The 112,283-nt window shown below is 61.0% G+C and carries 108 protein-coding genes, 7 tRNA genes and 4 pseudogenes (2 of these 119 cut by a window edge); 58 read left to right on the forward strand and 61 right to left on the reverse strand.

Annotation, left to right across the window (positions count from 1 at the left end; translation table 11 throughout):
* The 5 genes from CQ002_RS06135 to CQ002_RS06155 form a co-directional block, all read left to right on the forward strand.
* Positions 1-497 carry the 3' portion of an ABC transporter permease gene (locus CQ002_RS06135; protein ID WP_238339890.1) on the forward strand. 256 nt of this gene lie to the left of the window's left edge, so the window shows 497 of its 753 coding nt (coding positions 257-753); its start codon lies off the left edge, out of view; its stop codon occupies positions 495-497.
* 20 nt (positions 498-517) lie between these two features.
* Positions 518-1,411: a glycine betaine ABC transporter substrate-binding protein gene (locus CQ002_RS06140; protein WP_034102124.1), complete on the forward strand. Its 894-nt coding sequence runs from the start codon at positions 518-520 to the stop codon at positions 1,409-1,411.
* 13 nt (positions 1,412-1,424) lie between these two features.
* The gene (locus CQ002_RS06145) at positions 1,425-2,078 is read left to right on the forward strand and encodes an ABC transporter permease (protein ID WP_034102123.1); all 654 of its coding nucleotides are present in this window, start codon (positions 1,425-1,427) and stop codon (positions 2,076-2,078) included.
* Positions 2,075-3,232 carry a betaine/proline/choline family ABC transporter ATP-binding protein gene (locus tag CQ002_RS06150; RefSeq protein WP_034102121.1) on the forward strand — a complete coding sequence of 386 codons (1,158 nt, stop codon included), beginning with the start codon at positions 2,075-2,077 and terminating at the stop codon, positions 3,230-3,232. Before CQ002_RS06145 ends, CQ002_RS06150 begins: the two co-directional genes overlap by 4 nt.
* Positions 3,233-3,708: 476 nt before the next feature.
* Positions 3,709-4,872, forward strand: a complete 1,164-nt coding sequence (locus tag CQ002_RS06155; RefSeq protein ID WP_034102119.1) for a type III PLP-dependent enzyme — start codon at positions 3,709-3,711, stop codon at positions 4,870-4,872.
* 90 nt (positions 4,873-4,962) lie between these two features.
* Here the strand turns inward: CQ002_RS06155 and CQ002_RS06160 are convergent, their stop codons facing one another.
* Positions 4,963-5,715, reverse strand: coding sequence for a tetratricopeptide repeat protein (locus CQ002_RS06160; RefSeq protein ID WP_034102117.1), 753 nt, complete (start codon positions 5,713-5,715; stop codon positions 4,963-4,965).
* Between the two features lies 1 nt (position 5,716).
* Positions 5,717-6,397 carry a Fe2+-dependent dioxygenase gene (locus CQ002_RS06165; protein WP_105161647.1) on the reverse strand — a complete coding sequence of 227 codons (681 nt, stop codon included), beginning with the start codon at positions 6,395-6,397 and terminating at the stop codon, positions 5,717-5,719.
* 206 nt (positions 6,398-6,603) lie between these two features.
* On the opposite strand from CQ002_RS06165, the gene CQ002_RS06170 reads away from it, so the two are divergent.
* Both CQ002_RS06170 and CQ002_RS06175 read left to right on the forward strand, forming a co-directional pair.
* The gene (locus CQ002_RS06170) at positions 6,604-8,889 is read left to right on the forward strand and encodes a TonB-dependent siderophore receptor (RefSeq protein WP_105161646.1); all 2,286 of its coding nucleotides are present in this window, start codon (positions 6,604-6,606) and stop codon (positions 8,887-8,889) included.
* Between the two features lie 136 nt (positions 8,890-9,025).
* Positions 9,026-11,551: a sulfite reductase flavoprotein subunit alpha gene (locus CQ002_RS06175; protein ID WP_105161645.1), complete on the forward strand. Its 2,526-nt coding sequence runs from the start codon at positions 9,026-9,028 to the stop codon at positions 11,549-11,551.
* A 67-nt stretch (positions 11,552-11,618) separates the two neighbouring features.
* Here CQ002_RS06175 and CQ002_RS06180 read toward each other — a convergent pair whose 3' ends face one another.
* From CQ002_RS06180 to ptsP, 4 genes are all read right to left on the reverse strand, one after another.
* On the reverse strand, positions 11,619-13,160 hold the full coding sequence (locus CQ002_RS06180) for an alkaline phosphatase (RefSeq protein ID WP_105161644.1): 1,542 nt from the start codon (positions 13,158-13,160) through the stop codon (positions 11,619-11,621).
* A gap of 184 nt (positions 13,161-13,344) precedes the next feature.
* Entirely contained in the window at positions 13,345-15,057 is a 1,713-nt protein-coding gene (locus tag CQ002_RS06185) for a PTS fructose-like transporter subunit IIB (RefSeq protein WP_034102112.1), read from the reverse strand.
* A gap of 11 nt (positions 15,058-15,068) precedes the next feature.
* On the reverse strand, positions 15,069-15,989 hold the full coding sequence (pfkB, locus tag CQ002_RS06190) for a 1-phosphofructokinase (protein ID WP_105161643.1): 921 nt from the start codon (positions 15,987-15,989) through the stop codon (positions 15,069-15,071).
* On the reverse strand, positions 15,990-18,848 hold the full coding sequence (gene ptsP / locus CQ002_RS06195) for a phosphoenolpyruvate--protein phosphotransferase (protein WP_034102110.1): 2,859 nt from the start codon (positions 18,846-18,848) through the stop codon (positions 15,990-15,992).
* A gap of 292 nt (positions 18,849-19,140) precedes the next feature.
* Between ptsP and cra the strand changes: the two genes are divergently transcribed.
* Together cra and CQ002_RS06205 are read left to right on the forward strand one after the other, a co-directional pair.
* Positions 19,141-20,136, forward strand: coding sequence for a catabolite repressor/activator (gene cra / locus CQ002_RS06200; RefSeq protein WP_105161642.1), 996 nt, complete (start codon positions 19,141-19,143; stop codon positions 20,134-20,136).
* 2 nt (positions 20,137-20,138) lie between these two features.
* Positions 20,139-20,915 (forward strand): TatD family hydrolase, encoded by a 777-nt coding sequence (locus CQ002_RS06205; protein ID WP_069021719.1) that lies wholly within the window; start codon positions 20,139-20,141, stop codon positions 20,913-20,915.
* Here CQ002_RS06205 and CQ002_RS06210 read toward each other — a convergent pair.
* The 6 genes and pseudogenes from CQ002_RS06210 to CQ002_RS06230 form a co-directional block, all read right to left on the reverse strand.
* Positions 20,862-21,293 (reverse strand): hypothetical protein, encoded by a 432-nt coding sequence (locus CQ002_RS06210; RefSeq protein ID WP_034102107.1) that lies wholly within the window; start codon positions 21,291-21,293, stop codon positions 20,862-20,864. The two genes, CQ002_RS06205 and CQ002_RS06210, sit on opposite strands and share 54 nt — an antisense overlap.
* 126 nt (positions 21,294-21,419) lie before the next feature.
* Complete coding sequence (locus CQ002_RS28735; RefSeq protein WP_371919441.1) at positions 21,420-22,349, reverse strand: methyl-accepting chemotaxis protein; 930 nt, start codon at positions 22,347-22,349, stop codon at positions 21,420-21,422.
* Positions 22,326-23,417: pseudogene (locus tag CQ002_RS28740) on the reverse strand (methyl-accepting chemotaxis protein); the annotation flags it as partial. The gene CQ002_RS28735 and the pseudogene CQ002_RS28740, both read right to left, overlap by 24 nt.
* A gap of 204 nt (positions 23,418-23,621) precedes the next feature.
* Entirely contained in the window at positions 23,622-24,458 is an 837-nt protein-coding gene (ampE, locus tag CQ002_RS06220; protein WP_034102105.1) for a regulatory signaling modulator protein AmpE, read from the reverse strand.
* Positions 24,455-25,018, reverse strand: coding sequence for a 1,6-anhydro-N-acetylmuramyl-L-alanine amidase AmpD (ampD, locus tag CQ002_RS06225; protein ID WP_105161640.1), 564 nt, complete (start codon positions 25,016-25,018; stop codon positions 24,455-24,457). Before ampD ends, ampE begins: the two co-directional genes overlap by 4 nt.
* Positions 25,019-25,079: 61 nt before the next feature.
* Positions 25,080-27,227 carry a DUF1631 domain-containing protein gene (locus CQ002_RS06230; RefSeq protein ID WP_034102103.1) on the reverse strand — a complete coding sequence of 716 codons (2,148 nt, stop codon included), beginning with the start codon at positions 27,225-27,227 and terminating at the stop codon, positions 25,080-25,082.
* Positions 27,228-27,472: 245 nt separating this feature from the next.
* Here CQ002_RS06230 and nadC point away from each other — a divergent pair, with 245 nt between their 5' ends.
* On the forward strand, positions 27,473-28,321 hold the full coding sequence (nadC, locus tag CQ002_RS06235; protein WP_034102102.1) for a carboxylating nicotinate-nucleotide diphosphorylase: 849 nt from the start codon (positions 27,473-27,475) through the stop codon (positions 28,319-28,321).
* A 74-nt stretch (positions 28,322-28,395) separates the two neighbouring features.
* On the opposite strand, the gene CQ002_RS06240 is transcribed toward nadC, so the two are convergent.
* From CQ002_RS06240 to CQ002_RS06255, 4 genes are all read right to left on the reverse strand, one after another.
* Positions 28,396-28,701 carry a DUF6388 family protein gene (locus CQ002_RS06240; RefSeq protein ID WP_105161639.1) on the reverse strand — a complete coding sequence of 102 codons (306 nt, stop codon included), beginning with the start codon at positions 28,699-28,701 and terminating at the stop codon, positions 28,396-28,398.
* A gap of 159 nt (positions 28,702-28,860) precedes the next feature.
* Positions 28,861-28,933 (reverse strand) — tRNA-Thr (locus tag CQ002_RS06245).
* Between the two features lie 48 nt (positions 28,934-28,981).
* Positions 28,982-30,382: an O-antigen ligase gene (locus CQ002_RS06250; RefSeq protein WP_105161638.1), complete on the reverse strand. Its 1,401-nt coding sequence runs from the start codon at positions 30,380-30,382 to the stop codon at positions 28,982-28,984.
* Between the two features lie 35 nt (positions 30,383-30,417).
* Positions 30,418-30,831 (reverse strand): pilin, encoded by a 414-nt coding sequence (locus CQ002_RS06255; RefSeq protein ID WP_034102485.1) that lies wholly within the window; start codon positions 30,829-30,831, stop codon positions 30,418-30,420.
* A 202-nt stretch (positions 30,832-31,033) separates the two neighbouring features.
* Between CQ002_RS06255 and CQ002_RS06260 the strand changes: the two genes are divergently transcribed.
* The 4 genes from CQ002_RS06260 to yacG are packed head-to-tail and all read left to right on the forward strand — an operon-like array spanning position 31,034 to position 33,922.
* Entirely contained in the window at positions 31,034-32,242 is a 1,209-nt protein-coding gene (locus CQ002_RS06260) for a type II secretion system F family protein (RefSeq protein ID WP_105161637.1), read from the forward strand.
* On the forward strand, positions 32,239-33,105 hold the full coding sequence (locus CQ002_RS06265; RefSeq protein ID WP_098465764.1) for an A24 family peptidase: 867 nt from the start codon (positions 32,239-32,241) through the stop codon (positions 33,103-33,105). The genes CQ002_RS06260 and CQ002_RS06265 overlap by 4 nt, the downstream gene beginning before the upstream one ends.
* The gene (gene coaE, locus CQ002_RS06270) at positions 33,102-33,725 is read left to right on the forward strand and encodes a dephospho-CoA kinase (protein WP_069021704.1); all 624 of its coding nucleotides are present in this window, start codon (positions 33,102-33,104) and stop codon (positions 33,723-33,725) included. Before CQ002_RS06265 ends, coaE begins: the two co-directional genes overlap by 4 nt.
* On the forward strand, positions 33,722-33,922 hold the full coding sequence (yacG, locus tag CQ002_RS06275; protein ID WP_034102092.1) for a DNA gyrase inhibitor YacG: 201 nt from the start codon (positions 33,722-33,724) through the stop codon (positions 33,920-33,922). The genes coaE and yacG overlap by 4 nt, the downstream gene beginning before the upstream one ends.
* Here the strand turns inward: yacG and CQ002_RS06280 are convergent.
* The 3 genes from CQ002_RS06280 to CQ002_RS06290 all read right to left on the reverse strand — a co-directional run bounded on the left by CQ002_RS06280 (position 33,919) and on the right by CQ002_RS06290 (position 35,363).
* Positions 33,919-34,134, reverse strand: a complete 216-nt coding sequence (locus tag CQ002_RS06280; protein WP_003171680.1) for a hypothetical protein — start codon at positions 34,132-34,134, stop codon at positions 33,919-33,921. The two genes, yacG and CQ002_RS06280, sit on opposite strands and share 4 nt — an antisense overlap.
* A 75-nt stretch (positions 34,135-34,209) precedes the next feature.
* Positions 34,210-34,899 carry an energy-coupling factor ABC transporter permease gene (locus CQ002_RS06285; protein WP_034102090.1) on the reverse strand — a complete coding sequence of 230 codons (690 nt, stop codon included), beginning with the start codon at positions 34,897-34,899 and terminating at the stop codon, positions 34,210-34,212.
* Complete coding sequence (locus CQ002_RS06290) at positions 34,896-35,363, reverse strand: FAD/FMN-containing dehydrogenase (RefSeq protein WP_105161636.1); 468 nt, start codon at positions 35,361-35,363, stop codon at positions 34,896-34,898. The genes CQ002_RS06285 and CQ002_RS06290 overlap by 4 nt, the downstream gene beginning before the upstream one ends.
* A 103-nt stretch (positions 35,364-35,466) precedes the next feature.
* Between CQ002_RS06290 and CQ002_RS06295 the strand changes: the two genes are divergently transcribed.
* From CQ002_RS06295 to CQ002_RS06305, 3 genes are read left to right on the forward strand one after another with little or no spacing between them, the layout of a single operon-like run.
* Positions 35,467-36,096, forward strand: coding sequence for a DUF1780 domain-containing protein (locus CQ002_RS06295; protein WP_010213242.1), 630 nt, complete (start codon positions 35,467-35,469; stop codon positions 36,094-36,096).
* A 54-nt stretch (positions 36,097-36,150) separates the two neighbouring features.
* Positions 36,151-36,324: a DUF3094 family protein gene (locus CQ002_RS06300; protein ID WP_016976295.1), complete on the forward strand. Its 174-nt coding sequence runs from the start codon at positions 36,151-36,153 to the stop codon at positions 36,322-36,324.
* A gap of 60 nt (positions 36,325-36,384) precedes the next feature.
* Positions 36,385-37,683 (forward strand): NAD(P)/FAD-dependent oxidoreductase, encoded by a 1,299-nt coding sequence (locus tag CQ002_RS06305; protein WP_034102086.1) that lies wholly within the window; start codon positions 36,385-36,387, stop codon positions 37,681-37,683.
* 177 nt (positions 37,684-37,860) lie between these two features.
* Here the strand turns inward: CQ002_RS06305 and CQ002_RS06310 are convergent.
* The 7 genes from CQ002_RS06310 to rluD form a co-directional block, all read right to left on the reverse strand.
* A tRNA-Pro gene (locus CQ002_RS06310) sits at positions 37,861-37,937 on the reverse strand.
* Positions 37,938-38,031: 94 nt separating this feature from the next.
* A tRNA-Lys gene (locus tag CQ002_RS06315) sits at positions 38,032-38,107 on the reverse strand.
* A 5-nt stretch (positions 38,108-38,112) separates the two neighbouring features.
* Positions 38,113-38,189 (reverse strand) — tRNA-Pro (locus CQ002_RS06320).
* Positions 38,190-38,198: 9 nt separating this feature from the next.
* Positions 38,199-38,274: transfer RNA gene (locus tag CQ002_RS06325), tRNA-Asn, on the reverse strand.
* Between the two features lie 301 nt (positions 38,275-38,575).
* On the reverse strand, positions 38,576-41,140 hold the full coding sequence (gene clpB, locus CQ002_RS06330) for an ATP-dependent chaperone ClpB (RefSeq protein ID WP_034102084.1): 2,565 nt from the start codon (positions 41,138-41,140) through the stop codon (positions 38,576-38,578).
* 170 nt (positions 41,141-41,310) lie between these two features.
* Complete coding sequence (pgeF, locus tag CQ002_RS06335; protein ID WP_105161635.1) at positions 41,311-42,036, reverse strand: peptidoglycan editing factor PgeF; 726 nt, start codon at positions 42,034-42,036, stop codon at positions 41,311-41,313.
* Entirely contained in the window at positions 42,033-42,995 is a 963-nt protein-coding gene (gene rluD, locus CQ002_RS06340) for a 23S rRNA pseudouridine(1911/1915/1917) synthase RluD (protein ID WP_034102080.1), read from the reverse strand. The genes pgeF and rluD overlap by 4 nt, the downstream gene beginning before the upstream one ends.
* 149 nt (positions 42,996-43,144) lie before the next feature.
* On the opposite strand from rluD, the gene CQ002_RS06345 reads away from it, so the two are divergent.
* Positions 43,145-44,170, forward strand: coding sequence for an outer membrane protein assembly factor BamD (locus CQ002_RS06345; protein WP_034102078.1), 1,026 nt, complete (start codon positions 43,145-43,147; stop codon positions 44,168-44,170).
* Between the two features lie 124 nt (positions 44,171-44,294).
* Entirely contained in the window at positions 44,295-44,528 is a 234-nt protein-coding gene (locus CQ002_RS06350) for a PP0621 family protein (protein ID WP_034102076.1), read from the forward strand.
* On the opposite strand, the gene thiO is transcribed toward CQ002_RS06350, so the two are convergent.
* From thiO to pilV, 5 genes are all read right to left on the reverse strand, one after another.
* Positions 44,515-45,624: a glycine oxidase ThiO gene (gene thiO, locus CQ002_RS06355; protein WP_105161634.1), complete on the reverse strand. Its 1,110-nt coding sequence runs from the start codon at positions 45,622-45,624 to the stop codon at positions 44,515-44,517. The genes CQ002_RS06350 and thiO overlap by 14 nt on opposite strands.
* A 62-nt stretch (positions 45,625-45,686) precedes the next feature.
* Entirely contained in the window at positions 45,687-46,088 is a 402-nt protein-coding gene (locus CQ002_RS06360) for a type IV pilin protein (protein ID WP_105161633.1), read from the reverse strand.
* Positions 46,089-46,099: 11 nt separating this feature from the next.
* A complete protein-coding gene (locus tag CQ002_RS06365) occupies positions 46,100-46,630 on the reverse strand; it encodes a PilX N-terminal domain-containing pilus assembly protein (protein WP_034102072.1) in 531 nt (176 codons plus the stop codon).
* Positions 46,631-46,637: 7 nt separating this feature from the next.
* On the reverse strand, positions 46,638-47,345 hold the full coding sequence (locus tag CQ002_RS06370) for a prepilin-type N-terminal cleavage/methylation domain-containing protein (protein WP_034102070.1): 708 nt from the start codon (positions 47,343-47,345) through the stop codon (positions 46,638-46,640).
* Positions 47,342-47,827 (reverse strand): type IV pilus modification protein PilV, encoded by a 486-nt coding sequence (gene pilV, locus CQ002_RS06375; RefSeq protein ID WP_098465759.1) that lies wholly within the window; start codon positions 47,825-47,827, stop codon positions 47,342-47,344. The genes CQ002_RS06370 and pilV overlap by 4 nt, the downstream gene beginning before the upstream one ends.
* A 193-nt stretch (positions 47,828-48,020) precedes the next feature.
* Between pilV and CQ002_RS06380 the strand changes: the two genes are divergently transcribed.
* Positions 48,021-48,602 carry a GspH/FimT family protein gene (locus CQ002_RS06380; RefSeq protein ID WP_105161631.1) on the forward strand — a complete coding sequence of 194 codons (582 nt, stop codon included), beginning with the start codon at positions 48,021-48,023 and terminating at the stop codon, positions 48,600-48,602.
* Here the strand turns inward: CQ002_RS06380 and ispH are convergent.
* The 6 genes from ispH to murJ form a co-directional block, all read right to left on the reverse strand.
* Positions 48,556-49,503, reverse strand: coding sequence for a 4-hydroxy-3-methylbut-2-enyl diphosphate reductase (gene ispH / locus CQ002_RS06385; RefSeq protein WP_034102065.1), 948 nt, complete (start codon positions 49,501-49,503; stop codon positions 48,556-48,558). The two genes, CQ002_RS06380 and ispH, sit on opposite strands and share 47 nt — an antisense overlap.
* A gap of 158 nt (positions 49,504-49,661) precedes the next feature.
* Positions 49,662-50,099 carry an FKBP-type peptidyl-prolyl cis-trans isomerase gene (gene fkpB / locus CQ002_RS06390; protein ID WP_174555872.1) on the reverse strand — a complete coding sequence of 146 codons (438 nt, stop codon included), beginning with the start codon at positions 50,097-50,099 and terminating at the stop codon, positions 49,662-49,664.
* Positions 50,100-50,106: 7 nt separating this feature from the next.
* Positions 50,107-50,619: a signal peptidase II gene (gene lspA / locus CQ002_RS06395; protein WP_034102063.1), complete on the reverse strand. Its 513-nt coding sequence runs from the start codon at positions 50,617-50,619 to the stop codon at positions 50,107-50,109.
* The gene (gene ileS / locus CQ002_RS06400) at positions 50,612-53,443 is read right to left on the reverse strand and encodes an isoleucine--tRNA ligase (RefSeq protein WP_105161630.1); all 2,832 of its coding nucleotides are present in this window, start codon (positions 53,441-53,443) and stop codon (positions 50,612-50,614) included. The genes lspA and ileS overlap by 8 nt, the downstream gene beginning before the upstream one ends.
* 14 nt (positions 53,444-53,457) lie before the next feature.
* Entirely contained in the window at positions 53,458-54,396 is a 939-nt protein-coding gene (gene ribF, locus CQ002_RS06405) for a bifunctional riboflavin kinase/FAD synthetase (RefSeq protein ID WP_177431152.1), read from the reverse strand.
* A 119-nt stretch (positions 54,397-54,515) separates the two neighbouring features.
* On the reverse strand, positions 54,516-56,054 hold the full coding sequence (murJ, locus tag CQ002_RS06410) for a murein biosynthesis integral membrane protein MurJ (RefSeq protein WP_034102057.1): 1,539 nt from the start codon (positions 56,052-56,054) through the stop codon (positions 54,516-54,518).
* A 253-nt stretch (positions 56,055-56,307) separates the two neighbouring features.
* Between murJ and rpsT the strand changes: the two genes are divergently transcribed.
* Positions 56,308-56,586, forward strand: a complete 279-nt coding sequence (gene rpsT, locus CQ002_RS06415) for a 30S ribosomal protein S20 (RefSeq protein ID WP_016976313.1) — start codon at positions 56,308-56,310, stop codon at positions 56,584-56,586.
* A 705-nt stretch (positions 56,587-57,291) separates the two neighbouring features.
* Here rpsT and CQ002_RS06425 read toward each other — a convergent pair.
* Entirely contained in the window at positions 57,292-57,777 is a 486-nt protein-coding gene (locus CQ002_RS06425; RefSeq protein ID WP_027606858.1) for a peptidylprolyl isomerase, read from the reverse strand.
* Here CQ002_RS06425 and CQ002_RS06430 point away from each other — a divergent pair.
* The 3 genes from CQ002_RS06430 to CQ002_RS06440 all read left to right on the forward strand — a co-directional run bounded on the left by CQ002_RS06430 (position 57,776) and on the right by CQ002_RS06440 (position 61,145).
* On the forward strand, positions 57,776-58,066 hold the full coding sequence (locus CQ002_RS06430) for a DUF3565 domain-containing protein (protein ID WP_105161628.1): 291 nt from the start codon (positions 57,776-57,778) through the stop codon (positions 58,064-58,066). The two genes, CQ002_RS06425 and CQ002_RS06430, sit on opposite strands and share 2 nt — an antisense overlap.
* A 79-nt stretch (positions 58,067-58,145) precedes the next feature.
* On the forward strand, positions 58,146-60,245 hold the full coding sequence (pta, locus tag CQ002_RS06435; RefSeq protein WP_105161627.1) for a phosphate acetyltransferase: 2,100 nt from the start codon (positions 58,146-58,148) through the stop codon (positions 60,243-60,245).
* Complete coding sequence (locus CQ002_RS06440) at positions 60,246-61,145, forward strand: acyltransferase (RefSeq protein ID WP_034102051.1); 900 nt, start codon at positions 60,246-60,248, stop codon at positions 61,143-61,145.
* Between the two features lie 176 nt (positions 61,146-61,321).
* Here CQ002_RS06440 and cysN read toward each other — a convergent pair whose 3' ends face one another.
* The 3 genes from cysN to CQ002_RS06460 all read right to left on the reverse strand — a co-directional run bounded on the left by cysN (position 61,322) and on the right by CQ002_RS06460 (position 65,162).
* Positions 61,322-63,220, reverse strand: a complete 1,899-nt coding sequence (gene cysN, locus CQ002_RS06445; RefSeq protein ID WP_069021576.1) for a sulfate adenylyltransferase subunit CysN — start codon at positions 63,218-63,220, stop codon at positions 61,322-61,324.
* Between the two features lie 9 nt (positions 63,221-63,229).
* On the reverse strand, positions 63,230-64,147 hold the full coding sequence (gene cysD / locus CQ002_RS06450; RefSeq protein ID WP_005784641.1) for a sulfate adenylyltransferase subunit CysD: 918 nt from the start codon (positions 64,145-64,147) through the stop codon (positions 63,230-63,232).
* Positions 64,148-64,403: 256 nt separating this feature from the next.
* Positions 64,404-65,162, reverse strand: a complete 759-nt coding sequence (locus CQ002_RS06460; RefSeq protein ID WP_034102044.1) for a Nif3-like dinuclear metal center hexameric protein — start codon at positions 65,160-65,162, stop codon at positions 64,404-64,406.
* A gap of 102 nt (positions 65,163-65,264) precedes the next feature.
* Here CQ002_RS06460 and algW point away from each other — a divergent pair, with 102 nt between their 5' ends.
* Both algW and CQ002_RS06470 read left to right on the forward strand, forming a co-directional pair.
* Complete coding sequence (gene algW / locus CQ002_RS06465) at positions 65,265-66,419, forward strand: Do family serine endopeptidase AlgW (protein ID WP_034102043.1); 1,155 nt, start codon at positions 65,265-65,267, stop codon at positions 66,417-66,419.
* 111 nt (positions 66,420-66,530) lie between these two features.
* A complete protein-coding gene (locus tag CQ002_RS06470) occupies positions 66,531-68,627 on the forward strand; it encodes a TonB-dependent siderophore receptor (RefSeq protein ID WP_105161625.1) in 2,097 nt (698 codons plus the stop codon).
* Positions 68,628-68,690: 63 nt separating this feature from the next.
* Here the strand turns inward: CQ002_RS06470 and hemH are convergent, their stop codons facing one another.
* Positions 68,691-69,716, reverse strand: coding sequence for a ferrochelatase (gene hemH, locus CQ002_RS06475; RefSeq protein ID WP_105161624.1), 1,026 nt, complete (start codon positions 69,714-69,716; stop codon positions 68,691-68,693).
* A 14-nt stretch (positions 69,717-69,730) separates the two neighbouring features.
* Positions 69,731-70,630 (reverse strand): TIGR01777 family oxidoreductase, encoded by a 900-nt coding sequence (locus CQ002_RS06480; protein ID WP_098465754.1) that lies wholly within the window; start codon positions 70,628-70,630, stop codon positions 69,731-69,733.
* Positions 70,631-70,840: 210 nt separating this feature from the next.
* Between CQ002_RS06480 and CQ002_RS06485 the strand changes: the two genes are divergently transcribed.
* The 12 genes from CQ002_RS06485 to CQ002_RS06540 all read left to right on the forward strand — a co-directional run bounded on the left by CQ002_RS06485 (position 70,841) and on the right by CQ002_RS06540 (position 80,823).
* Positions 70,841-71,827 (forward strand): NAD(P)/FAD-dependent oxidoreductase, encoded by a 987-nt coding sequence (locus CQ002_RS06485; RefSeq protein WP_105161623.1) that lies wholly within the window; start codon positions 70,841-70,843, stop codon positions 71,825-71,827.
* Positions 71,824-72,039: a TIGR02450 family Trp-rich protein gene (locus CQ002_RS06490; RefSeq protein ID WP_034102037.1), complete on the forward strand. Its 216-nt coding sequence runs from the start codon at positions 71,824-71,826 to the stop codon at positions 72,037-72,039. Before CQ002_RS06485 ends, CQ002_RS06490 begins: the two co-directional genes overlap by 4 nt.
* A gap of 111 nt (positions 72,040-72,150) precedes the next feature.
* On the forward strand, positions 72,151-73,110 hold the full coding sequence (locus CQ002_RS06495) for a DUF523 and DUF1722 domain-containing protein (RefSeq protein ID WP_034102036.1): 960 nt from the start codon (positions 72,151-72,153) through the stop codon (positions 73,108-73,110).
* A 3-nt stretch (positions 73,111-73,113) separates the two neighbouring features.
* Positions 73,114-74,043: a MerR family transcriptional regulator gene (locus tag CQ002_RS06500; RefSeq protein ID WP_034102035.1), complete on the forward strand. Its 930-nt coding sequence runs from the start codon at positions 73,114-73,116 to the stop codon at positions 74,041-74,043.
* Positions 74,044-75,489 (forward strand): deoxyribodipyrimidine photo-lyase, encoded by a 1,446-nt coding sequence (gene phrB, locus CQ002_RS06505; RefSeq protein ID WP_069021591.1) that lies wholly within the window; start codon positions 74,044-74,046, stop codon positions 75,487-75,489.
* The gene (locus CQ002_RS06510; RefSeq protein WP_034102032.1) at positions 75,482-75,904 is read left to right on the forward strand and encodes a nuclear transport factor 2 family protein; all 423 of its coding nucleotides are present in this window, start codon (positions 75,482-75,484) and stop codon (positions 75,902-75,904) included. Before phrB ends, CQ002_RS06510 begins: the two co-directional genes overlap by 8 nt.
* Positions 75,901-76,683, forward strand: coding sequence for an SDR family oxidoreductase (locus CQ002_RS06515; RefSeq protein ID WP_069021594.1), 783 nt, complete (start codon positions 75,901-75,903; stop codon positions 76,681-76,683). Before CQ002_RS06510 ends, CQ002_RS06515 begins: the two co-directional genes overlap by 4 nt.
* Positions 76,680-77,927 (forward strand): NAD(P)/FAD-dependent oxidoreductase, encoded by a 1,248-nt coding sequence (locus CQ002_RS06520; RefSeq protein WP_105161622.1) that lies wholly within the window; start codon positions 76,680-76,682, stop codon positions 77,925-77,927. Before CQ002_RS06515 ends, CQ002_RS06520 begins: the two co-directional genes overlap by 4 nt.
* Entirely contained in the window at positions 77,924-78,733 is an 810-nt protein-coding gene (locus CQ002_RS06525; protein WP_034102026.1) for a DUF1365 domain-containing protein, read from the forward strand. The genes CQ002_RS06520 and CQ002_RS06525 overlap by 4 nt, the downstream gene beginning before the upstream one ends.
* Complete coding sequence (locus CQ002_RS06530) at positions 78,720-79,991, forward strand: cyclopropane-fatty-acyl-phospholipid synthase family protein (RefSeq protein ID WP_034102024.1); 1,272 nt, start codon at positions 78,720-78,722, stop codon at positions 79,989-79,991. Before CQ002_RS06525 ends, CQ002_RS06530 begins: the two co-directional genes overlap by 14 nt.
* Positions 79,984-80,463 (forward strand): DUF2878 domain-containing protein, encoded by a 480-nt coding sequence (locus tag CQ002_RS06535; protein ID WP_034102022.1) that lies wholly within the window; start codon positions 79,984-79,986, stop codon positions 80,461-80,463. Before CQ002_RS06530 ends, CQ002_RS06535 begins: the two co-directional genes overlap by 8 nt.
* 54 nt (positions 80,464-80,517) lie before the next feature.
* Complete coding sequence (locus CQ002_RS06540; RefSeq protein WP_034102020.1) at positions 80,518-80,823, forward strand: YkgJ family cysteine cluster protein; 306 nt, start codon at positions 80,518-80,520, stop codon at positions 80,821-80,823.
* 133 nt (positions 80,824-80,956) lie between these two features.
* Here CQ002_RS06540 and CQ002_RS06550 read toward each other — a convergent pair whose 3' ends face one another.
* From CQ002_RS06550 to hemA, 6 genes are all read right to left on the reverse strand, one after another.
* Positions 80,957-81,475, reverse strand: coding sequence for an acyloxyacyl hydrolase (locus tag CQ002_RS06550; RefSeq protein WP_034102018.1), 519 nt, complete (start codon positions 81,473-81,475; stop codon positions 80,957-80,959).
* A gap of 112 nt (positions 81,476-81,587) precedes the next feature.
* On the reverse strand, positions 81,588-82,382 hold the full coding sequence (gene murI / locus CQ002_RS06555) for a glutamate racemase (protein WP_034102016.1): 795 nt from the start codon (positions 82,380-82,382) through the stop codon (positions 81,588-81,590).
* Complete coding sequence (locus tag CQ002_RS06560) at positions 82,375-83,130, reverse strand: molybdopterin-synthase adenylyltransferase MoeB (protein WP_034102015.1); 756 nt, start codon at positions 83,128-83,130, stop codon at positions 82,375-82,377. The genes murI and CQ002_RS06560 overlap by 8 nt, the downstream gene beginning before the upstream one ends.
* Positions 83,124-83,954 carry a peptide chain release factor N(5)-glutamine methyltransferase gene (gene prmC, locus CQ002_RS06565; protein ID WP_034102014.1) on the reverse strand — a complete coding sequence of 277 codons (831 nt, stop codon included), beginning with the start codon at positions 83,952-83,954 and terminating at the stop codon, positions 83,124-83,126. Before prmC ends, CQ002_RS06560 begins: the two co-directional genes overlap by 7 nt.
* Positions 83,955-85,037, reverse strand: a complete 1,083-nt coding sequence (prfA, locus tag CQ002_RS06570; RefSeq protein WP_034102013.1) for a peptide chain release factor 1 — start codon at positions 85,035-85,037, stop codon at positions 83,955-83,957.
* Positions 85,034-86,323 (reverse strand): glutamyl-tRNA reductase, encoded by a 1,290-nt coding sequence (gene hemA, locus CQ002_RS06575; protein ID WP_025856551.1) that lies wholly within the window; start codon positions 86,321-86,323, stop codon positions 85,034-85,036. The genes prfA and hemA overlap by 4 nt, the downstream gene beginning before the upstream one ends.
* Before the next feature lie 182 nt (positions 86,324-86,505).
* Here hemA and CQ002_RS06580 point away from each other — a divergent pair, with 182 nt between their 5' ends.
* From CQ002_RS06580 to sctJ, 12 genes are all read left to right on the forward strand, one after another.
* Positions 86,506-88,230, forward strand: a complete 1,725-nt coding sequence (locus CQ002_RS06580; protein WP_098465748.1) for a tetratricopeptide repeat protein — start codon at positions 86,506-86,508, stop codon at positions 88,228-88,230.
* Between the two features lie 4 nt (positions 88,231-88,234).
* Entirely contained in the window at positions 88,235-88,852 is a 618-nt protein-coding gene (lolB, locus tag CQ002_RS06585) for a lipoprotein insertase outer membrane protein LolB (RefSeq protein ID WP_034102010.1), read from the forward strand.
* Between the two features lie 49 nt (positions 88,853-88,901).
* On the forward strand, positions 88,902-89,705 hold the full coding sequence (ispE, locus tag CQ002_RS06590; protein WP_234010466.1) for a 4-(cytidine 5'-diphospho)-2-C-methyl-D-erythritol kinase: 804 nt from the start codon (positions 88,902-88,904) through the stop codon (positions 89,703-89,705).
* A gap of 36 nt (positions 89,706-89,741) precedes the next feature.
* Positions 89,742-89,816: transfer RNA gene (locus tag CQ002_RS06595), tRNA-Gln, on the forward strand.
* A gap of 46 nt (positions 89,817-89,862) precedes the next feature.
* Positions 89,863-90,804, forward strand: a complete 942-nt coding sequence (locus tag CQ002_RS06600) for a ribose-phosphate pyrophosphokinase (RefSeq protein WP_003208392.1) — start codon at positions 89,863-89,865, stop codon at positions 90,802-90,804.
* A gap of 137 nt (positions 90,805-90,941) precedes the next feature.
* Positions 90,942-91,541 carry a 50S ribosomal protein L25/general stress protein Ctc gene (locus CQ002_RS06605; protein ID WP_034102008.1) on the forward strand — a complete coding sequence of 200 codons (600 nt, stop codon included), beginning with the start codon at positions 90,942-90,944 and terminating at the stop codon, positions 91,539-91,541.
* 167 nt (positions 91,542-91,708) lie between these two features.
* The gene (pth, locus tag CQ002_RS06610; RefSeq protein ID WP_010213318.1) at positions 91,709-92,293 is read left to right on the forward strand and encodes an aminoacyl-tRNA hydrolase; all 585 of its coding nucleotides are present in this window, start codon (positions 91,709-91,711) and stop codon (positions 92,291-92,293) included.
* A gap of 21 nt (positions 92,294-92,314) precedes the next feature.
* Positions 92,315-93,415, forward strand: coding sequence for a redox-regulated ATPase YchF (gene ychF, locus CQ002_RS06615; protein WP_105161621.1), 1,101 nt, complete (start codon positions 92,315-92,317; stop codon positions 93,413-93,415).
* A gap of 316 nt (positions 93,416-93,731) precedes the next feature.
* On the forward strand, positions 93,732-94,655 hold the full coding sequence (locus CQ002_RS06620) for a sigma 54-interacting transcriptional regulator (protein WP_105161620.1): 924 nt from the start codon (positions 93,732-93,734) through the stop codon (positions 94,653-94,655).
* 105 nt (positions 94,656-94,760) lie between these two features.
* Entirely contained in the window at positions 94,761-95,000 is a 240-nt protein-coding gene (locus CQ002_RS06625; protein WP_146117456.1) for a hypothetical protein, read from the forward strand.
* Positions 95,001-95,101: 101 nt separating this feature from the next.
* On the forward strand, positions 95,102-95,470 hold the full coding sequence (locus tag CQ002_RS28445) for a hypothetical protein (RefSeq protein WP_234010384.1): 369 nt from the start codon (positions 95,102-95,104) through the stop codon (positions 95,468-95,470).
* A gap of 6 nt (positions 95,471-95,476) precedes the next feature.
* A complete protein-coding gene (gene sctJ / locus CQ002_RS06635) occupies positions 95,477-96,274 on the forward strand; it encodes a type III secretion system inner membrane ring lipoprotein SctJ (protein WP_034102484.1) in 798 nt (265 codons plus the stop codon).
* 616 nt (positions 96,275-96,890) lie between these two features.
* Here the strand turns inward: sctJ and CQ002_RS06650 are convergent.
* The 10 genes and pseudogenes from CQ002_RS06650 to CQ002_RS06695 form a co-directional block, all read right to left on the reverse strand.
* Positions 96,891-97,250 (reverse strand): annotated as a pseudogene (locus tag CQ002_RS06650) (EscU/YscU/HrcU family type III secretion system export apparatus switch protein); the annotation flags it as partial.
* The gene (gene sctT, locus CQ002_RS06655; protein WP_105161618.1) at positions 97,247-98,035 is read right to left on the reverse strand and encodes a type III secretion system export apparatus subunit SctT; all 789 of its coding nucleotides are present in this window, start codon (positions 98,033-98,035) and stop codon (positions 97,247-97,249) included. The pseudogene CQ002_RS06650 and the gene sctT, both read right to left, overlap by 4 nt.
* A 10-nt stretch (positions 98,036-98,045) precedes the next feature.
* Positions 98,046-98,309 carry a type III secretion system export apparatus subunit SctS gene (gene sctS / locus CQ002_RS06660; protein ID WP_105161617.1) on the reverse strand — a complete coding sequence of 88 codons (264 nt, stop codon included), beginning with the start codon at positions 98,307-98,309 and terminating at the stop codon, positions 98,046-98,048.
* Positions 98,310-98,316: 7 nt separating this feature from the next.
* Positions 98,317-98,970 carry a type III secretion system export apparatus subunit SctR gene (sctR, locus tag CQ002_RS06665; protein WP_105161616.1) on the reverse strand — a complete coding sequence of 218 codons (654 nt, stop codon included), beginning with the start codon at positions 98,968-98,970 and terminating at the stop codon, positions 98,317-98,319.
* Positions 98,967-99,980, reverse strand: coding sequence for a FliM/FliN family flagellar motor switch protein (locus tag CQ002_RS06670; protein ID WP_105161615.1), 1,014 nt, complete (start codon positions 99,978-99,980; stop codon positions 98,967-98,969). Before CQ002_RS06670 ends, sctR begins: the two co-directional genes overlap by 4 nt.
* Positions 99,977-100,435, reverse strand: a complete 459-nt coding sequence (locus CQ002_RS06675; RefSeq protein ID WP_105161614.1) for a type III secretion system HrpP C-terminal domain-containing protein — start codon at positions 100,433-100,435, stop codon at positions 99,977-99,979. Before CQ002_RS06675 ends, CQ002_RS06670 begins: the two co-directional genes overlap by 4 nt.
* The gene (locus tag CQ002_RS06680; RefSeq protein ID WP_034101987.1) at positions 100,432-100,860 is read right to left on the reverse strand and encodes a YscO family type III secretion system apparatus protein; all 429 of its coding nucleotides are present in this window, start codon (positions 100,858-100,860) and stop codon (positions 100,432-100,434) included. The genes CQ002_RS06675 and CQ002_RS06680 overlap by 4 nt, the downstream gene beginning before the upstream one ends.
* Positions 100,847-101,398 (reverse strand): annotated as a pseudogene (locus tag CQ002_RS06685) (EscN/YscN/HrcN family type III secretion system ATPase); the annotation flags it as partial. The pseudogene CQ002_RS06685 and the gene CQ002_RS06680, both read right to left, overlap by 14 nt.
* Positions 101,388-102,788, reverse strand: a pseudogene (locus tag CQ002_RS06690) (FHIPEP family type III secretion protein); the annotation flags it as partial. The pseudogenes CQ002_RS06690 and CQ002_RS06685, both read right to left, overlap by 11 nt.
* A complete protein-coding gene (locus CQ002_RS06695) occupies positions 102,785-103,849 on the reverse strand; it encodes an HrpJ domain-containing protein (RefSeq protein ID WP_034101983.1) in 1,065 nt (354 codons plus the stop codon). The pseudogene CQ002_RS06690 and the gene CQ002_RS06695, both read right to left, overlap by 4 nt.
* 263 nt (positions 103,850-104,112) lie before the next feature.
* On the opposite strand from CQ002_RS06695, the gene CQ002_RS06700 reads away from it, so the two are divergent.
* The 7 genes from CQ002_RS06700 to CQ002_RS06730 all read left to right on the forward strand — a co-directional run bounded on the left by CQ002_RS06700 (position 104,113) and on the right by CQ002_RS06730 (position 109,693).
* Positions 104,113-104,664, forward strand: coding sequence for an RNA polymerase sigma factor (locus CQ002_RS06700; protein ID WP_034101981.1), 552 nt, complete (start codon positions 104,113-104,115; stop codon positions 104,662-104,664).
* Between the two features lie 191 nt (positions 104,665-104,855).
* A tRNA-Met gene (locus CQ002_RS06705) sits at positions 104,856-104,932 on the forward strand.
* Between the two features lie 121 nt (positions 104,933-105,053).
* Entirely contained in the window at positions 105,054-105,887 is an 834-nt protein-coding gene (locus tag CQ002_RS06710; protein ID WP_034101978.1) for an EamA family transporter, read from the forward strand.
* Positions 105,888-105,944: 57 nt separating this feature from the next.
* A complete protein-coding gene (locus CQ002_RS06715) occupies positions 105,945-106,295 on the forward strand; it encodes a DUF2388 domain-containing protein (protein ID WP_234010382.1) in 351 nt (116 codons plus the stop codon).
* On the forward strand, positions 106,296-107,060 hold the full coding sequence (locus tag CQ002_RS06720; RefSeq protein WP_069021638.1) for a restriction endonuclease: 765 nt from the start codon (positions 106,296-106,298) through the stop codon (positions 107,058-107,060).
* A 50-nt stretch (positions 107,061-107,110) separates the two neighbouring features.
* Positions 107,111-108,940 carry a gamma-glutamyltransferase gene (gene ggt / locus CQ002_RS06725; RefSeq protein ID WP_105161613.1) on the forward strand — a complete coding sequence of 610 codons (1,830 nt, stop codon included), beginning with the start codon at positions 107,111-107,113 and terminating at the stop codon, positions 108,938-108,940.
* Positions 108,941-108,967: 27 nt separating this feature from the next.
* Complete coding sequence (locus tag CQ002_RS06730) at positions 108,968-109,693, forward strand: polyphenol oxidase family protein (RefSeq protein ID WP_105161612.1); 726 nt, start codon at positions 108,968-108,970, stop codon at positions 109,691-109,693.
* Here CQ002_RS06730 and ddlA read toward each other — a convergent pair.
* Both ddlA and CQ002_RS06740 read right to left on the reverse strand, forming a co-directional pair.
* Positions 109,683-110,777, reverse strand: coding sequence for a D-alanine--D-alanine ligase (gene ddlA, locus CQ002_RS06735; protein ID WP_105161611.1), 1,095 nt, complete (start codon positions 110,775-110,777; stop codon positions 109,683-109,685). The two genes, CQ002_RS06730 and ddlA, sit on opposite strands and share 11 nt — an antisense overlap.
* A gap of 44 nt (positions 110,778-110,821) precedes the next feature.
* Positions 110,822-111,460, reverse strand: a complete 639-nt coding sequence (locus tag CQ002_RS06740) for a LysE family translocator (protein WP_034101968.1) — start codon at positions 111,458-111,460, stop codon at positions 110,822-110,824.
* A gap of 141 nt (positions 111,461-111,601) precedes the next feature.
* Between CQ002_RS06740 and CQ002_RS06745 the strand changes: the two genes are divergently transcribed.
* Positions 111,602-112,283, forward strand: partial view of an AraC family transcriptional regulator gene (locus CQ002_RS06745; RefSeq protein ID WP_105161610.1) — the 5' portion only. Its footprint extends 140 nt past the window's final position; 682 of the gene's 822 nt are visible here — the first part of the coding sequence; the start codon lies at positions 111,602-111,604; the stop codon falls past the right edge of the window.

Consider the following 112,283-nt stretch of genomic DNA (forward strand, 5'->3'; position numbering starts at 1 on the left):
GGCGCGCAGAACGCTTCATGCAGATCTTCAACATCGGCAACACCGTCCCTCCCCTGGCCGTACTGGCCATCGCCCTCGGCGTCCTCGGCATCGGCAGTGGCCCGGCCATCTTCGCGTTGTTCCTCGCCTCTTTGCTGCCCATTGTGCGCAACACCTACGAAGGCCTCAAAAACGTTCAAGGCTCGCTCAAAGAAGCCGCCACCGGCATCGGCATGACGCCGCGCCAGGTGCTGTTTCGCGTGGAGTTGCCCAACGCCGTGCCAATCATCATCGGTGGTGTGCGCGTGGCCCTGGCGATCAACGTGGGTACCGCACCGCTGGCGTTCCTGATTGGCGCTAACAGCCTGGGCAGCCTGATCTTCCCTGGCATCGCCCTGAACAATCAGCCGCAATTGCTGCTCGGCGCCGCATGCACCGCGTTGCTGGCATTGCTGCTTGACGGTCTGGTGACCATGGCCAGCCGCCTCTGGCTGGAACGCGGGTTGCGTCCGTCTTAAGGCTTGGCAAAGGAAATCACATGAAAAGACTGACCCTGATATTGAGCTGCGTCCTGCTGTTTGCAGGTATTGCGCAAGCCGCCGAAAAACCTGTGATCCGCATCGGCGCCCGGGTGTTCACCGAACAGACCCTGCTCGCCGAAATCACTTCCCAGTACCTGCGCACCAAGGGCTATGACGCCCGTGTAACCGGTGGCCTGGGCAGCAACCTGGCGCGCAGTGCCCAGGAGAGTGGGCAACTGGACCTGATCTGGGAATACACCGGCGTGTCGCTGGTGGCCTACAACCATGTCGACGAGAAACTCGACAGCGAACAGTCCTACGCAAGAGTGAAAGAACTCGACGCGAAAAAAGGCCTGGTCTGGCTCTCGCCGTCGCGCTTCAGCAACACTTACGCCCTGGCCCTGCCCGAGAACGTGGCCAAGGAATTCCCGCAGATCAACAGCATCAGCGACCTCACCCAAGCCCTGGCGGAAAAAACCAAAGGCACACGCCTGGTCGCGCTGGACACCGAGTTCGCCAACCGTTCCGACGGCATGGGCGGCATGGTCAAGCTGTATGACATGAACCTCACGCGCAAAAACACCCGGCAGATGGACGCCGGCCTGGTCTACACCGCCCTGCGTAACGGCCAGGTGTTTGCCGGCCTGGTCTACACCACCGACGGCCGCCTTAATGCCTTCAAGTTGAAGTTGCTGGAAGACGACAAGCACTACTTCCCCGACTACACCGCCGCGCCGGTGATCCGCCAGGAATACCTCGACCAGCACCCGACGCTCGCCGCTGAACTCAAACCACTGGCCGACCTGTTCGACGACGCAACCATGCGCCAGCTGAACGCGCGGGTCGACGTCGACCATGAAAGCCCTTCCGCTGTCGCCGCAGATTTCCTGCGCCAGCATCCAATCAACTAAAAGAGGAGAAGACATGGAATTTTTAAACGCCTTTTCCCATCTTGATTGGGCCCAGGTCCTGCACCTGACCTGGCAGCACATTACCTTGGTCGGCATCGCCGTGATCCTCGCGATCCTGATCGGCGTGCCCCTGGGCATCCTGATGACGCGCTTCCCGACCCTGGCCGGCCCATTGCAAGCCAGCGCCACGGTGCTGCTGACGGTGCCGTCCATCGCCCTGTTCGGCCTGCTGCTGCCGTTCTACTCCAAGTTCGGCCAGGGCCTGGGGCCGATGCCGGCGATCACTGCCGTGTTCCTCTACTCCCTGCTGCCGATCATGCGTAACACCTACCTCGCCCTGACTGGCGTGGAGCCAGGCATCCGCGAAGCCGCCAAAGGCATCGGCATGACCTTCGGCCAGCGCCTGCGCATGGTCGAATTGCCCATCGCCGTGCCGGTGATCCTCGCCGGGGTGCGCACCGCCGTCGTGATGAACATTGGTGTGATGACCATCGCCGCCACCATCGGCGCCGGTGGCCTGGGTGTACTTATTCTGGCTTCCATCAGCCGCAGCGACATGTCGATGCTGATCGTTGGCGCCGTGCTGGTCAGTCTCCTGGCCATCTTCGCCGACCTGCTTCTGCAATGGCTGCAACGCTCGCTGACCCCAAAAGGACTGCTCAAATGATCGAACTTCAAAACCTGACCAAGACTTTTCAAAGCAACGGCAAGACTGTTTCTGCCGTCAACGACGTGAGCCTGACCGTCAACGAAGGCGAGATTTGCGTATTCCTCGGCCCCTCGGGTTGCGGCAAGAGCACCACGCTGAAGATGATCAACCGCCTGATCAAGCCCACCTCGGGCAAGATCCTGATCAACGGCGAAGACACCACCGACCTCGATGAAGTGACCCTGCGTCGCAACATCGGCTACGTGATCCAGCAGATCGGCTTGTTCCCGAACATGACCATCGAGGAGAACATCGTGGTGGTGCCCAAGCTGCTCGGTTGGGACAAGCAGAAATGCCACGACCGCGCCCGCGAGTTGATGAGCATGATCAAGCTGGAGCCCAAGCAGTACCTGCATCGCTACCCGCGCGAGTTGTCGGGCGGCCAGCAGCAGCGTATCGGCGTGATCCGCGCACTGGCGGCCGACGCGCCGCTGCTGCTGATGGATGAACCGTTCGGCGCGGTCGACCCGATCAACCGCGAGATGATCCAGAACGAGTTCTTCGAGATGCAGCGCGCGCTGAACAAGACCGTGATCATGGTCAGCCACGACATCGATGAAGCCATCAAGCTGGGCGACAAGATCGCCATCTTCCGCGCCGGCAAGCTGCTGCAGATCGACCATCCGGACACGCTGCTGGCGCACCCGGCCGACGAGTTCGTCAGCAACTTCGTGGGCCAGGACAGCACCCTCAAGCGCCTGCTGCTGGTGAAAGCCGAAGACGCGGCGGACAACGCCCCGTCGGTGAGCCCAGAAACCCCGGTGGCGGACGCCTTGGAACTGATGGACGAACACGACCGTCGCTACATGGTGGTCACCTGTGCCGAGAACAAGGCACTGGGGTATGTGCGCCGGCGCGACCTGCACCGTCAGACGGGCACCTGCGGCCAGTACCTGCGCGAGTTCAACGCCACGGCGGCGTATGACGAGCATTTGCGCATCCTGCTGTCGCGCATGTACGAGTTCAACCGTTCGTGGTTGCCGGTGATGGATGCCGAGCGAGTGTTCCTGGGAGAAGTGACCCAGGAGTCGATTGCCGAGTACCTGAGCTCCGGTAAGTCCCGAGGGGGCAAGACCAGTATTGTTTCGCCTGCCGAGACTGCGCTGGCCTAACCTGACACCACTCGGTCAAAACTGTGGGAGCGGGCTTGCTCGCGAAGGCAGCGTGTCAGTCACTGAATAGGGTGCTGAACCACCGCCTTTGCGAGCAAGCCCGCTCCCACATTTGAATCTCGGTGGGCCGTGATATCCCGTCAAATTGTCCCTTGTGGGGAACATCATTCCGTCACACGGGTCGGTTACATAAGTAGCTGCACGCTATCGCGCGACGAACGCGTGCAAAAACGCGACATTTTTAGTTGATCTATGGCCCCTCACGCCCTAAAGTTCGCGCCGAACGTCCATGCTGGAAACGATCCATCCGGCTCAAGTACTGACGACGAGACAGCAAGGCCAAGGGCAGCGGTAGATCCCATGGCCTTTTTGCTTTCGGCGACATGCCTTGGGAAGTAGGCGAACCAAAGTGGGGATACGGAGGACGTTCATTTGCACCCATTGATCAATACAGTTTGCCCTTAGGAGTTCCCAGCATGTCGATCAACGTCGAAGATTATTTCGCGCGCGCCACGTTTGACAAAATGAAGGCGTTCGCCGACAAGCAAGAAACCCCGTTCGTGGTGATCGACACCGCGATGATCAGCCAGGCCTACGATGACCTGCGCGCCGGTTTCGAATTCGCCAAGGTCTATTACGCAGTCAAGGCCAACCCGGCTGTCGAGATCATCGACCTGTTGAAAGACAAGGGTTCGAGCTTCGATATCGCCTCGATCTACGAGCTGGACAAGGTCATGGACCGCGGCGTCAGCCCCGACCGTATCAGCTACGGCAACACCATCAAGAAATCCAAGGACATCCGCTACTTCTACGAGAAAGGCGTGCGCCTGTTCTCCACCGACTCCGAAGCCGACCTGCGCAACATTGCCAAGGCCGCCCCGGGTTCTAAAGTGTATGTGCGTATCCTTACCGAAGGCTCGACCACGGCTGACTGGCCTTTGTCGCGCAAATTCGGCTGCCAGACCGACATGGCCATGGACCTGCTGATCCTCGCCCGCGACCTGGGCCTGGTGCCGTACGGCATCTCGTTCCACGTGGGTTCGCAACAGCGCGACATCAGCGTATGGGACGCAGCGATCGCCAAGGTCAAAGTGATCTTCGAACGCCTGAAGGAAGAAGACGGCATCCACCTCAAGCTGATCAACATGGGCGGCGGCTTCCCGGCCAACTACATCACCCGTACCAACAGCCTGGAAACCTACGCCGAAGAAATCATCCGCTTCCTCAAGGAAGATTTCGGCGACGACCTGCCGGAAATCATCCTCGAGCCAGGCCGTTCGTTGATCGCCAACGCCGGCATCCTGGTCAGCGAAGTGGTACTGGTCGCGCGTAAATCGCGCACCGCCGTCGAGCGTTGGGTATACACCGACGTGGGCAAGTTCTCCGGCCTGATCGAAACCATGGACGAAGCCATCAAGTTCCCGATCTGGACCGAGAAGAAAGGCGAGATGGAAGAAGTGGTCATCGCCGGCCCTACCTGCGACAGCGCCGACATCATGTACGAGAACTACAAGTACGGCCTGCCGCTGAACCTGGCGATTGGTGACCGTTTGTACTGGCTGTCGACCGGTGCTTACACCACCAGCTACAGCGCGGTTGAGTTCAATGGCTTTCCGCCGTTGAAATCGTTCTATGTGTAAGAGCGGCGGTTAGTTTTTAGCTGCACGCTGCAAGCGAAAGCCCATGATCTGTCATGGGCTTTTTTGTGGGGGCTGCGTCGTCTCGACTTGCTATTGGGCTAGCTGCATAGCTCGTTGATGATAATCCAAAGCCATCTGCCGCAGCTGCGGATCATCCGCTGATGCCAATGCCTGGTACGCCGTCCGCAGAAATTTCAGATTCCCCGCCGCCAGCGCCTTGCGCAACCACTCCAACGCCACGTCAACCTGGCCTCTGTCCGCCAGCACCGCTGCATAACTGAACTGCCCGCGAAAATCGCCGCCTTCGGCTGAACGACGGTACCAGTCTACGGCTGCGTCCAAATCTCTTGGGCACACTTGACCGTCTTCCAGATATCGCCCCAACAGGTTCATCGACTTGGCATGGCCCTGTTCCGCTGCCTGGCGGTATAGGCTCAGCGCTTGTTGCGGGTCTTCGGCAACACCGCGCCCGGTGGCCAACAGATTGGCGTAGTTGTATTGCGCCCAATCCAAACCGGCCTCGGCGGCCAGACGGTACTCTCGCGCCGCTGCCGCTTCATCAGCCGCACACCCCCAACCCTGCTCCAAACAGCGCCCGGCCATATTGCGCGCCATCAAGTGTCCGCCCTTCGCCGCAATCTGGAACCAGCGCAACGCCAGCGCTTCATCACGGGCAATGCCACGGCCTTCCAGCAGGATCTGCCCGAGCAGGGCCTGGGCCTCCACCACACCCGCCTTCGCCGCCACCAGGATCGCCTGGGCTGCGCGCACGGGCGAGTCATCGAGCATGCTTTGCAGTTGTTCGACGTTGAGCACTTCTTCACGGCGCAATAAAAAGCCCATGTCAGACGTCGACCCAGCGGCGCAGCAGGTTGTGGTAGGTGCCGGTGAGTTGGATCAGCGCCGGGTGGTCGGGGACGTCGCGCGTCAGTTGCTGGATCGCGCCATCCATCTCGAACAGCAGGGTGCGCTGGCTGTCTTCGCGCACCAGGCTCTGGGTCCAGAAGAACGAGGCATAGCGCGCGCCACGGGTCACGCCGTTGACTTTGTGCAGGCTGGAGCCGGGGTACAACACCATGTCGCCGGCCGGCAACTTCACGCGCTGCAGGCCGAAGGTGTCCTGGATCTCCAGTTCGCCGCCGTCGTACTCGTCCGGGTCGCTGAAGAACAGCGTGGATGACAGGTCGGTGCGCACTCGCTCATGGCTGCCCCTGGCCTGGCGCACGGCATTGTCGATATGGAAATCGAAACTGCCACCGGCCGTGTAGCAATTGAGCAGCGGCGGAAAGACTTTGTGCGGTAACGCCGCTGACATAAATAGCGGGTTGTTCCATAACCGCTCGAGCATCGCCGCGCCGATTTCCTTGGCCAGCGGGTGGCCCTCGGGTAATTGCAGGTTGTGCTTGGCCTTGGCGGACTGGTGCCCGGCGGTGATTTTACCGTCGGCCCAGTCGGTATTTTCCAGGGCATGGCGAATGCGCTGCACTTCCTCAGGAGAGAACAGGCCGGGGATATGCAGCAGCATGGGGCAACACCTGAAATCAGAGAGGCGCCAATGGTATTGATTCTTATCCGCCGTGTAAAACGCCCTAGACGAATGAGTTCGTAAAAACCGTAAGCAAAAAGTGTAAAGAATGTAAATTCAATGCAATTAGCAATGTATCGCAATTGATAGAAAGTCTTGTTCACCCTATATTCCGCGGCTTCACATCCTTGGGGAAAGGACACGTCATGTCGCGCACCACTACAAAAATACCTGCCAGTTCACCACGTATGCTGGCTTCGGCCATCGGCGTTGCCCTCAGCGCCAGCTCTGTCGCCCACCTGGCGCAGGCGGCCGAAGACACTGAACAACAAGGCCAGCGCAACAGCATCTCCCTGGGCGCCACCAGCATCACCGGGGAAGAGCAGGACACCACCTCCTACCAGGTCGAAAAGGCCTCGTCGCAAAAGTACACCGCGCCGCTGGTCGACACGCCGCGCTCGGTCACCGTGGTGCCCCAGCAAGTGCTCAAGGACACCGCCGCCACTTCGTTGCAGGATGCGTTGCGCACCGTACCGGGCATTACGTTCGGCGCCGGCGAAGGCGGCAACCCCCAGGGCGATCGCCCGTTCATCCGTGGCTTTGATGCCCAGGGCGATACCTACCTGGACGGCGTGCGTGACACCGGCGGCCAAAGCCGCGAGATCTTTGATATCGAGTCGATCGAAGTCAGCAAAGGCCCGAACTCCTCGTTCGGCGGTCGCGGCTCGGCCGGCGGCAGCCTCAACCTGGTGAGCAAGACCCCACAAGCGCGGGACTTCACCAACGGCGGCTTTACCTACGGTTCCGACCAGACCCGCCGCTACGTACTCGACGTGAACCGCCAATTCCTCGACGACAGCGCCGCGTTCCGCTTGAACCTGATGAGCCACGAACAGAACGTGGCCGGCCGCGACGCGATCAATTACGACCGTTGGGGCGTGGCACCGTCGCTGACCTTTGGCCTGGGCACCCCGACCCGCGTCAACCTCAGCTACTACCACATGGAAAGCAACGACCTGCCGGACTCGGGCATTCCGTACGGCTACGGTTCGTCGACAGCCACCGCCCACGTGCATGACAAACCCAACGACGGTGGCGACAGCAACAACTTCTATGGCCTCAAGGACCGTGACTTCCGCAAGACCCGCGCCGATATCAGCACGTTCTCCATCGAGCACGACCTGAACGACACCATGACGCTGAAAAACACCCTGCGCCACGGCAGCACAGGCCAGGATTACATTCTGACGCAGCCGGACGACAGCAAGCTCAACGTCAACCGGTTCGGCACCGTGTGGCGCCGCGCCAACAGTCGAGTCTCGACCACAACCACCACCACCAACCAAACGGATGTGTTCGGCAGCTTCCAGGCGCTGGGGTTCAAGCACAGCTACTCCACCGGGCTGGAGTTCACCGGCGAAGAAACCCGCGTGAGCAGCTACACCATCAGCCCCAATGCCAACCCGATCTGTACCGTGGCCAAGGGCAACCTGGGCGGCCAGTGCACCTCCCTGAGCAACCCGAACCCGGATGACGCCTGGACCGGCAGCATCGCGCGCAACTATTACGGCACCGCCACCAAGGCCACCAGCCGTGGCGCGTATGTGTTCGACACCATCGAGCTGGACCCGAAATGGTTGCTGAACGTCGGCCTGCGCTACGACACCTTCGACACCGTTGCCAACACCGATTCCGCGACCGGCCGCAGCAAAATCAAAGAAGACAGCCAGTTCTTCAACTGGCAAGCCGGCCTTGTCTGGAAACCCGTGGAAAACGCCAGCCTCTATGCCTCCTACGCCACGTCGGCGACGCCTGCCGGTGGTCTGGTGGGTGAAGGGTCGGACGGCAACCCACTCTCGGCCGGTGCCGCCACCAGCGACCTGCAGCCGGAAGAAACCGTCAACTACGAGCTGGGCACCAAATGGGACCTGTTCCACGATCGCCTGTCCCTGACCGCCGCGGTGTTCCGTACCGAGAAGAAAAACACCCGCATCCTGGTCGACGCCCTGACCTACCAGAACGCGGGTGAATCCCAAGTCGACGGCGTGGAGTTGTCCGCCAGCGGCAAGATCACCGACCAATGGCAGGTGTTCGCGGGCTACAGCTACCTCGACAGCGAACTGGTCAAATCCGGCCTGAATGGTCGCAATGGCGTGGTCAGTTCGGGTTCAAGCAAAGGCAATCAAATGCCCAACACGCCGAAGAATACCTTCAGCCTGTGGACCACTTACGACCTCACCCCCAAGCTCACCATCGGTGGTGGCGCGTTCTACGTCGATCAGGTTTACGGCGATGCTGGCAATACCGTTTACGTACCGTCCTACACCCGCTACGACGCCATGGCCAGCTACAAACTGAGCAAGAACGTCGACCTGCAATTGAACGTGCAAAACCTGACCGACAAGACCTATTACGACAAGGCTTTCTCGACACACTTCGCCAACCAGGCGGCCGGTCGTACGGCCCTGTTGTCTACCAACTTCCACTTCTAGGCAGCGACGCCACGCAACAACAAGCCCCATGCATCGGATGCGTGGGGCTTTTGCGTGTTAAACAGAAAGTTTCTCGACAAGCCACGGCATAATGCGCGCCGTGCCCTACATATTCAGATAGACGAGGCGGTCAGACGTGTTGAAGAAAACCCTGTTCCAGTTGCACTGGTTCTTCGGCATTACAGCCGGACTGGTGCTGGCCTTGATGGGGATCACCGGGGCTGCGGTCTCGTTTCAGGATGAAATTCTGCGGGCGCTCAACCCCAACGTATTGACCGTGGAAAAACGCGAAGCCGGCGTACTGCCGCCCGCCGAGTTGGTGCGCAAGCTGGAGGCCACCGAAGGCCAGACCGTGGCCATGCTGTTCGTCGAACGCGAAAGCGGCAACGCTGCCCGCGTGTTCTTCACCCCGCCGCCCGGCGAGCGCCGTGGCCAGTTGCGCTATTTCGACCCTTACACCGGCGACTATAGGGGTGACGTGGTCGGCCAGGACGTCTTTGGCTTCCTGCTGCAATTCCACCGCTTCCTGGTGATGGGCGATACCGGGCGAAACATCACCGGCGCTTGCACGCTGATCCTGGTGTTCTTCTGCCTCTCCGGGCTGTACTTGCGCTGGCCGCGCCAGGTGGCGAGCTGGCGGGCGTGGCTGACGTTGGACTGGCGCAAAAAGGGCCGTGCCTTCAACTGGGACCTGCACTCGGTATTCGGCACCTGGTGCCTGCTCGCCTATCTGCTGTCGGCACTGACCGGTTTGTATTGGTCCTACGACTGGTACAGCCAGGGCCTGACCAAACTGCTGTCCGACGCCCCGCAAAATGAACGCATGCGCAAGCGCGGCCCTGCGCCCGACGGTGCGGCGCCCGTGGCCAACTACGACGCGATCTGGAGCAGCATCTACAGCAACGCCGGCCCTGGCTTGAGTGCCTACAACATCCGCATGCCTGCCGTCGCGGGGCAACCGGCCATCGTCTACTACCTGCTGGACAACTCACCCCATGACCGCGCGCTGAACCAGATCAACCTGGACCCGGCCACCGGTAAGGTCAAGTCCCACGACCGGTACGCCAGCAAGCGCCTCGGTTCCAGACTGCTGACCAGCGTCTACGCACTGCACACCGGCAGTTACTTCGGCCTGGCGGGGCGGATTATCCTCACCGTCAGTTCGGTGCTGATGCCGTTGTTCTTCATCACCGGTTGGCTGCTGTACCTGGACCGTCGGCGTAAAAAGCGCCAGGTACGTGATGCGCGCAAAGGCCTCACGGCCAACCACAGCGATGCGCCAGCATGGCTGATCGGCTTTGCCAGCCAGAGTGGTTTTGCCGAACAACTGGCCTGGCAGACCGCCGGCCAATTGCAGGCGGCCGGCCTGCCGGTGAAGGTGCAACCCCTGGGTAGCGTCAGCCAGGATGACCTGCGCCAGTCGCAAAACGCGCTGTTTGTGGTCAGCACCTTCGGCGACGGCGAAGCCCCTGACAGCGCCCGTGGTTTCGAACGCAGCGTGCTCGGCCAGGACCTGTCGCTCAAGGGCCTGAACTACTCGGTGCTGGCCCTGGGTGATCGTCAATACGAACACTTCTGCGGCTTCGCACGGCGCCTGCATTTCTGGCTGACCAACCAGGGCGGCAACGCATTGTTCGCCCCGGTCGAGGTGGACAGCGGCGACACCACCGCCCTGCTGCATTGGCAACAACAGCTTGGTCAGCTCACTGGCCACGCCCCGGCATCCGCCTGGCCGACCGCCCAGTACGAAAACTGGACGCTCAGCCAACGCACCCTGCTCAACCGCGACAGCAGCGGCTCGGAGGTCTATTTGCTGGGCCTCACCTCCCCGTCGCCCCAACGCTGGGAAGCCGGCGACCTGGTGGAAGTGCTGCCGCGCAATTGCCCCTGGGCCATCGAACACTTCCTCGAAGGCTTGGGCCTGGCCGGCAGCGACGGCGTATTGATCGAAGGCTTGGCGCAATCCCTCAACCAAGCCCTGGCCACCCGCCAACTGCCAGACAACCGCGCGCACTTGGTGGGCCTTCACGCCCAGGCGCTGGTGAACGCGCTGGTGCCTTTGGGCATGCGCGAATACTCCATCGCTTCGATTGCCAGCGATGGCGTGCTGGAGTTGATCGTGCGCCAGGAGCGCCACCCCGACGGCAGCCTGGGCCTGGCAAGTGGCTGGCTCACGGAACACGCCGCGATCGGCTCCAGCGTCAGCCTGCGCCTGCGTCGCAACAGTGGCTTCCACCTGCCGCAAGCCCCGGTGCCCCTGATCCTGGTGGGCAACGGCACCGGCTTGGCCGGCCTGCGCAGTTTGCTCAAGGCGCGTATTGCCGACGGCCAACAGCGCAACTGGTTGCTGTTCGGCGAACGCAATATCAAGCATGACTTCCTGTGCCAGGACGAGCTGCAAGGCTGGTTGGCCAGTGGCGACCTGGCGCTGCTGGACCTGGCGTTTTCCCGCGATCAGGAGGAAAAAATCTACGTGCAGGATCGCCTGCGTGAATCGGCCGAGGTGCTGCGTAAGTGGCTATCGGAAGGCGCGGCGATTTATGTGTGCGGGAGCCTGCAGGGGATGGCGGCCGGGGTGGATCAGGCGCTGGTGGACATTCTCGGCAGTGACGCCGTGGAACGGCTGATCGAGCAAGGCCGTTATCGCCGCGACGTCTACTGACCTCCCCCAGGCGCTGACGACCAAGAGTGGGAGCTGGCTTGCCTGCCCCACCCTTGGTCGCATTCAGTCACGCCGGTTGTAACTTTTGTTCGAATACCGAGATGCCATCCAGGTCGCGCAGGATGACCGTCAACTCCGCCGTCTGCCCATCGATCTGCACCTCGCCAAAAAACTGGAAACCCGCGAATGGCGACGTGTTCTGCGCCGGCGGTGCTTTCTCGAAGACCACCTCGGGGCCAAAGGTCTTGTCCAGCGGGTTGGGCCCAAAACTCCCCGCATTCAAAGGCCCGGCGACAAACTCCCAGAACGGCTCGAAATCCTGGAACGCGGCTAGATCCGGGTGGTAGTGATGCGCTGCGCAGTAGTGCACATCCGCCGTCAGCCATACATGGTTACGTACCTTGTGCGCCCTTAAGAAGCCCAGCAGCTCAGCGATTTCCAGCTCGCGACCTTGCGGCGCGCCTGGGTCGTTGTTGGCGATGGCTTCCCAACGTGCCACACCAGGGCTGACCTCTCCGTCAGGCACGCCGAGGCCGATGGGCATATCGGCGGCGATGACCTTCCACTGTGCCTGCGACGCCTTGAGTTCACGCTTGAGCCAGTCCAATTGCTCGCGGCCGAGGAAGGGCTTTTCAGCGCCCAGGTTGTCATCGTTGGGCCCGCGATAGCTGCGCATATCCAGCACGAACACATCCAGCAGCGGCCCATAACTGAGCTTGCGATAAATCCGCCCACCGCCATCGGCGCTTTGCCGGCGCATGGGGGAATACTCCAGCCAGGCCTGGCGCGCACGGCCCACCAGGGCGTTGATGTCCTTGGTCTGGTAACGCTCATCCAATTGCTTGCTCGGCGACCAGTTGTTCACCACTTCGTGGTCGTCCCACTGCCAGATCTGCGGCACCTCGGCATTGAAGCGGCGTACGTTTTCATCCATCAGGTTGTAGCGGTAATTGCCGCGATACTCATCCAGGGTTTCAGCGACTTTGCTCTTGGCTTCGGTGGTGATATTGCGCCAGATGCGTCCGCTTTCGGTGGTCAGTTGCGCCGGCACCGGGCCGTCGGCATAGATGGTATCGCCGCTGTGGATAAAGAAGTCCGGAAGGCGCAGGCGCATGGCTTCGTAGATGCGCATGCCGCCGATGTCCGGATTGATGCCGAAGCCCTGGCCGACGGTGTCGCCGCTCCACACAAAACGGATGTCGCGGCGTTGTTGCGGCACACTGCGCAGATGACCGAACCACGGCTCGCTGGCGACGCCGGTCTGGGCGTCTTCGAAGTGCACGCGATAGAAAATCGCCTGGTCGGCGGGCAGCCCGGTCAGCTCGACGCGCGCGGTGAAGTCGGTGCGGTTGTCGGCCAGGGGCGAGATGAATCGGCGCGGGTTGCTGAATACGCTGCGGGTGTCCCACTCCACCACCATGCGGGCCGGGCGGTCGCTGCGGCTCCAGATCATGGCGCGATCGCCGAGCAGGTCGCCGGACTGCACGCCGTCGGTGAGTTGCGGTCGGTCCTTCACGGAGGCGATCACTGCCGGGGCCAGGCCCGGCAGCAGCAGGCCGGCGCCGACGGCTTGCATCACGCGGCGACGGCCGAGATCGAAGTGGCTCATGCAGGTGCCCTCTTGAGTATCAAAAGGCAGACTTAACCACGACAGGATGAAGCGGGTGTGACACGGGCCCACAGAACGACAGAAGCCACATGTGGGAGCGGGCTTGCCTGCGAATGCATCACCCCGGCATCACGGATGCACCGAGGTGCCTGCATCGCAGGCAAGCCAGCCCCACATTTTCGTATCAGGCCTTGGCGGGGACGACGGCCAGCTCTACCGTTTCCGGACGTTTGATCAGCGCATACACCAGGCCGGTCAGCAGGCTACCGGCGACAATCGCCAGCAGGTACAGCAGCGCATGGTTCATCGCATTCGGAATCACCAGCACAAACAGGCCGCCGTGGGGCGCGGCCAGTTTGCAGCCGAAGTACATCGACAGTGCACCGGTCAAGGCGCCACCGGCAATGCTGGCCGGGATGACACGCAACGGGTCTTTGGCGGCAAATGGAATCGCCCCTTCGGAGATAAAGCACATGCCGAGAATCATCGCGGCTTTGCCGGCCTCGCGCTCGGTCTGGGCAAACTTGCGGCGTGCCAGGAACGTAGCGATGCCCATGCCAATCGGCGGCACCATGCCGGCCGCCATGGTGGCCGCCATCGGCGCCCCACTGGACGCCGCCAGCAGGCCGACCGAAAACGCATACGCGGCTTTGTTGATGGGCCCGCCCAGGTCGACACACATCATGCCGCCCAACAGGATGCCCAACAGCACCGCATTGGTGGTGCCCATGGTGCTGAGGAAGTCGGTAAGCGCGGTGAGCAGACGCGCCACCGGTGGGCCCACCAGGTAGATCATCGCCAGGCCGGTAAACAGGCTCGCCAGCAACGGAATGATCAGGATCGGCTTGAGCGCCTCCAGGCTCTGCGGCAACTTCACCGCACGGGTGATCAGCTTGACGCAGTAGCCGGCGAGGAAACCGGCGAAGATGCCGCCGATAAACCCCGCCCCCAGGGTACCGGCCAACAGCCCGCCGATCATGCCGGGCGCGATGCCGGGACGGTCGGCAATCGAGTAGGCGATGTAACCCGCCAGCAAAGGCACCATCAACATGAAGGCGCGGTCACCCACGGTTTTGAGTGCAGCCGCCAGCGTGCCTTCCTGCTCAAAGGCGTGGATGCCGAACACGAATGACAAGGCGATCAGCAACCCGCCCGCCACCACCATCGGCAACATGAACGACACCCCGGTCAGCAGGTGTTTATAAACGCCGGTTTTTTCTTTCTTGGCCACCGCACCGCTGGCCGCATTTTCCACCGCACCTTCAGCGAGGGCCTTGTTGAGGGTCGCTTCGGACTGCTTGAGGGCAATGCCGGTGCCGCAACGGTAGATCTTCTTGCCGGCAAAGCGCTCGGTGGCGACTTCGATGTCGGCGGCCAGCAACACCACGTCCGCCTCGGCGATAGCCTGCGGGCTCAAGGGTGTGCGGGCACCGACCGAGCCTTGTGTCTCGACCTGCAAGTCATAGCCCAGACGCTTGGCCGTCTGCTGCAAGGCTTCGGCCGCCATGAAGGTGTGGGCGACGCCAGTGGGGCAGGCGGTGATTGCCACAATGCGCGGCGCCTGCTGGGCCACAGACTCGGCAGCAACATACACCTGGGCCTCTTCGGCACCGCGACGCAACACCGCGTCGACATCTGCCAGCGCCTGGGCGGGCGTGCTCTGGAACACGCGCTTGCCGACAAACCGCTGCATATCCACCGCCGTGCTGCTGACCAGCAACACCCACTCGGCGTCGTCGAGGGTGGCTTGGGACAATTGGCGTTCCGGACGCTGCATGTCCACCACTTCCACGCTGGTGCTCCAGCCTTGGCGCTGCGCGGCGGCGTCCAACAAGCGGGCACACAGCACACTGGTGACCATGCCGTTCGGGCAGGCGGTAACAATGGCTAACTTCATCACAAACCCTCTTATTGTTCTGTCAGCGTACGCACGTGGACGTCGCTTTCGAGGCGCGCCAACTGCGCGTCATCGCTGATGCCAAACCCGATCTGGGTCACCGCCAGCGCGGCGATCGCCGTGGCGCGGCGCAGGGTCTGATCCGGCGTATCGCCGCTGAGCAAACCGTGCAGCATCCCGGCCAGCAGCGAATCGCCGGCGCCAACGGTACTGGCCACCGTGACCTTGGGTGGCGTGGCGTGCAGTGCCGCACCTGGGCTGTACCAGCTCACGCCCGCCGCACCGTCGGAGACCACCACATGTTCCACACCTTGCTGATGCAGGTGGCTGATTGCATCCGTGGCATGGCCCAGGGCTTCAGCCAGCTCTTCGGTATTGGGTTTTACCAGCCACGGGCCGGCCTGCAAACCTGCACGCAGCGCTTCACCGCTGGTGTCCAGGGCGACTTTTACTCCAACGCGTTTCAACTGTTCCAGCAGCCCTTGAAACCACTGTGGGCTGACGCCGCGCGGCAAGCTGCCGGCCACCACCACCGCATCGAAGCCGGGAGCAATCTGCGCCAGTTTTTCCAGCAAGGCGCTCTGCGCTTGCTCCGTCACCTGTGGCCCCGGCGCGTTGATGTCAGTGACCCGGCCATCCTGCTCGGCAATCTTGATATTGCTGCGGGTTTCGCCGGGCACGCGGATAAACGCGTCGGTGAACCCACGCTGCACGATCAAGGCTTCGAAGGCCTGGGGGTTGCCCTCACCGAGGAAGCCGCCCACGGTCAGCTCATGGCCCAGGTCGGCCAACACCTGCGCCACATTCACGCCCTTGCCGGCAGCGTGGGTCAGCAGGGTTTCGCTACGGTTGACTTCACCCGGTTCCAGGCGCGCCAGGCGTACCGTCAGGTCCAACGCCGGGTTCAGCGTCAGGGTTAGAATCCTTGCCATCTACACGGCCTCCACTAGGGCACGCACTTCGGCGGGCGAGCCCACCGCCAGTGCTTTTTGCGCCAGGCCCTGGGCCTCGCTCAGACTGAATTCGCGCACGCGCGCCTTCACTTCAGGAATGCTGCGGGCCGAGACGCTCAACTCATCCACCCCCAGCCCGATCAGCACCGGTACCGCCAACGGGTCCGCCGCCAGTTCGCCGCACACCCCGACCCATTTGCCATGGGCATGGGCGGCACGCACGGTGATGTCAATCAGTTGCAACACGGCCGGATGCAGGCCATCGGCCTGGGCGGACAGCGTCGGATGGCCACGGTCAATGGCCAGGGTGTACTGGGTCAGGTCGTTGGTGCCGACGCTGAAAAAGTCGACTTCCTTGGCCAGCACCGGCGCGAGCAATGCCGCCGACGGCACTTCGATCATGATGCCCAACTGCAGGTCCGCCACCGGGATTTCCAAGCGCAGGCGTTCGGTCATGTCGCGGGCCGCGCGCCACTCATCAACGCTACCGACCATGGGGAACATGATGCGCAGCGGGCGGCTGTCCGCAGAACGCAGTAGCGCACGCAATTGCGCTTCCATGATCTGCGGGCGCTGCAAGGTGAGACGAATGCCGCGCACGCCGAGAAAAGGGTTTTCTTCCTGGGCGATCGGCCAATACGGCAGCGGTTTGTCGCCGCCCACATCGAGGGTGCGCACCACCAACGGGCGGCCCGCGAGACCGTCGAGGACGCGACGGTATTCGGCTTCCTGGGTGGCTTCGTCCGGCGCCTGCGGGTGGGCCATGAAAATCAGCTCGGTGCGCAGCAGACCAATGCCTTCGGCGCCCTGCTCCACCGCGCTGGCCACACCGGCGCTTTCACCGATATTGGCAAACACCTCCACGGCGTGGCCGTCGCGGGTGAGCGCCGGTTCATGGCGTTGCGCCGAGGCGGCTTGCAGGCGTTGTTCGCGGGTGTCGCGCTCGACCGTGGCGCGTTGCAGGGTGGCGGTGTCGGCGTCCACATGCAGGCGGCCGCGCTGGCCATCGAGCAACAGCGGCGTACCGCAAGCCAGCAGCAACACGGCCGGGCCAGCGCCGACCAACGCAGGGATGCCTAGGGCGCGGGCGACGATGGCACTGTGCGCCGTCGCGCCACCACGCGCAGTAAGGATGCCGGCGACGCGCGCCGGATCAAGCCGTGCAACGTCGGACGGGCCGACTTCGTCCATCACCAGAATGTAGGGTTCACTCGGCTCCTGGGCGGTTTCAACACCGCACAGTTGCGCCAGCACACGACGGCCGATATCACGCAGGTCGGCAGCACGCTCGGCGAGCAGCGCGTCCTGCAGCGACTCCTGCTGCCTGGCAGCGGCTTCGATCACACTCATCCACGCTGCCTCAGCGCTTTCGCCTTGCTTGAGGCGGGTGTCGACTTCGTCGGTGAGCTCCGGGTCGTCGAGCATTTCCTGGTGGGTGACGAAAATCTCGCGGATCGCCTTGGATGGGCTGCGTTCGATCAGGCCCTGGATATCACCGCGCACCTCGGCCAGGGCGCTATGCAAACGCTGGCGCTCGACGGCGCAGGATTCGCCGCGCAGTGGGTAATCGAACGTTTGCTGCACCTGGATATGCGCCGGACCGATGGCGATGCCCGGTGCGGCGGCGATGGCCTGGATTTGGCTGCCGGACAAGGGCGCGCTGATCACCGGTTCAATATCGAGGGTTTCTGGCTGGGCGCTCAGGGTCGGCAGTGGCTCGACGTCTTCGCCGAGGCCTTCTTCTACCGCTGCCAGCAGCGCCGGCAGTGCATCGCCCGCAATCGTGGGTTCGGCGACAAACTCCAGCACCTGGCCACGCCGCGCGCCGAGGCTCAACAGTTTGCTCAGGCTTTTCACCGACACGGCGCCCACCGGGCCATCGATGATGCGCACGCGGATGTCGCCGTCAAAACTTTTCGCCAACTGCGCGAGGATCTTCGCCGGGCGCGCGTGCAAACCGTGGGCGTTGGCCAGGGTAATGCGTACGCTGGGCCAATCAGGGGGCAGCTCCCCACCGAGCACTTCGAGCACCGCGCGGCTGCTGGTGGCGCGGCCAAGTTCCTGGCCGCGCCCCTCGATCAGCAGGGCGCACAAGCGTTCGAGCAAAGCCTGGTGGGCTTCACCGAGGCTGGCCAGGCAGAACAGGCCATTGAGTGGCTGGCCAAGGTAGCGCATGGGTTTGTCCGGGGTGACAAACGCCAGGCCCGGGCGCTTGACGGTCTGCTCGCTGTGCAACCACCACAGGCCATCGCCCAGGGGCAGCGCATCCACTTGCTGCAAGACCGCGGCGAAGCCATTGCTCACACAATCGGCCTGACGCAACAGGCGTGCGCCGCGCCATACCAGCTCTTCGAAGTCGTCGGCGGACACGCCCAGGCTGATCATCTGCGCGTCCAGCGCCAGTTCCTGCGGCGCGCCTTGCAGCAGTTTCAGCAGGGCGTCAGCGCTGCCGGCACGGCGCAGCGCCTGGCCCAGGTCAGTTTCACCGAGGGCGCGGGTGAGCAGTTGCAACAGCCGCAGGTGTTCGTCGGATTTGGCCGCAATGCCAATGGCCAGGTACACGATCTGGCCGTCACCCCAGTCCACCCCTTCGGGGAACTGCAGCAAACGCACGCCGGTGGAAAACACCTGGTCGCGGGTTTCGGGGGTGCCATGGGGGATGGCAATACCTTGGCCGAGAAAGGTCGAGCCTTGGGCTTCACGGGCTTGCAAACCGCTGAGATAACCCTCGGCGACCAGGCCGTCGGCCACCAGTTTTTCAGCGAGCAGGTGCAAGGCAGCAGATTTATCCACAGCCACCTGGCCCATGGAAATCTGCTCTACAGTGAGCTCAAGCATGCCGTTCTCCTAGTTAGTGCAGAGGCGCACTAGGTATTGTTTTAAACAAACAGTGTAATGGTGTTCATGATTAACTGACTGAGCAGTCAATTGGCAGTAGCCACTCAGTCGCGAACGTCGTAAAAATACGCTGGCTGAAACGTTTAATCTAGATTTTATGGAAGACTACGCGTTAATTGCGCATCCTTGAAGAACCACTCGGCACTTGAGCTGAGACATTGGTCGGGTGCTGGAATCGGTTACGATTGGACAAAATGTCGGGGCAAGCTCCAGAAAACAAGGAAATCCCGGTTTGAAACTCAGTGATATCGCACGTCTCGCCGGTGTGTCCGTGACCACCGCCAGCTACGTCATCAATGGCAAGGCCGAACAGCAACGCATCAGCAACGCCACCGTCGAACGGGTGCGTGCTGTGGTGCAAGCCCATGGCTTTACCCCAAACCCACAGGCCGCCGGGCTGCGCAGTCGGCACACCCGCACCTTGGGCTTTATCCTGCCCGACCTGGAAAACCCCAGTTACGCACGCATCGCCAAGCTCCTCGAGCAAGGCGCGCGGGCGCGTGGCTATCAATTGCTGATCGCCAGCTCCGACGACGACGCCGACAGCGAGCGCCAATTACTGCAACTGTTCCGCGCCCGGCGTTGTGATGCGTTGTTTGTCGCCAGTTGCCTGCCGGCCAGCGACGACAGTTACCGCGAGCTGCAGGCCAAGGGTTTGCCGGTGATTGCCATCGACCGGGTGATGGGCTCGGATCAATTCTGCTCGGTGGTCAGCGACGACCGCCAGGCTTGCCAGCAATTGACCAGCAGCCTGCTGCAACCGTTGCCCAAACAGATCGTGCTGATCGGCGCACGGCCCGAACTGAGCATCAGCCAGGAGCGTGCCGCCGGTTTCCGTGAAGCCCTCGAAGGTTTCGCCGGCGAGGTGATCATCGAACACGCTGAAGCCTTTAGCCGCGACTGTGGCCGACAGCTGATGGAGCAACTGCTGCAACGACTGGGGCATTTGCCTGACGCACTGGTGACCACCTCCTACGTGTTGCTGCAAGGCGTGTTCGACGCCCTGCATGACTTCCCGCTCAAGTCACGCCCGCTACGACTGGGCACCTTTGGCGATACCCAATTGCTGGACTTCCTGCCGCTGCCGGTCAACGCCATGGCCCAGCAACATCAGTTGATCGCCGAGACCGCCCTGCGCCTGGCCCTGGCGGCTATCGAAGAAGAACAGTACCAACCTGGCGTGCACGCCATCGGCCGAACCTTCAAGCAGCGCATTCACGAGGCTTGAGCGTGGAGCTGATCGACACCCACACGCACCTGGACTTCCCGGATTTCGACAGCGATCGCCGCGACGTCCTCGCCCACAGCCGAACAGTGGGCGTGCGGCGCATGGTGGTGTTGGGGGTGTATCAGCAGAATTGGCAACGCGTGTGGGACCTGGTGCACGCGGACGAAGGCTTGTTCGCCGCCTTTGGCTTGCATCCGGTGTATCTCGATGAGCATCGCCCCGCTGACCTCTCGGCATTGGGCGACTGGTTGTCTCGCCTGCAAGGCCACCGGCAACTGTGCGCGGTGGGCGAAATCGGCCTGGACTACTTTCTCGAACACCTGGACCGCGACCGCCAGCAAAGCCTGTTTGAAGCCCAGCTCAAGCTGGCGGTCGACTTCCAATTGCCAGCCTTGCTGCATGTCCGTCGCAGCCACGCAGCGGTGATCGCTACCCTCAAGCGCATTCGCCTGCCCCGCGGCGGCATCATCCATGCGTTTGCGGGGAGCCGTGAAGAAGCCCGCGAGTACATCAAGCTCGGCTTCAAGCTGGGTCTGGGCGGCGCCGCCACCTGGCCTCAGGCCCTGAGGATGCACAAGGTGTTGGCGCAACTGCCGCTGGATGCAGTGGTACTGGAAACCGACTCACCCGACATGGCACCTGCCATGTTCCCTGGCCAACGCAATAGCCCCGAGCATCTGCCGGCCATCTGCACTGCCCTGGCCGAGCGCATGGGCACCGATGCTCTATTGCTGGCTGAGGCGAGCACACGCAATGCGTGCGAGCTGTTCAATTGGTAGAGCCGGCGTGACCACCTGCAAGTCCAGGGTCATGCGCTGCCGGTAACGGGCATAACGCAACGCCAGGAAGTGCATCAGCAGCACCGCCAGCGAGACATTGAACTGACCGATCACACTGAGCAGCCCCACCCACTCCGCCACCAGCGCCACGATCAGCACCATGCAGGTGAACACCACCATGCTCGGTTGAACCAGCGCCCAGTGGTCAAGCGCCTTGAACTGGCGCAATTGATGGGGGCAGCTCAACTGCACGACCCGATGGCAGTAAGGGCAATCGAACGGTTCTTCGATGGCAATGGCATTCAGTTGCCAAGGTTTGAGCTCAAAGGTGATGTCGCAATGGGCGCAGCGCCCCTTGATGCCGATTGCAGCGCTCATCGCTGTGCCTCCCCTGGACGTGGAATCGAGTGAAACAATTTTCACCCATTCAGGGGTCGAGAAAAGAGACGCCAAGAAATCAGGACAAGCACCACGTCAACAGGCGACCGTTCCTACGCCCATTACTTACACACGAAACGCACCGATCAATTGCTTCAACGCGATCACCTGCATGGATAACTGCCGGCTCGCGGCCTCGGTCTGATGTGCGCCTTCAGCGGCATGTTCGCCGGCACGATTGATTGCAACGATGTTCTGGTCGATATCGTGGGCGACGGCGGTCTGTTGCTCTACGGCAGCGGCGATCTGCTGGTTCTGATCAACGATCATGCCCACGGCACCGAGAATATTTTCTAGGGCCTGCTGGACCTTTTCCGACTGGCCCACGGTGCCATTCGCCATTTCATGACTGCTGCCCATGGCCTTGACTGCCGCCGCCACACCGCCCTGCAAGCGACTGATCATCTGTTCGATTTCTTCTGTGGAATGCTGTGTGCGTCGCGCCAGGGTGCGCACCTCGTCGGCCACCACCGCAAAACCACGGCCCTGTTCACCGGCCCGCGCTGCTTCGATGGCGGCATTGAGGGCCAGCAGGTTGGTTTGCTCGGCGATGCTCTTGATCACTTCCAATACGCTGCTGATGGACTGGCTGTCAGTCGCCAGTTGGTTGATCACCCGCACCGACTGGTCGATCTCCGACGCCAGCCGCGCGATGCTGCCCTGCTGGGACTGCACCAGGCCGCGGCCGCTGACGGTTTCATCGTTGACGCTGTGGGCACTGTTGACCGCTGCCGCCGCGCTGCGCGCGACTTCCTGGGCGGTGGACGACATCTGGTTCATGGCCGTCGCCACCTGCTCGATCTGGCTACGTTGGCCCGACACCGCCTGGTTGCTCCGGGCCGAGACCGTTTCCACCTGGCCGGCCTGGAGTTCAACCTGGCTGACGGTATGCCCGACGCGCTCGATCAGGTCATGGATCTTCGCCACGGTACCGTTGAACACCTGGCCGAGGTCACCCAACTCGTCGCGGCTATGTGCAACAAAAGTGACCGTCATGTCGCCGGCCGCCACCTTGTCCATCGTCGCCCCCAGGCGTCGCAGTGTGGTGCGCGTGGACGCGTAGAAACCTGCGTACAGATAGAAGATCAGCAGGAACACCGCCGTCAGGGCCGAGACCAGTACCACCATGTGCGTGCGGTTCTGTGCCAGGCGTTGCTCCAACTGCTGGCCGAGGAACGCGAGGGTGGCTTCATCAAGCTGGTAGGTCCGGGCCATCAACTGGCTGACGCTGTCGTAGAACCCCTGCCAGGGCGCGTCGAGGGTTTCGGCCACCACCACTTGCTCTTCAAACAACTCGCTGCCTTGCTTGAGGCTGGCATTGCTGGCCTTGGCCAGGCTATCGAGTGCGGTGTGGGCGGCGTTGCTGGCGCCCAGGGCATCCTGCAACTTCAGGCCATATTCGGCCTGGAGTTTTTCCAACTGCTGCAGCAGCTCGTCAAAACGCGTACTGGATGACGAATTGAGAAAACCTTGGCCCAGGGAATACGCGCCCATTGCCCGCCCTTCGCCAAGGGCCTGGGTGATTTGCGGAGTTACGCTGGTGACCAGCTCGCTGAGCTGGCGCAGGTCGCTCTGGGGGTCACGGCTCAAGCCGGATTGGCTGGCAATGATCTGGCTGAGCATCTGCGCCTTGTTGAGCAACTTGCCGATCAGTGCACTCTTGCTCAGCAACGATGTTTCCTGTTGCTGGGCCTTGAAAGCCGCAATCAACTCATCACGCTTACTGTCAAAAGCGGCGATTTGCTCAGGCTCGGTGGTCATGGCATTGAGGCTTTGCAGACGGCCCAGCACGCTTTGCTCCAAGGTGCTGATCTTGCCCTCAAGGTCACCAGCCTTGCCGGACTGGCCAAGGGTGGCGTTGATCTGCACTTGGTTGTTAAGGGTTTCCAGGTCGCGGCGCAGGGCCAGGCTGCTGCCGAGCAAGTCGAGGCTTTGCAGTTCCACACGGGTGCCCTGGAATTCACGCCACGAATCACGCACCAGGTAATAGTTGGTCGCCAGCATGGGCAGCAGGAACAACACGCTGATCAAGCTGAACTTCATGCCAAAACTCAGGCGATTCATCAGCGCGACAGCCGGATAGAGCAAGCTCTTCACAGGTGAACTCCCTTTCTTTTATTTTTATTGAGGCGCAGGGCGGCAGTTAGCCAGCATCTGTATAGCTCAATTTGAAAGGGAGTTTTGTAACTTAAGGTTAACGACAGGAAAGACACGGCAAAAACAATTGTGGGAGCAAGCCGCTCCCACATTTCCTGACCGTGCTCGCCGTCAGGGCAACACGGTCCAGATGGCGAAGCCGGCATACCACAGCACCGCCGCACGTAGCAGCAGTTCCCAAATCCGGTCCAGGCTGTTGATGCCGTCGGGGCCTACCGCCGGCGGCGGGATTTCGGCGGCGACCAAGCCGACCTTTTCCACCAGTTGGGCAGCGCTGATGTCCCAGTTCAGCAGTTCGTGCAGCATCACGCGCCCCACCGCGACGAAGTTGCCCACCAACGCAAAACTGGCCGCCAGCAGGCGTACCGGCAACCAGTCGAAGGCGTGGCGCAGTTGCCCGGCACGTTCGGCCACCAGGGGGTTGTTGCTGTGCTCACTCGCCAGCGCCAGCAGGCGATAGGCCAGGGCGGCAACCGGGCCCAGCAGGAAGTACCAGAAAATCACCGCGAAAAAGCTCTGGTAGGCCTGCCACAACAGATGGCCTTGGACACGCTCGAGCAATTGTTCGCCACTGTCGGCGCTCAGGCTCAGGTCGCGCTCGGCCACATGTTCGGCAGCCTGCAGGTCGCCACGCCGCCAGGCATCGCGAAACGGACCGAGCCCGGCGAGCAGATCACCGCGACCCAGGCTGTAGATGACGATCAGCAGGTGCACCGGCAGCGCCAACAGTCCGTAGGCCACGGGTTCCAGCACCAGCAACAACAACGCCAGCAAGGCCACCGGCAATAACACCAGCAACGTCAGAACCAGCCAAGGCTGCTTACCCATGCGTGGGCTCGATTCCAGCTTGGCCAGTTCACGCAGCCAACCGCCGTCACGCTGCAACCGCTGGCGCAAGGCCGAGAACTTCTCGATCCAAACCGCCAGCACCAACACCAGGAAACTCATCGTGCGTGTCCTCCATCCTGCAAGGCGCTGCGAAAGCGCGCCCAATCAAAAGCGGGGCCGGGATCAGTCTTGCGTCCCGGAGCGATATCGCTGTGACCACAAATGCGCTGGGCAGTGATGCCTGGGTAAGCTGCCAGCAACTGGCGGGTCAGGTCGATCAGCGAGGCGTATTGGGCATCGGTGAACGCTTGATCATCGGTCCCTTCCAGCTCCACCCCCAGGGAAAAGTCATTGCAGGTGTCCCGCCCCTCGAACTGCGAGACCCCGGCGTGCCAGGCCCGGTCGAGGCAGGACACAAACTGCGTCACCGCGCCATCACGCTCAATCAGAAAATGCGCAGACACTCGTAGGTCAGCTATCCCCTCAAAGTAGGGATGTTCCGTGACATCCAGGCGATTCTGGAAAAACTCCTGCACTTTGCCCGTACCGAACTGCGCCGGTGGCAGGCTGATGTTATGCACCACCAACAGTGAGATTTCGCCTGCGGGGCGCTCGTTGAAGTTGGTCGAAGGGCAATGACGAATGCCCTGGCACCAACCGCTGGTGGGGTCCAACTGCATACAGGTTCCTTGAACGAGACAACGTGTGACCAGTATGCCGCGTTCGACCCTCCGGTTGCGATCACTTGCCGTGATTGAGTTGACGCAGCTTGCCCACGACGGCGGCCAGCGCGCGCTCGAACAAAGGGCCATCATCCAGGGTATGCAGCGCTCCACGCTTGAATGCCAAGGCCAGTTGGCCGGCGCTCTTCTCCAGCACCTTGAGCCCCGTGCGACTGATGAAGACGTAGGTGTTGGCCGGTGCCATGATCGCCGTCAACTTGCATCTCAGCGTCCTGGCTTCGTCTTCCTGGAACACCATCCAGCTGCCGACCTTGAGTTGGCGAGCCTTGAGCAGGTCAGGGTCGTTGTCCGGCAGGTCGGTGACGGGGTCAGGTAACGCACTCAACACAAACGGCTCACGCACTTCGATCAACTCATCGACGCCTCCCGGTGCCTGGACATGCAGGGCCTGCAGACGCACAAAGAATTCGCGCGTACTGAAGGGGTCGAACGCGGCGCTGGTCAAGCCGTCGCGCAGGGCCTTGAGCAAGCCCGGCAGTTGCTCCAGCAAATGGCGCCCGGCTTCGGTGTCTTGCTGCAGGCCGACGCTCCAGATCAACTCGTCCATGGTGCGCAGCCCCGCTTGCCACTGTACGGATTGTTCGCCGTGCTTGAGGCTGGCCAGCAACAGCACCTGGCTCCACGCCTGCTGCAGGAACTGCACGACCGGACGTGGCAGGACCTTGCCCAACAGCCGTTTATTCAGAACATCGGCCACGTGCTGGCGGGCGGCTTCGGTGCGCACGCGCCCGGCTTCGGCGTCACGGGTGTGTTGTTCAAGCAAGTCACTGCGTCGGCGCTCATCGGCGGTAAAGGCACTGAACTCGGCAAGCAACTGGGAAAAAATCGACGCATCTTCGACAAACTCGTTGAGCAGGCGCTGCACGACCTGCTCGATGCGCAGGTAGAGGTGATCGCGCGCGTAGTCCTCACAGGGGCTGTTGCCCAAGGCTGCGGCTGCGATTTCATTGAGCAGGCGCCGCGCCGGGTGGCTGGCACGGCTGAAAAAGCTCTTGTCCAGCAACGCTACTTTCAGCATCGGGATCTGCAAGCGACCGATCAAGGCCTTGAAGGCATCAGGCACGGCGCGGTCGTTGAGGATGAACTCGAACATCAGCGCGACCAGATTGATCACGTCTTCGTCCGCCTCTTCCACCACCCGTGACTTGCCACTCTTGACGCTGACACGGGTCAGCAACTGTCCTAGCTGGCTACGCAGGTCAAAATCATCTTCTACCTCCGGCTCCGGCACGTACTGCTGCAAATGGGAGAGCAGGCGCAGCAGATCTCGGGTGGAAATGGGCAGCGGCTCGGCGCTGGCCTCAAGTGTCGGCGCCACGCTGCCACGCACCCCTGTGAGCAACGGCTGCAGCGCGGCGAAAGCTTCCTGGCCATTTTCGTCGGCGGGCTGGTCGGCGGCCGGCGAACTGTCTTCTTGTGGATGTTCACGGTCCGCACGCCCATCAGGGCGGCGCGACGGTATGGCCTTGAGCTCAGGTAATACACCCGTTGCGACCAACAGCTGGTTGGCTTCGCCGTAGAGTTGGTCGGCATCGCTGAGCACGTATTTTTCAAACAGTTTGAGCATGATCAGTTTGACGCGGATCTCCACGCCCAGGCTGCGTCCCGCCCGCAAGAAAAACTCACACAGCAGAGCAGGCCCTAGGGGGTTCTCACGATCATCCAGGCGGTTGCCGAGCAAAACGCTCAAACGCGCCGTGAGCTGCCCCAGCGCCAGACCGTCACGGTGCCGCACCCGCTCCAGCATGGCCTCGAGCGCGACGGCTTTTTCCAGGTTATCCCTGGAGGAACCCGGCACCGCGTCATAGGAGACCACCGGTACCAGTTGCAACTCTCCTCGCCCTGCCTGGCCCAGGCCGGCAAAGGCTTCGAAAAGACGCTCCATGAACACGCGTTCGAAATTCTTGCGCTTGAGGCGCAGGTCGCGCATGGCTTCGAAGAAAATATGGTGATCGCGGTTGTTGCGCGCCTTGTCGGCCATCTCGAACAATGTGTCGTCGGCGTTATCGAACAGGTCCTGAAGACCTTGTTGCAACTGTTGCGCCGCCTTGTCGCGGACCTGCAGCAACACCACCGGCAGTCGGGCGAGCGGCGATGGCGTAGCGTGTGCCTTGTTGATTGGCACCACCTTTCCGTCATTGTGCATCCTGGCCTCCTGAAACGGCGGTATTGGGTGGGGAAAGATCGGGTAAGGGTCCCGTCGGGAACCAGGGATAACCGGTTATCACCAGAACGTCAAAGCTATGACGCCAATTGCAAGGCGCCAGATTATCTTGCATATGAGGGGGGTTGCGCCAGCAAACTCTGCCAATGCGCGGTAAATGAGTGGTGAGCCTGGGTTCAAACGCACACTGCCCCTATAATCGAGGCACTTTGTATGTGGAGCCTGTTATGCCGAATCTCCGTCTTGCCGACCTCACCGCCGAAATCGAAGCCAACGTGCGCCGCGCACTGCTGGAAGACATCGGCAGCGGCGACATCACTGCGCAGTTGATCCCGGCCGAGCGGCTGGCGACGGCCACGATCATTACCCGTGACGCGGCGGTTATCGCCGGTACAGCCTGGGTGGATGCGGTGTTTCGCCAGCTAGACCCGAGGGTTGCCGTGCATTGGCAGGTGGCCGATGGTGAGCGTGTCAGCCCCAACCAGGTACTGTTCCACCTCGAAGGCCCGGCACGTTCGCTGCTCAGCGGCGAACGCTGTGCACTGAACTTCCTGCAATTGCTCTCCGGGGTCGCCACCCGCGCCCAATTTTTGGCGGACTTTGTCGCCAGCACCCAGGTCAAGCTGCTGGATACCCGCAAAACCCTGCCGGGCCTGCGCCTGGCACAAAAGTACGCAGTCACCTGCGGCGGCTGCCACAACCACCGTATCGGTTTGTATGACGCGTTCCTGATCAAGGAAAACCATATCGCCGCCTGCGGTGGCATTGCCGAGGCGATCACCGCTGCCCACAAGATCGCGCCCGGCAAGCCGGTGGAAATCGAGGTGGAAAGCCTGGAGGAGCTGCGCGCAGCCCTGGCGGCAGGCGCCGACATCATCATGCTCGATGAGTTGAGCCTGGAGGATATGCGTGAAGCCGTGCGCCTCAACGGCGGCAAGGCCAAGCTGGAGGCCAGCGGCGGGATCAATGAAAGCACCCTGCTGCCCATTGCCGAGACGGGTGTGGATTACATCTCCATTGGCGCGATGACCAAGGATGTGAAGGCGGTAGACTTGTCGATGCGCCTTAGTATCTAAGGCATTGCAAGCGGTAAGCTTCAAGCTGCAAGAAGGCTGGATAACAGCTTGCAGCTTGAAACTTGCGGCCGCTTTTAAACGACCAAGTCATTCATCTCGCAATACTCTTCCCATTCGACACCCAGCACCTCGGCCGCCTCTTTGTGCAAGGCCAGCCGTGCCGCTTCGAATTCTTCCGGTGTCGAGGTGTATTTGAGGGTCAGCTCCCAGGACTGGTAGCCCTGGCTCTCGGCCTCGTCCTCGAATGCCCACTGAATCTGATCGCGCTGATCATCGGCGCTCAGGTCCTTGATCTCTTCTCTAAGCTGCGGCGATTCCTCGAGGTATTTTTCGAGGGCTGCTTGGTGCCGAACTTCCTGGGTCATTTCAGTCGTGGTCATGTTGTTCTCTTAGATCGAGGAATGGGGATGCATCTGGGTCATCAAGGTTGCGCAGATACAAAAGAGCAGGCTCGAATGCCGGCTCGTCTGGCCTTCAGAACCATTCTGGGATCATCTGAAAACAGTGCCTTTAAAACGGTGACGCCTTTGTTGCCTTTGTGCCCGAGACAGGAATCGAACCTGCGACCTTCGCGTTACGAGTGCGCTGCTCTACCGGCTGAGCTACACGGGCGGTGGGCTAAAGCTAGCACCGCATCGAGCGTCCAGCAACTTGCCGGCGTCAGCGGGCAATAACGCCCTGCGCCCAGAAGCGTGGCTGCAGCCAGCCGCCATGGCTGTCCAGGTACTGCTGCTGGGCTTGCTTGATGTGAGGCACATCGCGCGCGGCGATCACGATCAGCAGACCAACGGCCAGCACACTCAAGGTTTTCCAGGCCCGCCAGGCCAACGGCAGCTCGGCGGCCAATGGGGCTCGCCACACATGCAATGCCATCAACCAGCCGACCACCAGCGCCAACCAGACTTGAGAGTTGGGCATCACTATCACGCCATCGACCATCGACTGCACCAACGCACCGACCAACGCCGCAAACAGGCAGAGCCGCATCAGGTCGGCACGCTCGGCGCACTGCCCACGTTTACGCAGTAAGCCGAAGGTGGCCCACCCGCCTCGCCATGCCAGAACCGCAACGCACAACGCCGAGGGCACACCCCATTCACTGGCCCATTGCAGGATGGCCTGGTGCGGGTGTGCGGCAATTTCATTGGCGATATCGGCAAAATGCATCGGCCCGAAACCCAGCCACGGTCGCTCGACAAGCATATGCCACGCCTGCCACCAGATCGGACCGCGCCCCGACAGGCTCGTGGTGAGGCGATCACGGGCGTCATTGAGGATCTGTATCCCCAGGTAATCCGCCAGCACCGTAAACAACAGCCAATACAGCAACAGGCCACCCAGCACTGCGGCCAGCTGCCAACCCAGCCAGCGCCGGCCCCACGGCCCCAGCACCGACACCACGACGCCCGCCGCGCCCATGCCCAGCCAGGTGCCACGCGTGCCGCCTCCAATTGCGATCATCCACCACACGCACAACAACACAAACACGGCACCCTTTAATGAGCGGGAGAGTGCCGGGATCAATAAAGGAAGCGCCAGCAGCGGCAGGGTGAACGTCTGGAACTGGCCATAGAAACGCTTGTTGGAAAAGCCAGACAGCAGCACGTCAGGGTCCAGTGTCCGTGCGGCACTGGTAAACGCGAGCGCGCCCGCATGCAGGTATTGAATCGACTTGATCAGGCATAGCAGCACCACCACCAGTATCAAGGCGCGATCCAGCGGCTCGCCCCCCTGACGACGCATCAAGGCAAACGCCATGGCGATCGCCCCACAGCTGACGAACACGGCCACTTCGACAAGCGCCCAGAGCGGCTGGCGGGCCAGCATTGACGACACCAGGCCCAGCGCAACGACCAACGCCAGGCCAAGTGCGGTGGGCCGGTCTACCAGCTGTTCAGCACGGCCGAACGACAGCCCATACAACACCGCACAGACCCCGATGGTGACCTGCATGACCCGCTGTAAATCATGCCCACCGAACGGTGCACATATCCCGATGATCAGCAGGCATACCACTGCTACCAGAAAAATACTGCCGCGTTGCTCTAAAGATATCGCCATCGGCCACCTCAACTTCCCTGTGGATGGTTTAGCCCTTATGCGCCGTCGGCGCCGCAGCCTTTGGCGACATAGTTAGCCTCAGCGGTGGTGGTGCATTTCCAACCGGTGGTGGCGCTGCGCGTCAGGCTGATGGTCTTGCCCAGCACCGGTGCCGGTGCGTCGAGCAGTTCGCAACGGATAGCGCCCGTGCCCGTGGCAACATCCCCCGTCACCTCGATCTTGCAGTTGGCTGTCGGGCTGGTACCGCCAATCAATGCAAGGGTGGGCACGGTGCCCTGGTTGAGGGTGTCCTCGTACCCGGCCTTCAAGGCGGAGATCTCGGCCAGGCCGGCGGTGAACTTGGCCTTGGCCTGGTGGGTGGTGTACATGGGCAGGCCAATGGTGGCCAAAATGCCGATGATTGCCACGACGATCAACAGCTCGATCAGGGTAAAACCTTTTTGACGTATCACATTCACTCTCCAGGATAGAACTCATGACAAGGCGCATCCTGCGCCCCGCGTTGTGCAGCGGCGCCAGTGTACTCATCCGCAAGCGGTCAATCGCGCACAAGACGCACATTCTGACATTTTATCCGGCACTGCCGGCCAGTCCGGATCCGTCACCTGACTAAGCTATAAATCTTCGACGACCTCTGTGCGGAACCGTGACATGGACAACGCTTCAACGCTCTACGCCTGGGAAGGCATCAACCGCAAAGGACGCAGGGTGTCCGGGCAGACCACCGGGCACAGCGTTGCAAGGGTCAAGGCTCAGCTACGCCAACAGGGCATCAGCCCTGGGCATGTGCGCAAGAAATCCCCAGTGCTGCCGAGCTTCGTACCCTCGATCAAGCCGGCGGACATCACCCTGTTCACGCGCCAACTGGCTACGCTGCTCAAGGCCGGGATTCCTCTCCTGCAAGCCTTCGACGTCATCGGTGAAGGTTTCGACAACCGGCCCATGCGTAAGCTGGTGCAAGGGTTGAAACAGGCGATTGCCGCCGGCACCAGCCTTGCCGAGGCGCTGCGCAAGCAACCTCATTATTTCGACGCGCTGTACTGCAACCTGGTAGCCGCCGGCGAACAGGCCGGAGCCCTTGAAACCTTGCTGGAACGCGTGGCAATCCACCGAGAGAAGAGCGAACAGCTAAAGGCCAGGATCAAAAAAGCCATGACCTATCCGATCACCGTGCTGGTGGTCGCCAGTCTCGTCACCGGCGTGCTGCTGGTCCACGTCGTGCCACAGTTCCAGACGCTGTTCGCCGGCGTCGACGGCAAGCTGCCTGGCTTCACATTGCAGGTGATCGCCCTTTCCGAATTCATGCAGAAAGCCTGGTGGATCATCGCGCTGGGCATTCTTGCGGCAGGCTTGGGGTTGCGCCACGCCTACCGTACCTTCGCCGATGTTCGTGCCTGGCTGGACAGCTGTTTGTTGAAAACGCCCCTGGCAGGCAAACTGCTGAGCAAATCCGCCGTGGCCCGCTACGCCCGCACGCTTTCCACCACGTTTGCCGCCGGCGTTCCGTTGGTGCAGGCGCTGGACTCGGTGGCCGGGGCCGCCGGTTCAGGGCCGTTCAGACAGGCAATCGAACATATGCGACGCGACGTAGCGACGGGCATGCAATTGAATCAATCCATGGTCGCCAGCGGCCTGTTTCCCCGCATGGCGATCCAGATGACAGCCATCGGCGAAGAATCAGGCACGCTGGACAGCATGCTGGAAAAGGTCGCCAGCCATTACGAGGCCGATGTGGATAACGTGGTCGATAACCTCACCAACCTTATGGAGCCGCTGATTATGGTGGTACTGGGAGGGATCGTCGGCGCACTGGTGGTCGCGATGTATTTACCGGTATTCCAGTTGGGGAGCGCATTTTGAGCCTGCTGCTGGCTGGCCACCCCTGGGCATTTATTGCGCTGGCGTCAGTGCTGGGACTGATCGTCGGCAGTTTTCTCAACGTGCTGGTGTGGCGCCTGCCAAAGATGCTCGAACGGGAATGGCGTGCGCAGGCCCACGAAGTACTCGGCTTGCCCGCTGAACCTGCCGGCCCGACCTACAACCTGATGCACCCCAACTCCTGCTGCCCGCAGTGCAACCATCCGATACGCCCGAGGGAAAACATCCCACTGCTCAGCTACCTGTTTCTGCGAGGCCGCTGCGCCCAATGCCAAAAGGCAATCAGCGTCCGTTATCCGCTCACTGAACTGGCGTGCGGGTTGATCTCGGCCTGGGTTGCCTGGCATTTCGGCTTTGGCTGGCCAGCGGGCGCGGTGCTGGTACTGAGTTGGGGGTTGTTGGCGATGAGCCTGATCGATGCCGATCACCAACTGTTGCCGGATGTGCTGGTGATGCCGCTGCTGTGGCTGGGGCTGATCGTCAACGGGTTCGGACTGCTGACGACACTGCCCGATGCCCTGTGGGGCGCGGTGATCGGGTACATGAGCCTGTGGAGCGTGTTCTGGCTGTTCAAGCTGGTTACCGGCAAGGACGGCATGGGCCATGGTGACTTCAAGCTGCTGGCGCTGCTCGGTGCCTGGGGCGGCTGGCAGATTCTGCCGATGACGCTGTTGATGTCGTCACTGGTAGGTGTGTTCGTGGGCTTGATCCTGATGCGCCTGCGCAAGGCCCAGGCATCGGCACCGATGCCATTTGGTCCGTATCTGGCGATTGCCGGCTGGATTGCATTGCTCTGGGGTGGTCAAATAACCGACTTCTATTTGCAGTCTGTCGGTTTCAGATGACCACTTCTGTTGCAACACCCTGGATTCTTGGCCTCACCGGCGGCATCGGCAGCGGTAAAAGCGCGGCGGCCCAGCACTTCATCGACCTGGGTATCGACCTGGTGGACGCCGACCACGCCGCCCGCTGGGTGGTCGAGCCTGGTCGGCCGGCACTGGCGAGTATTGCCGAGCACTTTGGTGCCAGCGTGCTGCAGCCTGACGGCCAGCTGGACCGCGGCGCATTGCGCAAGCTGATCTTTGAAGTGCCCGAAGAGCGCCGCTGGCTCGAAGCCTTGCTGCACCCACTGATTGGCGAAGAAATTCGCAGCCACCTGGCGCGCGCGAAGTCACCCTACGCGATATTGGTGTCGCCGCTGCTGATCGAATCAGGCCAGTACAGCATGACCCAGCGCATCCTGGTGATCGACGTGCCGCAATCGCTGCAGATTCAGCGTACCCTGCAGCGCGATGGCATCAACGAACAGCAGGTACACGCGATTCTCAAGGCCCAGTCCAGCCGGGAAGATCGCCTGAACCATGCCGATGACGTGCTGGTCAACGACCGGGACCTCGCCTGGCTGCACAGCGAGGTCGAACGACTGCATCACTTTTACCTTACTTTGCGTGGAGGCCGATCATGAGCCAACCCTTGACCGTCGATTGCCCAACCTGCGGTGCCCCCGTGGAATGGAAAGCGACCAACCTCAACCGGCCGTTCTGCTCGGACCGCTGCAAACTCATCGACCTGGGTGCCTGGGCCGCTGAAGAACACAAGATTCCCGTGGCCCCGGACGCAGAAGACGAGCTGTTTTCCGAAGACCTGCCGCAGCGCCACTAAGGGCGCATAAAGGCGTATTCCTGCTGGTCGTCGAGGTTCTCTGCAAGGTATTGCAACTCGTCGGCCAGGTCTTCGAAGCTGCGCACACCCTTGCTCTGCTGCACCACCGCGCTGAGCATGGCGCGCAGGGTCAGGCCGGGGTCGAAACCGATTTCCTGTGCTGCGTCCTGGCTTCTGCGCAACTCCTGCCGTGCCCACTCATACACACTCATGATCCGTGCTCCCGACTTGCCTGGAAAAATTTCGCAGAGCATGGGCCTGCTTGGCCGGGTGGGATTTGATCTGGGTCAACGCTGTGAATCGTCGTCCTTCCAGGGGGCCGACAAGTAGCGAGTACGGTTGAAGGTCTCCAGCCATTCCGGGCAAAACACCACCAGCGCGCTGATCACCATGCCGTTGATGAACGCTTCGGGAAAGATGATCAGCCACAGGTAGCCGACGAAATCCTCCAGCCATTCCGGCATGGCGAAACGGCCGTCGAACCACAGAAGCCCCAGCCCGGCCAACAGACAGAGCAACGCCGACAGCGCCGCCGCGAAAAATCCGGAGCAGAAGATATACACGAAGGGATTGCGCGGTTGCGCGCGTTCGACCAGCAACGCGCAGGCTTCGGTGACCAGCACCGGCAGCACGATCAGCAGCAGGCCGTTGATACCCAGGGCCGCGAGGTCCTGGCGCCCCAACACCATCAAGCCCAACTGGGCGGCAAAGCCGCCGACCATTGCGAGTGGCCAATCCAGCAGCAGGGTCACGGCGGTCATGCCAATGAAGTGGTAGGACACCCCCGTATCAAAATCCCGCCGCACGAGCCACAGCATGAACAACGCAAACACGGTGCCGAACAGTAAGTGCTGGCGCCGCCGGTCGGCGAATAGCTCGACCCAGGGTGAACGCAAGAGGGCCCACACCACTACAGGTGCATAGAGCAGCCAGCCGATGCCGAGGGTTGCCGGCGCCAACACGGCCGCACTGATCACGGCTTCACCTGCTCCAGGGCCTGGCGCAGATCTGCAGCCGAGCTGTATTCGTGCTGGGCGACCAGCTTGCCGTTATCCAGTTGCAGCCACAGCACTTTATCCACAGCCCCCGGATAACGCGGCGCGATGCGTGCGTCACGGTCCAGCATGACCCGGTAGCTGTAGGACTGCATGGCCGGCACGGCAAACAGCTTGGCGATCAGGCGCGGCATGCGCTGGATATCAGCGACAAACACGGCGTGTCGCGCCTCGAGATAGCCTTTGGGTTGGCCCTGCAGCGCCGCATCCACCTGCTTGGCGGCGTCCATGCTGCGCGCAACCAGCAAGACCTGCGCCTGGTTATCCAAGGTGTAAGCCTGGCCAAATTGATCCAACAAGGTCCAAGGGGCCAGGCGCTCGCCCACTTCAATGGCCTGGGCCCACACGGGCAACAGCCCCAATAAAAGCACGGCTAGAAACTTCACTGCACACTCCTCTCACCCGGTTGGACGCTCGAGTGTCCAGTCTACACCGACCTTTTGCAGCGGGACTTCCTGCGGTCATCATTTGGGCGCTAAGCTGCTAGCTATGGATGACTCAGATTACTTGCGCCTGCTCACCGTAGCGGCCGAACAAGCCAACGCATTCTTGTCCAATGCCCGCAAATGGGAGCGTGAGCGTTGGGTCTGCCAGCGCCTGCTGCAAGGCTTGAACGTGCCCTACCGTGCCGAAGAATTCCACGCCGCCGGTCAAGAGCCGCCGGACGTGCTGTTTCGCGATGCCAGCTTCGAGGTGTTTTTCGTGCTGGACGAGGGTCGCCGCCTGAATGACGAGTGGCGCGACGAGTTGCTGCGCCGACGCAGCGCCTTCTCCCTGAGCCAACTGGTACGGCGCGAGGCAAAGCCGCGACGCATCCCGGCCCATGAGTTTTTACTGCGCCTGGCGCCCACGCTGCGCAAGAAGGCCCATAACTACAAGGAACGCGGGATGGACCTGGGGGAGCTGGATATCGTCGCCTTCACCAGCCTCAAGCGTGAAGTGCTCGACCTCAATAGCCACTTCCCGCCGCCGACGGAATACCTGCGCCAGGGCTGGCGCTCGTTGTCACTGGTGGGGCCGACCTTTGCACGGGTGTTGTTCGCCCACCCGGACGCCCCGGATTTCTTGCGCAACAACCTGGGCCGCAGCATAGTGTTCGACGTGGGCATCAGCCTCTGAGCCCCCGGACTGTAACGTGGCGCCCTTTTGCAACGTCTACCTGACGAGGCCTTTATGACCAGCCGCCTGAACCCCGATGACCAACAGCATGTCGAAGAGTACCTGCAACTCTCCCAGAACCGAGTCGAGCGCAAGCCTTTCCGGCCGTGGCTGCTCCTTGGTGTGGTGCTGGTAGTGGTGATCGGCCTTGGCTTGCTGAGCCGACTTTTGAGTTACCTGACGCTATGAGCTGCCTGGCGCTCGCGGGGGTGACTGCTCCGATTTCTTTTAGCCTTGCGAGATATCCCCATGACCCATCGTATTATTATCGTCGGCGGCGGCGCCGGCGGCCTGGAGTTGGCTACCCGCCTGGGTAAGACTCTGGGCAAGCGCGGCACCGCCAGCATCACTCTGGTGGACGCGAACCTGACCCATATCTGGAAGCCCTTGCTGCACGAAGTGGCGGCCGGTTCGCTGAACTCTTCGGAAGACGAACTCAATTATGTCGCCCAGGCCAAATGGAACCACTTCGAGTTCCAACTGGGGCGCATGAGTGGGCTTGACCGTGAACAGAAGAAAATCCAGCTGGCCGCCACCCTCGACGAAGAAGGTCGCGAGCTGGTGCCCGCGCGCGTGCTGGGCTATGACAGCCTGGTGATCGCGGTCGGCAGTACCACCAACGATTTCGGCACCGAGGGTGCCGCGCAGCACTGCCTGTTCCTCGACACCCGCAAGCAGGCCGAGCGCTTCCACCAGCAGTTGCTCAACCACTACCTGCGCGCCCACGCCGGGCAGACCGATGTGGTGGAAAAAATCAGCGTCGCCATCGTCGGCGCGGGGGCCACAGGGGTCGAGTTGGCGGCCGAGCTGCATAACGCTGCCCACGAACTGGCCGCCTATGGCCTGGACCGCATCAAGCCGGAAAACATGCACATCACCCTGATCGAGGCCGGCCCACGGGTACTGCCTGCCCTGCCCGAGCGTATTGGCGTACCTGTGCATAAAACCCTGGAGAAGCTTGGGGTGACGGTACTGACCAACTCGGCAGTGAGCGAAGTGACTGCCGATGCGCTGATCACCAGCAGCGGCCAGGTTATCCCGGCCAGCCTCAAGGTCTGGGCGGCCGGCATTCGGGCCCCTGGCTTCCTCAAGGACATTGATGGCCTGGAAACCAACCGCATCAATCAACTGCAGGTGCTGCCGACCCTGCAAACCACCCGCGACGAGAATATCTTCGCCTTTGGTGACTGCGCCGCCTGCCCGCAACCGGGCACCGACCGCAACGTCCCCCCACGGGCCCAGGCAGCTCACCAGCAAGCATCGTTGCTGGCCAAGTCGCTGAAACTGCGCATCGAGGGCAAGGACCTGCCGAGCTACAAGTACACCGACTACGGCTCGCTGATTTCGCTGTCACGGTTCTCGGCGGTGGGTAACTTGATGGGCAACCTCACCGGTAGCGTGATGCTGGAAGGCTGGCTGGCGCGCATGTTCTATGTGTCGCTGTACCGCATGCACCAGATGGCGTTGTATGGGTTCTTCCGCACGGCGATGCTGATGCTGGGGAGCAAGATTGGCCGTGGGACCGAGCCGCGCCTGAAATTGCATTAATAACGCAAACCCTTGTGGGAGCGGGCTTGCCCGCGATAGCGGTGGCTCAGCAATACGTGTATTGACTGAGGCCCAGCTATCGCAGGCAAGCCCGCTCCCACATTTTTTTGCGCCGCACCTGATCTTTTCAGCAGGCAAAAAAAATCCCCGTATCTTTCGATACGAGGATTTTTAATATGGTCGGGGTAAGGGGATTCGAACTCCTGACATCCTGCTCCCAAAGCAGGCGCGCTACCGGACTGCGCTATACCCCGGTAAAAAAAAGGCGACCTATCAGTCGCCTTCTTCGATCAGTGCTTTTGGCCTCTGATCTTAAGATTCGATTCCAGCGTTAACTGGTCTCAAAAATGGTGGGTCGTGTGGGATTCGAACCTACGACCAATTGGTTAAAAGCCAACTGCTCTACCAACTGAGCTAACGACCCAAATATGGTCGGGGTAGGGGGATTCGAACTCCCGACATCCTGCTCCCAAAGCAGGCGCGCTACCGGACTGCGCTATACCCCGGTTTGAAATTGGCTCCGTGACCAGGACTCGAACCTGGGACCCAATGATTAACAGTCATTTGCTCTACCGACTGAGCTATCACGGAACTGCATATTTCAAAGTACAACTTTTACTGCGTGTTACCTTCTCTTCAACCTGTCCGTATCGCTACGTTCATGTGTCTGAGGCGCGCTATTCTACAATCTTAAAAACCCCTGTCAACCCTTTAAATTGCTTTTAAGACAATGATTTGCGCTTCTTTCTGATTTCTTCTTGGGGAGAAGAAACCCGTGGGCTGACGTTGCTGCGGGGCGCACTTTACAAGCCTTTGCCTTACAGTTCAACGCCCTATCGAAAAAAAAGGCCCCGCAGTGCGGGGCCTTCTCTCATGAGCCAACAGGCTGGGCTCAGTGGAAGACGATTTCGTCGTTTTCCACAGTCGCCGTGACGCTGGTGCCTGGCATAAAGCTGCCCGACAGGATCAACTGGGCCAGCGGGTTCTCGATCCAGCGCTGGATCGCACGCTTCAACGGCCGTGCGCCATAGACGGGGTCGTAACCCACCGCGATCAGCTTGTCCAACGCCTCGCTGCTCAGCTCCAGATCCAGCTCACGCTCAGCCAGACGACTGCGCAGGCGGCCCAACTGGATCTCGGTGATACCCGCGATCTGATCCCGCGCCAGAGGCTCGAAGATCACCACTTCATCGACCCGGTTGATGAATTCCGGGCGGAAGTGCGAGGTCAACGCATCCATCACCGCAGCACGCTGGGCCTCACGATCACCTACCAGCTCCTGGATCTGCGCCGAGCCCAGGTTGGAGGTCATCACGATGACCGTGTTGCGAAAGTCCACGGTACGTCCGTGACTGTCGGTCAGACGGCCGTCCTCGAGGACCTGCAGCAAGATGTTGAACACATCCGGGTGCGCCTTCTCGACCTCGTCCAGCAGGATCACCGAATAAGGCTTACGCCGTACGGCTTCGGTCAGGTAACCGCCCTCCTCGTAGCCCACGTAGCCTGGTGGCGCGCCGATCAAGCGAGCCACAGAGTGCTTCTCCATGAACTCGGACATATCGATGCGCACCATGGCCTCTTCAGTATCGAAGAGGAACTCGGCCAAGGCCTTGCACAGCTCGGTCTTACCCACGCCGGTCGGGCCGAGGAACATGAACGAGCCGCTCGGACGGTTCGGGTCGGACAAACCGGCCCGCGAACGCCGCACCGCATTGGACACCGCCACCACGGCCTCTTCCTGGCCAATCACACGCTGGTGCAGCAAGTGCTCCATCTTCAGCAGCTTGTCGCGCTCGCCTTCGAGCATTTTCGACACGGGGATACCGGTCCACTTCGAGACGACTTCGGCAATTTCTTCCTCGGTCACCTTACTGCGCAGCAGTTGGTTCTCAGGCTTGCCGTGCTGGTCGACCATCTGCAGGCTGCGCTCCAGGTCCGGGATTACCCCGTACTGCAACTCGGCCATACGGTTCAGGTCGCCTTTTCGGCGTGCAGCTTCGAGTTCCTGGCGCGATTGCTCGATCTTCTGCTGGATCTGCGCCGATCCCTGCACTTCGGCTTTTTCCGACGTCCAGATTTCTTCCAGGTCCGAATACTCGCGCTCCAGACGGACGATTTCTTCCTGGAGTTTTTCCAGGCGTTTCTTCGCCGCGTCGTCTTCTTCTTTCTTCAGGGCCTGGGACTCAACTTTCAGTTGAATCAGGCGTCGATCCAGACGGTCGAGCACTTCCGGCTTGGAGTCGATTTCCATGCGGATACGGCTGGCCGCTTCGTCGATCAGGTCAATGGCCTTGTCGGGCAACTGACGGTCAGTGATATAGCGATGGCTCAATTTGGCCGCCGCGATGATCGCGCCGTCGGTGATCGCCACTTTATGGTGGACCTCGTAGCGCTCTTTCAAGCCACGCAGGATCGCAATGGTGTCTTCTTCGCTCGGCTCTTCTACCAGCACTTTCTGGAAGCGACGTTCAAGGGCCGCGTCCTTCTCAATGTACTGGCGGTACTCGTTGAGCGTGGTAGCACCGACGCAGTGCAACTCACCCCGCGCCAAAGCGGGCTTGAGCATATTGCCAGCGTCCATGGAACCCTCGCCTTTACCGGCGCCCACCATGGTGTGCAGTTCGTCGATGAACAGAATGATCTGCCCTTCCTGCTTCGACAGCTCGTTGAGCAGGGATTTCAGGCGCTCTTCGAACTCACCGCGGAACTTGGCACCGGCGATCAGGGAGCCCATGTCCAAGGACAGCAGGCGCTTGCCCTTGAGGCCGTCCGGCACTTCACCATTGATGATGCGCTGGGCCAGGCCTTCGGCGATCGCGGTCTTACCCACCCCAGGCTCACCGATCAGCACCGGGTTGTTCTTGGTACGACGCTGCAGCACCTGGATGGTGCGACGGATTTCATCGTCACGCCCGATCACCGGGTCAAGCTTGCCCTCTTCGGCGCGCTTGGTCAGATCGACGGTGTATTTATCCAGGGCCTGGCGCGACTCCTCATGATTGGGGTCATTCACCGCGTCGCCGCCACGCAGGTTGTTGATGGCGTTTTCCAGGGCTTTCTTGCTTACGCCCTGGCCCAGCAACAACTTGCCGAGCTTGCTGTTCTCGTCCATGGCGGCGAGCAGCACCAGCTCACTGGAGATGAACTGGTCACCCTTCTGCTGGGCCAGACGGTCTGCCTGGTTAAGCAGGCGCGCCAGATCCTGCGACATATTCACGTCGCCGGTCGGGTTTTGGATTTTCGGCAATTGGTCGAGCTCTTTGCTCAACTCCTTGCGCAGGCTATTGACGTCGAAGCCCACCTGCATCAGCAAGGGCTTGATAGAACCACCTTGCTGTTCCAGGAGCGCCTGCATCAAGTGCGCAGGCTCGATGGCCGGGTGGTCGAGGCCCACCGCCAAGGATTGCGAGTCAGACAGTGCCAACTGTAATTTGCTGGTTAAACGATCAATACGCATTAGTCACCTTCCTTTTGAGCAGGCCGGAGCTATGTGCGAGCGAGTGTGCTCGCGATAAACACATCCTGAATGAAGAAACCTGCCAGATACCCTTATAGATGGGGTGGATTCTGGAAGATTCAAGCGACAGAAGGTTGATGTGAACCCATGTTGACCCAGATCAACTGAGTCTAGCGGTCAAGCCAGATAAGGGAGGCAAAACGCCCGGTGCGGGGGCTGCGCCGGTAGGAAAAGAAGCGCGGGTCGGTCACCGTGCAGAACCCACCGCCATAGACAGCCGTGACGCCACGCGCAGCGAGGCGAAGGCGAGCCAGCTTATAGATGTCGGCCATGAACTTGCCCGGGTTGCGGCTGGGCACAAAGGCATCAACAGTGGTCGGCAGTTGCTGCATGAAGGCTTCACGCACTTCCGGGCCGACTTCAAAGGCTTGCGGCCCGATCGCTGGGCCGAGCCAGACCAGCACCTGGTCAGGCGCGGCATCGAGGCTTTCGAAAGCGGCCTCCAGCACGCCTGCCGCCAGGCCACGCCAACCGGCGTGAGCCGCCGCCACGCGAGTGCCCGCGCGGTTGCAGAACAGTGCCGGCAGGCAATCGGCTGTCATGGAGGTGCAGGCGACGCCAGGGGTACTGGTCCAGCTACCATCGGCTTCGACGGTACGAGCAGGGTCGGCTTCGACCACCTTCACGCCATGCACCTGGCGCAGCCAGGCAGGCTGGATATCAAAGGCATCCGTAAGACGACGGCGGTTTTCAAGGACGGCCTCAAGGCTATCCTCGACGTGATCGCCCAGGTTGAGGCTGTCGAACGGCGCCAGGCTGACACCGCCCGCACGGGTGGTGACGCAGGCCTTTACCTGAGCCGGCGCGGGCCAGTCAGGCAGCAGCCAGTCATTCACCCGACAAACGCCTCGCGATCCTGCTTGAGCAGCGACAACAACCAGACCAGATCGTCTGGCAGAGGCGATTCCCAGCTCATCCGCTTACCGCTCGTCGGATGGTCCAGCTCCAGGAAGCGTGCATGCAGTGCCTGGCGCGGGAAGTTTTTCAGCGAATCAACCATGGTTGCACTGGCCGCCGGCGGAATACGGAAGCGACCGCCGTAGGCTGGATCACCGACCAACGGGAAGTTGATGTGCGCCATGTGCACGCGAATCTGGTGGGTACGCCCGGTTTCCAGCTTGACCCGCACGTGGGTGTGGGAACGGAAACGCTCGAGCACACGGTAGTGGCTGACGGCCTGCTTGCCGCCTTCCATCACCGCCATGCGCTGGCGCTGCTGGCCGTGACGACCGATCGGTGCATTGATCTTGCCACCGGCCACGACCACGCCGATCACGATGCACTCGTAGATGCGGCTGACACTGCGGCTTTGCAATTGTGTGACCAGCTGCGTCTGTGCCTGAATGGTCTTGGCTACCACCATCAAGCCGGTGGTGTCCTTGTCCAGGCGGTGCACGATGCCGCAGCGCGGGACATTGATGATGTCCGGCACGTGGTGCAACAGGGCATTGAGCAAGGTGCCATCAGCGTGCCCGGCTGCCGGGTGAACCACCAGGCCTGCGGGTTTGTTGATGACCAGGATGTCGTCGTCTTCATAGACGATATCCAGCTCGATGTCCTGGGCGACCCATTCTCCCTGGGCTTCCTGCTCGGCAGTCAGCTCAAGAATCGCACCGCCATGCACTATGTCTCGCGGGCGGATAACCGCTCCATCCACAGTCAGGCGGCCGTCTTTGATCCAGGCGGAAAGGCGCGAGCGCGAGTGCTCAGCGAATAATTGTGCGGCGACTTGATCGAGGCGTTGGCCGCCCAATTCGGACGGCACCTCTGCGCGAAGTTCAATTTTATCGGACATGCTCAGACTAGGCGTGGCACAGCCTTTGGTTTCGGCTGCGCGCTTGTGGTTAAATACGGCGTCTTTTGCCCCGAGGCTTTCAACGGGGCGCTCATCATAACAGGACGGCCCCGCCCAAGACAGCGGCCGTCATAGGGACGCAAGCCGCCATGCAAGTGAAACACCTGCTGCTGATCGCCATCCTCGCCATGACTGCTGCTTGCTCGTCAACAAAGGAAGTCGTCGACGAAAACCTGAGCGAAGTCGAGTTGTACCAACTGGCTCAGAAAGACCTGGACAATAATAGCTACACCAGCGCCACAGCGAAGCTGAAGGCACTGGAGTCACGCTATCCGTTCGGGCGCTATGCCGACCAGGCCCAGCTCGAGCTGATCTACGCCAACTACAAGAACGCCGAGCCGGAAGCAGCCAAGTCCGCCGCCGAGCGTTTCATCCGCCTGCATCCGCAGCACCCGAACGTCGACTACGCCTACTACATGAAGGGCCTGACCTCGTTCGACCAGGACGTCGGCCTGTTGGCGCGCTTCCTGCCGCTGGACATGACCAAGCGTGACCCGGGCGCTGCGCGCGACTCCTACAACGAGTTCGCCCAGCTGACCAGCCGCTTCCCCAACAGCCGCTACGCGCCGGACGCCAAGCAGCGCATGATCTACCTGCGCAACCTGCTGGCCTCCTATGAGATCCACGTCGCCCACTACTACCTGACCCGCCAGGCCTATGTAGCGGCCGCCAACCGTGGTCGTTATGTGGTGGAAAACTTCCAGGAAACCCCATCCGTGGGTGACGGCCTGGCCGTGATGACCGAGGCTTACCAGCGCCTGCACCTGGACGAGCTGGCCAGCACCAGCCTGGAAACCCTCAAGCTCAACTACCCTGACCATCCAAGCCTGCAAGACGGCCAGTTCGTGCCTCAAGTAGCCGAAGCGGACAACCGCTCGTGGCTGAGCAAGTACACCCTGGGCCTGATCGAGTCCCGTCCACCGCTGCCGCCGGGTGAAACCCGCGCCAACCAGGACGTGATCAAGCAGTACCAGGACGCCAAGGAAGCCATTCCTTCGGAGCTCAAGCCCCACGACGAGAACGGCGACGTGATCGAAGAGGAAGAGCCGCAAGCCCTGGGTAACAACCAGGACCGCTCGTGGTTCAGCTACATGACGTTCGGCGTGTTCGACTGATTGCACCCCGCGCCATCAAGAAGGAGCCTTTCGAGGCTCCTTTTTTGTGGGCGGTATTATTGCGCTGTGCGCCTGGCACGTCCTTGGCTAAACTGGCGCATTACTCGTCGAGAATCTGCCCATCATGCTTCGTCTACTGTTCTGGATTGCCGTCATTGCCGCCGCGGTATGGTTCTGGCGTAAATTCAAAAGCCCGGCCGCCAAACAGCAACGCGCCAACGAGCCCGGTGCAGCCCTGATGGTGCGCTGCGCTCACTGCGGCGTGCATCTGCCGCAGGATCGCGCCTTGAGCTCCCGTCAAGAGTGGTATTGCACCCAGGCGCACCTGGAACAAGGGCCGAAGTCTATCCAGCGCTGATCCGACCTTCAGGCGCATAAGGCGTCGGGTCAATGATCGGCGCACGCGCCAGCAGCAAGTCGGCAAACAGCTGGCAGGATGCCGGCGCGAGCACCAGGCCGTTGCGGTAATGCCCGCAGTTGAGCCACAACCCTTTGAAGCCCGGCACCTGGCCGATGTAAGGAATGCCCTCTGGCGAGCCGGGACGCAACCCGGCCCAATGCCCGACCACCTCGGCGTCCGCCAAGGCAGGAATCAACTCCACCGCCGACGCCTTGAGGCTTTCCAGCGCCGTTTCGGTCGGGGTCTTGTCGAAGCCTTCATGCTCCAGGGTACTGCCGATCAGGATGTGTCCGTCACGCCGAGGAATCGCATAGCGCCCCTTGGCCAGGACCATGCTCGACAGGAAGTCCGAAGCGCACTTGTACAGAATCATCTGGCCCTTGACCGGCTCCACCGGTAGCGACAAGCCTAACGTAGCGAGCAACTCGCCGCTCCAGGCCCCCGCCGCAAGTACGACGTGATCGCCGAAGATCGGCCCATTAGCGGTGTCCACGCCCACCACATTGCCGGCGTTCTGGACAAACCCCGTCACTTCGCATTGCTCATGAACGGTCACGCCGGGCAACGCCAACAACGCAGCCTTGAGGGATTTGACCAGGCGTGGGTTGCGCACATTGGCGACGTTGGCCATGTAGATCGCCTGGGAATAACCGCCACCCAGCACCGGAACGGCGTCATGGGCGGCCGACACGTCGACTTTGCTCAATGGGCGACCTTCACGCGCAGCCCAGGCCAGGGCTTCGGCTTCGTCATCCAGGTCCAGCCAGTACAAACCGGTGGTGTGCACCTCGGGGTCAACCCCCGTCGCCGCAAACAAGCACTCCGCCAGCTGTGGATAAAAATCCTGGGACCAATGGGCCAGCGCCGTGACCGCCGGGCTGTAGCGCCATGGATACAGCGGCGAGACAATGCCGCCGCCCGCCCAAGAGGATTCCTGTCCCACCCCCGCGCGCTCCAACAGCACCACCGCCTGCCCTTGGGACGCCAGGTTGAACGCCGTCAACAAACCGATGACTCCGCCACCGACAATCACTACCTGCTGTTGCTCTGCCATCATTTGATCCAGCCGATAAATAGGAACAAGCGCATCCCGCGCCCAGTCATCCAGCCCCCTCATCATTGACCCCAGCACAGCTTGCGCGACATGTCAGGTGCCGCGCCCGGGTTGGTTCGCTTACCGGTGCTGGTCAGGCTGAAGTCGCCGCAAGGGTCGCCGGTCATCACCGAGCCGACGACGGGCGTAGCCACCAGTTGGAAATCCTGAGGGTTCAATGCAGCGGTGATTCTATAGCGATCATTGCCCGCACTGACGTCGCTTGCATCAATAAAAGTGCCGTTCCTCGCATAAAAGCGCTCCAGATGCTGAGCCTGGTCGGTCAACAACACGACGATCTCGGCGCGATACGCCCTTTTAATGTGGCCGGTGTACCCAGGGTATGCGATCCCGGCCACAACCGCGGTTATGGCCACGGCAATCAGTAGCTCGACCAGGGTAAAGCCTTGGCTGTGCGTGCCCATTCCATTGCTCCTCATTGAAGTTGCCGCCATGCCACTCGCCGAAAACGCGAATCGCCCTGCTCTTCTACCCGCGCGTAGATGCTCTCCAGCACTGTGCGCAAGGGACCGCTCAGCCCGACAGCCGTCACCCGATACACTGCGGCCGGGGTTTGCGGTGGTAAATGCGCCAGCCCTATCGCTGGCCCCAGGGATTGAACGCCGTACAAACCGTCCTTGAGCGCCATCCAAGTGACGCCCGAAACAGGGTCTGTTCCGGGCCTGAGTATCGAAAATGCTGCATCTGGCGGTGCACACGCCACAATCGAGCGACATAACGGCAGCGTCGAAAATGACCGCTGTACGGCCGCCTCCCCGCGCCTCAGGCCACTCTCGGCACTTTGCAGCGACTGCTGACGCAACCAGAGGCTGGCGGCGACCTTTTGCTGGGCGAGCGCGCCCTGCATCGATGACAACCCGATCAGCGACAACAGCAGCAAAAACACCAAGCTGATCAGCAACACCATGCCGGCCTGCCGTGCACGACTCCCCCCAGTAAGCGACATGACCGCGTTACCCCAGACGATTGCGCAGTGCTGCCACGACGCTGTAGGTTTGATTTTTTACGCGGCCGCTGGGGTCTTGCAGCGTCATCAAGATACGCACGCTGCGTATCAACGACGTGTCGACCGGAGCAGCGTCATAGCGCACCACGTTTAACGACCCGGGGTTGGCGGCCACACCAAAACTGATATCGAACGCCTTGACGTTATCTACCAGTACCGCCTTGGCGGGCGATGCGGGCGTGCTGACCTTCAATTGACCCGCTTCGAAGGTGTAGGTGAGTTGGCGTACGGCAAAACGGATCTGCCCAGGTGCGGGAGCCGGGGCGTTTCCGGGATAGGCCTGGGCGGTCCCCGTGCAATCGGACAATACCGTCCAGTCCGGCTTGCCACTGCCCTCGCCGACATCCGTGGTCACCAGCGTCAGCGAGCGTGTACCCGACCCGACACTCCAGCTGACAGGCCGATCAAACGCCAGAGGCGCATTGTCGATGGCGCCGGTGGCTAGGCAGCCAACCATGCCCGCCTGGCGGATATCCTGGATCATCTTGCCCAGCACGAACCGAGCATCCTCCTGCAGCAACATGGCAGCCTGCTGGCTCGCGTGGGTGATTCTGGAGTTGATCACCAGTTGGCTGCCCCCCAATACCAGCAAAATCCCCAGGGCCAAGGCCAACAGCAACTCCACCAGGCTGAAACCTTGCGCATGACACTTCACTGCGCCACCTCCTGCTCATCAACGATGCGGCTGGTCAGGGTGAAGGTTTCCCGGGCGCCCGACGTGTTGGCGCCTCGACTGTCATCCCAACTGATGCTGACCGTCACCTCGCCTCCACTGATCGACACCGAGCCTGTGGCGCTCTCCCCGGCAAAGCCGAGGATATTGGCTTCGAAATCGTGCAGGTCCAGGTCGCGCACGTTGGCGGTAGCGCGGTTGGGCGCAGCACGCTCGGCTTGGCCCCAGGCGTAGTCAGCGCCAGCATTGGCGCGAATCCGATCAAGCATGTCATAGGCGATGAAACTGGCCTGGCTGGTCATCCTGGAACTGTCGGTGTACTTGAGCGCATTCAGCTGGATCATCGCTGCGCCCAACAGGCCAATGGCGAGAATCAGCGTCGCGACCAGTACCTCGATCAGCGTCATGCCGGCTTGGTGCCGGTTCGGGGTATAGGGCGAACAGGTGTTCGTGCAGGCAAGCATTACCGTCGTCATCCGTGTCGAGGTCCAAGAAAGAGCAGGCAACACCTGCTGTGCGGCCCAAGACTAGCGCCGGTTTTTCGCCTGTGCTGCTACGGGAACAAAGGGAAATACTTTGGACATAAAGGCCACCATTCGGCGCGACAGCCTTGGCGCTATACCTAGGACTGCACCCACATCCACGGAGGGATGGCACATGAAACAACGCGGTTTTACCCTGATCGAACTGTTGCTCGGGCTGATCGTGAGCGGCCTCCTGGCCAGCCTGGCAGTGCCCAGCTTCACGAGCCTGCTGGGCTCACAGCAGCGACTGGGTGCAGCTCAATCACTGGCGCAAGGGCTGCGCTACGCACGCGCAGAGGCCATCGCACGCAACCGAGCGGTGGTGATCCACGCATTGGGCGATGATTGGAGCCTGGGCTGGCGAGTGATCGTGGACATAAGCGGACGCGGCCACCCGGACGATGACAACCCGGTGCTGCTGGAGCACCAGGACAGTGGGCGGGCTCCAATCGTAGGCAATGGGCCACTTAAGAGCCAGGTTCGCTTCAGCGGGTTGGGCGAGCCGATATTTGCAGGCGGAGGGTTTCGTGCGGGCACTGTGCATGTGTGTGCCCCGGACCAGGCGCAAAGCCTGCATCAGATCGTACTGGCACCCAGCGGGCGCATCAGCCTGCGCAGCGACAGTGCCGAGCAGGCGTTGTGCCGGGGCCGGCCCGGCACGCGGGCACTCACAGCAGTGAGCGAACCCGCAGTTCCTTGGGCATGGAGAAAGTGATGTTCTCTTCACGCCCCGCCAGCTCATCGGCACCGGTGGCGCCCCAGGCATGCAACTGCTGGATAACGCCGCGCACCAGCACTTCCGGGGCCGAAGCGCCTGCCGTGATACCGATACGCTCAACGCCATCGAACCAACTGCGCTGCATGTCTTCGGCGCCATCGATCAGGTACGCCGGTGTTGCCATGCGTTCAGCCAACTCTCGCAGGCGGTTGGAGTTGGAGCTGTTAGGGCTGCCGACTACCAGGACAACGTCGCATTCGTCGGCCAGTTGCTTGACCGCATCCTGCCGGTTCTGGGTGGCGTAGCAGATGTCGTCCTTGCGTGGCCCACCGATGGCCGGGAAGCGCGTACGCAGCGCGTCGATCACGCGGCTGGTGTCGTCCATGGACAAGGTGGTCTGGGTCACGAATGCCAGGCGATCGGGATTGTGCACCTGCAGGTTGGCGACGTCTTTTTCGTCTTCCACCAGGTAAATGGCCCCACCGTTGCTGGCGTCGTACTGACCCATGGTGCCTTCGACTTCCGGGTGACCCGCATGGCCGATCAGGATGCACTCGCGACCGTCACGGCTGTAGCGCGCGACCTCGATATGCACCTTGGTGACCAGTGGGCAGGTGGCGTCGAAGACTTTCAGGCCACGGCCTGCCGCTTCGGTACGCACCGCCTGGGAAACACCGTGGGCGCTGAAGATGACGATGACGTCGTCCGGCACTTGGTCCAGCTCTTCGACAAAGATGGCGCCGCGTGCGCGCAGGTCTTCGACCACGAATTTATTGTGGACGACTTCATGGCGCACATAAATCGGCGGCCCGAAGACTTCCAGGGCGCGGTTGACGATTTCGATCGCCCGGTCCACACCGGCGCAGAAGCCACGGGGGTTGGCGAGTTTGATTTGCATGCTGTGCCTCGTGTCTTGCTCGGCAAGAAATTGGATCTTGTGGGGGCCGGTTTGCCTGCGATGCAGACACCTCGGTGTATCAGGTACACCGGGATGACGCTATTGCAGGCAAGCCCGTTCCCGCACACGCCAGCTCCCACAGGAACCGGTTTTGTCAGTCAGATCGCTTTAACGTCGATGATTTCAACGTCGAACGTCAAGGTTTTACCGGCCAACGGGTGGTTGAAGTCGATGGTCACTTGCGTGTCATCGAAGGTTTTCACCACACCTGGCAGCTCGGTATTTGCCGCATCATTGAAGATCACCAGCAGGCCTTCCGACAGGTCCATGTCCTGGAACTGCGAACGCGGGATTATCTGCACGTTTTGCGGGTTGGGTTGGCCAAAGGCGTTTTCCGGCAGGATCTGCAGGGTACGCTTGTCGCCAGCCTTGAAGCCGAACAAAGCCGCCTCGAAACCTGGCAGCAGGTTGCCATCACCGACCTTGAAGGTGGCCGGCGCCTTGTCGAACGTGCTGTCGACCGTGTCGCCATTCTCCAGGCGCAATGCGAAATGCAAAGTGACTTCCGTGTTCTGGCCGATGCGTTGCTCAGCCAATACCTGATCAGTCATTGACGGTCTCTCCGGTTTTCTTGCTCTTGAACATATCCAACGCCAGCATGATTGCACCGACGGTGATGGCGCTGTCGGCAAAGTTGAACGCCGGGAAGTAATGGCGGTTCTGCCAATGCACCAGGATGAAGTCGATCACATGGCCCAGGGCAATGCGGTCGTACAGGTTGCCCAGCGCGCCGCCCAACACCAGGGCCAAGGCGATAGCCAGCCAGGTATCATCGCGGCCAAGACGCTTGAGCCACACCACCAGCACCGCACTGACCACGACGGCGATCACGGCAAACAGCCAGCGCTGCCAGCCACCACCGTCGGCGAGGAAGCTGAACGCCGCGCCGGTGTTGTAGGCCAGGGTCCAGCTGAAGTAATCCGGGATCACCACGATCTGCTGGAACATTTCCAGGGAGCCTTCGAAATGAGCCTTGCTGACCTGGTCGATGACCAGGACCAGCAAACTCAAGACGAGCCAGCCCAGACGTCCGAAACGACTGGCTGAATTAGGCATAGTGACGAACCTCGCCTTCACCGCTGATGTTGTCGACGCAACGACCACAGATTTCCGGATGCTCAGGGTTCACGCCAACGTCCTCACGGCAGTGCCAGCAACGGGCGCATTTCGGGAAGGCCGACTTGACCACTTTGAGCTTGAGGCCCGGTACTTCGGTGGCGACCGCATCCGCCGGGGCCTGGGCAAATGGGGCCAGGCTCGCCGTGGAGGTGATCAGTACGAAGCGCAGTTCGTTGCTCAGCTTGGCCAGGTCGGCGGTCAGGCCTTCCTCGGCAAACAGGGTGACTTCGGCCTGGAGGTTGCCACCGACGGCCTTGGCCGCACGTTGCACTTCCAGCTCTTTGTTCACCGCAACCTTCACGGCCATCACGCCTTCCCAGTACTCGCGACCCAGTTCGAAGTCGGCCGGCAGTTCGGTCAGCCCCTCGTACCAGGTGTTGAGCATCACGGACTCGTTACGCTCGCCCGGCAGGTATGCCCACAGTTCGTCAGCAGTGAAGGCCAGGATCGGAGCGATCCAGCGCACCAGCGCTTCGCAGATGTGGTACAGCGCGGTCTGTGCCGAGCGGCGTGCCTTGCTGTTGGCGCCAGTGGTGTACTGGCGGTCCTTGATGATGTCGAGGTAGAAACCACCCAGCTCCTGCACGCAGAAGTTGTGGATCTTCGAGTAGACGTTCCAGAAACGGTATTCGCCGTAGTGCTCCTGCAACTCGCGCTGCAGCAGCAGGGTACGGTCCACGGCCCAGCGATCCAGGGCGAGCATGTCCTCGGCGGCCAGCAGGTCGGTGGCCGGGTTGAAACCGGTCAGGTTCGACAGCAGGAAGCGTGCGGTATTACGGATTCGGCGGTAGGCGTCGGCACTGCGCTGCAGGATCTGGTCCGACACGGCGATTTCGCCCGAGTAATCGGTCGACGCGACCCAAAGACGCATGATGTCGGCGCCCAGGGTCTCGTTGATCTTTTTCGGCTCGATCACGTTCTTCAGCGACTTGGACATCTTGCGGCCCGTCTCGTCGACGGTGAAGCCGTGGGTCAGCAGTTCGCGGTACGGCGCGTGGTTGTCGATGGCGCAACCGGTCAGCAGCGACGAGTGGAACCAGCCACGGTGTTGGTCCGAACCTTCCAGGTACAGGTCGGCACGCGGGCCGGTCTCGTGACCCATGGGGTGCGAGCCGCGCAGCACGTGCCAATGAGTGGTGCCCGAGTCAAACCACACGTCGAGGGTGTCGCTGATCTTGTCGTACTGCGGCGCTTCATCGCCCAGCAGCTCGGCAGCGTCCAGCTTGAACCAGGCTTCGATGCCCTCCTGTTCAACGCGCTGGGCCACGGCTTCCATCAGTTCGACGGTACGAGGGTGCAGTTCGCCGCTTTCCTTGTTGAGGAAGAACGGGATCGGCACGCCCCAGTTACGCTGGCGGGAGATGCACCAGTCCGGGCGGTTGGCGATCATCGAGTGCAGGCGCGCCTGGCCCCAGGCTGGCACGAATTGAGTGTCTTCGATGGCTTTGAGCGAGCGTACACGCAGGGTGTCGCCGCTGGTGGGCTCTTTGTCCATGCCGATGAACCACTGCGCGGTGGCGCGGTAGATCAGGGGCGTCTTGTGGCGCCAGCAGTGCATGTAGCTGTGCTGGATGGTGGCGGTTTGCATCAGCGCACCGACTTCGCGCAGCTTTTCGATGATCGGCTGGTCGGCCTTGAAGATGAACTGGCCGCCGAAGAACTCGAGCGAAGGCACGTAGACGCCATTGCTTTGCACGGGGTTGATGATGTCGTCGTTGACCAGGCCGTACTTCTTGCAGATGACGAAGTCGTCCACGCCATAGGCCGGCGAACAGTGAACAATGCCAGTACCCGAACCCAGTTCGACGTAGTCAGCCAGGTACACCGGCGACAGGCGGTCATAGAACGGATGGCGGAAATTGATCAGTTCCAGCGCGGAGCCGGTAGTGGTCGCGATCACCGAACCTTGCAGTTCGTAACGGGCCAGGCAAGCCTCGACCATTTCCTCGGCCAAGACTAGCAGGCGATCACCGACATCCACCAGGGCGTAGGTGAACTCAGGGTGCACGTTCAGCGCCTGGTTGGCCGGGATGGTCCACGGGGTGGTGGTCCAGATCACGATGGCCGCCGGCTTGCCCAGGCTTGCCAGGCCGAAGGCCTCGGCCAGCTTGGCGTCGTCGGCGATCGGGAAGGCCACGTCGATGGTCGAGGACTTCTTGTCTTCGTACTCGACTTCCGCTTCGGCCAGGGCCGAACCACAGTCGAAGCACCAGTTCACGGGCTTGAGGCCCTTGAACACGAAACCGCCCTTGACGATCTCGGCCAAGGCACGGATTTCACCGGCCTCGTTCTTGAAGTTCATGGTTTTGTACGGGTTGTCCCATTCGCCGAGCACGCCCAGGCGGATGAATTCGGACTTCTGCCCTTCGATCTGCTCGGTGGCGTAGGTACGGCACAGTTCGCGGGTTTTATCCGCGCCCAGGTTCTTGCCGTAGGTCACTTCGACTTTGTGTTCGATCGGCAGGCCGTGGCAGTCCCAACCCGGGACATACGGCGCGTCGAAGCCCGACAGGGTTTTCGAGCGCAGGATCATGTCCTTGAGAATCTTGTTCAGCGCATGACCGATGTGAATCGTGCCATTGGCATAAGGAGGGCCGTCGTGCAGGACGAATTTCGGACGATCCTTGCCAATCTCGCGCAACTTTCCGTACAGGCCAATACTGTCCCAGCGCTGCAGGATCTGCGGTTCGCGCTGTGGCAGGCCGGCCTTCATTGGGAAGGCGGTGTCCGGAAGGTTTAGCGTGGCTTTATAGTCGGTCATTTAAGGCTCTTCGGTTAGCGATGGGCGCTAGGTGCGGCTAGTGCACGGGCGGCGGCGACATCCGCATTGATCGCCGTTTTCAACGCCTCAAGGGAGGCGAAACGCTGCTCTTCACGCAGCTTCTGGTGGAAAACCACCGTCAAACGCCGGTCATACAGATCACCGGCAAAATCCAACAGATGAACTTCCAGGTGGGCCTTGCCATCACCTGCAACCGTGGGCCTGACGCCTATGTTGGCGACTCCCGGCCACGATTGGCCGTCGATGTCGACACTCACCAGGTAAACCCCGGTCAGTGGCACACGACGACGCTTGAGTTGCACGTTGGCGGTTGGCGTGCCCAATTGGCGCGCCAGCTTCTGGCCGTGCAGGACCCGTCCGGCAATGCGGAACGGACGGCCGAGCAAACGCTCGGCCAAGGCGAAGTCGGCAGCGGCCAGGGCGTTACGCACCTGGGTGCTGCTCACGCGCAGGCCGTCCAGTTCGACGGTTTGCGCGGCTTCGACGGTAAACCCTTGGTTGACGCCGGCCTGTTGCACGAAATCGAAATCCCCGACGCGGTCGCAACCGAAACGGAAGTCGTCACCGACCTCCAAATGCTGCACGCCCAGGCCATCGACCAGGATGCGGTCGACAAACTCGGCGGCGCTCAGGCTTTGCAAACGCTGGTTGAAGGCCAGGCAGAGGACGCGGTCCACACCCTCTTCAGCCAGCAGTTGCAGCTTGTCACGCAGGCGAGCCAGGCGCGCCGGCGCGGTCTCGGGCGTGAAGTATTCCCGCGGCTGTGGTTCAAAAATCACCACGCAGCTGGGCACGCCCAACTCGACCGCACGCTCGCGCAGCCGGGCCAGGATAGCCTGGTGGCCACGGTGAACACCGTCAAAGTTGCCAATAGTGGCGACGCAGCCCCGATGCTCGGGGCGCAGGTTGTGGAGACCTCGAACCAGCTGCATAACGCGCTTCTTGCTCATAAAGTGGTCGATTATAACCACACCCGGCCCCGGACGACAGGCAACAGCACAGGCCAAATGGATCGAATCGATAAAACAACCGTTTTATCCCGGAAAACTCTCTAGCTCAGCGACTTGCGATTGAAATCCCGCAGCCGGAAACCTTGCAGCAGCAACATCCCGAAGTACACCACCACGCCGGCGACAACCAGTCCACCAAGGCGCATGAAGCGCTCCAGCATATGGCCCTCGTCCCAGGCGGGCATGAAGTGCATCAAGCCAAGTAGCACTGCCGACATCGCCCCCACCGCGACCAGCAATTTGAGAGCGAACAGCCCCCAACCTGGCTGCGGCTGGAACATCTGCTGTTTGCGCAGTTGGTAAAACAACAGCCCGGCATTGATGCACGCACCTGCACTGATGGCCAGGGCCAGGCCGGCATGGGCCAGCGGGCCGATAAACACCAGGTTGAGCAATTGCGTGACGATCAGCGTGAAAATCGCGATTTTGACCGGTGTACGGATGTTTTGCTGTGCATAGAAGCCCGGAGCCAGCACTTTGATCACGATAATACCGAGCAGACCGACGGAGTAAGCGACCAGCGCATGCTGCGTCATCAACGCGTCATGAGCATCGAATTGGCCGTACTGGAACAGCGACACGGTCAACGGCTCGGCCAGGATCCCCAAGGCCAGGGCGCACGGCAGCACCAGCACAAAACACAGCCGCAGCCCCCAATCGAGGATGCGTGAATACTCCTGGCGGTCCTTGCTCGCATAGGTACGCGCCAGCGTTGGCAGCAGAATAGTGCCCAGGGCCACGCCCAGCACCCCGGACGGCAACTCCATCAGGCGGTCGGCGTAGTACATCCACGACACCGAGCCAGACACCAGCAGCGAAGCGAACGCCGTATTGATAATCAGCGAAATCTGGCTGACCGACACCCCCAGGATGGCCGGCAGCATATTGCGCATCACGCGCCATACGCCGGTGTCCTTGAGGTTCAAGCGCGGCAGTACGAGCATGCCGATCTTCTTCAGGTGGGGCAGCTGGTAGAGCAACTGCGCCAGGCCACCCGCCAGTACGGCCCAACCCAGGGCCATGACGGGCGGATCGAAGTACGGCGTAAGAAACAGCGCGAAGATGATCATGCTGACGTTCAGCAAGGTCGGCACGAAAGCCGGCACCGAGAAGCGGTTCCAGGTATTGAGGATCGCGCCGGCCAGTGATGAAAGGGAAATCAGCAATATATAAGGAAAGGTCACCCGCAGCAGATCAGTGGTCAGCGCGAATTTTTCCGGCGTGTTGGCAAACCCGGGGGCCGTGGCCCAGATCACCCAAGGCGCGGCGAGCATGCCGAGCACGGTCACCAGCATCAGCACCAGGGTCAGCAGGCCCGAGACATAGGCAATAAAGGTGCGGGTGGCTTCCTCGCCCTGCTGGGTCTTGTATTCCGCCAGGATCGGCACGAATGCCTGGGAAAACGCGCCTTCGGCGAAGATCCGTCGCAGCAGGTTGGGCAATTTAAACGCAATAAAGAAGGCATCCGTGGCCATGCTGGCGCCAAAAATGCGCGCCAGCAGGGTGTCACGCACAAACCCCAGAACCCGGGAGATCATCGTGATAGAGCTGACGGCGGCCAACGATTTGAGCAGATTCATTGAAAGAGTTTGCGCCTATAGGTAAACAGCAGGCGAACAAAGCGCCCACTTATGCGATACTGCGCGCCTGCAACAGCACAGAGCCAAAGCTCGCGAGTTTACAGGTCAAGCGCCGGAAATAAATCACCCGCCTCTTCAGATCGACCACTCAGCAGTTCGCATCAGCCGCCCTTGACAACCCATCAAGTCATCGGCATGATTCGCGGCCTATTTTGTTTGCTATTTCCTAAAAAGTCTTTCGAGGAGCTCGACGGTGGCCAACACACCTTCCGCCAAAAAACGTGCAAAACAGGCTGAGAAGCGTCGCAGCCACAACGCCAGCCTGCGTTCCATGGTTCGTACCTACATCAAGAATGTAGTTAAAGCCATCGACACCAAAGACGCTGAAAAAGCCCAAGCTGCTTACGTTCTGGCTGTGCCAGTTATCGACCGTATGGCCGATAAAGGCATCATCCACAAGAACAAGGCCGCTCGCCATAAGAGCCGCCTGAATGGCCACATCAAGGCTCTGAGCGTTGCTGCTGCAGCCTAAGTGGTAACAACTGCAACGCAACCCCGGTTGCGAAACAGTTAAGAAATGCCCCGTACCGAAAGGTCCGGGGCATTTTTGTTTGTGCCTTATATCCAGAGTGTGCAGACCAAAATGTGGGAGCGGGCTTGCCCGCGATGAGCCCAGGTATCTACACAGTTTTTGCTGCAACCTACCCTAACCACGATGCGAAGCGAGTCGCTCTTGATCTTGATCTTGATCTCAGGCGCCCCATCAAACACGCTGGCCGGAATTCGACAGGGATTTGGGGGGTAAACCGGCAGGGATGCCGGTTTAGCCGCCCCGCGCCATGGAGGGCGCGTGGCGGCGGCCCCCCAAATCACTGTCGGATTACGGGCACACCGAGCGTGAGCGAGGTGCCGAGTGTTGGGGCAAGAGCCTTTTGGTTACTTTGGGGCTCTTTTCCAAAGTGACCCGCTGTAAGAGCGGAACCCATATCAGCCGTAACCTAAATAACGGATATGTACCCGGCCTGATCCAACATTCAGGCCGGCTGTCAGGCCGCCTTCGCGGGCAAGCCCGCTCCCACAGTTGGATCGCGGGGTGACAGTTAGATAGCGGGCGGCTGTCGGGGCGCCTTCGCGAGCAAGCCCGCTCCCACGTTTTTGAACTGCGTACATTTTCAGGGCACAAAAAAACGCCCCGAACCAGTCGGGGCGTTTTTGCTACCTATTGATCAAACCGCAATCAATGGTGATGACCGCCTTCACCGTGGACGTGGCCGTGAGCCACTTCTTCTTGGGAAGCGTCGCGGATGGCAACGATCTTCACTTGGAAATTCAGGCGCTGGCCAGCCAGTGGGTGGTTGCCGTCAACGGTCACGTCGTCGCCGTCCAGATCACGGATGGTGACGATCTGCATTTGGCCGTCCGGCGCGGAAGCGTGGAACTGCATGCCCACTTCCAGCTCGTCAACACCTTCGAACATGCTGCGGCTCAGGGTGCTGACCAGTTCGGCCGAGTACTCGCCATAGGCATCTTCAGGTTCTACGGCAACGGTCAGCTCATCACCGACGCTCTTGCCTTCCAGCGCCTTTTCCAGGCCTGGGATGATGTTACCTGCGCCTTGCAGGTAGACCAGCGGCGCGCCGCCGGCGGAGCTGTCGATGACCTCACCAGCGTCGTTGGTCAGGGTATAGTCGATGGAGACAGCCTTGTTAGCGGCGATCGTCATGGGGCGAGACCTTTTGCATAAGAATGAAGAACGGACAAGTCTAAACAAGGATTTGCCCGAAAGCGAACACAACCCGGACGGACGGGACCGATCAACGGCATCCTTCATCATCGGGTTCCACCAGGATGAGGACCAGCACTGGGTGGCCGAGCTGTCCTGCGGCCACACTCAGCACCTGCGCCACCAGCCACCCTGGCAGTCGCGCGCCTGGGTGCTTGATCCCGCGCAACGCCTTGAAAAAATAGGCCAGCCCTTTGCCTGCGGCTGGTGTACGCAGGAGCGCGAATAACGATAACCTTGGCGCCTGATTCGCGGTAGACGCTCAGCCATAGAGCGCCACCCAAGCCATGCACCTCCAGAGAATTCGCATGCAAACTTTTTTTATCGCGCCCACCGATTTTGGTGTGGGTCTGACCTCCATCAGCCTTGGGCTGGTGCGTACCCTTGAGCGGGCCGGGCTGAAAGTCGGCTTTTTCAAACCGATTGCCCAGCCGCACCCAGGCGACACCGGCCCCGAGCGTTCCACCGAGCTGGTGGCGCGCACCCACGGCCTGAAGCCGCCACAGCCGTTGGGCCTGGCCCACGTCGAGCGCATGCTCGGCGACGGCCAGCTCGATGAGCTGCTGGAAGAAATCATCACCCTGTATCAGCAGGCCGCCGTGGGCAAGGATGTGCTGATTGTCGAAGGCATGGTGCCGACCCGCAGCGCCAGCTATGCGGCGCGGGTCAACCTGCACCTGGCCAAGAGCCTGGATGCGGAAGTGATCCTGGTGTCCGCCCCGGAAAACGAAGTGCTCACCGAACTCTCGGGCCGCGTGGAATTACAGGCGCAACTGTTTGGCGGCCCAAAAGACCCCAAGGTACTCGGCGTGATCCTTAACAAGGTGCGCACCGACGAAAGCATGGAAGCCTTCGCGGCACGCCTCAAAGAACATTCGCCGCTGTTGCGCAGTGGCGATTTCCGTTTGCTCGGCTGCATACCCTACCAGCCGGAACTCAATGCGCCGCGCACCCGCGACGTCGCCGACCTGATGGGCGCGCAGATCCTCAACGCCGGTGACTACGAAACACGGCGCATGACCAAGATCATCATCTGCGCCCGCACCATGCGCAACACCGTGGAGCTGCTCAAGCCCGGCGTGCTAGTGGTGACGCCCGGCGACCGCGACGACATCATTCTTGCGGTCAGCCTGGCGGCGATCAACGGCGTCCCCCTGGCCGGCCTGTTGCTGACCAGTGACACCCTGCCCGACCCACGCATCATGGATTTGTGCCGCGGTGCGTTCCAGGCCGGGCTACCGGTGCTGTCGGTGAGCACCGGCTCCTACGACACCGCCAACCAGCTCAATAGCCTCAATAAAGAAATCCCCATTGATGACCGCGAACGTGCAGAGATCATTACCGACTTCGTCGCCAGTCACCTCGATGCGCGCTGGCTGCACCAACGCTGTGGCACGCCACGGGAAATGCGCCTGTCACCCGCGGTGTTCCGCTATCAACTGATCCAGCGCGCCCAGGCGGCCAACAAGCGCATCGTGCTGCCCGAAGGCAGCGAGCCATTGACCGTGCAAGCCGCCGCCATCTGCCAAGCACGGGGGATTGCCCGTTGCGTGCTGCTGGCCAAGCCGGCGGACGTGGAAGCGGTCGCGCGTGCCCAGGGCATCGAACTGCCCGAAGGCCTGGAGATTCTCGACCCCGACCTGATTCGCCAACGCTATGTCGAACCGATGGTCGCGCTGCGCAAGAGCAAGAGCCTCAACGCGCCAATGGCCGAGCAGCAACTGGAAGACACCGTGGTGATCGCCACCATGATGCTTGCGCTGGATGAAGTGGACGGCCTGGTTTCCGGCGTCATTCACTCCACCGCCAATACCATCCGCCCTGCCCTGCAGCTGATCAAGACCGCGCCGGGCTGCACCCTGGTGTCGTCGGTGTTCTTCATGCTGTTCCCCGAGCAGGTGCTGGTGTACGGCGACTGCGTGATGAACCCGCACCCGAGCGCCGCCGAGCTGGCGGAAATTGCCCTGCAGAGCGCCGACTCGGCGGCCGCGTTCGGCATCACCCCGCGCGTGGCGATGATCAGCTATTCCAGCGGCGAATCGGCCAGCGGTGAGGAAGTGGAAAAAGTCCGCGAAGCCACCCTGCTCGCCCACGAACAGCAAAGCTCGCTGCTGATCGACGGGCCGCTGCAATACGACGCCGCAGCCAACGAAAACGTGGCCCGGCAGTTGGCGCCCAATAGCCAGGTCGCTGGCAAGGCCACGGTGTTTGTGTTCCCCGACCTCAATACCGGCAACACTACGCACAAGGCTGTGCAGCGCAGCGCCGATTGCGTCAGCCTGGGGCCGATGCTCCAGGGCCTGCGCAAACCGGTGAACGACCTGCCGCGCGGCGCCCAGGTGGATGACATCGTGTACACCATCGCGCTCACTGCGATCCAAGCCGCCAACCGACCCATAGATATCTAAATGCTGGATTTTCTACCTGCCGCCCTACGCGGTGTGATCGCTTCACTGCTGTTGGCGCTGAACACGATCCTGCTGTGCTCGTTCCTGTTTATCGTGGCGTTGTTCAAGGCGCTGCCGTTTGCCAAGCGTTTCAGCGAATGGCTGATGAACCACACTCACGAAGCCTGGGTAACCAACAACAAGGGCTGGATGAACCTGGTACGCCGCACCCGCTGGCACCTGACCGGGCTCGAAGGGTTGGACTATCAGCACTCGTACCTGGTGACCAGCAACCACCAGAGCTGGGTCGACATCATGGTGTTGCAATACGTGCTGAACCGGCGGATTCGCCCACTGAAATTCTTCCTCAAGCAAGAGTTGATCTGGGTGCCCGTGATTGGCCTGGCGTGGTGGGCGCTGGGCTTCCCGTTCATGAAGCGCTACACCAAGGCCTACCTTGAAAAACACCCGGAGAAGAAAGGCAAAGACCTGGAAACCACCCGCAAGACATGTGCAAAGTTTCGCGACAACCCGGTGGGCATTTTCAACTTTGCCGAGGGCACACGGTTCACACCGGGCAAGCACGCCCAGCAGAACTCGCCGTTTCGCTACCTGCTCAAGCCCAAGGCCGGCGGTATCGCGTTTGTGCTGGATGCCATGGGTGAGCAATTGAAGTCGCTGGTAAACGTGACCATCCACTACCCTGGCGGGCGCCCCGGGTATTGGGACTTGCTGTGCGGGAAGGTGAAGGACGTGGTGGTGCACTTTGAAGAGGTGCAGATCCCGGCCGAGTTCATTGGCAAGAATTATGAGCAGGATGGGGCGTATCGGTTGGCGTTTCAGGGCTGGATCAACCAGCTGTGGGAAGACAAGGATGCGCTGCTGGACAAACTGCACACAGACTTCCCGGATAATAAGTGATCAACATGTGGGAGCGGGCTTGCTCGCGAATACGGTGGGTCAGCCACACATGTATTGACCGACACTCCGCTTTCGCGAGCAAGCCCGCTCCCACAGTTGACCGAGTTGTTTTCAAGACGCCATGAAAAAGCCCGCCACCGAGTCATCGGTGGCGGGCTTTTTTGTGGCCGCGAGGGTTAGATCGCGCCGCGCTGACGCAACAGTTCCAGCACTTGCTTGACGCTCTCTTCCACCGACAGGGCCTGGGTGTCGATCACCAGATCGGCATTCAATGGCACGTCGTAGGGGAAAGACTCGCCAGGGATGTTATCCCCACCGGCGGCGTACAAGCCTTGCGGATCACGCTCGGCGCACACCAACGGCGACGCTTGCACGTAGACGGTCAGCAGACGGTCGCCGCCGATCAGCGCCTTGGCCTGCTCACGGCCTTCGGCATCCGGTGCCACAAACGCGGCCAGGGTCAGCAGGCCGGCTTCGTTGAACTGGCGCGCCACGTGAGCGGCACGGCGCCAGTTCTCGGTACGACCGGCGCGGTCCTGCGGCAAGCCCTTGTTCAGGTCGTGACGCAGGTTCTGGCCATCGAGTACAAACACCGCACGGCCCATGTCGAACAGCTTGCGCTCGACCGCGTAGGCCAAGGTGCTCTTGCCAGCGCCGGACAGGCCGCTGAACAACACGGTGGCCGGTTGCTGGCCGAAGCGCAGGGCGCGCTCTTCGGTGGCGACATGAGCGAGGCTGCCGTGCTGCGCAGCACCACCATGGCTGACCGGCGGCGCGATGATCATGCCCGCAGCCACCGTGCCGTTGGTCAAACGGTCGATGACGATAAACGCGCCCGTGGTGCGGTTGCTGTCATAGCCGTCCAGGGCGATGGCAGCATCGAGGCTGACCTTGACGCGGCCGATCTCGTTCAACTGCAGCGAACTCGCCGGGCCTTCGGCCAGGGTGTTCACATCCACGCGATGCACGATGCTGGTGATGGAACCCGGCACGTAGCTGGTGGCGCGCTTGATGTCGTATTTCTTGCCCGGCAGCATCGGCTCTTCGGCCATCCACACCAGCATGGCGTCGAAGGCGTCAGTCACTTGCGGCACGTTGTCGGCATGTACCAGCAAGTCGCCACGGGAGATGTCGATCTCGTCTTCCATGGTCAGGGTCACGGCCTGGCCTGGGCCTGCGTGCTCCAGCTCACCTTCAAAGGTGACGATGGATTTGACGCGGCTGCTCTTGCCCGACGGCAGCACCACGACCTCGTCGCCCTTGTGCACGATGCCGCTGGCCAGGGTGCCGGCAAAACCACGGAAGTTCAGGTTCGGACGGTTGACGTACTGCACCGGGAAACGCAGGTCGGTGTAGTTGCGGTCGTTGGCGATCTCGACGGTCTCGAGAATCTCCATCAGCGATTGCCCGGTGTACCAAGGCGAACGCTCGCTCTTGTTCACCACGTTGTCACCCTTGAGCGCCGACATCGGCACGAAGGCCAGTGTGCTCGGCTTGAAGGCGATACCGTCGGCGAACTTCAGGTAATCGGCCTTGATCTGCTCGAATACGCTTTGGTCGAAGCCGTTGATGTCCATCTTGTTGACGGCCACCACGATGTGCTTGATGCCCAGCAACGAGGCGATGAAGCTGTGGCGACGGGTCTGGGTCTGCACGCCGTAGCGGGCGTCGATCAGGATGATCGCCAGGTCACAGGTGGAAGCACCGGTGGCCATGTTGCGGGTGTACTGCTCATGGCCAGGGGTGTCGGCGATGATGAATTTGCGCTTGGCGGTAGAGAAGTAGCGGTAGGCAACATCGATGGTGATGCCCTGCTCACGCTCGGCCTGCAGGCCGTCGACCAGCAACGCCAGGTCGATGTCGTCACCGGTGGTGCCGGACTTCTTCGAATCGCGGGTGATGGCTTCCAGGTGATCTTCGTAGATCATCTTGGAGTCGTGCAGCAGGCGCCCGATCAGGGTGCTCTTGCCGTCGTCGACGTTGCCACAGGTCAGGAAGCGCAACATTTCCTTGCGCTCGTGCTGGCCCAGGTAGGCGAGGATGTCCTCGCTGATCAAATCAGATTGATGCGACATGACAGCCCCTTAGAAATAGCCTTGACGTTTTTTATCTTCCATCGAGCCTGCACCATCGTGGTCGATGACACGGCCCTGGCGCTCGGAAGTTCGCGTCAGGAGCATTTCCTGAATGATGTCCGTCAGCGTCTCGGCTTCGGACTCCACCGCGCCCGTCAACGGGTAGCAGCCAAGGGTACGGAAACGTACTTTCTTTTTGACGATTCGGGCTTTGTCTTCGTCGGAGAGGTGCTCGAGGATGCGGTCGTCGTCGATCATGATCAACGTGCCGTTCTTCTCGATCACTTCGCGTTCGGCGGCGAAGTACAGCGGCACGATCGGGATGCCTTCCAGGTAGATGTACTGCCAGATGTCCAGCTCGGTCCAGTTGGACAGCGGGAACACACGGATGGACTCGCCCTTGTTGACGTTGCCGTTGTAGACGTTCCACAGCTCGGGGCGCTGGTTCTTCGGGTCCCAGCGGTGCTTGCTGTCGCGGAACGAGTACACGCGCTCTTTGGCGCGGGATTTCTCTTCATCGCGACGGGCACCGCCGAAGGCTGCATCGAAACCATGCTTGTCCAGCGCCTGCTTGAGGCCCTCGGTCTTCATGATGTCGGTGTGCTTGGCGCTGCCGTGGGTGAACGGGTTGATGCCCTGCGCCACGCCGTCCGGGTTGACGTGGGTGATCAGGTCCAGGCCCAGTTCCTCGACCATCTTGTCGCGGAACTTGTACATCTCCTGGAATTTCCATCGGGTGTCGACGTGCATCACCGGGAACGGCAGCTTGCCCGGGAAAAAGGCCTTGCGTGCCAGGTGCAGCATCACGGCGGAGTCTTTACCGATCGAGTAGAGCATCACCGGGTTGTCGAACTCGGCGGCGACCTCGCGGATGATGTGGATGCTTTCCGCCTCCAGCTGTTTCAGATGCGTCAGTTTGTCGACCATGGTTACTCACGGAAAAACGATCTTATGGACGGCCAGCGGGCCGTGTTCGAGCGGGGCATGCTAGCACAGCACCTGCTTCTATTCAGGACGCGGGCTAGATCGAAACGGTATATGAATATGCCCCGAGGTTTGGGAGTGAAACACGTTCATGAGTGTGAGCTGGCTTGCCTGCGGTGCAGACAACTCGGTACGTCAGCCACACCGAGTTGGAGCCGTCGCAGGCAAGCCAGCGCCCACATTGGTTAAGCTGTCTGGCTTAGATCGGGTTGGGGCAATCGATAAACAGATGCTCAAGGGCGAAGCGCCGTGCCAGGTACTCCCCCAACGCCTGTACGCCGTAACGCTCGGTGGCATGGTGGCCGGCTGCGATGAAGCTGACGTCGTTTTCACGGGCGCTGTGAAAGGTCTGCTCGGAGGCCTCACCGCTCAGGTACAGGTCGACGCCCGCGGCAATCGCCTGGTCGATATAGCCCTGGCCACCGCCTGTGCACCAGCCGACGCGGCGGATCATCTCGCTGCCTTCGATCAGCAGGGGTTCGCGGCCCATGACTTCCTGCACTCGGCGCGCAAAATCACGGGGCGAGAGGGGCTCGGCGAGGGAGCCGACCAGGCCGACGATTTTCGGGTTGCTCGGGTCCAGCGGGCCTTCGACGGTGATGTCCAGTTGACGGGCCAACTGCACGTTGTTGCCGACGTCGGGGTGCAGGTCCAGGGGCAGGTGGTAGGCCAGCAGACTGATGTCGTGCTTGAGCAACGTTTTCAGGCGGCGCTGCTTCATGCCGGTGACGCAGGGGTTTTCGCCCTTCCAGAAATAGCCATGGTGCACCAGGATCAGGTCGGCCTGGGCCTCGACGGCTGCATCGAGCAGGGCTTGGCTTGCGGTCACGCCGCTGACGATACGCATCACCTGGGGGCGCCCCTCGACCTGCAGGCCATTGGGGCAATAGTCGGCAATTTTTGCGCTGCCGAGGTAGCGGTCCGCTTCCTCGACGAGGGTGGTAAGGGGGACTGCCATAAAAGACTCCTAAATATCCCGTTCGAAGGCGCTCGCAGCCTCGTATAATGCGCGACATTATGGGCGCTCTCCCGCCCCCTGCAACCTGTCAGGACTTACTTGATGCTCAAGGCGCTGCGTTTTTTTGGATGGCCATTGTTGGCTGGCGTGCTGATCGCGATGTTGATTATTCAGCGTTTCCCCGAGCTGGTGGGGCTTCCCAGCCTTGATGTCAACCTGCAGCAGGCACCGCAGAGCAACGCGGTGGTGCAAGGCCCGGTGACCTATGCCGACGCGGTCACCATTGCCGCCCCGGCGGTCGTCAACCTGTATACCACCAAGGTCATCAACAAACCGGCCCATCCGCTGTTTGAGGACCCACAGTTTCGCCGCTACTTCGGTGACAACGGGCCCAAGCAGCGCCGCATGGAGTCCAGCCTCGGATCCGGGGTGATCATGAGCCCCGAAGGCTACATCCTCACCAACAACCACGTGACCACCGGTGCCGACCAGATCGTGGTGGCCCTGCGTGACGGCCGCGAAACCCTGGCTCGCGTGGTGGGTAGCGACCCGGAGACCGACCTCGCGGTCCTTAAGATCGATCTCAAGAGCCTGCCTTCGATCACCCTCGGCCGCTCCGACGGTTTGCGCGTGGGCGACGTGGCACTGGCCATCGGCAACCCGTTCGGCGTAGGGCAGACCGTGACCATGGGCATCATCAGCGCCACCGGGCGTAACCAGTTGGGCCTCAACAGCTACGAGGATTTCATCCAGACCGACGCGGCGATCAACCCGGGCAACTCCGGCGGTGCGCTGGTGGATGCCAATGGCAACCTGACCGGTATCAACACGGCGATTTTCTCCAAGTCCGGCGGCTCCCAGGGTATCGGTTTTGCCATCCCGGTGAAGCTGGCGATGGAAGTGATGAAGTCGATCATCGAGCACGGCCAGGTGATTCGCGGCTGGCTGGGGATCGAAGTGCAACCGTTGACCAAGGAGCTGGCCGAGTCCTTTGGCTTGACCGGTCGGCCTGGCATCGTGGTCGCCGGGATCTTCCGCGACGGCCCAGCACAGAAAGCCGGCCTGCAACTGGGGGATGTGATCCTCAGCATCAACGGCGAACCGGCCGGAGATGGCCGCAAGTCGATGAACCAGGTGGCGCGGATCAAACCGACCGACAAGGTCGCGATCCAGGTCATGCGCAACGGTAAAGAGATCAAGCTGCTGGCGGAAATCGGACTACGCCCACCGCCTGCGCCGGTCAAGGAAGAGGAATAAGCGCTTGATCGAGGTGCCCGTACGCGGGCACCTGTAACCCAATATTTCAAAGCAATCCATTCTCATTAGTCATGTTATATTGTTTCAATATCGATATTGGAACGCTCTATCATGCCGTCTCGAAGAACCGCCCCCTTGGCTGGCCTGGCCTTGGCCTTGCTGCTTGATCCCGCCTTCGCCGAAGAAAACACCCTGGAGCTCGACACCATCAGCGTCACCACCGACGCCTATGAGTCCGCCACCAGCCCGGTCATGGGCTACCGCGCCACGCGTTCCGCCAGTGCGACCAAAACCGACACCGCCCTGCGCGATATCCCACAGTCCATCAGCGTGATTCCCGCTACGGTGCTCAAGGACCTGGGCAGCACCAACGTGGAACGCGCCCTCGAGTTTGCTGGCGGTGTGTCCAAGCAGAACAATTTTGGTGGCCTCACCCTCTACGAATACAGCGTGCGCGGCTTCACCACGTCGGAGTTCTATCAGGATGGCTTCAGCGCCAACCGTGGTTACCCGAGCACACCGGACACGGCGAACATCGAACGCATCGAAGTGCTCAAGGGCCCCGCCGCCAGCCTGTACGGCCGTGGCGATCCCGGCGGCACGGTGAATATCGTCACCAAGAAGCCCCAGCCAGAAGCCTTTGCCACCCTGCAAACCAGCGCGGGCCGCTGGGATCGCTACCGCACTGCCCTTGACCTCAACACCCCGCTGGACAGTGACGGCAACGTGCTGTCGCGGGTCAACCTGGCGGTGGAAGACAACCACAGCTTCCGCGATCACGTGCAGAGCAAGCGAGTATTCGTCGCGCCCTCGTTCAGTTGGCAACTGGACCCGGACACCACCCTGTTGGTGGAAAGCGAATTTGTGCGCCACAGCTCCACCTTCGACCGCGGCATCGTCGACGCCAGCGGCGTATCACGCTCCACCTTCCTCGGGGAACCCAACGACGGTGATATCGACAACCATAACAACCGTATCCAGGCCACCCTTGAGCATCACCTCAACGACGCCTGGAAACTGCGCCTGGCCAGCCACTACAAGCAAGGCAGCCTGTGGGGCGACGCCTCGGAAAACCGTGCACTGAATGCCAACGGCCACACCCTCAACCGCCGCTATCGTGAACGTTCCACAGGTTGGCACGACAGCATCACCCAGCTGGAGCTCCGGGGGCTGTTCGACAGTGGCCGCTGGCAGCATGAACTGCTGGTGGGCACCGAGTACGAGGACTACCGCAAGAAGGAACGCGTGACCGCTATCGCTGGCAGCCCCTATGCCATCGACATCTACAACCCGGTCTACGGCCAGCCCAAGCCCAACGGCGAACGCTCCGGCACCGACGTCTTCGAACAGACCAAAAGCCATGCGCTGAACCTGCAGGACCAGATCATCTTCACCGACCGCCTGCGCGGTATGGTCGGTGCGCGCTTCGAGCATTTCGATCAGAGCACCGATGACTTCACACGCAACCACGCCAAGAGCCGGCAAACCCACGACGCCTTTACCCAGCGTGCCGGCCTGCTCTATCAGCTCACGCCGCAAGTCGGGGTGTTCGCCAACGCCTCTACTTCGTTCAAGCCCAACAGTGGCCTGGATGCCGAGGGCAAATCCTTCAAGCCCGAAGACGGTGTGGGCTATGAAGTGGGGATCAAGAGCGAGCTGTTTGACGACCGCCTCAGCGCCACCCTCGCCGCGTTCCATATCGAAAAGGAAAACGTGCTTGCGCTGGACCCGGCCACCAATACCAACCGCGCCATGGGCAAGGCACGTAGCCAGGGCCTGGACCTGCAAGTGAGCGGGCAAGTCAGCGATGCCGTGAGGGTGATTGGCGCGTTTGCCTACATCGACGCCGAAGTGACCAAGGGCGATAAAACCATTCCCACCGGCAGCCGGATTCTCGGCGTCGCCAAGCGCAGCGGCAGTCTGTTGGGGGTGTATGAATTCCAGGACGGCGCGTTACGCGGCTCGGACCTGGGTGCAGCGTTCACCTATGTCGGTGATCGCTCCGGTGAAGCCGGCACGGGTTTCGAGTTGCCGGCATACCACACGGTCGATCTGCTGGCCCATTACAAGGCCACGGAGAACGTCACCGTGGGGCTGAACCTCAACAACCTGTTTGATGAGCGGTACTACGAGCGCTCCTACAGCAACTATTGGATCACCCCCGGTGAGCCGCGCAACCTTACGGTCAGCCTGACCCTCAACCTGTAACGCGGTAAAACCGGTGGGAGCAGGCTTGCCCGCTCCCACCGTTCGATCTTCACTCGGGTCCAATTACAGCGCCATTGGCGCTCTTTCACATAAGGTATTGAGCGCCTTCGCCCATTGCGGGTCATCATTCAGGCACGGCACCAACACCAGCTCCTCGCCCCCCGCCTCGCGGAACTGCTCCAGGCCGCGATCGCCAATTTCTTCCAACGTCTCGATGCAATCGGCGACAAACGCCGGGCACATCACCAGCAGCTTCTTCACGCCTTGCTGGGCCAACGCCTCCAGGCGCGCCTCGGTGTAGGGTTCGATCCACTTCGCGCGGCCCAGACGCGACTGGAAGGCCACCGACCACTTGCCCTCCGGCAACCCCATGCGCGCGGCGAAGTCACGGGCGACACTGAAGCATTGCGCGCGATAGCAGGTCTTGAGCACCTCGGCGGACGCGTTCTTGCAACAGTCGGCATCCTTGAAGCAATGCTGGCCGGTGGGATCGAGCTTGGTCAGGTGCCGCTCAGGCAAACCGTGGAAGCTCAGCAGCAAGTGGTCGTAATCCTGCTCCACGTAAGGCCGCGCGCTTGCTACCAGAGCATCGAGGTATTCTGGCTGGTCGTAGAACGGTTGCAGGATGGAGAACTGCACATCGAGCTTTTTGTCGCGCACCACACGCTTTGCCTCCTCAATCACCGTGGTCACGGTGCTGTCGGCGAACTGCGGGTAAAGCGGCGCCAAGGTGACTTTACGGATGCCCTGGGCGGCAAGGCGGGTCAGCACCGTTTCAATGGACGGCTCACCGTAGCGCATCGCCAACTCTACCGGGCCTTGAGTCCACTGCGCGGTCATCTGCTGTTGCAGGCGGCGACTGAGCACCACCAGCGGCGAGCCCTCGTCCCACCAGATGGAGGCGTAGGCTTGGGCCGACTGCTCGGGACGCTTGATCAGGATCAGCGACACCAGCAAGCGTCGCACCGGCCACGGCAGGTCGATCACATAGGGGTCCATCAGGAACTGATTGAGGTAGCTGCGCACATCGGCCACCGAAGTGGACGCCGGTGAGCCCAGGTTGACCAGTAACAACGCGTGATCCGTCATGCAACATCCTATCTCTAGAGGCGGCTGGACAAGTCGTCCAGGGCCGCACGCAACTCAGTGAACTGGAAAGTGAAACCAGCGGCCAGCAACCGTTCGGGCACCGCCTTCTGCCCACCCAGCAGCAGGCCGGACAACTCGCCCAGGCCGACCTTCAACGCAAAGGCCGGCATCGGCATGAACGCCGGGCGGTGCAGCACCTGGCCCAGGGTTTTCGCAAACTCGCGATTGCGTACCGGGTGTGGCGCACACGCATTATAAGGACCGCTGGCGTCAGGCTTGTGCAGAAGAAAATCAATCAGGGCGATTTGATCCTTGATATGCACCCACGGCATCCACTGCCGACCATTGCCGATCGGCCCGCCCAGCGCCAGCTTGAACGGCAGCAGCAGGCGCGACAAAAAGCCGCCCTGCGCCGCCAGCACCAGCCCGGTACGCACCAGCACCACGCGAATGCCCAGGGCTTCGGCGCGCTGGGCGGTTTCTTCCCAGGCGATGCACAGCTGGCTGGGGAAATCGTCTTGCACCGGGCCGCTGGCTTCGGTCAACTCACGCTCGCCACCGTCGCCGTACCACCCGACCGCCGAACCTGAAATGAGCACCGCTGGTTTTTGCGCAAGGGTTTCAAGCCATGCCAGCAGGGTTTCGGTCAGGCTGATGCGGCTGCTCCACAACAATGCCTTGCGCTTGTGGGTCCACGGACGGTCGGCAATCGGCGCGCCGGCGAGGTTAATGACCGCGTCGACGGGGCCGATAACCTCTTGCAGGCTGGCAACACCTGCCACCTGCTCGCCGCATCGCCGGGCAACCTGGTCTGGATGTCGACTCCACACCGTCAGGCGATGGCCCTGGGCGAGCCAGTGCTGGCAGAGTTGACGGCCGATCAGGCCAGTACCGCCGGTCAGCAAAATGTGCATGGGATCTTCCTCATGTAACGTTCGCCGCCCATCACTGGTCTATTTTATAAGCAGGGATCAATTTGAACGGGCGTGACGTTGGATTAAGCCTCTGCTCTAACCATAGGTCACGCCGTAAGAACAGGTCAGCCAAAACTTATACCAAAAAACAATATTGTACAGCTATTGGTGTCGGCGTAGTCTGTACCCAACGGTAAAACGAGGCCTCCCATGACTGTTCCCATCGCGATCATCGGCACCGGCATCGCCGGTCTCTCCGCCGCCCGAGCGTTACGAGACGCGGGGCACGTCGTGCAACTCTTCGATAAAAGCCGCGGCAGTGGTGGCCGCATGTCCAGCAAGCGCAGCGATGCCGGCTCCCTGGACATGGGCGCACAATACTTCACCGCCCGCGACCGGCGCTTCGTCAACGAAGTGCAGCGCTGGCAAACCAATGGCTGGGCCGAGCAGTGGAAGCCCCAGCTCTACAACTTCAAGTCCGGCGAGCTCACGCAGTCTCCCGATGAACAGATCCGCTGGGTGGGCACGCCGCGCATGAGCGCAATCACCCGCGCCCTGCTCGATGACCTGCCGGTGGAATTCGGTTGCCGCATCACCGAAGTGTTCCAGGGCAAGCAACACTGGAACCTGCTGGATGCCGACGGCGAAAACCACGGCCCTTTCAGCCATGTGATCATCGCCACCCCGGCGCCCCAGGCCACTGCGCTACTGGCTGCAGCGCCCAAGCTGGCGAGTGCCGCCGCCGGGGTAAAAATGGACCCGACCTGGGCGATCGCCCTGGCCTTTGACAAACCCCTGGATACGCCCATGGAAGGCTGCTTTGTACAAGACAGCCCTCTCGACTGGCTGGCACGCAACCGCAGCAAACCGGGGCGCGACACCACCCTCGACACCTGGGTGCTGCATGCCACGAGCGCTTGGAGCAAGGCGCACCTGGACCTGCACAAGGAGGCGGTGATCGAGCACCTGCACGGCGCATTCGCCGAACTGCTGCACAGCGCTATGCCCGCCCCATCGTTCAGCCTTGCACATCGCTGGCTGTATGCGCGACCGTCCAGCAGCCACGAATTCGGCGTGCTGGCCGACGCCGACCTGGGCCTGTACGTGTGTGGTGACTGGTGCCTGTCGGGCCGCGTGGAAGGTGCGTGGCTCAGCGGCCAGGAAGCCGCACGACGCTTGATGGAACACCTGCAATGAACCGTATCAACCCCGCCAAATTGCTGCTGTCAAAGTGGACAGCAGCACACCCCCGCAACAAGGAAAAGCACTTCCTGGTCACCGAGCTGTTTGTTGACGATGAAGGCACCGTGCTGGAAATCGAACTGCAAGCTGTGATGACTCGCCGCAGCGAACGCCTGCCGTGGCAAACCCTGCAAAATATCGACGCCTGGAAAATCGGCTGGAAATAACCCGCTCGCAAAACTTGTACAAATAATTTGACTTGTACAGCATCAAACCTATGATGAGGTTAAGTTGTACAAGATCAGAGCCTTGTACAGGAATCTTGCGAGGGTTCGTGTATGTCCAGCACCACCAAACCGAAGATCGCCATCAGCGCCTGCCTGCTGGGCGAGAATGTGCGCTTCAACGGCGGCCATAAACAATCCCTGCTGTGCAGCCAGACCCTTGCCGATTATTTCGACTTTGTGCCGCTGTGTCCCGAAGTCGCTATCGGCCTGGGCATCCCCCGCGAGCCGATTCGCCTCGTGGGCGACCCTGCCCACCCGCAAGCCGTCGGTACCGTGCACCGCGAATTGAACGTCACCCAGCCATTGGACGACTACGGCCAGCAGATGGCGGCGGAACACACCGACCTGTGCGGCTACATCTTCATGCAGAAGTCACCGTCCTGTGGCCTGGAGCGGGTCAAGGTGTACCGCGAAAACGGCACCCCGGTGGACGGTGGCGGACGCGGCATTTATGCCAAGGCATTTTGTGCACGCCACCCCAACTTGCCGGTGGAAGAAGACGGCAGGCTGAACGACCCTGTGCTGCGTGAAAACTTCCTTACCCGCGTCTTCGTGTATGCCAGTTGGCAGCAACTGTTGGCTGACGGCCTGACCCGTCACCGCCTGCTGGCCTTTCATTCGCGCTACAAATACTTGTTGATGGCTCACAGCCCTGCGCACTACAAAAGTCTCGGCCACCTGCTTGGCAGCATGACCAAGGGCGTCAACCTGGAAGAATTGGCCAGCGGCTATTTCAGCGAACTGATGACCGGGCTGACCAAGTGCGCCACCCGGGGCACCCACACCAATGTGCTGCAGCACATCAGCGGCTATCTCAAGCAGGCCATCAGCGCCGACGACAAGCAGGAAATGCAAACCGTCATCGGCCAGTACCGCCACGGCATCGTGCCGTTGGTGGTGCCGATGACCCTGCTCAAGCACCACTTTCGCCAACACCCGGACCGCTACATCGCGCAGCAGGCGTACCTGCAACCGCACCCGGAAAACCTCAGCCTGCGAAATGCGATCTAAACCATGACAGCTGTTTTGCTAGACGAACCCGGCGAAGACATCGGCCAAGCCCTCGAAGACGGCTGGTTGCCGATTCGCGAAGTGGCACGCCAGACCGGTGTCAACGCTGTGACCCTGCGCGCCTGGGAGCGGCGTTACGGCCTGATCGTGCCCCACCGCACGCCCAAGGGCCATCGGCTGTTCAGCGACGAGCACGTCCAACGTATCCACACCATCCTCACCTGGCTCAATCGTGGCGTACCGGTCAGCCAGGTCAAAGGCCTGATCGACTCCGCCCAGTCCGTTCCCGATGCCGTCGAAAATGAATGGCACATCCTGCGCCAGAACCTGGTGCAGGCCATCAGCGAATTGAACGAGCGCCGGGTCGACGATGCCTTCAACCAGGCCATGGCGCTGTACCCGCCGCGCACCCTGTGCGAGCAACTGCTGCTGCCACTGCTGCAGGAGCTGGAACAACGCTGGCAGGGCCAATTCGGCGCACAGATGGAGCGGGTGTTTTTCCTGTCCTGGCTGCGCAGCAAATTCGGTGCGCGCATCTACCACAACAACCGCCAGTTGCACGGCGCGCCGTTGTTGCTGGTGAACCAATCCGACCTGCCGCTGGAGCCGCACTTATGGCTCAGCGCCTGGCTGGCCAGCAGTGCCGACTGCCCGGTAGAAGTCTTCGACTGGCCACTGCCCGCCGGTGAACTGGCCCTTGCAGTGGAACACCTGCAACCGCGCGCCGTGCTGCTGTATTCGAGCAAGGCCCTGCACCTGTCGACCTTCGCCAAACTTCTGAGCGGCATCCATTGCCCAAAGTTGATCGTCGGACCAACGGTATGCATCCACCAGGCCGAGTTGGCCGTATTAACCCGTGAAATCCCTGAATTGTTCAGCGCTGAAGAGCCGTTGTCGGCCCAACAGCTACTGATCCAGCGTGGACTTGTTTAAATGCATCTGATCTGGCTGCGCACCGACCTGCGCCTACACGACAACACCGCCCTGGCCGCCGCGAGCCAGCGAGGCCCGATCGCGGCCGTGTACCTGATCACGCCCGAGCAGTGGCTGGCACACGACGACGCCCCGTGCAAAGTGGATTTCTGGCTGCGCAACTTGCACGTGCTGAGCACAACGCTGGGCGAGCTGAACATTCCCCTGCTGATCCGCACTGCCGCCACTTGGGACCAGGCGCCTGGCGTATTGAGCCAACTGTGCCGCGAGCTGTCGGTGGAGTCGGTGCACGTCAATGAGGAATACGGTCTTCACGAAAGCCGTCGCGATGCAGCCGTGTCCAAGGCATTGGAGGCGCAAGGCGTGAGCTTCCACAGCTACCTGGATCAGCTGTTCTTCCAGCCCGGCAGCGTACTGACCAAGACCGGCACTTATTTCCAGGTGTTCAGCCAGTTTCGCAAGGTCTGCTACACCCGGTTGCACAGCGCCCTGCCACGCCTGGTCGCCACGCCCAAGGCTCAGGCCGCGCTCGCGCTGAAAAGTGACGCCATCCCCACCACCGTCGACGGCTTCGAACCACCCACCGACGCCCTGCGAGCCCTGTGGCCGGCAGGTGAGGAGGAAGCCCGCCGCCGCCTGGATGCCTTTGCCGACCAGCAAATCAGCTATTACAAGGACGAGCGCGACTTCCCCGCCAAGCCGGGCACCAGCCAACTCTCCGCCTACCTCGCGGCGGGTGTGATTTCGCCGCGCCAATGCCTGCATGCCGCACTGCAAACCAACGGCGGCGAGTTTGAGAGTGGCGACATGGGCGCCATCACCTGGATCAACGAATTGCTGTGGCGCGAGTTCTACAAGCACATTCTGGTGGGCTACCCACGGGTCTCCCGGCATCGCGCGTTCCGTCCCGAGACCGAAGCAGTCGCCTGGCGCAACGCGCCCAAGGACCTCGCGGCCTGGCAGGAAGCGCGTACCGGCCTGCCGATTATCGACGCCGCCATGCGCCAACTGCTGGAAACCGGCTGGATGCATAACCGCCTGCGCATGGTCGTGGCGATGTTCCTGACCAAAAACCTGCTGATCGACTGGCGCGAAGGCGAGCGCTTCTTCATGCGCCACCTGATCGACGGCGACCTGGCGGCCAACAACGGCGGCTGGCAGTGGAGTTCGTCCACCGGCACCGACTCGGCCCCGTACTTCCGGATATTCAGCCCGTTGAGCCAGTCGGAGAAGTTCGACAGCGAAGGCATCTTTATCAAGCAATGGCTGCCGGAACTGGCTGCGTTGAACAAGAAGGAAGTGCACAACCCCGAAGCCGCCGGGGGCCTGTTCGGCGTGGCCGACTACCCGCGCTCGATTGTCGACCTGAAGAAATCCCGCGAACGGGCCTTGGCCGCTTTCCGCAGCCTGCCCTCGCGCCAGGCCGCAGGGGGTGAATATGAGTGACTTCCTGCGTCGCTTCGCCCAGGCCTTTGCCACGCTGGACAAGCACAACCTGCACCTGCTCGACAGCCTGTACAGCAAGGACATCGCCTTCGCCGACCCGCTGCACGAAGTCCATGGCTTGCCCGCCATGCACCGCTACTTCGCCGAGTTGTACAGCAACGTCAGCCAGCTGCGCTTCGACTTCCATGGGTTCGATCAGGTGGCCGAAGGCGAAGGTTACCTGCGCTGGAAAATGAGTTTTTGCCACCCGCGCCTGGCCAACGGCAAGGTGATCCGGGTGGAAGGCTGTTCGCACTTGATGTGGCGCGACAAGGTGTACCGCCACCGCGACTATTTCGATGCCGGCGCCCTGCTGTACGAACACTTGCCTGTGCTGGGCAGGGTCATTAGCTGGCTGAAAAGGAGAATGGGATGAGCCTGACACCGCCCCGCCGTTATTGGTTGACTGGCGCCAGCAGTGGTATCGGCGCCGCACTGGCCCTGGAGCTGCTCAACAGTGGCGCACAGGTGGCCCTGAGTTCGCGCACCCAAGGGCCTTTGGAAGCACTCGCCCAACGTTTTCCCGGCCAGGTGTTAGTGGTGGCGGGCGACCTGACCAACAGCCAGACCGTGCGTGAGATCGGCGAGCATATCGCCAAGGTCTGGGGTTCGCTGGACACGGTGATCCTGAATGCCGGCACCTGTGAATATGTGGACGCCCGGCAGTTCGATTCCTCGATCATCGAGCACGTGGTACGCACCAACCTGCTCGCCAGCAGTTACTGCATCGAAGCCGCGCTGCCGCTGTTGCGCGCCGGGGTGAGGCCGCACCTGGTGGGCGTCGCCAGTGCCGTGACCTACCTGCCCATGCCGCGCGCCGAAGCCTATGGCGCCTCCAAGGCAGGCTTGCGTTACCTGTTCGAATCCCTGCGCATCGGCTTGTCACCGGAAAATATCGACGTAACGGTGATCAGCCCGGGCTTCGTCGACACACCGCTGACCGAACGCAATGACTTCCCCATGCCACTCAGTTGGCCCGCCGACAAAGCCGCGCGCCATATCTTCGCCAAGCTGGAAAAGCGCCCGCTGGAAATTGCCTTTCCCGCGCTGTTTATCGCCACCCTCTGGCCGCTGTCGAAACTGCCTAACCGCGCACAACTGATCATCGGCAAGCGCATGCTGCGCAGCCCACCGCCGAAGAAGGACGAACTGTGAAGATCGCCATCATCGGTAGCGGCATCGCGGGCCTGACCAGTGCTTACCTGCTCAGTCGCCGCCATGACATCACGCTGTTCGAAGCGGGCGACCGCATCGGCGGGCATACCCACACGGTCAACGTGACGGTCGAGGGTAAAAGCTACGCGGTAGACACCGGGTTTATCGTGTTCAACGACTGGACCTACCCGCATTTCATCCGCCTGCTGGGGCAGATAGGGGTGAAGTTCAAACCCACCGAAATGAGCTTTTCGGTGTGCGACGAGAACACCCGGTTCGAGTACAACGGCAACAACCTCAACAGCCTGTTCGCCCAGCGGCGCAACATCCTCTCGCCCGGGTTCTGGGGCATGTTGCGCGACATCCTGCGCTTCAATCGCCAGGCACCGCTGGACCTGCAAGAGCAACGCATCAGCGCCGAGATGACCCTGGGTGACTACCTTGAGGCCGGTGGTTATGGCCCGCGGTTTATCCTGCACTACATCGTGCCGATGGGGGCCGCGATCTGGTCGATGTCGTTGGTGGACATGCTGAAGTTTCCGCTGCAATTCTTTGTGCGTTTTTTCAAGAACCACGGGTTGCTCTCGGTGAACAACCGGCCGCAATGGTGTGTGATCGAAGGCGGATCAAGCAGCTATATCGAACCCCTGACGCGCAGCTTTCGCGAACGCATCCGCCTCGATTGCCCTGTGCATCTGGTCGAGCGCGACGCAGAAGGCGTGGTTGTCCACAGTGCCGCCGGCACCGAAGCCTTCGACAAAGTGGTGTTTGCCTGCCACAGCGACCAGGCGTTGGCATTGCTCGGCGACCCCAGCCAGGCCGAGCAGGAAATATTGGGCGCACTGCCCTACGCCGACAATGATGTGGTGCTGCACACCGACACTCGCCTGTTACCCGAGCGCAAACTGGCCTGGGCCAGCTGGAACTACCGGCTGACCGCCAACCGGCAGACGCAGGCGGCGGTGACCTATGACATGAACATCCTGCAAGGCATCGACAGCGCCACCACGTTCTGCGTCAGCCTCAACCAGACGCAGATGATCAACCCCCTGAAGATCCTTGCCCGCTACACCTATGCCCACCCGCAGTACAGCCTGGCTGCGGTAGCGGCGCAGGCCCGTCGCGACGAGATATCTGGCGTGCGCAATACTTATTATTGCGGCGCCTACTGGGCCAACGGCTTTCACGAAGACGGCGTGGTCAGTGCCCTGCACGTGGCCCAGGCATTTGGGGAAACCCTGTGAACAGCGCCCTGTACAGCGGCTGGATTGCGCATCGCCGGTTTGCGCCCAAGGCCCACGCCTTTCGCTACCGCATCGGCTTGCTGTACCTGGACCTGAGCGAAGAGCAGGAGGTGCTTGGGCTGTCCCCCCTGGCTGGACGCAGCCGCCTGGCCCCCTTCGGTTTTCGCCAGCAGGATTACCTGCGTGAATTGACGCGCACCGGCATGAGCTTGAGCGATGCCGTGCGCCAGGAAGTCGGCAAGGCGCTGGGGCGTACACCCCAGGGCGTTATCTGCCTACTGACCCAGGCCCGCAGTTGGGGCCTGGCTTTTAACCCCGTGAGTTTCTTCTACTGCTTCGAGTCTGACGGACGTCTGGCTGCGATCCTGTGTGAAGTGACCAACACCCCATGGCGCGAGCGCTATCACTATGTGCTGCCGGCTCAGGCCTTGGGCACGGACGAGCATCAGCACTTCGCCGTGGCCAAGGCCTTCCATGTGTCGCCGTTTCTACCCCGCGACCTGGAATACCGCATGAGCTTCAGCCCGCCCGCCGCCAGGCTCGGCGTGCACATGGCTGACTGGCAGGGCGCGCAAAAAGTCTTCGACGCGACCCTCAGCCTGCAAAAAGAAACGCTTAACCGCGCCAGCCTGCACCGTTACCTGTGGCGCTTTCCGTGGATGACCGCCAAGACCTGCCTCGCAATCTACTGGCAGGCCATGCGCCTCTTGCTTAAACGCACACCGATTTTCTCCCACCAGGCCGCCGAAGGCGCCTCTCGCACCGCAGTCGGGTATACCAAGGATCGCCGCCATGAAATCCCCTAGCTTATCGGTCAAGGGCAACCGCCTGAACGTCAACGGCATGACTGCCGCGCTGTTGCGCAAGGCCGTACTGCGTCAACTCAGTCAGCTGCGCCATGGCCAGTTGGTGGTGATGGAGGAGGGCGAGCGGCAAGTATTCGGCGCGCGGGAAGCGCACCTGCTCGGAGAGATCCAGATCCTCGACTCTGCCGTGTGGGGCCTGGTGGCGGCCAACGGCTCCATCGGCGCCGGCGAGGCATTTATCCACGGCTACTGGACCAGCCCGGACCTGACTGCCGTCGTGCGCGTGATGGTCAGCAACCTGGACGTGCTCGACGCGATGGAGGGTGGCCTGGCGCGCTTGGCGCGGCCATTCACCCAAGGCCTGCACTGGCTCAATCGCAACACGCGCAAGGGTTCGCAGAAGAACATCGCCGCTCACTACGACCTTGGCAATGACCTGTTCGAGGAATTCCTCGACCCGACCATGATGTATTCGGCGGCGCAATTCCTGTCCCCCGACGACACTCTGGAACAGGCACAGTTGAACAAGCTGGAGCGTATCTGCCAGAAACTTGCCCTCAAGCCCACCGACCACCTGCTGGAAATCGGCACTGGCTGGGGCAGCATGGCGCTGTATGCGGCGCAGCATTACGGTTGCAAGGTCACCACCACGACCTTGTCCAAGGAACAGTTCGCCTACACCGAGAAACGCATCGCGGCCCTCGGGCTGCAAGACCAGGTAACGCTGTTGCTTCAAGACTACCGCGACCTTACCGGCCAGTACGACAAGCTGGTGTCGATCGAGATGATCGAGGCAGTGGGCCATCGCTTCCTGCCCACCTACTTCAAGCAATGTGCGCACTTGCTCAAGAGCGACGGCCTGATGCTGCTGCAAGCCATCACCATTCGTGAGCAACGTTTTGAACAGGCAAAGCGCAGCGTGGATTTTATCCAGCGCTATATCTTCCCCGGCGGCGCCCTGCCCTGCGTGCAGAACATGCTGCACATCGTCAGCCGCGATACCGATATGAACCTGCTGCACATGGAGGATTTCGGTCTGCACTACGCGCGAACCCTGCGCCTGTGGCATGAGAATTTTCGCCGTGCCCACGGCCGCCTCGCAGAATTGGGCTACGACGAATATTTCCTGCGCCTGTGGGAGTTTTACCTGTGCTACTGCGAAGGCGGGTTTATGGAGCGCACGATCGGCACGGCGCAACTGCTGCTGGCCAAACCGTCGGCGATCAACCCGCCGCTGCTCGGGCGCTTCAGTGCTTAAGTCCCTGGCTAATGCCGCGCTCTTTCAGTGCGGCTGGTTTGCCTGCGTGCTTGGCGGTGACAGCCTATGGTTGCTGGTCGGGCTGGCGGTGCTTGCCATTCACCTGCTGTGGATAAGTTCGTGGGCCGAAGACGGGAAGCTCATCCTCAGCGTGACCGTCGTGGGCACGCTGTTGGATACCGTGTTGCGCGCGCTGGGAGTATTCGAGTTCGCTGAACCAGGCCCGTTGATTCCTTTCTGGTTGATCCTGCTATGGGCATTGCTGGCGACCACATTGCGCCATTGCCTGGCCTGGAGCGCCCGCCCATGGTGGCGTGCAGCTGTGCTGGGCGCCCTGGGCGGCCCGCTTTCCTACTATGCCGGCAGCCAATTGGCGGGGGTGCAGTTTGGTTTCGGCTTCGCCCCCACAATGATCGCGTTGGCGCTGCTGTGGGCCGTGGTGTTCGTGGGATTGCACCGCCTTGCACGCTGACGCCTGTCAGTCGTTTTACACGGGCGTCCTTCGCTTGCCTTACACTGCGTGCCTATGACAAACATCCCCCACACCCAAATCGCCGAACCCACCGTCACCTGCTCGACGTGCGCGGCCTGCTGCTGCCAGCTGGAAGTCATGCTGATCACCGACACGGGCGTGCCGGAGCGTTATATCGACACCGATGACTGGGGCGGCGAAGTCATGCTGCGCCTGGACGATGGCTGGTGCGCGGCGCTGGATCGGGACACGATGATGTGCACGATCTACGAGCGACGGCCGCTGATCTGTCGGGAATTCGAGATGGGAGCGCCGGAGTGCTTGACCGAGCGCGAAGGCATTGCCACAGCGTATCGCTGATCGTAAATACGGCGAAAATCAAATGTGGGCGTTGGCTTGCCTGCGATGCAGGCGCCTGGGTGTGTCAGTCACACCGAGGTGATGCTATCGCAGGCAAGCCAGCTCCCACAGTGTTTTGCAGTGTTCTTGAGCGTTACAGCGGCAAGGTGTAGTGCAACGAGTAGCTCTCTACCCCATCGTTGTTGCTGCTGATGCCCGCATTGGAGTAATGCGTGGCACGAATACCCACTTCATGCCCGCCGGCGAAGCGCAGGCCGAAGCCCAGGCGGTCTTCGAACTGGAAAGCCTGGCCGATGTTGTTGTCTTCCAGTTTGGTGCGGGAGAACACCGCTACCCCGATCCCGGCTTCGATGTAAGGCTTCACCGATTCCCCGGCGAATTCATACACAAATACCGGCGAGAACGACAGGCTGCTGGCGCTGGCGCGCTTATCACCGTCCCAATAGGTATAGGCACCGCTCCAGTAACCGGTCAGTCGACCGGTATTGCTTTGCAGCCAGCTTTTATCCCAGTCCGATGTCAGCCCCAGCCGATAGGTCATGGTCGAATCGCTCGTGCCCCCGACACCCAATTCCAGGCCCGCGGCCTGTGCCGAAACAGAGTGCCCCACTACAGCGGCCGCAATCGCAGCCAAACAGAACAAGCGCTTCATAAGAAACATCCTTTCCAAACGAAGTTATAGGGTTGTAAACAGGCTATCTCGCTATAGAAGCTGGCGTGTAGTCAGAAGTTCCAGTCAATAACCCCGGATTTTCACGAAATTTTCACGCACCGAAGCTTCGCACAACGCCGGAATATTTCCATAGTGTTGGTAGGATATTTCTTAGGTGATACACATCGCCGCTGGTCCAGAACTGTGCAGGCTCGGGATTACCCACGGCCAGCAGGTCACGCTCACCCAGCAAACGCTTGAGCTGGCGGGCCACGGCGGCGCCGGTGTCGATGAGCACGATGCTCGAAGGAAGCATCTGCGCCAGAAGCGGCTTGAGGAAGGGATAGTGGGTACAGCCCAGGATGATGGTGTCGCAACCCGCGCTGAGCAGCGGTTCGATGTACCCCTGTAGCAACTGACGCAGGGCTGGACTGCTCAGGTCACCGCTTTCAATCAGCTCCACCAGGCCTGGGCAGGGTTGGGTGATCACTCGCACATCGGTGGCGAAACGGTCGAGCAAGGCGGCGAACTTGGCGCTTTGCAGCGTACCGGTGGTGGCAAGCACCCCCACGACCCCACTGCGAGTGGCCGCAGCGGCAGGTTTGACGGCGGGCTCCATGCCCACCAGGGGCCAATCGGGAAAATCCTGGCGCAGGTCGGCGACTGCGGCGACGGTGGCCGTGTTACAGGCAATCACGAAGGCCTTGGCGCCCTGCTCCCGGAAAAACGCCGCGACTCGCCGCGAACGCTCAAGGATAAACGCCGGGCTTTTCTCGCCGTAGGGGATGTGCCCGCAATCGGCCACGTACAGCAGCGATTCGTGGGGCAACAGCTGTTGGATTTCATCCAGCACGGTCAACCCGCCGATTCCGGAATCGAATACACCGATCGGCGCACTCTTAACCATGTTGTGTCCCGCACACGCTGCAACCGGGGTCTCGCTTGACACGCAGTTCGCGAAAACGCGTGGTCAAGGCATCAATGAGCAACAGGCGACCCACCAGGGGCTCACCAAAACCCGCCAGCAGTTTCAGGGCTTCCAGGGCTTGCAGGCTGCCGACCAGCCCCACCAGCGGACCGATCACGCCGGCTTCGCTGCAGGTGAGTTCGGTGTCGCTGCCGTGCCCGTATAAACAGTGGTAGCACGGGCTGTCGGTACGCCGCGGGTCGAAGACCGACAATTGCCCTTCCAGGCGGATCGCCGCACCGCTGATCAATGGCTTGCCGGCGGCGACGCAGGCGGCATTCACCGCTTCACGGGTGGAGAAGTTGTCGCTGCAATCGAGTACCACGTCCACCGCTGCAACCGCGGCGGCCAGGGAGTCGGCGTCCAGCGCGTTACGGTGGGCAACCAGTGTGATTTCGGGGTTGATGGCGGTCAGCCGGCGCTGGGCCGAGTCGACCTTGGTCTGCCCGACACTGTCCGTGTCGTGGATGATCTGGCGCTGCAGGTTGGTCAGGTCGACCGTGTCGAAGTCCGCCAGATGCAACGCACCCACACCGGCAGCCGCCAGGTACATCGCGACGGGCGCGCCCAGGCCGCCAAGACCGACGATCAACGCACGGCTGTTTTTCAGGCGCAATTGGCCTTCGATGTCGACATGCTGCAACAGAATCTGTCGGCTATAGCGCAACAGCTCCTGATCGGTCAGCACGGCCGACGCCCCAGGGTAATGCGCTCGTGACCGCCGAGGTCGATACGGCTGTGAACCTCGTCAAAACCCTCACTCAGCAGCAGGTCGCGCACGGCCGGGGCCTGGTCGTAACCATGCTCCAGCAGCAGTCGCCCACCCGCATTGAGGTGAGCGGGGGCTGCTTTGATGATCAGGCGCAAGTCGTCCAACCCATCATGCCCGGACACCAGGGCGCTGGCAGGCTCAAAGCGCACGTCACCCGCCACCAGGTGCGGATCGTTATCGGCGATATACGGCGGGTTGCTGATGATCAGGTCATAGCGATGCCCTTGCAGCGCGCTGAACCAGTGGCTGTTCAGCACCGTGGCGTTATTGAGGTGCAGGCGCTGGCGATTGCGTTCGGCCAGGGCCACGGCTTCGAGCACACGGTCGACTGCAGTCACCTGCCAGGCCGGGCGCTCGCTGGCCAGGGCCAAGGCAATGGCGCCACTGCCGGTGCCCAGGTCGAGGACCTTGGCCGGCGTGGCAGGCAACAATTGCAGGGCGGCTTCTACCAGCAATTCAGTGTCCGGACGCGGGATCAAGGTATGGGGCGCAACCTCCAGGTCCAGCTTCCAGAAACCTTGCTGACCGAGGATATAGGCCACCGGCTCACCGCCGCGACGGCGCTGCAGGTAGCCGGCAAAGGTCAGCGCGTCTTCGCTGCTGACGATTTTTTCCGGCCAGGTGTGCAGGTAGCTGCGGGATTTACCCAGGGCAGCGGCCAGCAACAACTCGGCATCCAGGCGTGCGGTGGGCGAGTCGGGAAGGTCGGCGGCGCGCAGCAGGCTGGCGATGATGGTCATTTATTCCCCTATCGCCGCCAGTTGATCGGCCTGGTACTCGGCGAGCAACGGTTCGATCACCGCGTCAACACCGCCGGCGAGAATTTCGTCCAGCGAGTAAAGCGTGAGGTTCACCCGATGGTCGGTGACCCGGCCCTGGGCAAAATTATAGGTACGGATGCGCTCGGAACGGTCGCCCGAACCCACCAGCAACTTGCGCTCGCTGGCAATCGCATTGGCGGCGGCGCTGGTCTGCTGGTCATTGAGCTTGGCCGACAGCCAGGACATGGCCCGCGCACGGTTCTTGTGCTGGGAACGCTCTTCCTGGCACTCCACCACAATGCCCGAGGGCAAGTGGGTGATACGGATCGCCGAGTCGGTCTTGTTGACGTGTTGACCACCAGCGCCCGACGAGCGGTAGGTGTCGACGCGCAAGTCGGCCGGGTTTATCTCGATGGCTTCCTGTTCATCCGGCTCCGGCAACACCGCGACCGTACACGCCGAGGTGTGGATACGGCCCTGGGATTCGGTTGCGGGCACGCGCTGTACGCGGTGTGCGCCGGACTCGAACTTGAGCTTGCCATAGACGTTGTCGCCTTCAACCCGCGCGATGACTTCTTTATAGCCGCCGTGCTCGCCTTCGTTCTCGGACAAGATCTCGACACGCCAGCCGCGACGTTCGGCATAGCGCGAATACATGCGGAACAGGTCGCCGGAGAAGATCGCCGCCTCGTCACCGCCAGTGCCCGCACGGATTTCGAGGAACACATTGCGACCGTCATTGGGGTCCTTGGGCAGCAACATGCGCTGCAGGTCGCCCTCCAGTTCGGCCAGTTTTTCCTTGGCCTCGCGGACCTCTTCCACGGCCATTTCGCGCATGTCCGGGTCGCTGTCCTTGAGCAGCGCCTGGGCGCCTTCAAGGTCGGCCTGCACCTTGGTCAGGTTTTTGTAGGTGGCCACAATCGGCTCAACTTCGGCGTATTCCTTGGAATAGGCACGGAATTTGGCCTGATCGGAGATGACCTCGCCATCGCCGAGCAAGGCGGTCAGTTCTTCGAAACGGTCCTGGAGCACGTCCAGTTTATTGAGCAGTGAAGCTTTCATTGCGGTTTTTTATCCGAAGAGCTATCTGACGCGCCCTCACCGAGGGCAAAGAGTTCCTGGGCCATGGCCAGCGCATCAAGGCGGCCTTCGGCGGTAAGCTTTTTCAATTGTACGCTGGGTGCGTGGAGCAGTTTGTTGGTGAGGCCACGGGCCAGTTGCATCAGCACTTCTTCGGCGCTGCTGCCGTTGGCCAGCAAGCGCTGGGCCTTGATCAGCTCCTCGTCGCGCAGGCGCTCGCCTTGCTGACGATACGCCTTGAGCACGTCCACCGCCGCCAACTCACGCAGGCGCACCATGAAATCTTCGGCGCCGGTGCTGACCATTTCCTCGGCGGCCTGGGCAGCGCCCTGGCGGCTTTTGAGGTTCTCGGCCACCACTTCGTGCAGATCGTCGACGCTATAGAGGTAAACGTCGTCCAACTCGCCGACTTCGGGCTCGATATCCCGGGGAACGGCGATGTCCACCATAAAGATGGGTTTGTGCTTGCGCAGTTTCAATGCGCTCTCGACCGCGCCCTTGCCCAGGATCGGCAACTGGCTGGCGGTGGAGCTGATGACGATATCGCTGCGCACCAGTTCGGCGGGGATATCCGCCAGCAGCACGGCATGCGCGCCGAACTGCTCGGCGAGGATGCTGGCGCGCTCTAGGGTACGGTTGGCCACCACGATGCGCTTGACGCCCAGGTCATGCAGGTGGCGGGCGACCAGGGTGATGGTCTCGCCTGCGCCGATCAGCAAGGCCTGGCTGCGTTGCAAGTCACTGAAAATCTGTTTGGCCAGGCTGACCGCGGCAAACGCCACGGACACCGGGTTTTCGCCGATGGCGGTGTCGGTGCGGACCTGCTTGGCGGAATTGAACGTGGCCTGGAACAGGCGACCCAGCAGCGGACCGACGGTGCCGGCCTCACGCGCCACGGCGTAGGCGGACTTCATCTGGCCGAGGATCTGCGGTTCGCCCAACACCAGCGAATCGAGGCCCGCCGCCACGCGCATCATGTGACGAACTGCCGCATCCTCTTCGTGCACATAAGCGCTCGCGCGCAGGTCGTCGAGGTTCAAATGGTGGTAATCGGCCAGCCAGCGCAGCACGACATCCGCCGAAAGATGTTCCTGCTCTATATAAAGCTCGCTGCGATTGCAGGTCGAAAGGATCGCAGCTTCGCGACTGTCGGTAAGCCGGCAGAGCTGCTGCAGGGCCTCAACCAACTGCTCTGGCGTAAACGCCACGCGCTCGCGCACGTCTACGGAGGCAGTCTTGTGGTTAATACCGAGTGCGAGGAAGGCCATTCAATATCGCTGATGATGTCGGGAAGCCGACAATTGTCCTACTTCGAAAGATTCAGAACAACCACCGTCGTCTATTGTCCTAATGCCTTGTGTCTATAAAGGCACCCATTGAGACTCGGTTATGTTTGGCCGAAGGCTTGTGTCATGATGATCCGACCGCAGGTTAGTCGTCCTCTTCCTATATGAATAGATCTTCCGCGTTGCTCCTTGCTTTAGTCTTCCTCAGCGGCTGCCAGGCCATGGCACCCGTGTCGCCGGACGGTACCCCGCCGGTGGAAGACAGCACCCCAGCCCCTGAAAAGCCCAAGGTTTATTCCTCGTTCACGGAAGAAACGGTGTACAGCCTGCTGACCGCAGAGCTGGCCGGCCAACGCAATCGTTTCGATATTGCGCTGGATAACTACGTGACCCAGGCGATCAACACCCAGGATCCAGGGATTTCCGAGCGAGCCTTTCGCATCGCCGAGTACCTGGGCGCTGACCAGGCTGCGCTGGACACATCGCTGATCTGGGCAAAAAACGCCCCGGACGATCTGGAAGCACAACGGGCGGCGGCCATTCAACTGGCACGGGCCGGGCGCTATGACGACTCCATGGTCTATATGGAGAAAGTCCTGCAGGGCAAGGGCGATACCCACTTCGACTTCCTCGCACTGTCGGCTGCCGACACCGACCAGGACACCCGCAATGGGCTGATGAACAGTTTCGACCGCCTGCTGCAAAAGCACCCGAAGAACAGTCAGCTGATTTTCGGCAAGGCATTGTTGCTGCAACAGGACGACGAAGCCGACGCGGCGCTGAAGCTGCTGGAGCAGAACCCGCCGGAAGAAGGCGAAATCGCCCCGATCCTGCTGCGCGCACGCCTGCTGCAGAACCTCAATCGCGGCAAGGAAGCCATTCCTCTGCTGGAAAAAAGCATCAAGAAGTACCCGGATGACAAGCGCCTGCGCCTGACCTACGCACGCATGCTGGTCGAACAGGACCGCATGGAAGACGCCAAGGTGCAGTTCGCCAACCTGGTGCAGCAATACCCGGACGACGACGAGCTGCGCTACTCCCTGGCGCTGGTGTGCCTGGAAGCCAAGGCCTGGGACGAGGCCAAGGGGTATCTCGAAGAGCTGATCCAGCGTGAAAGCCATGTGGACTCGGCACACCTGAACCTCGGTCGCATCGCCGAAGAACGCAACGACCCGCAAGCTGCCCTGCTCGAATACGCACAGGTGGGCCCCGGCAATGACTACCTGCCGGCCCAGTTGCGCCAGGCCGATATCCTGATGAGCAACGGCCGTACCGACGAGGCGGAAAAACGCCTGGCCGCTGCGCGGGATGCCGAACCAGACTATGCGATTCAGCTGTACCTGATCCAGGCCGAGACCTTGTCGGCCAACAATCAGGGCGAGCGAGCCTGGAAACTGCTGCAACAGGCCCTGCTGCAATTCCCCGACGATTTGAACCTGCTGTATACCCGCGCCATGCAGGCGGAAAAACGCAATGACCTGGCGCAGATGGAAAAAGACCTGCGCTTGATCATCAAGCGCGACCCTGACAACGCCATGGCCCTTAACGCCCTGGGTTACACCTTGTCCGACCGCACGACGCGCTACGACGAAGCCAAGGTGCTGATCGAGCAAGCCCACAAGCTCAATCCGGAAGACCCGGCCGTCCTCGACAGCCTGGGCTGGGTGAATTATCGCCTGGGCAACCTGGACGAGGCTGAACGCTTGCTGCGACAGGCACTGGAGCGCTTCCCCGACCAGGAAGTCGCCGCCCACCTGGGCGAAGTGCTGTGGGCCAATGGCAAGCAGCGCGAAGCACGTCAGATCTGGGAAAAATTCCTCAAGGAACAACCCGAAAGCCCCATTTTGCGCGGCACCATCAAACGCCTGACCGGCTCCGAGACCCTTTAAGCTTATGTTCTTGCGCCACATTGTTGTTTTCAGTTTCATCGCCCTGCTCGCCGGTTGCGCGGGCATAGGCAGCCGCGAATCCGTTGAAGGCCAGGGCAACCCGGCCCAATGGAAGCAACACAAGGATCAGCTCAGCAGCATCGACGGCTGGCAGATCGAAGGCAAAGTCGGTGTTCGCGCACCGAAAGACTCGGGTAGCGGCACCTTGTTCTGGCTGCAACGCCAGGACTACTACGATATTCGCCTGTCTGGCCCACTGGGCCGTGGCGCAGCCCGCCTGACCGGTCGCCCGGGGCAAGTGAGCCTTGAAGTGGCCAACCAGGGCCGCTATGAAGCGACCTCGCCAGAGGCCCTGCTGGAAGAGCAGATTGGCTGGAAACTGCCGGTGTCCCATCTGGTCTGGTGGGTGCGCGGCCTGCCCGCGCCTGACAGCAAGAGCCGCCTGGGCCTGAACGGCGATAGCCGCCTGGCCACCCTGGAGCAGGATGGCTGGCAGGTTGAGTATTTGAGCTATGTGGAACAAAGCGGTTACTGGCTGCCGGAACGCATCAAGCTGCATGGCCCCGACCTGGACGTCACGCTGGTGATCAAGGACTGGCAACCGCGCAAGCTGGGGCAATAACGTGTCCACACAAACATTGACCCTGCCCTCCCCAGCCAAACTCAATCTGATGCTGCACATTCTGGGGCGTCGTGAAGACGGCTATCACGAGTTGCAGACGCTGTTTCAATTTCTCGACTACGGCGATGAACTGACCTTCGCCGTGCGCGACGATGGCGTGATCAAGCTGCATACCGAATTCGACGGCGTCCCTCACGACAGTAACCTGATCGTGAAGGCGGCGAGAAAACTGCAGGAGCACGCCGGTTGCTCGCTCGGCATCGATATCTGGATCGATAAAATCCTGCCCATGGGCGGCGGTATCGGTGGCGGCAGCTCGAATGCCGCCACGACTTTGCTGGGCCTGAATCACTTGTGGCAACTGGGCTGGGACCACGACCGCCTGGCTGCGCTGGGCCTGACGTTGGGTGCGGACGTGCCGGTTTTCGTGCGTGGGCACGCGGCTTTCGCCGAGGGCGTGGGCGAAAAACTCACCCCGGAATACCCCGAAGAGCCGTGGTATGTCGTGCTTGTTCCGCAAGTATCTGTAAGTACAGCAGAAATTTTTTCAGATCCACTGTTGACACGTAACTCTCCTCCCATTAAAGTGCGCCCCGTTCCCAAGGGAAACAGTCGAAATGACTGCTTACCGGTTGTAGCAAGGCGTTATCCAGAGGTACGTAACGCTTTGAATTTGTTAGGTAAATTTACCGAAGCAAAATTAACCGGAACTGGAAGTTGTGTGTTTGGGGGCTTCCCAAGCAAAGCTGAAGCTGATAAAGTCTCGGCCCTTCTTACAGAGACCCTTACAGGGTTTGTAGCAAAGGGAAGCAACGTTTCGATGTTGCATCGCAAGCTGCAAAGTCTGCTCTAAAGGAACCGAGTGTTAGGCACTCGTTGCAACAGATACAGGGGCGTCGCCAAGCGGTAAGGCAGCAGGTTTTGATCCTGCCATGCGTTGGTTCGAATCCAGCCGCCCCTGCCATTTTCCTATACTCATCCAGGTTACCCTCAGCCTCTAGGTACTGCGCGTGTCCAAGATGATGGTCTTTACGGGGAACGCTAACCCCGATCTGGCTCGACGTGTCGTACGTCAGCTGCATATCCCTCTCGGTGACATCTCTGTCGGTAAGTTCTCCGACGGCGAAATTACAGCCGAGATCAATGAAAACGTCCGCGGTAAAGACGTCTTCATTATTCAGCCGACTTGCGCTCCGACCAACGATAACCTGATGGAACTCGTCGTGATGGCTGATGCCTTCCGCCGCTCCTCAGCGACTCGAATCACAGCTGTAATCCCTTACTTTGGTTATGCCCGTCAGGATCGCCGTCCGCGTTCTGCACGTGTGGCTATCAGCGCGAAAGTCGTTGCTGACATGCTGACCGTGGTAGGTATCGATCGTGTTCTCACGGTTGACCTGCACGCTGACCAAATCCAGGGGTTCTTCGATATTCCAGTAGATAACATCTACGGCTCCCCTGTACTGGTGGATGACATCGAAGACCAGCGCTTTGAAAACCTGATGATCGTGTCCCCGGACATTGGCGGCGTCGTGCGTGCACGGGCTGTTGCCAAATCCCTGGGCGTGGACCTCGGGATCATCGACAAACGCCGCGAGAAAGCCAATCACTCTGAAGTGATGCATATCATCGGTGATGTCGAAGGGCGTACCTGTATTCTGGTTGATGACATGGTCGACACCGCCGGCACCCTGTGCCATGCGGCGAAAGCCTTGAAAGAGCACGGTGCCGCTAAAGTCTTCGCCTACTGCACACACCCTGTGCTGTCTGGCCGAGCGATCGAGAACATCGAGAATTCCATGCTGGACGAACTGGTGGTGACCAACACCATCCCGTTGTCCGCTGCTGCTCAAGCCTGTTCGCGTATCCGTCAACTGGATATCGCACCGGTTGTTGCCGAGGCGGTTCGCCGTATCAGCAATGAAGAATCGATCAGCGCGATGTTCCGTTAAGGGTCAAACCTTCGGTCCATCCCACTGACGAAAAGCGCCCCGCCCCGACATTCTGTTGGGGCGGGGCTTTTTTGCCCATGTCGAGTCTGGCGCTGGTCGCAAACGCCGCTCGATGATGGCTATTTTGGAGATACAACATGAACGACTTTACTCTGAACGCCCAAGCGCGTACTGACCTGGGGAAAGGTGCGAGCCGCCGCCTGCGTCACGCCGCCAACATCCCAGCCGTTGTATACGGTGGTAACAAGCCTGCTGAATCCGTGACCATCCTGGCCAAGGAAATCGCCAAGCTGTTCGAAAACGAAGCTGCCTACAGCCACGTTATCGAGCTGAACGTCGACGGTGCCAAGCAGAACGTCATCGTTAAAGCGATGCAGCGTCACCCTTCCAAGCAGTTCATCATGCACGCCGACTTCGTTCGCGTTGTAGCTGGCCAGAAACTGACCGCTATCGTGCCTGTGCACTTTGTTGGTGAAGAAGCTCCGGTCAAGAAAGGCGGCGAGATCTCGCACGTCCTGAACGAAATCGAAGTGACCTGCCTGCCAAAAGACCTGCCTGAGTTCATCGAAGTCGACCTGTCGGCTCTGGAAATCGGCGCGATCGTTCACCTGTCCGACCTCAAAGCCCCTAAAGGCGTTGAATTTGTCGCACTGGCTCACGGTGATGACAAAGCTGTTGCCAACGTTCACGCTCCACGCGTTGCTCCAGAAGCTGAAGAAGAAGGCGCTGCAGAGTAATTCACTCTGTATTGCCGGAGCTTGAGGAAACATCGCGGACCGAAACGTAGCGAGAAAGCGGGCGATAACGCGACGTTTACTCTTGAGTAAATGATGTAGTGTTGTCCACTTTCGCCGCACTCAGGTCTGGCGATGTTATCCACAACTCCAAAGGAAGGGCCCCTGTCGTGACTGCCATTAAACTGATCGTTGGCCTGGGAAATCCAGGCGCCGAATACGAACAGACCCGGCATAACGCGGGGGCCCTTTTTGTTGAGCGCATCGCCCACGCCCAAGGTGTGAACCTGGTGGCCGATCGCAAATATTTTGGCCTGACCGGACGCTTCTCGCACCAGGGTCAGGATGTTCGTCTGCTGATTCCCACCACCTACATGAACCGCAGCGGCCAGGCTGTCGCGGCGCTTGCGGGCTTCTTCCGGATCAAACCCGAGGAAATCCTGGTGGCCCATGACGAACTGGATCTGCCACCCGGTGTTGCCAAACTCAAGCTGGGCGGCGGGCATGGCGGGCACAACGGCCTGCGCGACATCATCGCGCAGTTGGGTAATCAGAATAATTTCTACCGCCTGCGGCTCGGCATTGGCCACCCAGGCGTTGCCAGTATGGTTTCAAATTTCGTCCTGGGTCGTGCGCCACGCGCCGAACAGGAAAAACTCGATGCCAGCATCGACTTTGCCCTCGGCGTGCTGCCGGATATCTTCGCCGGTGAATGGAACCGCGCGATGAAAAACCTGCACAGCCAGAAGGCCTGACTCTTACCGAGGGGAAACACCATGGGATTCAATTGCGGCATCGTCGGCCTGCCCAACGTCGGCAAATCCACCCTGTTCAACGCCCTGACCAAGTCCGGTATTGCAGCGGAGAACTTTCCCTTCTGCACCATCGAGCCCAACAGCGGCATCGTGCCTATGCCCGACCCGCGCCTGGAGGCCCTGGCGGCCATCGTCAACCCCAAGCGCATCCTGCCGACCACCATGGAATTCGTCGACATCGCAGGCCTGGTAGCCGGCGCGTCGAAAGGTGAAGGCCTGGGCAATAAGTTCCTGGCCAACATCCGCGAGACCGATGCCATCGCCCACGTGGTCCGCTGCTTTGAAGACGAGAACGTGATCCATGTCTCCAACAGCGTCGACCCTAAGCGTGACATCGAGATCATCGACCTGGAACTGATCTTCGCCGACCTCGACAGCTGCGAGAAGCAACTGCAGAAAGTCGCACGTAACGCCAAGGGCGGTGACAAGGACGCCGTGGTCCAGAAGGGCCTGCTGGAGCAACTGATCGCTCACTTCACCGAAGGCAAGCCTGCACGCAGCCTGATGAAGAACATGGGCGCTGACGAGAAGGCCGTGATCAAAGGCTTCCACCTGCTGACCACCAAGCCTGTGATGTACATCGCCAACGTCGCTGAAGACGGTTTCGAGAACAACCCGCTGCTGGACGTGGTCAAGGCCATCGCTGACGAAGAAGGCGCCATGGTTGTTCCGGTGTGCAACAAGATCGAAGCGGAAATTGCCGAGCTCGATGACGGCGAAGAAAAGGACATGTTCCTCGAGGCCCTCGGCCTGACAGAACCTGGCCTGAACCGCGTGATCCGCGCCGGCTACGAGATGCTCAACCTGCAGACCTACTTCACCGCCGGTGTTGAGGAAGTCCGCGCCTGGACCGTCAAGGTCGGTGCAACCGCACCACAGGCCGCCGGTGTGATCCACACTGACTTCGAAAAAGGCTTTATCCGCGCCGAGGTGATCGCCTACAACGACTTCATCCAGTACAAGGGCGAAGCCGGTGCCAAGGACGCGGGCAAATGGCGCCTGGAAGGCAAGGAATACATCGTGAAAGATGGCGATGTGATGCACTTCCGTTTCAACGTGTAATCGCCACCCGCGGTTTACGCCGAATATAAAAAGCCGATGCACTGCATCGGCTTTTTTGTGGGCGATGGTTTTGTGAATACTCTGACAAACCCTATCAGTCTAAATATCCAATATTTTCAGACTCTGCCTACTCTCCTCTGCACCGCTTTACTTAATACAATCAGCGCCAAAAAACTATCAAACTTATCCCACATGACTTCGGCAACTAATCACACTAAGAACCAGTGATAACTGTTATAAAATTCGCTCTATTGTGCAGAACCTGCACGTTGTCTTTTCGACAGTGAAGCAAGAGCGAGTATGGAGTAATCATCCGATGTCGGCGCTTGACCACATGGAAAACGAAACAAGCACCTCACTCATTGAAGACGCTGACATTGAACATGTCTTGAGCAGCACTGCCCCCCTCAACGTTGACATCCTGTTGCTGGGAGAAACCGGCACCGGCAAAGATACCTTGGCACAACGCATTCATCGGCTATCAGGACGACGGGGCAACCTGGTCGCGGTCAATTGCGCAGCCATTCCGGAGACCCTGGCGGAGAGTCAACTGTTTGGAGTCAACAGCGGCGCGTACACCGGCGCCGTGCAATCACGGGCAGGCTTCATCGAAGCCGCGCACCTGGGCACCTTGTACCTGGATGAAATCGACAGCTTGCCGCTCTCGCTCCAGGCCAAGCTACTGCGGGTGCTGGAGGCCCGTGGCGTTGAGCGCCTAGGCTCGACCCGCTTCATCCCGGTAGATATGCGCGTTATAGCGTCTGCCCAGCAGCTGCTGCACAAAATGGTCGAGCGAGGAACGTTCAGGCGCGACCTTTATTTCCGCCTGAATGTGGTCACCATCCAGCTCGCGCCCCTGCGTGAGCGCCGTGAACGCATTATCCCTTTATTCTTGAGCATGCTCAGGCAGGAGGCCGACCGATTCAAACGCCCATCACCGTCACCGCCCTGCACATTGCTGCTGCAGCTGCTTGGCTATTCCTGGCTGGGTAACGTGCGTGAATTGCGTTCGGCCGCCAAGCGCTGCGTGCTCGGACTGCCACCGCTGTGCGGGCCGGCGATGCCGGATGAAGGGGCCGAGATAGGCCTCAAGGGCCGCCTTCAACAGATTGAAAAGTCGCTGATTGAAGAGTCTCTGCAGCGGCACGAACACAATGTGGACAGTGTCGCAGTAGAGTTAGGCGTGGCCAAACGCACGCTTTACTACCGGATGAAACAACTTCACATTTCGCTGGATTAGACCCCAGGCAATCACATAATAATTAGAAACATTTGCAGGGAAAACTTCAGGAACGCCATCCGCACCAACAGCCACATAGTTAGTGCCAGCAGCGATTCAAACATTATGAATCAAACTGGCAAACCCACTATCTTTATTGCAGGCATCCCTGGAGAACACCCAATGACGATACCCTCCAACACCGGCTATAACCCTTATCCGGTAAACAATAGTTATAGCTCTGGCGCACCGAGTTTGGAAGAGACCACCGAAATGTCTAAAGAAGACAACAAAAAGATCGCAGAGTTGGGTCGAGAAGCCAGGTGGCAAACCGGCCTGAAGAGTGTTGCTGACACCTACCGTTAAGAACGGCCAGCTTCCCCGAGGCAATCAGTCGGGGGAGTCTTCTACACCGGCGACGCTTACCCAGCGTCGCCCTCCTGAGCCCTTGATGCAAAAGGTCTGGCATGCAAATCAAAACCGTTTTTTCCGCAGAGCATGACGACACTGGCAGCGCAAACAGATCAGTTGAATATTCACCCACACCGTCTGCCGATATCCATCTCTTCAACTCAGCCCTGGGACAGCCAACCGCCCTGACAGCCACCACGCATCGGGCTGAAAGGACCAGCCTGCTGGCAGACGCGTCAGACGCGCTCGCCCAATCAACAGAACGCATGAGCAAAAGTTTGCGCGCCCTCAGTAAAAAAAATAACGAGCGTGCGATGCGGGACTACCCCAGCCACCTTTCCAATACCTTGCTGCTGACTCACATCCTGGTGAAGGGTGTCGGGAAAACCGCCCAAGGCCTCGATAAAATCAGCAACTTGCAGTAGATGGGTATGAAGTCCTTTTTCCCCGCCCTGCTGCTTTTATTGCTCGCCTTATTGTTGAACGGTTGCAGTGAGCGCGTCGAACTCCACCGCCAATTATCCGAACAAGAAGCCAACGAGGTCATTGCCGAATTGGCTGACAAGCATATCCGCGCACAAAAAGTGCCTGCTAAAGACGGTGTTGTCGTGGTCGTCAATGCCGTCGACATCGGTCGTGCGGTGCGTACGTTGGAGGCGGTCGGACTCCCCAAGGTCGCACGTACCACATTGGGCGATACGTTTCGCAAGGACGGCGTCATTTCAACGCCACTGGAGGAGCGGGCTCGGTACATCTATGCCCTGTCCCAGGAACTTGAGGCGACCTTGTCGAACATTGACGGTGTCATCGTCGCACGGGTGCATGTAGTGCTTCCAGAGCGCATCGCGCCGGGAGAACCGGTGCAACCGGCCTCTGCTTCCGTGTTCATCAAGCATGATCCGCGACTAGACCCCGATAATATCCGTTCGCGGGTTCGCCGGATGGTTGCCAGCAGCATTCCGGGAATGTCCACGGCGGTGGATAACCCGCAAAAGCTCACGGTGGTCTTTGTGCCTTCAATCGCCTATCAAGAGCAACGGCAGCTGGCGTATTTCGGGCCGTTCTTGATACCCGCAGATGACCTCGGCTTTTGGCGCGCCAGCATGACCCTTACGTTGGTTGCCATCGTGATGGCGACGGCCGCGCTACTCTTCCTGCGCAACCGGCGACAGCGGGCAATCCAAGCGGCAGCCGGCTACTCCGATAATTCGCAAGCGACCAACCCGTGAGTGAACACCTGGGCTGGGCGCAATGGTGGGCGCGTCCCTGGAGGTCGGCGCACGATGACTGGCGTACCCTCGGCGACCCGGTAATCAACGCGCTGTGCCTTATCGACGCCCCCGTGAACTGTACCGTCGAAGGGATTACCCCCGGCCTGCCCCCTGCTCCTGACCCCACGCTGCTCAAGCTGGCCTTGGCGTCGGCTTCGGAGCTCGACTTCGTGCTCGACCTGATTGACAGCATTTGTAGGCCGCATAGCACCACCGCTTTGCAGGAGGATCATCACCTGTGGTGCAAGCGAATTGCCAAGGCCCTGCCCCCGCAAACACTGTTACCTGCAGACGATCCTTTGCAGCTGCTGCGTGCATGGGTTGAGCCTCCCGTCTGGCAACGCCTCCGATTGCGCTTTTGCCTTGCGCGTGTGCTCGAACTGGAAAGAAGCCACCGCCCATACGCCGGCGATGCGAGTCGCCTGGATACCCTGTGGCAAGCCGTGGTGTGGCGCATGACAACACGCGCCAGCACTCGCTTGGTGCCTGCGCCCCACGCAATGGACAACTGACGATGCTCTGCCGACGCAAAATCACGCTGCCGCCGGACGCCCATAGCCTGTCGCACGGGCTGATCCCCAGAGAGGTGCTCGCTGACTGCACCCAACCCGAACTGCATCCAACTGCTGATCAGCTTGGTGGCAATCGCGACCCCGGCCATCAACAAGGCAAATGAGAAAAACATCACCAGCCCCTCAAACAGCACTTCTTCCAGCGCTCGCGCAAAGGGTTGCGTCAGGCGTGACATCGGCAGCAGCATCAATTGCTGGAAGCGTTGCAGGCTGGTCTCGGCGGTGAACAAGGCAATCTCACTGATCGCCGTCAGCACCAGCAGCTTTGCAACATCCTGGCTTTGGGCAACCTGGCCTTTCTTGCGTTGGTCACGCAGTTTCTTGGCTGAAGCCGGGTGCTTCTTTTCGCCGGAATCACTCATGGGCTTGCCGCCTTGATCAAGAGTCTCAGCGAATGCTTCAGGTCGCCCAGCAAGCCCATGCGCCCGACAATCAGGTCCTGCAGCAGCGCAAAGTACAGCAGCAGAATACCGATACCCGCCAGGCATTTGACCGGTGGCGCCAGCGTGCTTACCTGCAATTGCTGGCTGTAGACCCCTAGCAACGCGATGCCGAACTCCAGCAACAGCAACACTGCGATAAAGGGCGCGGCGTAGAGCATCATGTGTGTGAAGGTATCGCCCAGCAGGTCGATAAACACGCTCATTCCATTCGCCGTCGGCAGTGGAAACCACACCGTGGGAGGCCAGATCAGGTAGCTGTCCCAGATCACCTGGGTCAACGTCCCCAGCCCAAGGCTGACCATCAGCAGGAAAATCGCAAGTTGCTTGAATAAGTGCCCGATCGGCGTCGCATCCGGTCCCAACGAGGGGTTGAGCTGGCCGCCAGCCAAGGCGCCGCGCTGATTATCCAGCAGCGCCCCCACCGACTCGAACATCCAGAACGGCATCGCCAGCAGCACGCCCAGCAGAATGCCCAGGGCCGCTTCCTTGAGCACCAGCGCCCCCAGCAGCATCGCTGAGTAGTCCTGGCCGGCCAGCGCCGCATGAATAGACGGTGCAGGCACCAATGCCATGACCATCACGATCGTATGCCGCGGCATGCCACGTATATGCTGAAAACAGAACGCCGCCACCAGGATCCCACAGGGGTAGATCCGCGCCATACCGATCAACAGGCTGGGCAGATACTCGAGATAAATCAGCACGGGCAGGACCTCAGTTCAGGGCCGAGCGGCCGATCATGTCGAAGGTCAGGTTGATCAATTGGATCAACTCCACGCCAATCCATCGGCCGGTCATGATCAGCGTGATGCCCACCGCTACCAGCTTGGTGCCAAACGGCAATGTCTGGTCCTGCACCTGCATCAGCGCCTGTACCAGGGACGTCAGTACGCCCACCACCACCGCCACAATCAACGGCGGCGCCGACAACACCACCACCAGCAACATACCCTGCTTGAACAGCACGATCGGTTCCATAAGCCACTCAGAGATAGGAAAGGAACAGGCTGTCGAGCAACCGCGACCAACCGGACACCATCACGAACAACAGCAGTTTGAGCGGCAGGGAAATAGTCATCGGCGAGACCATTTGCATGCCCAGCGCCAGCAGTAAGTTGGAGACAATCAGGTCGATGACGATGAAAGGAATGTAGATCAGAAAGCCAATTTCAAACCCCGCTTGCAGTTGCGATAGCACAAACGCCGGGATCAGCAGGATCAAGTCTTCGCGTTGCACTTCCCGCGCCATTTGCGCGGGCCACAGTCGTGCGGTGTTCTCTAGCAGGTGCGTGAGCACATCCGGATCAATGTTGCGCAGCATGAAGGCGCGCAACGGTTTGATGGCTTCGTTGCCCGATTGCAGGAGCGCTTGCACGTTGCTCAGGTCCAGAGGCGAGGCGTTGACGCTCTCGGCGATTTCGTACCCCACCGGTGCCATGATAAAGAGTGTGGCCGCAAGCGCGATGCCATTGATGGCCATGCTCGGCGGCACCTGCTGCACACCGATAGCGTTACGCGTGATCATCAGCACAATCACGATTTTCAGGAACGCCGTGCAGACGATCAACAGCATGGGCATCAATGACAATGCCGCCAGAAAGACCGCCAGGACCAAGGGGTCCAACCCCTGGAGTATCATTGGCCGAACATCACGCGGGACAGTTGCAACCCCAGGCGCCCATCGACTTCCACCAACTGTCCCTGGCCAATCGGTCGGTCGCCGTAATAGAGACCTGCCATGCCCGGCGCGTAACCGGCAATGCCCAGCACCGCGCCGGGCGCAAGGTTGCGCAACTCGCCCAGGGTAAGGTTCAAGGTGCCGCAGCGTACGTTCAACGCCATCATCAGCTCATCGAATGGCTCATGGCCGAATACGTCCACTACAGGTTCATCGCCCTCGTCTCCAGCGTGGTGGGGGGCTATGAAATCTTCGTCCACAGAGGTTTCCTCGATTGAAGTAAGGGTCAGGCACAGCGGCCCGCTGTCATCGTCAATGCACCCATGCAATCGCTGAGTGCCAACCTGTACGTAGCCGCTGCCCTGGGCCAGAAAGAACGTCTGTTCAAGCACCAGCACATCCCCCGCGCGCAGGCTGCGTGCCTGCGCGATCGGCAAGCGCAAACGCCCAAGGGTCACCGCAATCGACAACCGGAATGATGCCGTCATCGGCCCGGCAATCGCCCGCCACGGCCCGGCATCGCACAGCGCCAGGAAGCTCTCGGGGGCCAGCCACACATACCCCTCCACCCGTGTTTTGCCCAAGGCCACACTGAGTCGGCAGCCAAACGCCTTGGGCGGGTCGATGTCCAGCAAGCGCACATAGCCCAACAGCGACCTCACCTGCGGGCTCAGGTGAAGCTGGAACAATGCCCAGAACCAGGAATCCGGATCGTTACCGCACGGGGCCAACGCGACCGGGCACTCGCCCAACAGGCTGAGCAACGGCCCGGCTTCGGCGAGCGCCAGCACACCGCACGCGGTTTCGACGCATACCGCTTCGCCACCTGCTGGCGCACGTCCAGGTTCGAGCCGCAACTGGCCGCGCTGCCCAGCCACCTGGAACGCCAGGCACAGGCCACGCCCCAATCGACGTCGCGCCGCCACCGTGACGCCCTTGACCAACGGCAACGTCAGCAACGGCACTATCATGCGCAACCGACAGAGGGCAGACACAGGCTGACCGGCTGCCCGAGCGTGTCCGCGAGCCGGCCCTCACACTGTTGCCGCATGCCGCTGAGCCAGCGCGCCGTCGACTCCTCTTGCGCCTCCAGATCGATACTCCAGGCCCCCTGTTCGCGGCGCACGCTCGCATTGATCCGCCCCAGGCGGGGCAAGTACAGGACGGCATTGAGCGGCCACTGCGAAGCGGCCTGCAGACGCGGCGCCAGTTGGTCGACGAGCGCCTCGATCATGGCGGCATCGTCCGCCGTCTTCGTTGCCACCCCGCCGCCCCGCGCGCCTGCCACGTCATCGTCAGCAGCCCAGAACTGAGCAAATAACCGTGTCAACTCTGCGGGCACCGCGCCTGCCGTTCCCGGCTCTCGTTCTTCTCGCGCTTCGTGCAGGCGTGGACGTTCTGCCGGTTTATCTGAAACCTGGGTCATGTCGGCTCCTGCGTCAGTAAAAGGGATAACTCTTGAAGTTTTTCCACCTGCCGCAGGCATTCGGTCACCTGCTTCTGGGCACTGCCGACACGGGTTCTCGTCTCTTGCTGCTGGCCCTGCAAGGTCTCCAATTGACCCATGCCTCGCCGGGTATTGGCAGACAAGGTGCGCTCCTGCGCGCCCCAGGATTTCAAGGCCTGCAGCGTCAGCACCTGCCCCTGGTGCTGGTCGAGCAACTGGGCGCTTTGCAGCGCCTCTTCCTGTCGGATTTGCTCAAGTGCATCCTGAGCCTCGCGGATATGGGCAAGCAGCGCCTGCTGCGCCCGCTTCGCTTCACGCAGGGCGCGCTCAGCCCGGTCCGCTCGATGTCGACGTAGCCGTCGCAGCGTTTCCACTTCACCGAGCAGCTCGTCAGAAGGGGACATAGGCGGTCAGCTCCTTGAGTTGCGCCAGCGTGACCGCCATCGGTGAAGGCTCACGCAAGTCCTGGCGCAAGAAACGATCGACAGCCTGGCGACTGTCCACTGCCAGGTCAGTCAAGGCATCGCTTCCCGGCTGGTATTCGCCCAACTTGAGCATCAGCTCGATCTGCTGATAGGCCGACAGCAGGCGTCGCAACGCCGTACCCGCCTGGATATCCGCGGGCTCGGCAACGTTGCCCAGGATCCGCGACAGGCTCGCCAGTACGTCCACCGCAGGGTAGTGCCCACGCTCGGCCAACTTGCGGGACAGCACGATATGGCCGTCGAGCAACGAGCGAACTTCATCAGCCACCGGGTCGTTCATGGAGTCCTGCTCGATCAACACGGTATAGATCGCGGTGATCACGCCTTCACGGGTCAACCCCGCGCGCTCCACCAGCCGCGGCAGCAGGCTGTAAACCGAGGGCGGCAGACCACCGCGACCAAGGGGTTCGCCGGCGGCCAGGCCGATTTCGCGCTGCGCCCTGGCAAAGCGGGTCATCGGGCGCCAACCAAAGCCAAGTCTGCTCATCGCGCTCTGCCAGCCCCGGCATGGCGTGCGCAGGCTCAACCGCCAGAGCTTTGCGTTCAACCGCTACCCGGCTGACAACCGACGCCTTGACCATCGGCACCTCATGCACACAAAAGCGCATTTCGTCGGCGGCCAGCGAGTCATCGAGCTCCACTTCGAACGGTGGCAGTGTCAGGCCGATATTGGCGACCAACGCATTTCGGGCCTGGCGAATGGCGTGAATAAGATCCGTCACCTCAGGCGTTCCTCGCAGTACCGGGGAGAACTGCAACAGGTAGGGCCTTGACGGATCAAACCCACGCAGGTCCTCACGGCCGTTCTCTTCGGGACGCACTGCTTCAGCCGCTTCAGCTGCGGGTTGTTCCTGCCGTTGGCGCTGGCGCACCAGGTAATACCCCAGGGAGCCGGTGATCAGCGCTATCAGGATAAACACGCCGGTGGGCATGCCGGGTACCGCCGCAAAGGCGAGCATGCCCACCGAAGCGATCATCCAACTCTTGGGCTCACTGGTCATCTGCCGGGCAATTTCGGTGCCCATGTTCGTGATGCCCTTGCGCCCGTCCGGTGCAACACGGGTGATGATCATGCCGGCGGTGAGGGAGATCAGCAGTGCCGGAATCTGTGCAATCAGGCCGTCGCCGATGGTCAGTACCGAGTACAGCGCCATTGAATCGGCAGCGCTCAAACCGTGCTGGAACATGCCCGTGGAGAACCCGCCCAGCAGGTTCACCACGACGATGATCAAACCGGCGATGGCATCGCCCTTGACGAACTTCATCGCGCCGTCCATGGCCCCGAACAATTGACTCTCACGGGACAATTGCTCGCGCTTGTCCCGTGCCTGCATGCCGTCGATCAAGCCGGCACGCAAGTCACTGTCGATGGACATCTGCTTGCCGGGCATCGCATCCAGGCTGAAACGCGCCGCCACCTCAGCCACCCGCTCCGACCCCTTGGTGATCACGAGGAAGTTGACCAGGGTCAGGATCAGGAAGATCACCATCCCCACGGCCAGGTTGCCGCCGACCACAAAATTACCGAAAGCCTCGACGATATCACCCGCGTCCTGCTCCAGCAGGATCAAGCGCGTCGTCGCAATCGACAGTGCCAGGCGGAACATGGTGGTCAGCAACAGGATCGACGGGAACGAAGAGAACGCCAAGGGGCCCGGCAGGTAGAGCGCCAACACGATCAGCAGGCACGAGATGCAGATGTTGATCGCGATCAGAATGTCCACCAGCCAAGTGGGCAGCGGCACGATGAAGATGAACACGATGGCCATCACCACCACGGCGCCCAGCACTTCAGCGCGCTGCGCGACCTTGAGCAAAATGCGGTTGATGGCCGACAGCGCAGTCACGCCACGGCCCCCGGCTCACCGGGAAAACGTGCAGGGCTACGTGTCACTCTGTCCAGCTCCCCCATCACCGCCAGGAAGCCACGCAGGGTTTCTTCACGCACTCGGCCATCGAGCCATAGCGCCAATGGCAGTTGCTGGACCAAAGGGTAAAGCGCATTCAGGGCCAACAATTGCTGGGCGTTGGAACCACCCAGTAAATCAGCCCCGAACCGCAGGATTTCAGCAGCAGTGATACCGCTGCCAGCGAAGCCCAAAAGACGCTGCAACAGGGCGACCGCGTCATGATCAACGCCCAGGCGTTGACGTAGCGTGTGACACCCCGCGAGCACCCCACCCAACTGCCCACAGCTTTGCAGCCCCAGCAACAAGGTACGCAACAGAGGTGTTGGCATTGACGACACCTTGGCCGCGATATCGTCCGCCAACGCCTTTCGCATCACCTTGAGCCCGTCAGCAAACCGTTCGCCGCCGTACACGCCCAGCAGCGCCTGCATCATCGACGCCAACGATTGACGCGTGACCACGCTGGCATAGTAGAGCGCACGCAGCGCCTGGCGCTCTTGTGGATCGACACTGGCCGCCTGCAACGCCACGGCGATGTTGAGGCCCGCCTGGATCTCCCCTTTGAAGCGGACCTCCAGCTTGGCAAGGGCATCACGCGCCAGGGCTGCTTCGGAGGGGCGCACCTCGCTGTCGGCCTGGGCCGCCACATACTTGAGCACCACGAACGCGCGTGCGGGGTCCCCGCCAGTGAGTTCCAGCAATTTGTCGACATGGGGTTGCTGCAGCAATTGCCATCGCACGCGACGTGAAATGCTCGCCAGGCTTGCCTGGGCGGGATGACCCAGTTGGTCATAAAACTGCGCCAGCTGTTCGGATGGGAGCACGCGCACGCCAATCTTCCTCTCGCTCAGCGTGCGACTGTTGAGTTCCACTTCCTGGTTGAACAGATGAGCGAGCTCGTCCATTCCCTTGACGGGTGCCTGAAAGGAGGTCTGGCTGATAACAGGCTGGTCCGGCTGCTGGACCTTGTGCACATCGTGGGAGGATTCGACTTTCATGGACAGGCCTGAACAGGAAGAGTGTTTCCCTGTGTGGCAATGCCAGCCCTTGCGGTTCCATCGATAAACGCTTGCACGGCAAATTTGAAAAGACTTGCACGCGCCTTCAAGGCGCTATGCAAATCGCTGCACAAAATTGCATCAATACAAGATATTTATCTATATAAATCAATAGGTTAGTAGAACTTTTTCTTTGGCACAGCCAGTGCAAACGGGCTTCCCGTCGACACTCTTTCGACTGCGTCTACACCAAGGAAAAAATCATGAATATCCCTATTGAAGCTTTAGCGCACCTGGTTGGCAGCTCGCCTCAATTCATGCTTCACCTGACAGACGATCAGCAAAAAAAACTTCGGCGCTTCATTCACAAGCGCGTACTCAACCCGGAAGACGCAGACGATCTGCTGCAATTGACGTACCTGGAAGCCTGGCGAAACCGCGAGCGTTTCAGCGGCAATGCCAGCCTTACGACGTGGATGTGCGGTATCGCGCAGAACCTGATACGCAATCACTTCCGGCGCCTGTACGCCAAACCCGTGCATTGCGAATTCGATGAGTCGCTGTGGCATGGCCAGGAAGACACCCACAACCTGGATTGGGAGTTTGAGGTCAACCGACGCCTGGAAAAGACCCTGAGCGCCATTGACCTCCTGCCGATGGAAATGCGCAAGACGCTGTACGCCTCATTGGAAACCGACGGTAGTTACCAGGACACGGCCGATGCCCTGGCGATTCCTATCGGCACCGTTCGCTCTCGCCTGTCACGGGCACGCGAGCAGCTTAAACGCGCCACTCACAATTCGACGTATCCTTAAAGTCAGGCCCCGCGTTGGGCGGCAGGGATATCTGCCCGACGCGATCAGACTTTCCGGGGGCTCGGCAGCGTGAATCGCGAACCACTCGTCGCCCGATCCGCTGATTTCGCTTAAACAGTTGAAAGCGTAGATAAAAATTCAAAATAAATACTTGACGCATTCCCGTTCTACGCGAATAATGCGCGCCACTTGGCTACATAGCTCAGTTGGTTAGAGCATAGCATTCATAATGCTGGGGTCCGGGGTTCAAGTCCCTGTGTAGCCACCAAGTACTAAAAACGGCTTACCGAAAGGTAGGCCGTTTTTTTATGCCTGGCGAAAAGTGCTGAGGCATACTCGCAGCGATCCTCCCCCGACTCCCCAGGCTTGAGCCCCATAGGAACCCACTCATGAGCTTTGACGTGTTCGCGGTCATCCTGCTGGGCGCGGCCCTCCACGCGACCTGGAACGCCGTGGTCAAAGGCGGCGGCGACACGCTGCTGACGACCTGCATGATCACGTCCTTCGCCTCGCTGATCGCCTTGGCCGTCATTCCCTTCCTGGCGCTTCCGGCCAGGGAAAGCTGGCCATTCATCGGTGCCTCGGTCGTTTTCCAGGTGCTGTATTTCGTACTGGTCGCCTCGACCTACCGAATCGCCGACATGAGCCAGACCTACCCGATCATGCGCGGCACTGCGCCGCTGCTGGTGGCGACGGCGAGTGTGTTTGTGCTGTCCGAGTCGTTGTCACCGCTTGCGTGGAGCGGCATTGCGGTGATCTGCCTCGGCATCCTGAGCATGGCCGCCGCCCCTTCGACGGGCCAGCGAAAAGGCCTGGTCCTCGCATTGATCAATGCAGGGGTCATCGCCGGCTACACCCTTGTCGATGGTGTGGGGGTGCGCAAGTCCGGCGCACCCGCGGCGTACACACTGTGGATTTTCCTGCTGACGGGCCTACCGTTGGCCGCCTGGGCCTTGGCGACCCGACGCAGGGTGTTCTGCCGGTATGTCATCGGTCAGTGGCACCTTGGCGTGGTGGGCGGCTTCGGCACGGTTGCATCCTACGGCCTGGCACTGTGGGCGATGACGGCGGCACCGATCGCCACGGTTTCAGCACTCAGGGAAACGTCGATCCTGTTCGGCGTGGTGATCTCGGCGCTGGTACTCAAAGAGCAACTGACGCGAACTCGCGTGATTGCCGCTTGCATCATTGCGGGCGGGGCGATGGTATTGCGATTGGGCTAACACCGCTTTACCAAGTAGGATCACGCGCTCAGTCACACTAAATGGATTCAGTGTTCGATGGCCACCAAGCCCCTGTTCCTTGTACTTGCATTGTCTGCCATGCCGTCGCTCGCCAGTGCCGCTTCCGAAGGCATGGGCAGGGTCGACCAAGCCAGCTTGATGATCCTCGCCGGCCCGGTGCTCACCACCTTCGCCACGATGGGAACCACTTCCCATCCTATCGAAATGCTGGAGTCGGCCAAGGGGGATGCCCTGGCGTTCATCGGCTCGGACGGGAATATTCGTGGCGCACGGTTTGAACTCGCCGTGAGGACTTACCACGCGTCCTACCCGGCGCCTCACATGAGTGACATGCAAGTGGCCCAAGCGATCGCGGTAATCGAGACACACCCACCGGAGGGACGATAGATGTCGCAATCCACCAATACCGGGCGGGATTTCGAGAGCTACGTGCAATACGTCTACAGCACCCTGCTCAACCTTCGCGGAGAAAAAACCCAGGTTTCTCGCAGAACCACCTTCACGCTACCTACCGGAGATAGCTATGAAGTCGACGTCTATTATGAATTTGTCAGAGTCGGCGTCAGGCACCGAGTGGCCATCGAATGCAAGGATTGGAAGCGCCCCGTGGATCAGGGCAAAATTCTCGAGTTTCATCAAAAAATCAAAAATATCGGTAGCGATATCGTTGGCATAATCGCCTCGCGCTCAGGTTATCAATCGGGCGCTGACAAAGTGGCGGCACGCCACAACATTTTGCTCCTGTCGGCTGAAGATCTTCCTTCGCTTCCTCAACTGGTTGGTCGTCAAATCGTCAACGCTGCGCTGCATGAGCCGGACTTGATCGGCGAACCGTTCTGGGTGATCGCCCAACGCAGCGAAACGCTTGAAAAGCTGAGTACCGGCACCTACTACGCGCCCCCTGTCGAGGGCCGGCCGACGATTCCATTGTTCATCTCGAAAAAATATGCCGAGACCTATCTCTCCCACCTTCCCGATCGGGCGGAGTGGGCGGTATTCGGGATGCCTCAATACAAATTGAAGGTGTTGCTGGAACTCGCCAAACTCGGTCGCGTGTGCTTCGCCACGGTCAATTTCCCTCCTGAAGAAAATGGCTCTATCTCAATGGCCTTCATCACCCTGGCGGAGTTGGAAAGTGACTTTCTGATCTGACCGCCTCGGCGATGACAAGGTGTTTCAAAGGACAACAGATCATTCTCAAAATGAACGGAGTTCAGCGCGTGTTTTCGATTTCCCGCCGTCAACTGTCGGTGATTGCCGCAGCCCTCGCCCTGGCTGCCTGCAACACCTCTGTCAACGAACAGCCACCGCCGCCGGAGCTGGGTTCGGGTTATCGCACCGACCTCACCCCCCAACATGCCGAGCGCCACATGGCTGCGGCTGCCAACCCGCTGGCGGCCGAGGCCGGGCGCGAGATGTTGCGCATGGGTGGGTCGGCGATCGATGCGGCAATTGCGATGCAGGCCGTGCTGACCCTGGTGGAGCCGCAGTCGTCCGGCATCGGCGGTGGCGCGTTCATCATGCTGTGGGACGGCCAGACTGTGCACGCGTACGACGGCCGTGAGACAGCCCCCGCCGGGGCCACCGAGCGGCTATTCCTGAAGGCCGACGGCACGCCGATGGCGTTCACCGAGGCGCAGATTGGCGGGCGCTCGGTCGGTACGCCTGGGGTATTGCGAGCGCTCGAGATGGCGCACAAGAAGACCGGCCACCTGCAATGGGCTACGTTGTTCGAGCCGGCGATACGGCTGGCGGAACAGGGCTTCGCGATTTCCCCGCGCCTGCACAGCCTGATCGCGGCTGACCGCTCTATTCCCCAATCGCCAGACATGGCCGCGTACTTCCTGAACGCCGATGGCACGCCAAAAGCCACCGGTACCGTACTGAAGAACCCGGCGTTGGCCAACGTGTTCAAGCGTATCGCCAAGGAAGGACCGGACGCGCTCTACCGCGGACCGATTGCCGCTGAGATCGCACGCAAGGTACAGGGCCATCGCAACGCGGGCAGCCTGTCCCTGGCGGACCTGAAAAACTATACCGCCAAGGAGCGCACGCCGCTGTGCACGGACTACCAGCAATGGAAAGTCTGCGGCATGCCGCCGCCGTCATCGGGCGGGGTGGCCATCGCGCAAATCCTTGGCACATTGCAGGCGCTGCAAGCACGCAACCCAGGCTTGGGCATCGGCGCGATGCGACCGCTGAAAAGCTCTTCGCCGGCAGGCCTTGAGCCAACGCCCGAAGCCGTGCACCTGCTTGCCGAAGCCGGCCGACTGGCCTTCGCTGATCGCGCGCTGTACCTGGCCGACACCGATTTCGTCGCCGTTCCGGTTGCCGGCCTGGTCGCCCCCGACTACCTGGCCAAGCGTGCCGCGCTGATCGGCGAGCGCAGCATGGGTATCGCCAAGCCGGGCGTCCCTGCGGGCATCCAGGTGGCCTATGCGCCGGACCGCTCACCGCTGCGCATCTCCACTTCGCAAGTGGTGGCGGTGGATGACCAGGGGGGCGCCGTGTCGATGACCACCACGGTGGAAGCAGCATTTGGCTCCCATGTCATGGTCCAGGGTTTCTTGCTGAACAACCAGATGACCGACTTTTCATTTGTCCCTGAAGAAAACGGCCAGCCCGTTGCCAACCGGGTCGAGCCTGGCAAGCGCCCGCGTTCGGCCATGGCGCCTACGCTGGTGTTCGACCGCAAGAGCGGCGAGTTGCTGGCCACCGTCGGCTCGCCCGGCGGCTCACAAATCATCGAATACGTGAGCAAGTCCCTGGTGGCGATGCTCGACTGGAAACTCGACCCACAAGCCGCCATCAGCCTGCCCAATTTTGGCAGCCGCAATGGCGCGACCGAGTTGGAAGCCGGCCTGTTCAGCCCTACGCTGAAACAGGCACTCAAGGACAAGGGCCATGCGCTGAGCGAGATCGATATGACGAGCGGCATCCAGGCCATCGTTCGCACGCGGGATGCCCAGGGCAAGGTGTCGCTGAGCGGCGGTGCCGACCCTCGGCGTGAAGGCGAAGCGCTCGGCGACTGAACACTTCAATCAACGGAGAACGTTATCGTGCAGCAGGCAGATAATCTCGGCGCCATCCCGGGCGTCGACCACGGTTTTTGTACGATCAATGATCCGCTGCGCCCGCAGGCTGTGTTCATCTGCAAGCAGGTGCACAGCGCTTCGGTGGTGGAGTGGCAGGCGGACCTGGCAAGCAATACGGTAGAGGCCGATGGGGTGTGCACGGGTGAGCATCCACCCATCGCAGTGGTCACCGCCGATTGCTTGCCCCTTCTCATTGCTTCCAAAAACGGCGAGAAGGTGGCAGCCGTGCATGGCGGCTGGAAGGGGTTGCAGGGCGGGATCATCGCCAATGCCATCAAGCGATTCACCGATGAAGGGATCGCCACGGACCAGTTGCAGGTCGCGGTCGGGCCATCGATCAAGCCATGCTGTTATGAAGTGAGCCGGGAGTTTATTGCACGGTTCCAGGAGGACCAGGGGCACTTGTGGCGCGACCGTCAGCCGCCCTGGAGCCGGGTGCAACCGGCGCCGTTGCTGCCACCCGACATTGCACCGCCCGCTGCGCGGCAAGCGGGAAGTGCGTGGTTTGACTTGAGTGGGTACGGGGTGATGTTGCTGCAAGCGGCGGGGATTCGGCGAGAGCAGATCGAGGTGAGCGAGGTGTGCACTTACTGCACCTCGCCCACCTTTGCCAGTTACCGCCGCAGGACCCATCACCCGCAGGAGGTGAAGACGTTGATCTATTCGTGGATTGCTCGCATCACCGACTGATCTTCAACCCCTGACGCCCCGCATGCCGCTCCAGCGCCAGCTCGATCAGGCGGCTCACCAGTTCGCTGTAGCTCATGCCCGCCGCCTGCCACAGCTTGGGGTACATGCTGATGCGGGTGAAGCCGGGCAGTGAATTGATTTCGTTGATCAGTACTTCGCCCTCGTCGGTAAGGAACACGTCGACCCGCGCCAGGCCGGAACAACCCAGTACCTCGAACGCCTCGACGGCCAGCCCGCGAATACGCTCGCTGGCCGCTTGGCTGATAGCGGCCGGCACCACCACTTGGGCAGCCTGATCGTCGATGTATTTGCTGTCGTAGGAATAGAAACCACTGCTCACCACGATCTCACCACAACCGCTGGCGATGGGATTGTCGTTGCCCAGCACGGCGCATTCGATTTCGCGGCCCTTTACCGCAGACTCCACCAACACCTTTTCATCAAAGCCCAGGGCCAGTTCGACGGCAGCGTGGTATTCGGCTTCGTTGCCGACCTTGCTCACGCCCACCGAAGAGCCCTGGTTGGCCGGTTTGACGAACATCGGCAGACCGAGCTTGGTCGCTGCCGTATCAAAGGACGTACGCGCGGCATTGCCACGGGTCAGGGTGATGAAGGGGGTCACGGCAATGCCAGCATCACGCAGCAGGCGTTTGCTGATGTCCTTGTCCATGCACACCGCCGAGCCGAGCACATCGGAGCCGACGAAAGGCAGGTCAGCCATGCGCAACAGGCCTTGCAGGCAGCCGTCTTCGCCGAGGGTGCCGTGGACGATGGGGAAGATCACATCGACATGTTCCAGCAGGCCGCTGCCGGAGGTTTCCACCAATTGCTGGCTGGCCTTGCCGGGCACCACTGCCAGTTCGCGATTGGACTGGTTGAGGGCAATGAGGGCAGGGTTTTCCTGGTTGAGCAGGAAGTTCGAGGTGTCGTTGAGGTGCCAGTGGCCGGCCTTGTCGATACCGATCAACACCGGTTCGAAACGGGAGCGATCCAACGCATCGACGATATTGCGCGCCGATTGCAACGAGACCTCGTGCTCGGCCGAACGGCCACCAAAAATAATACCTACCCGCACCTTGCGCATGACCCGGCCTCACTGTTGAAAGTAAGGCTTCTTACCACGGCCCGTCAGCGGTTCGCCACCAGATGTGCACCGAACAGGACGTAGCAGCCTCCAGCAAAGCGGTCGAGCCACTTGCGCGAACGGCTGTAGAGAGTGGCCATGCGCTCGCTGGAAAACACCAGGGCCACGCTGGAATACCAGCTGAACGACAAGGTGGCCATGGTGATCACCGCCAGGGTCAGCAGCATCGGCGACGGAGACGGAGGCATGGTGGACGCGAAGATGGTGGCCACAAACAACGCGGCCTTGGGGTTGGACAGGTTGCCCAGCAGCCCCAGGCGCCAGGCGGAAAACAGCGAGCGCCGAGCATCATCTGGCAGCACGCTCTGGCCCAGGGCCGGCGCCGAGCGTCTGAACAGTTTCAACCCGAGGTAGATCAGGTAGCAACCGCCGATGATCTTGAACGCCAGGTACAACATCGGGGCCGCCGTAAACAGCGATTTAATGCCCAGGCCACCCGCCAGCCCCCACATGACCGTCCCCGTGGCCACACCGGCTGACGCCACCACGCCATGACGGCGCGAACAGCTGGCGGCCAATTGCGCCGTGTTGAAAAAGTTGGGGCCGGGCGTCACTACCGCTACTGTCCACAGCAGGGCCAGCGATACCAGGGGCGCCACGTAGGCAGGGTTTAAAAAGTCCATGGGGGTCAGCTCCTTCGGCGCAGGGCACGAATGCGATCATAGGCCTCCTCCTCACCCTGCACAATCGTACAAGACCCCGGCAGACAAGGCATTCAGACTGGGTTAACGTGTTTCCACCTCTTTTTTTCGTGACAAGTCACCATGGGCAAACCCACCGCCACCCTCGACTGGCTGCACCGCGCCCCGCATGCCAGTGGCCTGGACCGTATCGAGGCGTACTTTGCCGGCTTCGCCTTTGACCCGCATCGCCATGACACGTACGCCATCGGGCGCACGTTGACCGGTGTGCAGAGCTTTCACTACCGTGGCGATATGATCCACAGCCTGCCCGGCACCACCATGGTGCTTCACCCCGACGAAACCCACGACGGCCACGCCGGCAGTGACGAGGGCTTCAAATACCGGATGATTTACGTCGAGCCCTCACTGATCCAGCAGATCCTCGGCGGCAAACCGTTACCGTTTATCCCCAATGGTTTATCCACCGACCCACGGCTGTTCCGCGCCAGCGAAGTGCTGCTGCAGAACCTGGACAACCCTGTCGATCCGCTGCAGGAACAGGATGCCCTGTTCGACCTGGCCCACGCGCTCAGTAACGTCTCGGGCGGGATCGTCAGCCGCAAGACCTTCGATTACGTCGCAGCCGAACGTGCCCGGGAATTTATCCACAGCGCCTTGGGCCGCAGCATTACCCTGGATGAAATGGCCGACCACGCCGGTCGCGACCGCTGGGCCCTGTCGCGGGATTTTCGCGTGCTGTTCGGTACCAGTCCCTACCGCTACCTGACCATGCGCCGCTTGGACCTGGTGCGCAGCCTGCTCG

The organism is Pseudomonas sp. MYb13 (assembly GCF_002980075.1).
Lineage (GTDB): Bacteria > Pseudomonadota > Gammaproteobacteria > Pseudomonadales > Pseudomonadaceae > Aquipseudomonas > Aquipseudomonas lurida.

What these genes read in the sequence shown, in the direction of transcription:
- algW (WP_034102043.1), top strand. Translation starts at nt 65,265, where the DNA reads ATGCTCAAGGCGCTGCGTTTTTTTGGATGGCCATTGTTGGCTGGCGTG.
- CQ002_RS06295 (WP_010213242.1), top strand. Translation starts at nt 35,467, where the DNA reads ATGGATGACTCAGATTACTTGCGCCTGCTCACCGTAGCGGCCGAACAA.
- ggt (WP_105161613.1), top strand. Translation starts at nt 107,111, where the DNA reads ATGAACGGAGTTCAGCGCGTGTTTTCGATTTCCCGCCGTCAACTGTCG.
- CQ002_RS06740 (WP_034101968.1), bottom strand. Translation starts at nt 111,460, where the DNA reads ATGGACTTTTTAAACCCTGCCTACGTGGCGCCCCTGGTATCGCTGGCC.
- clpB (WP_034102084.1), bottom strand. Translation starts at nt 41,140, where the DNA reads ATGCGTATTGATCGTTTAACCAGCAAATTACAGTTGGCACTGTCTGAC.
- CQ002_RS06670 (WP_105161615.1), bottom strand. Translation starts at nt 99,980, where the DNA reads ATGATAGTGCCGTTGCTGACGTTGCCGTTGGTCAAGGGCGTCACGGTG.
- CQ002_RS06720 (WP_069021638.1), top strand. Translation starts at nt 106,296, where the DNA reads ATGTCGCAATCCACCAATACCGGGCGGGATTTCGAGAGCTACGTGCAA.
- murI (WP_034102016.1), bottom strand. Translation starts at nt 82,382, where the DNA reads ATGGTTAAGAGTGCGCCGATCGGTGTATTCGATTCCGGAATCGGCGGG.
- ispH (WP_034102065.1), bottom strand. Translation starts at nt 49,503, where the DNA reads ATGCAAATCAAACTCGCCAACCCCCGTGGCTTCTGCGCCGGTGTGGAC.
- CQ002_RS06360 (WP_105161633.1), bottom strand. Translation starts at nt 46,088, where the DNA reads ATGGGCACGCACAGCCAAGGCTTTACCCTGGTCGAGCTACTGATTGCC.
- CQ002_RS06185 (WP_034102112.1), bottom strand. Translation starts at nt 15,057, where the DNA reads ATGAAGTTAGCCATTGTTACCGCCTGCCCGAACGGCATGGTCACCAGT.
- CQ002_RS06140 (WP_034102124.1), top strand. Translation starts at nt 518, where the DNA reads ATGAAAAGACTGACCCTGATATTGAGCTGCGTCCTGCTGTTTGCAGGT.
- CQ002_RS06160 (WP_034102117.1), bottom strand. Translation starts at nt 5,715, where the DNA reads ATGGGCTTTTTATTGCGCCGTGAAGAAGTGCTCAACGTCGAACAACTG.
- CQ002_RS06155 (WP_034102119.1), top strand. Translation starts at nt 3,709, where the DNA reads ATGTCGATCAACGTCGAAGATTATTTCGCGCGCGCCACGTTTGACAAA.
- CQ002_RS06365 (WP_034102072.1), bottom strand. Translation starts at nt 46,630, where the DNA reads ATGTCGCTTACTGGGGGGAGTCGTGCACGGCAGGCCGGCATGGTGTTG.
- CQ002_RS06490 (WP_034102037.1), top strand. Translation starts at nt 71,824, where the DNA reads ATGAACCGTATCAACCCCGCCAAATTGCTGCTGTCAAAGTGGACAGCA.
- CQ002_RS06250 (WP_105161638.1), bottom strand. Translation starts at nt 30,382, where the DNA reads ATGGCGATATCTTTAGAGCAACGCGGCAGTATTTTTCTGGTAGCAGTG.
- CQ002_RS06430 (WP_105161628.1), top strand. Translation starts at nt 57,776, where the DNA reads ATGGGGCGAGACCTTTTGCATAAGAATGAAGAACGGACAAGTCTAAAC.
- lspA (WP_034102063.1), bottom strand. Translation starts at nt 50,619, where the DNA reads ATGCCTAATTCAGCCAGTCGTTTCGGACGTCTGGGCTGGCTCGTCTTG.
- prmC (WP_034102014.1), bottom strand. Translation starts at nt 83,954, where the DNA reads ATGACCATCATCGCCAGCCTGCTGCGCGCCGCCGACCTTCCCGACTCG.
- CQ002_RS06680 (WP_034101987.1), bottom strand. Translation starts at nt 100,860, where the DNA reads ATGTCCCCTTCTGACGAGCTGCTCGGTGAAGTGGAAACGCTGCGACGG.
- hemA (WP_025856551.1), bottom strand. Translation starts at nt 86,323, where the DNA reads ATGGCCTTCCTCGCACTCGGTATTAACCACAAGACTGCCTCCGTAGAC.
- CQ002_RS06605 (WP_034102008.1), top strand. Translation starts at nt 90,942, where the DNA reads ATGAACGACTTTACTCTGAACGCCCAAGCGCGTACTGACCTGGGGAAA.
- ychF (WP_105161621.1), top strand. Translation starts at nt 92,315, where the DNA reads ATGGGATTCAATTGCGGCATCGTCGGCCTGCCCAACGTCGGCAAATCC.
- lolB (WP_034102010.1), top strand. Translation starts at nt 88,235, where the DNA reads ATGTTCTTGCGCCACATTGTTGTTTTCAGTTTCATCGCCCTGCTCGCC.
- hemH (WP_105161624.1), bottom strand. Translation starts at nt 69,716, where the DNA reads ATGACGGATCACGCGTTGTTACTGGTCAACCTGGGCTCACCGGCGTCC.
- CQ002_RS06380 (WP_105161631.1), top strand. Translation starts at nt 48,021, where the DNA reads ATGAAACAACGCGGTTTTACCCTGATCGAACTGTTGCTCGGGCTGATC.
- prfA (WP_034102013.1), bottom strand. Translation starts at nt 85,037, where the DNA reads ATGAAAGCTTCACTGCTCAATAAACTGGACGTGCTCCAGGACCGTTTC.
- sctS (WP_105161617.1), bottom strand. Translation starts at nt 98,309, where the DNA reads ATGGAACCGATCGTGCTGTTCAAGCAGGGTATGTTGCTGGTGGTGGTG.
- cysD (WP_005784641.1), bottom strand. Translation starts at nt 64,147, where the DNA reads ATGGTCGACAAACTGACGCATCTGAAACAGCTGGAGGCGGAAAGCATC.
- CQ002_RS06495 (WP_034102036.1), top strand. Translation starts at nt 72,151, where the DNA reads ATGTCCAGCACCACCAAACCGAAGATCGCCATCAGCGCCTGCCTGCTG.
- CQ002_RS06425 (WP_027606858.1), bottom strand. Translation starts at nt 57,777, where the DNA reads ATGACGATCGCCGCTAACAAGGCTGTCTCCATCGACTATACCCTGACC.
- CQ002_RS06170 (WP_105161646.1), top strand. Translation starts at nt 6,604, where the DNA reads ATGTCGCGCACCACTACAAAAATACCTGCCAGTTCACCACGTATGCTG.
- CQ002_RS06500 (WP_034102035.1), top strand. Translation starts at nt 73,114, where the DNA reads ATGACAGCTGTTTTGCTAGACGAACCCGGCGAAGACATCGGCCAAGCC.
- nadC (WP_034102102.1), top strand. Translation starts at nt 27,473, where the DNA reads ATGCCGAATCTCCGTCTTGCCGACCTCACCGCCGAAATCGAAGCCAAC.
- pta (WP_105161627.1), top strand. Translation starts at nt 58,146, where the DNA reads ATGCAAACTTTTTTTATCGCGCCCACCGATTTTGGTGTGGGTCTGACC.
- CQ002_RS06350 (WP_034102076.1), top strand. Translation starts at nt 44,295, where the DNA reads ATGCTTCGTCTACTGTTCTGGATTGCCGTCATTGCCGCCGCGGTATGG.
- CQ002_RS06180 (WP_105161644.1), bottom strand. Translation starts at nt 13,160, where the DNA reads ATGAGCCACTTCGATCTCGGCCGTCGCCGCGTGATGCAAGCCGTCGGC.
- yacG (WP_034102092.1), top strand. Translation starts at nt 33,722, where the DNA reads ATGAGCCAACCCTTGACCGTCGATTGCCCAACCTGCGGTGCCCCCGTG.
- CQ002_RS06280 (WP_003171680.1), bottom strand. Translation starts at nt 34,134, where the DNA reads ATGAGTGTGTATGAGTGGGCACGGCAGGAGTTGCGCAGAAGCCAGGAC.
- CQ002_RS06715 (WP_234010382.1), top strand. Translation starts at nt 105,945, where the DNA reads ATGGCCACCAAGCCCCTGTTCCTTGTACTTGCATTGTCTGCCATGCCG.
- CQ002_RS06625 (WP_146117456.1), top strand. Translation starts at nt 94,761, where the DNA reads ATGAATCAAACTGGCAAACCCACTATCTTTATTGCAGGCATCCCTGGA.
- CQ002_RS06460 (WP_034102044.1), bottom strand. Translation starts at nt 65,162, where the DNA reads ATGGCAGTCCCCCTTACCACCCTCGTCGAGGAAGCGGACCGCTACCTC.
- CQ002_RS06510 (WP_034102032.1), top strand. Translation starts at nt 75,482, where the DNA reads ATGAGTGACTTCCTGCGTCGCTTCGCCCAGGCCTTTGCCACGCTGGAC.
- ribF (WP_177431152.1), bottom strand. Translation starts at nt 54,396, where the DNA reads ATGCAGCTGGTTCGAGGTCTCCACAACCTGCGCCCCGAGCATCGGGGC.
- murJ (WP_034102057.1), bottom strand. Translation starts at nt 56,054, where the DNA reads ATGAATCTGCTCAAATCGTTGGCCGCCGTCAGCTCTATCACGATGATC.
- CQ002_RS06305 (WP_034102086.1), top strand. Translation starts at nt 36,385, where the DNA reads ATGACCCATCGTATTATTATCGTCGGCGGCGGCGCCGGCGGCCTGGAG.
- CQ002_RS06485 (WP_105161623.1), top strand. Translation starts at nt 70,841, where the DNA reads ATGACTGTTCCCATCGCGATCATCGGCACCGGCATCGCCGGTCTCTCC.
- ileS (WP_105161630.1), bottom strand. Translation starts at nt 53,443, where the DNA reads ATGACCGACTATAAAGCCACGCTAAACCTTCCGGACACCGCCTTCCCA.
- CQ002_RS06700 (WP_034101981.1), top strand. Translation starts at nt 104,113, where the DNA reads ATGAATATCCCTATTGAAGCTTTAGCGCACCTGGTTGGCAGCTCGCCT.
- CQ002_RS06515 (WP_069021594.1), top strand. Translation starts at nt 75,901, where the DNA reads ATGAGCCTGACACCGCCCCGCCGTTATTGGTTGACTGGCGCCAGCAGT.
- ampE (WP_034102105.1), bottom strand. Translation starts at nt 24,458, where the DNA reads ATGAGTTTCCTGGTGTTGGTGCTGGCGGTTTGGATCGAGAAGTTCTCG.
- CQ002_RS06210 (WP_034102107.1), bottom strand. Translation starts at nt 21,293, where the DNA reads ATGAGCGCTGCAATCGGCATCAAGGGGCGCTGCGCCCATTGCGACATC.
- CQ002_RS06710 (WP_034101978.1), top strand. Translation starts at nt 105,054, where the DNA reads ATGAGCTTTGACGTGTTCGCGGTCATCCTGCTGGGCGCGGCCCTCCAC.
- CQ002_RS06620 (WP_105161620.1), top strand. Translation starts at nt 93,732, where the DNA reads ATGTCGGCGCTTGACCACATGGAAAACGAAACAAGCACCTCACTCATT.
- cysN (WP_069021576.1), bottom strand. Translation starts at nt 63,220, where the DNA reads ATGTCGCATCAATCTGATTTGATCAGCGAGGACATCCTCGCCTACCTG.
- CQ002_RS06440 (WP_034102051.1), top strand. Translation starts at nt 60,246, where the DNA reads ATGCTGGATTTTCTACCTGCCGCCCTACGCGGTGTGATCGCTTCACTG.
- thiO (WP_105161634.1), bottom strand. Translation starts at nt 45,624, where the DNA reads ATGGCAGAGCAACAGCAGGTAGTGATTGTCGGTGGCGGAGTCATCGGT.
- CQ002_RS06530 (WP_034102024.1), top strand. Translation starts at nt 78,720, where the DNA reads ATGAAATCCCCTAGCTTATCGGTCAAGGGCAACCGCCTGAACGTCAAC.
- CQ002_RS06230 (WP_034102103.1), bottom strand. Translation starts at nt 27,227, where the DNA reads ATGCACAATGACGGAAAGGTGGTGCCAATCAACAAGGCACACGCTACG.
- CQ002_RS28445 (WP_234010384.1), top strand. Translation starts at nt 95,102, where the DNA reads ATGCAAATCAAAACCGTTTTTTCCGCAGAGCATGACGACACTGGCAGC.
- phrB (WP_069021591.1), top strand. Translation starts at nt 74,044, where the DNA reads ATGCATCTGATCTGGCTGCGCACCGACCTGCGCCTACACGACAACACC.
- ispE (WP_234010466.1), top strand. Translation starts at nt 88,902, where the DNA reads ATGCTGCACATTCTGGGGCGTCGTGAAGACGGCTATCACGAGTTGCAG.
- CQ002_RS06540 (WP_034102020.1), top strand. Translation starts at nt 80,518, where the DNA reads ATGACAAACATCCCCCACACCCAAATCGCCGAACCCACCGTCACCTGC.
- CQ002_RS06260 (WP_105161637.1), top strand. Translation starts at nt 31,034, where the DNA reads ATGGACAACGCTTCAACGCTCTACGCCTGGGAAGGCATCAACCGCAAA.
- CQ002_RS06580 (WP_098465748.1), top strand. Translation starts at nt 86,506, where the DNA reads ATGAATAGATCTTCCGCGTTGCTCCTTGCTTTAGTCTTCCTCAGCGGC.
- CQ002_RS06550 (WP_034102018.1), bottom strand. Translation starts at nt 81,475, where the DNA reads ATGAAGCGCTTGTTCTGTTTGGCTGCGATTGCGGCCGCTGTAGTGGGG.
- CQ002_RS06345 (WP_034102078.1), top strand. Translation starts at nt 43,145, where the DNA reads ATGCAAGTGAAACACCTGCTGCTGATCGCCATCCTCGCCATGACTGCT.
- CQ002_RS06165 (WP_105161647.1), bottom strand. Translation starts at nt 6,397, where the DNA reads ATGCTGCTGCATATCCCCGGCCTGTTCTCTCCTGAGGAAGTGCAGCGC.
- CQ002_RS06480 (WP_098465754.1), bottom strand. Translation starts at nt 70,630, where the DNA reads ATGCACATTTTGCTGACCGGCGGTACTGGCCTGATCGGCCGTCAACTC.
- CQ002_RS06695 (WP_034101983.1), bottom strand. Translation starts at nt 103,849, where the DNA reads ATGAAAGTCGAATCCTCCCACGATGTGCACAAGGTCCAGCAGCCGGAC.
- ptsP (WP_034102110.1), bottom strand. Translation starts at nt 18,848, where the DNA reads ATGCTTGAGCTCACTGTAGAGCAGATTTCCATGGGCCAGGTGGCTGTG.
- ddlA (WP_105161611.1), bottom strand. Translation starts at nt 110,777, where the DNA reads ATGCGCAAGGTGCGGGTAGGTATTATTTTTGGTGGCCGTTCGGCCGAG.
- CQ002_RS28735 (WP_371919441.1), bottom strand. Translation starts at nt 22,349, where the DNA reads ATGACGGTCACTTTTGTTGCACATAGCCGCGACGAGTTGGGTGACCTC.
- ampD (WP_105161640.1), bottom strand. Translation starts at nt 25,018, where the DNA reads ATGCAGTTGGACCCCACCAGCGGTTGGTGCCAGGGCATTCGTCATTGC.
- CQ002_RS06145 (WP_034102123.1), top strand. Translation starts at nt 1,425, where the DNA reads ATGGAATTTTTAAACGCCTTTTCCCATCTTGATTGGGCCCAGGTCCTG.
- CQ002_RS06675 (WP_105161614.1), bottom strand. Translation starts at nt 100,435, where the DNA reads ATGACCCAGGTTTCAGATAAACCGGCAGAACGTCCACGCCTGCACGAA.
- sctJ (WP_034102484.1), top strand. Translation starts at nt 95,477, where the DNA reads ATGAAGTCCTTTTTCCCCGCCCTGCTGCTTTTATTGCTCGCCTTATTG.
- coaE (WP_069021704.1), top strand. Translation starts at nt 33,102, where the DNA reads ATGACCACTTCTGTTGCAACACCCTGGATTCTTGGCCTCACCGGCGGC.
- CQ002_RS06470 (WP_105161625.1), top strand. Translation starts at nt 66,531, where the DNA reads ATGCCGTCTCGAAGAACCGCCCCCTTGGCTGGCCTGGCCTTGGCCTTG.
- rluD (WP_034102080.1), bottom strand. Translation starts at nt 42,995, where the DNA reads ATGTCCGATAAAATTGAACTTCGCGCAGAGGTGCCGTCCGAATTGGGC.
- sctR (WP_105161616.1), bottom strand. Translation starts at nt 98,970, where the DNA reads ATGATACTCCAGGGGTTGGACCCCTTGGTCCTGGCGGTCTTTCTGGCG.
- CQ002_RS06240 (WP_105161639.1), bottom strand. Translation starts at nt 28,701, where the DNA reads ATGACCACGACTGAAATGACCCAGGAAGTTCGGCACCAAGCAGCCCTC.
- pilV (WP_098465759.1), bottom strand. Translation starts at nt 47,827, where the DNA reads ATGCTTGCCTGCACGAACACCTGTTCGCCCTATACCCCGAACCGGCAC.
- pfkB (WP_105161643.1), bottom strand. Translation starts at nt 15,989, where the DNA reads ATGGCAAGGATTCTAACCCTGACGCTGAACCCGGCGTTGGACCTGACG.
- CQ002_RS06300 (WP_016976295.1), top strand. Translation starts at nt 36,151, where the DNA reads ATGACCAGCCGCCTGAACCCCGATGACCAACAGCATGTCGAAGAGTAC.
- CQ002_RS06150 (WP_034102121.1), top strand. Translation starts at nt 2,075, where the DNA reads ATGATCGAACTTCAAAACCTGACCAAGACTTTTCAAAGCAACGGCAAG.